The 115,343-nt window shown below is 62.8% G+C and carries 92 protein-coding genes and 1 riboswitch (2 of these 93 only partly in view); of the genes, 55 read left to right on the top strand and 37 right to left on the bottom strand.

The features are described from left to right. The 4 genes from GC425_RS08565 to GC425_RS08550 form a co-directional block, all read right to left on the bottom strand. Nucleotides 1-963: the 5' portion of an NAD-dependent epimerase/dehydratase family protein gene (locus tag GC425_RS08565; protein WP_151844708.1), read on the bottom strand. 30 nt of this gene lie to the left of the window's left edge; only the first 963 of its 993 coding nucleotides appear in the window; the start codon lies at nt 961-963; its stop codon lies beyond the left edge, outside the window. Nucleotides 964-978: 15 nt separating this feature from the next. Then, nucleotides 979-2,232 (bottom strand): pyridoxal phosphate-dependent aminotransferase, encoded by a 1,254-nt coding sequence (locus GC425_RS08560; protein WP_151844707.1) that lies wholly within the window; start codon nt 2,230-2,232, stop codon nt 979-981. Between the two features lie 59 nt (nt 2,233-2,291). Further along, a complete protein-coding gene (locus tag GC425_RS08555) occupies nt 2,292-3,062 on the bottom strand; it encodes a hypothetical protein (protein WP_257823212.1) in 771 nt (256 codons plus the stop codon). 110 nt (nt 3,063-3,172) lie between these two features. After that, the gene (locus tag GC425_RS08550; RefSeq protein ID WP_257823211.1) at nt 3,173-4,489 is read right to left on the bottom strand and encodes an ROK family transcriptional regulator; all 1,317 of its coding nucleotides are present in this window, start codon (nt 4,487-4,489) and stop codon (nt 3,173-3,175) included. A gap of 152 nt (nt 4,490-4,641) precedes the next feature. Between GC425_RS08550 and GC425_RS08545 the strand changes: the two genes are divergently transcribed. The 4 genes from GC425_RS08545 (at nt 4,642) to GC425_RS08530 (ending at nt 8,544) form a co-directional block, all read left to right on the top strand. After that, a complete protein-coding gene (locus tag GC425_RS08545; protein ID WP_151844704.1) occupies nt 4,642-5,241 on the top strand; it encodes a flavin reductase family protein in 600 nt (199 codons plus the stop codon). A gap of 68 nt (nt 5,242-5,309) precedes the next feature. Continuing rightward, on the top strand, nt 5,310-6,479 hold the full coding sequence (gene sfnG / locus GC425_RS08540) for a dimethylsulfone monooxygenase SfnG (RefSeq protein WP_151844703.1): 1,170 nt from the start codon (nt 5,310-5,312) through the stop codon (nt 6,477-6,479). Continuing rightward, complete coding sequence (locus tag GC425_RS08535; protein WP_257823206.1) at nt 6,472-7,734, top strand: hypothetical protein; 1,263 nt, start codon at nt 6,472-6,474, stop codon at nt 7,732-7,734. Before sfnG ends, GC425_RS08535 begins: the two co-directional genes overlap by 8 nt. Nucleotides 7,735-7,863: 129 nt before the next feature. After that, complete coding sequence (locus GC425_RS08530; RefSeq protein WP_257823204.1) at nt 7,864-8,544, top strand: DNA-3-methyladenine glycosylase; 681 nt, start codon at nt 7,864-7,866, stop codon at nt 8,542-8,544. 229 nt (nt 8,545-8,773) lie between these two features. On the opposite strand, the gene GC425_RS08525 is transcribed toward GC425_RS08530, so the two are convergent. Together GC425_RS08525 and GC425_RS08520 are read right to left on the bottom strand one after the other, a co-directional pair. Further along, nucleotides 8,774-12,448: a (Fe-S)-binding protein gene (locus GC425_RS08525; RefSeq protein WP_257823202.1), complete on the bottom strand. Its 3,675-nt coding sequence runs from the start codon at nt 12,446-12,448 to the stop codon at nt 8,774-8,776. A gap of 213 nt (nt 12,449-12,661) precedes the next feature. After that, on the bottom strand, nt 12,662-13,693 hold the full coding sequence (locus GC425_RS08520; protein WP_257823201.1) for an alpha/beta hydrolase: 1,032 nt from the start codon (nt 13,691-13,693) through the stop codon (nt 12,662-12,664). Between the two features lie 353 nt (nt 13,694-14,046). On the opposite strand from GC425_RS08520, the gene dnaK reads away from it, so the two are divergent. Together dnaK and grpE are read left to right on the top strand one after the other, a co-directional pair. Then, entirely contained in the window at nt 14,047-15,897 is a 1,851-nt protein-coding gene (dnaK, locus tag GC425_RS08515) for a molecular chaperone DnaK (RefSeq protein ID WP_151844698.1), read from the top strand. A gap of 68 nt (nt 15,898-15,965) precedes the next feature. Continuing rightward, nucleotides 15,966-16,646, top strand: coding sequence for a nucleotide exchange factor GrpE (grpE, locus tag GC425_RS08510; protein WP_257823183.1), 681 nt, complete (start codon nt 15,966-15,968; stop codon nt 16,644-16,646). A 41-nt stretch (nt 16,647-16,687) separates the two neighbouring features. On the opposite strand, the gene GC425_RS08505 is transcribed toward grpE, so the two are convergent. The 3 genes from GC425_RS08505 to GC425_RS08495 all read right to left on the bottom strand — a co-directional run bounded on the left by GC425_RS08505 (nt 16,688) and on the right by GC425_RS08495 (nt 20,504). Continuing rightward, complete coding sequence (locus GC425_RS08505; protein ID WP_257823164.1) at nt 16,688-18,133, bottom strand: hypothetical protein; 1,446 nt, start codon at nt 18,131-18,133, stop codon at nt 16,688-16,690. 31 nt (nt 18,134-18,164) lie between these two features. Next, nucleotides 18,165-19,049, bottom strand: a complete 885-nt coding sequence (locus GC425_RS08500) for a helix-turn-helix domain-containing protein (protein WP_257823162.1) — start codon at nt 19,047-19,049, stop codon at nt 18,165-18,167. A gap of 66 nt (nt 19,050-19,115) precedes the next feature. Continuing rightward, nucleotides 19,116-20,504 carry an MFS transporter gene (locus GC425_RS08495; protein ID WP_151844694.1) on the bottom strand — a complete coding sequence of 463 codons (1,389 nt, stop codon included), beginning with the start codon at nt 20,502-20,504 and terminating at the stop codon, nt 19,116-19,118. A gap of 290 nt (nt 20,505-20,794) precedes the next feature. Between GC425_RS08495 and dnaJ the strand changes: the two genes are divergently transcribed. Further along, a complete protein-coding gene (gene dnaJ / locus GC425_RS08490; protein WP_151844693.1) occupies nt 20,795-21,985 on the top strand; it encodes a molecular chaperone DnaJ in 1,191 nt (396 codons plus the stop codon). After that, on the top strand, nt 21,982-22,548 hold the full coding sequence (locus GC425_RS08485) for a heat shock protein transcriptional repressor HspR (RefSeq protein ID WP_151844692.1): 567 nt from the start codon (nt 21,982-21,984) through the stop codon (nt 22,546-22,548). Before dnaJ ends, GC425_RS08485 begins: the two co-directional genes overlap by 4 nt. 34 nt (nt 22,549-22,582) lie before the next feature. On the opposite strand, the gene GC425_RS08480 is transcribed toward GC425_RS08485, so the two are convergent. The 3 genes from GC425_RS08480 to GC425_RS08470 form a co-directional block, all read right to left on the bottom strand. Further along, a complete protein-coding gene (locus GC425_RS08480) occupies nt 22,583-24,139 on the bottom strand; it encodes a basic amino acid/polyamine antiporter (RefSeq protein WP_370451992.1) in 1,557 nt (518 codons plus the stop codon). A gap of 79 nt (nt 24,140-24,218) precedes the next feature. Next, nucleotides 24,219-25,460 (bottom strand): alpha/beta hydrolase, encoded by a 1,242-nt coding sequence (locus GC425_RS08475; RefSeq protein WP_151844691.1) that lies wholly within the window; start codon nt 25,458-25,460, stop codon nt 24,219-24,221. Further along, nucleotides 25,457-25,720: a hypothetical protein gene (locus tag GC425_RS08470; protein ID WP_257823151.1), complete on the bottom strand. Its 264-nt coding sequence runs from the start codon at nt 25,718-25,720 to the stop codon at nt 25,457-25,459. The genes GC425_RS08475 and GC425_RS08470 overlap by 4 nt, the downstream gene beginning before the upstream one ends. Nucleotides 25,721-26,024: 304 nt before the next feature. Here GC425_RS08470 and GC425_RS08465 point away from each other — a divergent pair, with 304 nt between their 5' ends. Continuing rightward, nucleotides 26,025-26,930: a carbon-nitrogen hydrolase family protein gene (locus GC425_RS08465; RefSeq protein WP_151842611.1), complete on the top strand. Its 906-nt coding sequence runs from the start codon at nt 26,025-26,027 to the stop codon at nt 26,928-26,930. A gap of 62 nt (nt 26,931-26,992) precedes the next feature. Here GC425_RS08465 and GC425_RS08460 read toward each other — a convergent pair whose 3' ends face one another. Further along, the gene (locus GC425_RS08460) at nt 26,993-28,087 is read right to left on the bottom strand and encodes a CaiB/BaiF CoA-transferase family protein (RefSeq protein WP_151844690.1); all 1,095 of its coding nucleotides are present in this window, start codon (nt 28,085-28,087) and stop codon (nt 26,993-26,995) included. Continuing rightward, nucleotides 28,088-29,263 (bottom strand): acyl-CoA dehydrogenase family protein, encoded by a 1,176-nt coding sequence (locus tag GC425_RS08455; RefSeq protein WP_151844689.1) that lies wholly within the window; start codon nt 29,261-29,263, stop codon nt 28,088-28,090. 182 nt (nt 29,264-29,445) lie between these two features. Between GC425_RS08455 and GC425_RS08450 the strand changes: the two genes are divergently transcribed. Next, nucleotides 29,446-30,234, top strand: coding sequence for a helix-turn-helix domain-containing protein (locus tag GC425_RS08450; protein WP_151844688.1), 789 nt, complete (start codon nt 29,446-29,448; stop codon nt 30,232-30,234). 8 nt (nt 30,235-30,242) lie between these two features. On the opposite strand, the gene GC425_RS08445 is transcribed toward GC425_RS08450, so the two are convergent. The 3 genes from GC425_RS08445 to dctP are packed head-to-tail and all read right to left on the bottom strand — an operon-like array spanning nt 30,243 to nt 33,251. Next, nucleotides 30,243-31,538, bottom strand: coding sequence for a TRAP transporter large permease (locus GC425_RS08445; RefSeq protein WP_257823133.1), 1,296 nt, complete (start codon nt 31,536-31,538; stop codon nt 30,243-30,245). A 2-nt stretch (nt 31,539-31,540) separates the two neighbouring features. Next, nucleotides 31,541-32,155, bottom strand: coding sequence for a TRAP transporter small permease (locus GC425_RS08440; protein WP_151844686.1), 615 nt, complete (start codon nt 32,153-32,155; stop codon nt 31,541-31,543). A gap of 4 nt (nt 32,156-32,159) precedes the next feature. Next, the gene (gene dctP / locus GC425_RS08435; RefSeq protein WP_257823107.1) at nt 32,160-33,251 is read right to left on the bottom strand and encodes a TRAP transporter substrate-binding protein DctP; all 1,092 of its coding nucleotides are present in this window, start codon (nt 33,249-33,251) and stop codon (nt 32,160-32,162) included. 246 nt (nt 33,252-33,497) lie between these two features. Here dctP and clpB point away from each other — a divergent pair, with 246 nt between their 5' ends. Continuing rightward, nucleotides 33,498-36,095 (top strand): ATP-dependent chaperone ClpB, encoded by a 2,598-nt coding sequence (gene clpB / locus GC425_RS08430; protein ID WP_257823089.1) that lies wholly within the window; start codon nt 33,498-33,500, stop codon nt 36,093-36,095. 37 nt (nt 36,096-36,132) lie between these two features. Here clpB and GC425_RS08425 read toward each other — a convergent pair whose 3' ends face one another. Beyond that, nucleotides 36,133-36,534 (bottom strand): MmcQ/YjbR family DNA-binding protein, encoded by a 402-nt coding sequence (locus GC425_RS08425; RefSeq protein WP_257823087.1) that lies wholly within the window; start codon nt 36,532-36,534, stop codon nt 36,133-36,135. Between the two features lie 419 nt (nt 36,535-36,953). On the opposite strand from GC425_RS08425, the gene GC425_RS08420 reads away from it, so the two are divergent. From GC425_RS08420 to GC425_RS08410, 3 genes are all read left to right on the top strand, one after another. Beyond that, nucleotides 36,954-38,474 (top strand): aldehyde dehydrogenase family protein, encoded by a 1,521-nt coding sequence (locus tag GC425_RS08420; protein ID WP_257823085.1) that lies wholly within the window; start codon nt 36,954-36,956, stop codon nt 38,472-38,474. Nucleotides 38,475-38,818: 344 nt separating this feature from the next. Beyond that, the gene (locus tag GC425_RS08415) at nt 38,819-40,189 is read left to right on the top strand and encodes a sodium/glutamate symporter (protein ID WP_151844681.1); all 1,371 of its coding nucleotides are present in this window, start codon (nt 38,819-38,821) and stop codon (nt 40,187-40,189) included. A 104-nt stretch (nt 40,190-40,293) separates the two neighbouring features. Then, on the top strand, nt 40,294-41,154 hold the full coding sequence (locus GC425_RS08410; RefSeq protein WP_151844680.1) for a sulfurtransferase: 861 nt from the start codon (nt 40,294-40,296) through the stop codon (nt 41,152-41,154). 62 nt (nt 41,155-41,216) lie between these two features. Here the strand turns inward: GC425_RS08410 and GC425_RS08405 are convergent, their stop codons facing one another. Both GC425_RS08405 and GC425_RS08400 read right to left on the bottom strand, forming a co-directional pair. Then, entirely contained in the window at nt 41,217-41,780 is a 564-nt protein-coding gene (locus GC425_RS08405; RefSeq protein ID WP_151844679.1) for a hypothetical protein, read from the bottom strand. A 1,107-nt stretch (nt 41,781-42,887) separates the two neighbouring features. Further along, a complete protein-coding gene (locus tag GC425_RS08400; RefSeq protein ID WP_151844678.1) occupies nt 42,888-43,781 on the bottom strand; it encodes an SDR family oxidoreductase in 894 nt (297 codons plus the stop codon). Between the two features lie 282 nt (nt 43,782-44,063). Continuing rightward, nucleotides 44,064-44,155: riboswitch (glycine riboswitch) on the top strand. 140 nt (nt 44,156-44,295) lie between these two features. Here GC425_RS08400 and gcvP point away from each other — a divergent pair. The 11 genes from gcvP to GC425_RS08345 all read left to right on the top strand — a co-directional run bounded on the left by gcvP (nt 44,296) and on the right by GC425_RS08345 (nt 58,400). After that, a complete protein-coding gene (gene gcvP / locus GC425_RS08395) occupies nt 44,296-47,214 on the top strand; it encodes an aminomethyl-transferring glycine dehydrogenase (protein WP_151844677.1) in 2,919 nt (972 codons plus the stop codon). A 107-nt stretch (nt 47,215-47,321) separates the two neighbouring features. After that, nucleotides 47,322-48,509: a glycine cleavage system aminomethyltransferase GcvT gene (gene gcvT / locus GC425_RS08390; RefSeq protein ID WP_151844775.1), complete on the top strand. Its 1,188-nt coding sequence runs from the start codon at nt 47,322-47,324 to the stop codon at nt 48,507-48,509. Between the two features lie 132 nt (nt 48,510-48,641). Beyond that, nucleotides 48,642-49,025, top strand: a complete 384-nt coding sequence (gene gcvH, locus GC425_RS08385) for a glycine cleavage system protein GcvH (RefSeq protein WP_151842597.1) — start codon at nt 48,642-48,644, stop codon at nt 49,023-49,025. Nucleotides 49,026-49,093: 68 nt separating this feature from the next. Next, the gene (locus GC425_RS08380) at nt 49,094-51,013 is read left to right on the top strand and encodes a hypothetical protein (RefSeq protein WP_151844676.1); all 1,920 of its coding nucleotides are present in this window, start codon (nt 49,094-49,096) and stop codon (nt 51,011-51,013) included. A 21-nt stretch (nt 51,014-51,034) separates the two neighbouring features. Then, a complete protein-coding gene (gene pyrE, locus GC425_RS08375) occupies nt 51,035-51,586 on the top strand; it encodes an orotate phosphoribosyltransferase (RefSeq protein WP_151844675.1) in 552 nt (183 codons plus the stop codon). A 103-nt stretch (nt 51,587-51,689) separates the two neighbouring features. Next, on the top strand, nt 51,690-52,736 hold the full coding sequence (locus GC425_RS08370; RefSeq protein ID WP_151844674.1) for an AAA family ATPase: 1,047 nt from the start codon (nt 51,690-51,692) through the stop codon (nt 52,734-52,736). Nucleotides 52,737-52,829: 93 nt separating this feature from the next. Then, nucleotides 52,830-53,498 carry an RNA methyltransferase gene (locus tag GC425_RS08365; RefSeq protein WP_151844673.1) on the top strand — a complete coding sequence of 223 codons (669 nt, stop codon included), beginning with the start codon at nt 52,830-52,832 and terminating at the stop codon, nt 53,496-53,498. A 166-nt stretch (nt 53,499-53,664) separates the two neighbouring features. Next, nucleotides 53,665-54,825, top strand: a complete 1,161-nt coding sequence (locus GC425_RS08360; RefSeq protein ID WP_151844774.1) for a glycoside hydrolase family 76 protein — start codon at nt 53,665-53,667, stop codon at nt 54,823-54,825. A 161-nt stretch (nt 54,826-54,986) separates the two neighbouring features. Beyond that, complete coding sequence (gene fbaA, locus GC425_RS08355) at nt 54,987-56,018, top strand: class II fructose-bisphosphate aldolase (protein ID WP_151844672.1); 1,032 nt, start codon at nt 54,987-54,989, stop codon at nt 56,016-56,018. A gap of 43 nt (nt 56,019-56,061) precedes the next feature. Then, a complete protein-coding gene (locus GC425_RS08350) occupies nt 56,062-57,102 on the top strand; it encodes an endonuclease/exonuclease/phosphatase family protein (RefSeq protein WP_231699794.1) in 1,041 nt (346 codons plus the stop codon). Between the two features lie 35 nt (nt 57,103-57,137). Next, nucleotides 57,138-58,400 (top strand): aromatic acid exporter family protein, encoded by a 1,263-nt coding sequence (locus GC425_RS08345; protein WP_151844670.1) that lies wholly within the window; start codon nt 57,138-57,140, stop codon nt 58,398-58,400. On the opposite strand, the gene GC425_RS08340 is transcribed toward GC425_RS08345, so the two are convergent. After that, the gene (locus GC425_RS08340) at nt 58,397-59,341 is read right to left on the bottom strand and encodes a hypothetical protein (protein ID WP_151844669.1); all 945 of its coding nucleotides are present in this window, start codon (nt 59,339-59,341) and stop codon (nt 58,397-58,399) included. The genes GC425_RS08345 and GC425_RS08340 overlap by 4 nt on opposite strands. A 200-nt stretch (nt 59,342-59,541) precedes the next feature. Here GC425_RS08340 and GC425_RS08335 point away from each other — a divergent pair, with 200 nt between their 5' ends. Then, nucleotides 59,542-60,831, top strand: coding sequence for an adenylosuccinate synthase (locus GC425_RS08335; RefSeq protein ID WP_151842590.1), 1,290 nt, complete (start codon nt 59,542-59,544; stop codon nt 60,829-60,831). Here GC425_RS08335 and GC425_RS08330 read toward each other — a convergent pair. Then, nucleotides 60,828-61,574 (bottom strand): hypothetical protein, encoded by a 747-nt coding sequence (locus GC425_RS08330; protein ID WP_151844668.1) that lies wholly within the window; start codon nt 61,572-61,574, stop codon nt 60,828-60,830. The two genes, GC425_RS08335 and GC425_RS08330, sit on opposite strands and share 4 nt — an antisense overlap. A gap of 69 nt (nt 61,575-61,643) precedes the next feature. On the opposite strand from GC425_RS08330, the gene GC425_RS08325 reads away from it, so the two are divergent. Together GC425_RS08325 and GC425_RS08320 are read left to right on the top strand one after the other, a co-directional pair. After that, a complete protein-coding gene (locus tag GC425_RS08325; protein ID WP_151844667.1) occupies nt 61,644-62,606 on the top strand; it encodes a nucleoside hydrolase in 963 nt (320 codons plus the stop codon). 120 nt (nt 62,607-62,726) lie between these two features. Further along, a complete protein-coding gene (locus tag GC425_RS08320; protein ID WP_151844666.1) occupies nt 62,727-64,373 on the top strand; it encodes an alpha/beta fold hydrolase in 1,647 nt (548 codons plus the stop codon). An 8-nt stretch (nt 64,374-64,381) separates the two neighbouring features. Here GC425_RS08320 and GC425_RS08315 read toward each other — a convergent pair whose 3' ends face one another. Both GC425_RS08315 and metE read right to left on the bottom strand, forming a co-directional pair. Continuing rightward, nucleotides 64,382-65,650, bottom strand: a complete 1,269-nt coding sequence (locus GC425_RS08315) for a YibE/F family protein (RefSeq protein ID WP_151844665.1) — start codon at nt 65,648-65,650, stop codon at nt 64,382-64,384. A 112-nt stretch (nt 65,651-65,762) separates the two neighbouring features. Continuing rightward, on the bottom strand, nt 65,763-68,045 hold the full coding sequence (gene metE / locus GC425_RS08310) for a 5-methyltetrahydropteroyltriglutamate--homocysteine S-methyltransferase (RefSeq protein ID WP_151844664.1): 2,283 nt from the start codon (nt 68,043-68,045) through the stop codon (nt 65,763-65,765). A 394-nt stretch (nt 68,046-68,439) separates the two neighbouring features. Here metE and GC425_RS08305 point away from each other — a divergent pair, with 394 nt between their 5' ends. The 4 genes from GC425_RS08305 to GC425_RS08290 are packed head-to-tail and all read left to right on the top strand — an operon-like array spanning nt 68,440 to nt 71,580. Next, on the top strand, nt 68,440-69,240 hold the full coding sequence (locus GC425_RS08305) for an ECF transporter S component (RefSeq protein WP_374707647.1): 801 nt from the start codon (nt 68,440-68,442) through the stop codon (nt 69,238-69,240). Next, nucleotides 69,237-69,929: an energy-coupling factor transporter transmembrane component T gene (locus GC425_RS08300; RefSeq protein ID WP_257823012.1), complete on the top strand. Its 693-nt coding sequence runs from the start codon at nt 69,237-69,239 to the stop codon at nt 69,927-69,929. The genes GC425_RS08305 and GC425_RS08300 overlap by 4 nt, the downstream gene beginning before the upstream one ends. 40 nt (nt 69,930-69,969) lie before the next feature. Next, nucleotides 69,970-70,356, top strand: coding sequence for a hypothetical protein (locus GC425_RS08295; RefSeq protein ID WP_151842584.1), 387 nt, complete (start codon nt 69,970-69,972; stop codon nt 70,354-70,356). 45 nt (nt 70,357-70,401) lie between these two features. Continuing rightward, on the top strand, nt 70,402-71,580 hold the full coding sequence (locus GC425_RS08290) for an ATP-binding cassette domain-containing protein (protein ID WP_257823009.1): 1,179 nt from the start codon (nt 70,402-70,404) through the stop codon (nt 71,578-71,580). A gap of 21 nt (nt 71,581-71,601) precedes the next feature. Here GC425_RS08290 and GC425_RS08285 read toward each other — a convergent pair whose 3' ends face one another. Continuing rightward, nucleotides 71,602-72,024: a Rieske (2Fe-2S) protein gene (locus GC425_RS08285; RefSeq protein WP_151842582.1), complete on the bottom strand. Its 423-nt coding sequence runs from the start codon at nt 72,022-72,024 to the stop codon at nt 71,602-71,604. A gap of 138 nt (nt 72,025-72,162) precedes the next feature. On the opposite strand from GC425_RS08285, the gene purT reads away from it, so the two are divergent. The 4 genes from purT to GC425_RS08265 all read left to right on the top strand — a co-directional run bounded on the left by purT (nt 72,163) and on the right by GC425_RS08265 (nt 77,023). Next, on the top strand, nt 72,163-73,410 hold the full coding sequence (purT, locus tag GC425_RS08280; RefSeq protein WP_151844660.1) for a formate-dependent phosphoribosylglycinamide formyltransferase: 1,248 nt from the start codon (nt 72,163-72,165) through the stop codon (nt 73,408-73,410). 111 nt (nt 73,411-73,521) lie between these two features. Then, entirely contained in the window at nt 73,522-74,460 is a 939-nt protein-coding gene (locus GC425_RS08275; protein ID WP_151842580.1) for a rhodanese-related sulfurtransferase, read from the top strand. A 212-nt stretch (nt 74,461-74,672) separates the two neighbouring features. Further along, a complete protein-coding gene (locus GC425_RS08270) occupies nt 74,673-76,298 on the top strand; it encodes an HNH endonuclease signature motif containing protein (RefSeq protein WP_151844659.1) in 1,626 nt (541 codons plus the stop codon). Between the two features lie 134 nt (nt 76,299-76,432). Next, nucleotides 76,433-77,023, top strand: coding sequence for a GNAT family N-acetyltransferase (locus GC425_RS08265; protein WP_370451987.1), 591 nt, complete (start codon nt 76,433-76,435; stop codon nt 77,021-77,023). A 151-nt stretch (nt 77,024-77,174) separates the two neighbouring features. Here the strand turns inward: GC425_RS08265 and GC425_RS08260 are convergent, their stop codons facing one another. After that, nucleotides 77,175-78,590, bottom strand: coding sequence for an FAD-dependent oxidoreductase (locus tag GC425_RS08260; RefSeq protein WP_151844658.1), 1,416 nt, complete (start codon nt 78,588-78,590; stop codon nt 77,175-77,177). Between the two features lie 225 nt (nt 78,591-78,815). Between GC425_RS08260 and GC425_RS08255 the strand changes: the two genes are divergently transcribed. From GC425_RS08255 to GC425_RS08205, 11 genes are all read left to right on the top strand, one after another. Continuing rightward, nucleotides 78,816-80,516, top strand: a complete 1,701-nt coding sequence (locus tag GC425_RS08255) for a nitrite/sulfite reductase (RefSeq protein ID WP_151844657.1) — start codon at nt 78,816-78,818, stop codon at nt 80,514-80,516. 24 nt (nt 80,517-80,540) lie between these two features. Further along, a complete protein-coding gene (locus GC425_RS08250; protein WP_151844656.1) occupies nt 80,541-80,756 on the top strand; it encodes a hypothetical protein in 216 nt (71 codons plus the stop codon). An 11-nt stretch (nt 80,757-80,767) separates the two neighbouring features. Beyond that, nucleotides 80,768-82,345 (top strand): ABC transporter ATP-binding protein, encoded by a 1,578-nt coding sequence (locus GC425_RS08245; RefSeq protein WP_151844655.1) that lies wholly within the window; start codon nt 80,768-80,770, stop codon nt 82,343-82,345. Then, a complete protein-coding gene (locus GC425_RS08240) occupies nt 82,342-84,195 on the top strand; it encodes an ABC transporter ATP-binding protein (protein ID WP_257822991.1) in 1,854 nt (617 codons plus the stop codon). The genes GC425_RS08245 and GC425_RS08240 overlap by 4 nt, the downstream gene beginning before the upstream one ends. Before the next feature lie 170 nt (nt 84,196-84,365). Further along, entirely contained in the window at nt 84,366-85,160 is a 795-nt protein-coding gene (locus GC425_RS08235; protein WP_151842573.1) for a phosphoadenylyl-sulfate reductase, read from the top strand. Next, nucleotides 85,157-86,104 (top strand): sulfate adenylyltransferase subunit CysD, encoded by a 948-nt coding sequence (gene cysD / locus GC425_RS08230; RefSeq protein ID WP_187767931.1) that lies wholly within the window; start codon nt 85,157-85,159, stop codon nt 86,102-86,104. The genes GC425_RS08235 and cysD overlap by 4 nt, the downstream gene beginning before the upstream one ends. Further along, a complete protein-coding gene (locus GC425_RS08225; protein ID WP_257822988.1) occupies nt 86,104-87,453 on the top strand; it encodes a sulfate adenylyltransferase subunit 1 in 1,350 nt (449 codons plus the stop codon). The genes cysD and GC425_RS08225 overlap by 1 nt, the downstream gene beginning before the upstream one ends. Before the next feature lie 94 nt (nt 87,454-87,547). Continuing rightward, nucleotides 87,548-88,297 (top strand): sirohydrochlorin chelatase, encoded by a 750-nt coding sequence (locus GC425_RS08220; RefSeq protein WP_231699782.1) that lies wholly within the window; start codon nt 87,548-87,550, stop codon nt 88,295-88,297. Between the two features lie 77 nt (nt 88,298-88,374). Continuing rightward, complete coding sequence (locus GC425_RS08215) at nt 88,375-89,376, top strand: sulfite exporter TauE/SafE family protein (protein ID WP_257822986.1); 1,002 nt, start codon at nt 88,375-88,377, stop codon at nt 89,374-89,376. 281 nt (nt 89,377-89,657) lie between these two features. After that, nucleotides 89,658-91,076: a phosphate acetyltransferase gene (pta, locus tag GC425_RS08210; RefSeq protein ID WP_151844649.1), complete on the top strand. Its 1,419-nt coding sequence runs from the start codon at nt 89,658-89,660 to the stop codon at nt 91,074-91,076. Between the two features lie 37 nt (nt 91,077-91,113). Beyond that, nucleotides 91,114-92,331, top strand: coding sequence for an acetate kinase (locus GC425_RS08205; protein ID WP_151844648.1), 1,218 nt, complete (start codon nt 91,114-91,116; stop codon nt 92,329-92,331). A 63-nt stretch (nt 92,332-92,394) separates the two neighbouring features. Here GC425_RS08205 and GC425_RS08200 read toward each other — a convergent pair whose 3' ends face one another. From GC425_RS08200 to GC425_RS08190, 3 genes are read right to left on the bottom strand one after another with little or no spacing between them, the layout of a single operon-like run. Next, on the bottom strand, nt 92,395-94,857 hold the full coding sequence (locus tag GC425_RS08200; RefSeq protein WP_151844647.1) for a serine/threonine protein kinase: 2,463 nt from the start codon (nt 94,855-94,857) through the stop codon (nt 92,395-92,397). Next, nucleotides 94,854-95,915, bottom strand: coding sequence for a glutamate ABC transporter substrate-binding protein (locus GC425_RS08195; RefSeq protein ID WP_231699781.1), 1,062 nt, complete (start codon nt 95,913-95,915; stop codon nt 94,854-94,856). Before GC425_RS08195 ends, GC425_RS08200 begins: the two co-directional genes overlap by 4 nt. After that, nucleotides 95,915-97,282 carry a hypothetical protein gene (locus GC425_RS08190; RefSeq protein WP_187767932.1) on the bottom strand — a complete coding sequence of 456 codons (1,368 nt, stop codon included), beginning with the start codon at nt 97,280-97,282 and terminating at the stop codon, nt 95,915-95,917. The genes GC425_RS08195 and GC425_RS08190 overlap by 1 nt, the downstream gene beginning before the upstream one ends. Before the next feature lie 187 nt (nt 97,283-97,469). On the opposite strand from GC425_RS08190, the gene GC425_RS08185 reads away from it, so the two are divergent. Genes GC425_RS08185 through GC425_RS08175 form a run of 3 tightly spaced genes read left to right on the top strand, consistent with a single transcriptional unit; the run spans nt 97,470 to nt 100,660 of the window. Then, nucleotides 97,470-98,546: an ABC transporter ATP-binding protein gene (locus GC425_RS08185; RefSeq protein WP_151842566.1), complete on the top strand. Its 1,077-nt coding sequence runs from the start codon at nt 97,470-97,472 to the stop codon at nt 98,544-98,546. Beyond that, nucleotides 98,539-99,363 carry an ABC transporter permease subunit gene (locus GC425_RS08180; protein WP_151844646.1) on the top strand — a complete coding sequence of 275 codons (825 nt, stop codon included), beginning with the start codon at nt 98,539-98,541 and terminating at the stop codon, nt 99,361-99,363. Before GC425_RS08185 ends, GC425_RS08180 begins: the two co-directional genes overlap by 8 nt. Then, the gene (locus tag GC425_RS08175; RefSeq protein WP_231699793.1) at nt 99,356-100,660 is read left to right on the top strand and encodes a multidrug effflux MFS transporter; all 1,305 of its coding nucleotides are present in this window, start codon (nt 99,356-99,358) and stop codon (nt 100,658-100,660) included. The genes GC425_RS08180 and GC425_RS08175 overlap by 8 nt, the downstream gene beginning before the upstream one ends. Here GC425_RS08175 and GC425_RS08170 read toward each other — a convergent pair. The 5 genes from GC425_RS08170 to GC425_RS08150 all read right to left on the bottom strand — a co-directional run bounded on the left by GC425_RS08170 (nt 100,657) and on the right by GC425_RS08150 (nt 105,564). After that, the gene (locus tag GC425_RS08170) at nt 100,657-101,229 is read right to left on the bottom strand and encodes a MarR family winged helix-turn-helix transcriptional regulator (protein ID WP_151842563.1); all 573 of its coding nucleotides are present in this window, start codon (nt 101,227-101,229) and stop codon (nt 100,657-100,659) included. The two genes, GC425_RS08175 and GC425_RS08170, sit on opposite strands and share 4 nt — an antisense overlap. Before the next feature lie 192 nt (nt 101,230-101,421). Next, nucleotides 101,422-102,885 carry a cardiolipin synthase gene (cls, locus tag GC425_RS08165; protein WP_231699792.1) on the bottom strand — a complete coding sequence of 488 codons (1,464 nt, stop codon included), beginning with the start codon at nt 102,883-102,885 and terminating at the stop codon, nt 101,422-101,424. 106 nt (nt 102,886-102,991) lie between these two features. After that, a complete protein-coding gene (locus tag GC425_RS08160; RefSeq protein ID WP_151844644.1) occupies nt 102,992-103,795 on the bottom strand; it encodes an exodeoxyribonuclease III in 804 nt (267 codons plus the stop codon). Between the two features lie 10 nt (nt 103,796-103,805). Continuing rightward, a complete protein-coding gene (locus tag GC425_RS08155) occupies nt 103,806-104,870 on the bottom strand; it encodes a GNAT family N-acetyltransferase (RefSeq protein ID WP_151844643.1) in 1,065 nt (354 codons plus the stop codon). Continuing rightward, a complete protein-coding gene (locus GC425_RS08150) occupies nt 104,863-105,564 on the bottom strand; it encodes a peptide deformylase (protein ID WP_257822972.1) in 702 nt (233 codons plus the stop codon). Before GC425_RS08150 ends, GC425_RS08155 begins: the two co-directional genes overlap by 8 nt. A gap of 75 nt (nt 105,565-105,639) precedes the next feature. Here GC425_RS08150 and GC425_RS08145 point away from each other — a divergent pair, with 75 nt between their 5' ends. From GC425_RS08145 to GC425_RS08135, 3 genes are all read left to right on the top strand, one after another. Beyond that, entirely contained in the window at nt 105,640-105,861 is a 222-nt protein-coding gene (locus GC425_RS08145) for a DUF3263 domain-containing protein (protein ID WP_151842558.1), read from the top strand. Between the two features lie 53 nt (nt 105,862-105,914). Continuing rightward, the gene (locus GC425_RS08140; protein ID WP_257822970.1) at nt 105,915-107,105 is read left to right on the top strand and encodes a LytR C-terminal domain-containing protein; all 1,191 of its coding nucleotides are present in this window, start codon (nt 105,915-105,917) and stop codon (nt 107,103-107,105) included. 130 nt (nt 107,106-107,235) lie between these two features. Beyond that, nucleotides 107,236-108,420: a glutamate--cysteine ligase gene (locus GC425_RS08135; protein ID WP_257823251.1), complete on the top strand. Its 1,185-nt coding sequence runs from the start codon at nt 107,236-107,238 to the stop codon at nt 108,418-108,420. A 105-nt stretch (nt 108,421-108,525) separates the two neighbouring features. On the opposite strand, the gene GC425_RS08130 is transcribed toward GC425_RS08135, so the two are convergent. After that, nucleotides 108,526-109,182 (bottom strand): hypothetical protein, encoded by a 657-nt coding sequence (locus GC425_RS08130; RefSeq protein ID WP_374707646.1) that lies wholly within the window; start codon nt 109,180-109,182, stop codon nt 108,526-108,528. 344 nt (nt 109,183-109,526) lie between these two features. Then, complete coding sequence (locus GC425_RS08125; protein ID WP_257822968.1) at nt 109,527-110,987, bottom strand: dipeptidase; 1,461 nt, start codon at nt 110,985-110,987, stop codon at nt 109,527-109,529. A gap of 241 nt (nt 110,988-111,228) precedes the next feature. Here GC425_RS08125 and groL point away from each other — a divergent pair, with 241 nt between their 5' ends. Further along, nucleotides 111,229-112,869, top strand: a complete 1,641-nt coding sequence (groL, locus tag GC425_RS08120) for a chaperonin GroEL (RefSeq protein ID WP_151842555.1) — start codon at nt 111,229-111,231, stop codon at nt 112,867-112,869. Nucleotides 112,870-113,062: 193 nt separating this feature from the next. Continuing rightward, a complete protein-coding gene (gene ppk2 / locus GC425_RS08115; RefSeq protein WP_151842554.1) occupies nt 113,063-113,959 on the top strand; it encodes a polyphosphate kinase 2 in 897 nt (298 codons plus the stop codon). On the opposite strand, the gene GC425_RS08110 is transcribed toward ppk2, so the two are convergent. Next, nucleotides 113,956-115,343, bottom strand: partial view of a Pls/PosA family non-ribosomal peptide synthetase gene (locus GC425_RS08110; protein WP_257822966.1) — the end only. 2,635 nt of this gene lie beyond the right edge of the window; only the last 1,388 of its 4,023 coding nucleotides appear in the window; the start codon falls outside the window, past its right edge; it ends in the stop codon at nt 113,956-113,958. The two genes, ppk2 and GC425_RS08110, sit on opposite strands and share 4 nt — an antisense overlap.

The following is a 115,343-nucleotide window of genomic DNA, read 5'->3' as shown; positions in this document are numbered from 1 at the left end:
CCGGATCCCATCAGCCAACTCCACCTTCGGTGACCAGCCCAAAACGCGCCGAGCCTTCGAGTTATCCAACACAGAACGGGGCACGTCACCCAAACGCGCCGGCGCATACACCGGGGAATCCTCCGCCCCGGCGGCAGCGGCCACCAAGGAGTGCAGCGTCCGGTCGGACGTCTCCACACCCGTGCCGATGTTGAAGCGCTGGCCATTGGACTCCTGGCGCAGCTCCGCCAGCTCCGCGCCCGTCACGGCGCACGCCAGACCCGGCAGATCCTCTGCGTCGAAGGCCGCGGCAGCCAAAAAAGCCTCCACTACGTCGCCCACATACACGTAATCGCGCGTATTATTCCCCGCACCAAACACAGTGGTGGGCGTGCCCGCCAGCAGATTCTGGGTGAAAATAGCCACCACGCCGGCCTCGCCATGAGGATCCTGGCGCGGACCATACACATTCGCCGGCGCGATAAACGCACACTCCAAGCCGTAGAGCTTGCGGAAGGTATTCAAATAAATCTCACCCGCGAACTTGGACGCGGCATACGGGGAATCCGGCTGAGGAACAGTCTCTTCCGAAACAGGCAGCGCCGCCTCCCGGCCATAAATGGCCCCACCGGAGGACGTATGCACCACTCTGCGCACGCCAGTCTGGCGCGCCGCATCCGCGAGGCGAATGGTTGAGAGAATGTTGAGCTCGGCGTCGACTATAGGATCAGCCACGGAACGGCGGACATCGATCTGCGCGGCCAAATGAAACACAACATCCGGTGTTACTTCGGCAAAAAGCTCCGTGAAATCAATATCGGCAATGTCTGCTTCCACCAAACGGGCAGCGGAGTTCACATTCGCCGGGCGGCCATGGCACAAATTATCCACCACAGTCACGCAGGCGCCGGCCTCCACCAAGGCATCCACCAAATGGGAACCAATAAAGCCCGCCCCACCGGTCACAACAACGTTTACAGACATCGCCACACCTTCACGCTATTGCTTGTAACTCGACAGGAAATTACCCAGACGCTCAATGGCATCCGACAAATCACGAGCCCACGGCAACGTCACAATGCGGAAATGATCCGGCTCCGGCCAGTTGAAACCAGTGCCCTGAACCATATGAATCTTCTCCGCGCGCAAAAGATCAAACATGAACTTCTCATCATCATGAATCTCATGCACATTCGGATCCAGCTTCGGGAACGCATACAGCGCACCCATCGGCTTGACGCAGCTCACGCCCGGAATCTCATTCAACTTCTCGTACGCCACATTGCGCTGCTCCAGCAGGCGGCCACCCGGAAGGACCAAATCGTTAATGGACTGGCGCCCCGAAATCGCCACCTGAATGGCATGCTGCGCCGGAACATTCGGGCACAAACGCGTGCCAGCCAGCACAGACAAGCCCTCAATAAAGCCCTTCGCGTGAGACTTCGGGCCGGTCAGCACCATCCAGCCCGCGCGATAACCGGCCACGCGGTACGCCTTCGACAAACCGTTATACGTAATGCACAGCAAATCAGGGCACAAGGACGCAATGGAAATGTGCTGGGCATCGTCGTACAAAATCTTGTCGTAAATCTCATCGGCAAGAATCAGCAGGGAATGCTTGCGGGCAACGTCCACAATCTTCTGCAGAATCTCCCGGGAGTACACAGCACCCGTCGGGTTATTCGGGTTGATCACCACAATGGCCTTAGTGCGCGGGGTGATCTTCGCTTCAATATCCTCGATGGACGGGGTCCAGCCGTTATCCTCATCGCACAGGTAATGCACCGGAGTACCGCCAGACAGGGACGTCGCAGCCGTCCACAGCGGGTAATCCGGCGAGGGGATCAGCACCTCATCGCCATCATTGACCAACGCCTGCATCGTCATGGTAATCAGCTCGGACACGCCATTGCCCAAGAACACATCCTCCACGTCAAAGCGCGGAAAATCAGGGATGACCTCGTACCGAGCAAAAATGGCGCGGCGGGCACTGATGATTCCCTTGGAGGTGGAGTAGCCCTGCGCATAGGGCAGCGCCGCAATCATGTCACGCATGATCACATCAGGAGCCTCGAAACCGAACACGGCAGGGTTACCCGTGTTGAGCTTCAGGATGCGGTGACCATCTGCCTCCATCCGCTCGGCCTCGGCGTTCACCGGGCCGCGGATTTCGTACAAGACGTTTTGCAGTTTGGTGGACTGATCCAGCGGCCGAAGGTCGCTGGGGCGAATTGGCTTACTCATTCTGTACATTCTGCCACGTTTAGACCCACATACGGGAGAGGTGGCGAAGTATTTTTTCGCAGAGCTTATTAGTTAGCAGCCCCAGGGTTCGCAGGCTGCCCTGCGCCTCCCGCGTTCCCGGAGTTTCCGGTGGCCCCGCCCAGGTTCGAGTTACCCGCGCCGGCACCTCCGCCGTTGCCCGCACTTGCACCGCCGCCATTACCCGCGCCGTTGCCTGTGCCTGCACCGCCGCCAGGGCTCACATTCCCGGAGTTGCCCGCGCCGTTGCCGGCACCGCCACCAGCGCCACCGTTTCCGGCAGCGCCACCCGTGCCGGCGCCGCCGTTACCTTGGCCGCCGCCATTCGGGGCAGGGCGATTTCCCTGCTGAGGGGGCCTGGGAGCCGACGGGTTATCATTCGCCGCCGCGCCGCTCGAGTTCTGCGATGGCGACGGCTCCTGATTATCCTGCCCAGAGCCGGTCCCACCCCAGCCAGACGTTCCAGAGCCATAGCCGTAACCGGATCCATCGCCGTAGCCATAGCCGGAGCCGTACCCCGAGCCGCTGCTCTTCTTGGAGCTCTTTGACGTCTTGGACGCATCCGGCGTGGCCGAGTGGTACTTATTCACGGTGGTCGCGGGCGGGTGCGTGACCGAGAGCTGCTGATTCACCCCACCCACAGAGTCCGTGTTGTTGGTGTTGCGCATCATCAGATAGCCGCCAAAGCCTGCCAGGAAAATGCAGACCAAACCGGCTGCCAGGATGATGATCCAGGCAGCTGGGCGCTTCTTTTTCGTATCTTCCCCCTGTGGGACCGCGTCAGTTGAAGTCTCGGAGGAAACGGGTTGGTCGGCAGTCATAATAGCTTAAAGTGTACTCGCTTTGAGGCGTGGGAACGAAGAATGTGACGGGGTTCGGTGGAAACACTTGGTTGGCCGCGCTGGCGGCCGTTGTGCGCCCTCGTCGCGCCCTACACCGGCGATTGCCACAGCGGGTGCAACGCCACCATCTTCACCGCATCTAGCGTGGCGTGAGGGTGCGCGGGGTGCGCCTTTAAGATGCGTTCGCTGGCGTTGCGATTCAGCCACTGCGCCAGCCGCCGTGTGCGCTCCGGGTCCGCGGAAAAAGTCTCCCCGGCCAGCACCACCTCGTCCGGATCGGTGACCTGAGCTGCGATATCAATGAGTTTGCCCAGCAGGTCCGTGCGCTCATCCAGCAGCTCCGCCACCTCCGCGTTCGTCCGCGCCGCGTGCACCAGCTCCTCCAGCGACGCCGCCGGGTGCCCCATCTCCGCCGCCACATCCAGCAGCCGCCCCACGCTCAGCGGGTCCTGCCTGCCGCTGGTGCTGGTCTGTTCTCCCTGATTGTTATCCGACGCCGAAGCGTCACTCACCGCCAGCCTCGACTGAGCCAACAGTGCGGAGATGAGCGCGGATTGGTGGCCCACTCGGGGTCTGTGGATTCCGCCGTGGATGATCCAGGAGTAGCTCAGCACTTCGCGGGAGTACACGTAGAGGATGGAGGAGGATTGTGTGGGGGAGACCGTGGGGTCCCGGAAGGCCAGCTCCATTCCGGCCAGCGCGCTCACGCCGGTGCCGAGGCTGATCGGCAGGGTGTGGTCTAAAGGTAGGGCGGAGGGGAGGTCGTGGAGGGCGCGCTGCACCTCGGTGGGCAGGTGGATGCCATCCCAGGCCGGGATGGGGGACTCCAGTACGCCGTTGGCGAGGACGTCCGTGGAGAAGGCAAGCCCGATGCTGCGCAGCTGTGCCTGCCGCGCTGGTCCTGCCGCTGTTCGCTCTGCCGCGCCTGTCCCCGCTGCAGCCTGCGCCTCCGCTCCCGCCGGTGCCGCATGCCCGAGATGCCCCTTCACCAGGTGCGATAAACGCCCGAGGACGAAGGGAAGCGCTTCGTGGGGAGGCGTGGCGTCGAGAAAAAGGGGAAAAGAATCGTGAGCCAGCGTGCGTCCGGCGATGTCCGTGAGTACCAGCTGCGTCCGGCGCAGGCCGATGTGCGCGCCGGTGGCGAGGTGCGTGCGGCCGTCGACGGTGAGGGAGGAGCTGGGGCGGCCGGTGGAGTTCGTGGCGGTGGTGGTGGCGCTCAGGATGCCTTCGTCTGTGAGGCGCGTGACCAGGCGGTGGATCGTGGGTTGGGATAGGTGTAGCGAGCGTTGCAGTTCGGTGCGGGTGATCCCGGGGTGTGCCCGTACTTGTTGCAGGCACAGTCCGGCGGCGTCTGTGGGCAGCGCAAAGTGGACGGTGTTGATGCTGGGGGCCGGGCGTGAGCTCATGTGTGTCACTCTACCAAGTGTCTAGACCGCTCTGTCTAGAAACCAGGCGATTCTAGCGCACCGTCACCCGATCTGGGTTCCATGTCTGGAAAATAATTGTGCACGAATTAAACCATTGCCGGTTTTCTAGACAGAATGGTCTACTCTGTGTCATGACTTTGATTGATTCCTACGCCCCAGCACGAAACACCACCCGCGGCCTCGAGCGAATCTCCGCACACACCTGGGACTTCACCCCGGCGCCACGCACCGGCACCCAGCCGGTTGACACCACGGACACCAAAGCCCTCCGCCGAGCCTTCGCGAACGTCCCCACGCCGCTGGCCACCGCCGCAGCCCTCGTCGACGGCCGTCCCGTCGGCATGGTCCTGGGCTCCTTCGTGGTCCACAGCCTGGAGCCAGCCCTCGTCAGCGTAAGTATCCAAACCACCTCCGGCACCTGGCCGCAGCTGCGCAACGCCGGCCGCATCGGGCTGAGCGTCCTGTCCGAAAACAACCGCCACGTCATCAACAACTTCTACCGCCCCGCCCACGAGCGCTTCGACTCCCTCGACTACGTCACCCACGGCGAGGCCATCCTCTTCCCCGACGCCGCCCTGCACATCACCGCCGACGTCGCCGAAGAAGTGACGGTGGGCGACCACGTCATGGCGGTGTTGCGCGTCCACGACATCCACCACGCTGCCGAGGAACAGCTCGACAAGCCACGGCCTCTGGTGTTCCACCAGTCGGAAGTGACTACGGCTCGTTAAGGCTGCTGGCGCACGACCCCACGTATACACGCAGAAAACCTACATAGAGAAAAAGGAACAAACGCACAATGTCTACCTCCCGTACCGCAGACCACCTGAACTTCGCCTACTGGGTCCCCAACGTCTCCGGAGGTCTCGTCACCTCCACCGTGGACCAGCGCACCGACTGGGGTATCGACTACAACCGCACCCTGGCACAGCACGCCGAGCAAGTCGGCTTTGAATACGCCCTCACGCAGGTCCGATACCTCGGCAGTTACTCCGCGGAATACCAACACGAATCCGTGAGCTTCTCCCTCGCCCTGCTGGAAGCCACCGAGAAGCTGAACGTCATCGCCGCAGTGCACCCAGGGCTCTGGCAGCCAGGAGTTCTGGCGAACCTGGGCTCCACCGCAAGCGAACTGTACGACGGGCGCCTGGCCTTCAACATTGTCTCCGGCTGGCTGCGCGACGAGTTCCACGCCCTCGGTGAACCATGGCTGGACCACGACGAACGCTACCGTCGTTCCGCCGAGTTCCTGCAGGTCCTGCGCAACATCTGGACCACCAGCCCCACCGAGTTTGCGGGTGACTTCTACCGCATTCGCAACTACACCCTAAAGCCTCAGCCCAAGAAGGTCCCACAGCTCTTCCAAGGAGGCTCCTCCACCGCCGCCCGCTTCAACGGCGGCAACTACGCCGACTGGTACTTCACCAACGGCGGCAGCATCGAAGACCTCGAAGAGCAGATCGCCGAGGTGCGCCAGCACGCCGACGCCGCAGGCCGCGAGGTGAAGATCGGCGTGAACGCCTTCGTCATCCTGGACGACAGTCAAGAAAAAGCCGAAGAACGCCTGCGTGAGATCGTCATCAACGCAGACACCAAGGCCGTCAAGAGCTTCAAGAAGGCCGTCCACCACGCCGGCGCCGTCACCAACGACCAGAAGGGAATGTGGACCAACTCCAGCCTGGAAGACCTCGTCCAATACAACGACGGCTTCAAGACTGGACTGATCGGAACCCGCGACCACATCAACGCCCAGATCGAAAAGCTGCGCTCCATCGGCGTGGACCTGGTGCTCTGTGGATTCCTGCACGTGGACGAAGAAGTCCAAGAGTTCGGAGAGAAGATCATCACTCCGCTGCGCGAGCAGGAGGCGAACGGCACTGCTGCGGACGGCAGCGCCCAAGGTGCTGCCGCGGAAGGAGCCAACGCGGACGCCAGCGCCGAGTCCACCCCGACGCTCAGCCATGTCTAACTCAACCATGTCTAACGCCGCAGAGCCTCAACTCATCGACCGCATCCTGGCCGCCGTGGACGACGTCCTCGACAACGCACGCGAAGACTTCCACGCCATCAACCGGCTGGGAGAGGGCAATGAGGGACGAGAGGTGGGCGTCGTAGAAAAAACGTTGCAGCAGCTCCGCACCACCCACGCATTCGGCCTCACCGCAACGGCCGAAGCGCGCGGCGAGCACCCCGCGGCCGGGCTTCGCGCGGCCATCGAGACCACGCGGCGCCTCGCGCGGATCGACGGGTCGCTGGCGCAAATCCCGCAATCTCACTTCGTCTTCAGTCGCTATGTTGGCGCTGCACAACGCAACAACGAGGCTGCGGGCGGGTATGAACGGGAGGTGCTGGACGGCACGGCGCTCGTCGCCAACGCGCAAGTGGACCGCGACCCCGTGCGCGCGGAGACTGGTGTGGACGGGCGGACGCGGCTCAACGGGCACAAGATTTTCTGCACGGGGTCGCCCTACGCAGACATCCTGGCCATCGTCATAGGCGGCAAGGACGTGGTGTTTGTGCCCGCCGACGCGGAAGGCATCAGCATCGACGACGACTGGCACGCGACCGGGCAAGAGTTTACCGGCAGCGGGAGCGTGCGGCTTGAAGACGTGGACGTGACGGGGCTGGCGGTGCAGGCGCTGAGTGTTGGTGGTGGTGGCGAAGCTAGCGGTGGCGGTGCTGGCGGTGCTGGCGGTGCTGGCGGTGCTGGCGGTGCTGATGCTGGCGATGCTGGCGTGGCGGATGACGGAGTCATCCATCACGGAGCATTCGCGCAAGCACTCCACGCCGGCATTGACCTGGGGCTTTTTGAAGGCGCCGTCGAGATAGCGCATGAGCTCGCGCGGCTTCCGCGCGACGCCGAACAGCTGCCGGAGAGCCAGGCGACATTGCTGGGCGAGATCGACGTGAGCCTGTTTACAGCCCAAGCTGCGTACGGCGCGCTGCTCGACAGTCTGGGGCGGCCCGCGGAAGATAGCCAGGAGGTGGCGCTAAGCGTCACGCGCGCGAAGCTGGCGATTCAGGACGCGGCGCTGGCGAGTGTGTCCAAGCTGTTTGAGGTGGCGGGGTCGGCTGGGTACACCGCCACGCGTGCCCTCGACCGGCACTGGCGAGACCTTCGCGTGCACACGCTTCACGACAAGCGGCAGAATAAGCTGCGGCTACTCGGGGAGCATGTGGGTGCCGAGGTGGCGTTGCCGCTGGATGGGAAGCTCGGCGGGTAAAGCGTGTTGATTGGCTCGGCGGGTGAAGCTCGGCGAGTGGTGGCTGCTGGCAGTGCGGGTGAGAAGCTGCGTTGCTGCTGCCGGTTCGCCGGATGAGTGGCTGGTGGTGGGATGTTTACACTGGACCGTGTGAATTCTTCAGAACCAGCACCTGCCGGCGAGCCTATTGATTTCAGTGCGCCTGCTGATCGTGTAGCGCCACTCCTGCTTGGAGGTATCCTGCGCTACGGCGGCGTGGGCTTGAGAATCACTGAAGTCGAGGCTTACCTGGGGGAAAGCGACGCGGCCTCGCACGCCTACAAGGGGCCGACTCCACGATGCGCCACGATGTTCGGTCCGCCGGCGCGGCTGTACGTGTACGCGAGCTATGGGATCCACCGTGCCGGGAACTTAGTGTGCCAGCCGGATGGCGTGGCTGGGGGAGTGTTGCTCCGAGGTGGGGAAGTGATGGAAGGGCACGACGTGGTGCGTGAGAGGCGTGGGCCTCAGGTTTCTGAGGTTGCGCTTGCGCGTGGACCAGGGAATCTTGGCAAAGCGATGGGCTTTGATCTGGAGTTGAATGGCGCTGAGGTGCGTCAGGGGGTTCCAGGTGAAGTGGGGGAGTCTGCTGTGGGGGACTCAGATGTGGAGCCGTCAGTGGTAGGGGATTCGGTCCTGTACTTTCAGCGAGCTGCTGAGCCTGTGGATTATGTTGTGGGGCCCAGGATCGGTATCACGAAGAACGCGGATGCCGCGTTGAGGTTTTGGATTCCGGGGGATCAGACGGTCAGCAGCCCCAGAGGTAGGCGTAGATCCGGCCTTCAGGGATAGGCAGATGCCTAGAATCTTGCTCGAATCTCATCTAATAAGCGGAGGGGGTGTCTTAGAACGTCGACTCGATGTGTGGCGAAAAACTAAAGCCGCAGGTAGAAAAAGTTGCAGAATTTTTGCGATGAATCGAGTCGACGTTCTAAGACACTCTCCGAGATAGACGTTGGCGATAGAGAAGTAGAAGGCCCTCGCTCCGATGCGGAGCGAGGGCCTTCAGCGTGGTGCGGGCTTACTCAGCGGGAGTTGCTGGGGTGCCCGGTGCGCCTGGGATCAGGCGAGTCAGCTTGGAGATGTCTCCGGTAGGTGCTGCTGCCTGGGTTGGCTCAGCGTCAGCTGGTGCAGTGTTGGATTCTGCGGACTCTTCCGCAGGGGCTTCTGCAGGCTGTGCCTCAGCTGGCTGCTGATCCTGGGACTCTTCCTTCTCAGAGGAGCCCGCAGCGGTAGCAGCGGCGGCGCCGGCTGCTGCGGCACCGGCAGCTGGAGCAGCCGGTGCGCCTGGTGCACCCGGAGCGCTTGGAGCTGCAGGAGCGCCCGCGGCCGGTGCTGCAGGGGCAGCTGGCGCCGAAGCTTCAGACTGTGCTTCAGAAGACGCGGTGTCCTCAGCGTCTGCGGCCTGAGGCTCTGCTTCTGCGGGAGCTTCAGCAGCCGGAGCTGGGGCAGCGGCTGGAGCCGAAGGTGCAGCCGGTGCGCCTGGAGCGCCAGGTGCAGTAGCGGTCAACTTGATTGGTCCGCCGTCTGCAGGAGCGGATGCCTCTGGCTGTGCTGGTGCAGACTGTGCTGGCTCAGCAGGGGCTGCTGGCTTCTGCTCGTCGGTGTCCTGCTTAGCTGCTGGAGCCGCAGGTGCAGCTGGGGCACCCGGAGCGGATGGAGCACCTGGGGCAGCCGGTGCACCTGGAGCACCTGGGGCAGCCGGTGCACCTGGAGCAGCTGGTGCTCCCGGAGCGGCCGGTGCGCCAGCGGATGGAGCTGCTGGCTTCTGCTCGTCAGCGTCCTGCTTAGCTGCTGGAGCCGCAGGTGCAGCTGGGGCACCCGGAGCGGCTGGTGCACCTGGGGCAGCCGGAGCTCCCGGAGCCGATGGAGCGGCTGGCGCGCCAGCACTTGGTGCGGATGGAGCTGCTGGAGCACCTGGAGCCGACGGAGCACCTGGGGCTGCTGGAGCAGCAGGAGCGCCGGCAGAAGGTGCGGACGGAGCAGCAGGGGCACCTGGAGCCGATGGAGCACCTGGGGCTGCTGGAGCAGCAGGAGCGCCGGCAGAAGGTGCGGACGGGGCAGCAGGGGCGCCTGGTGCAGATGGTGCTGCAGGAGCGCCTGCGCTTGGTGCGGACGGAGCTGCTGGAGCACCACCGGCAGGCGCTGCAGGAGCGCCCGCGCTTGGTGCAGAAGGAGCACTTGGAGCAGCAGGTGCGCCGCCGGCAGGTGCGGAAGGAGCAGCCGGTGCAGATGGTGCACCTGCAGCAGGAGCGCCCGGAGCAGCGGCAGCGCCAGCAGCACCTGCTGCAGCACCAGCGCCGCCAGCGGCAGCAGCCTTCTTCTTCGCAGCCTCTTCAGCCTTGCGCTTCTTCTCTTCCTCAGCGCGGCGCTTGGCTTCTTCCTCAGCCTTGCGCTCAGCTTCCTCACGGGCAAGCTTCTCTTCGTCTACCCAACCACGCTCAGGAGCAACCAGGAACTCGCGCTCCTTTGGCTCTGGCAATTCGCCATCCACCAGAATGGACTCGCGGAACATCTGGGCAATGTCCAGAACCTGGGTGCGGTCCTTCTTGTCCTCGATGTCAGCCTGACGGTTGTTCACACCGTCGGTCATCATGGTCTTACAGAATGGGCAGCCCACGGCGATGGCTTCGGCACCGGTGCCCAAAGCCTCGTCGGTACGGTTCAGGTTGATGCGCTCACCGAGGTGCTCTTCCATCCACATGCGGGCACCACCAGCACCACAGCAGAAGCCGGTGTTGCGGTTACGGTCCATCTCCACCAGGTTCGCGCCGGATGCGCCGATCAGCTCACGTGGAGCTTCGAAGACCTTGTTGTGGCGACCCAGGAAGCAAGGATCGTGGTAGGTGACGGAGCGGCCAGCAGATGGCTCGTTGACTGGGGTCAGACGGCCTTCGCGGATCAGCTTGTTCAGCAGCTGAGTGTGGTGGACGACGTCGTAGTGTCCGCCCATCTCTGGGTACTCGTTACGCAGGGTGTTGAAGCAGTGCGCACAGGTCACAACGATCTTGCGCTGCTTCGGTGGAACACCTTCAAAGGCGTTGTCCAGGATCTCGATGTTCTGCTCGGCGAGCATCTGGAACAGGAACTCGTTACCGGCACGACGTGCGGAGTCACCGGTACAACCTTCGCCCTCACCCAGGACGGCGAACTTCACACCTGCGGTGTACAGCAGGTCAGCGACAGCGCGGGTGGTCTTGGCAGCGTTGTCGTCGTACACGCCGGCACAACCAACCCAGAACAGGTACTCGGTGTCATCGAAGTCTTCGATGTCAACGCCCACGACAGGGATGTCGATGCCGTCGGCCTTAGCCTTTTCGATCCACTCGGAACGCTTGTTGTTGTTCTGGCCCCAAGGGTTGCCCTTGGTCTCCATGTTCTTGAACAGGCCACCCAGCTCGGTTGGGAAGTCAGACTCCACCAGAACCTGGTAACGACGCATGTCCACGATGTGGTCGATGTGCTCGATGTCCACAGGGCACTGCTCCACGCAGGCACCACAGTTGGTGCAGGACCACAGGATGTCTGGGTCGATCACGCCCATTTCACCTTCGCCAACCAGCTGCAGCAGTGGCAGGTCAGCGTGTGCCTCGACGGATGGGTCGTTCAAGTCGACCTCGCCGGTAGCGCCAGCGGCCTGCAGGTAAGGAGCGGACTCGATGGCGTTGTCACGCAGTGCAGTGATCAGCAGCTTCGGGGACAGTGGCTTGGCAGTGTTCCACGCAGGGCACTGCTCCTGGCAACGTCCACACTCCGTACAGGAGGTGAAGTCCATCCAGCCCTTCCAGGTGAAGTCGTCGATGCGGCCAACGCCGATCTTGTCTTCATCTGGGTCAGCGTTTTCCATGGTCAGGATGCGTCCGCCGGAGGTCATTGGCTTTGCAGCACCCAGGGCGTTCTTGCCGTCGGAGTTGCGCTTCAGGAAGATGTTGAAGAACGCCATGAAGCGGTGCCATGCCACACCCCACTTGATGTTCTGGCCGACGATGAACAGCCAGATCATTCCGGACAGCAGCTTGATCAGCGCGAAGATGGACACCAGCAGAGCAGACTCTGGCAGCAGCTTCGCAACCTGCATGGTGAAGAAGTCGGTAGCGAGGTGACCGCCGTGGTAGCTTTCGAACGTGGCGATCTTGGAGGCCTTCACCAGGATCATGCCCAGACCCTCGATCAGCACAACGGCTTCCACGAAGTAGGCAGCGGCGGCGTTGGAGCCGTAGAAGCGGGCCTTCTTGTCCTTGTTGCCAATGGACTGGCGAACGATGATCAGCGCCACGATACCGAGGACGGTACCGATACCCAGCAGCTCATCGACGAAGTGGTAGATGGCCCAATCGCCGAAGATAGGCCAGCCGCCTTCAGGGTTGAAGATCTGGATGTAGGCCTCGAACCACACCATGGATCCGAGGAGGAAGCCCACCATGACGAACCAGTGGGCGAACGCCACGCCTGGTTTCTTGGCCATTTTGGTGTGACCAAGGACTTCCTTGATCAGGTTCATCAATCGTCCAGCTGGGTTGTCGAGACGGCTGAGTGCCGGCTGACCCAGGCGGATCGTCTTGTAGATCTGTGCTGCGCCACGGATGAAGAAGATCCAGGCGGGGAGGGAAAGCAGCGCACCGATGATGCCCAGTGGGACGGTGATGCCCCACGGGATGTCATTGCTAGTGAGCTGGCCTGCTGCGTGCAGGTACATAGGGTTGCTCCTCGCTAGTCCAGTTTTAAATTCATATATATATGAACAAATTACTTTACGACCGCACTTTAGCAGGGGTGACGACCCTTTTTGTAGTTATGGAAAAGTTCACTGACCTGCACTAACCCCCTTTAATACACAACAAAAGTGTTGCGAAAATGACCACCTGCGCGGTGAGCTACTACATTCCGCCATTAAAATCCGTGATGAAGATCACAATCTGTCAATAATTTCCACAATCGACCGCCGTGCCGCCTTGCCTTCTGGAGTGTTTCCGAGATGGAACATATGGAGCGCACCGGTAACTTCATGCAGTTCAGCGCCAGTTTTTTGGGCAAGGGCTCGGGCATCCGGGAGGCTGATGTCGGCGTCGCCACACCAGATGTGTACTTCGGTGCCACTCAAAGCTTCTTGCAGGGTGGAGTTACCCACAAAAAGGGGTGACACGGCGGGGTGCTCAGAACTGAGATCATGAGTGCCCGACGGGGAAGAGATGCGCGACCAGAGTGCGCCTTGGCGTCGGAGGGTAAGAGGATCGAGCAACGGGTCACGATCCGCAACGTCGGCAAGTGCGGGATTGGACAGGGCGATATCGACCCACGGTGCGTTCAGGAGCAGCGAGCGCGGGGTTGGAAGCGGCGCCAGAGTGTTGGCGGGCGGCAGGTTCAGCTGCTCGCGCTCATCGGCGGTCCAGTAGGGGCTCGTGAGTGCAGCCAAGGCCAGGCCACCACCGGCAGAATCGCCGATGACATGCACATTCTCCGCGCCGTGATCCCGGATCAGCTGCGTGTAGGACTCAAGGATCAGCGGCACGCCGTGCTGGACCGAATGCTGCGGGATCAGGCCGTAGAGCGGACTGTCCACCCGGTAGCCCGCGTTCGCGAGAGTGGCGATGAAGTCCCAATTGCGCTTCTTGATCGGCTGGGCGAAGCCGCCGGGGAGGACGTAGAGGATGGCTTGGCGGGCGGCATCGGCAGGGGCGAGTTCGTTGAAGGCCTCCGACTCCGCGCCGTGATCGCCGCCGAACTTCATGGGTGCGACGGAATAGATGTCGAAGTTTGAGTCGGCGACTGTCAGGGTGCGAGTGGAGACCGCGAAATGCTGGCGGAGGGAGTGTGGGGGCTCGTCAGGTTGCGGCGCGATCAGGGCCTCAGCGTTCGCGGCAGGGCTAGCTGACGATGCAGATGACCGAGAAGATGCCCGCCGACGTGCCTTAAAAGCTTCCCAACGCATAGCAATACTCATGCGTTCACAATAGCGCCTGGGGCCTACATGGCTCACGAATTGCTTGCGCGTGACTCAAGCGTTGCTCATGTGTGACTCAAGTTTGTTCACGTGTGGTGCAAGCGTGCGTGGCAAGGATTGCGGCAGTGGCCAGTCGAAAAACGGCCTTCCTACCTGCATGTTCGATTTTTTTCGGACTGGCGGGAATAAGTGTGTGCGGCTCACGGTTATGCTTGATGTCACGAAGTTGAGTCAGAATCACTCAATCCCGCTTGACGTCTCGAGAAAAATGAGCACAATGGAGCGCATGGGTTGAGTGAGTAACACTCAATAATGAACTTCCACAGGAAACCAAAGGAAAAGGAGAACACATCATGGGACGCGCAGTAGGAATCGACCTCGGAACCACGAATTCCGCAGTTGCAGTGCTGCAGGGTGGCGAGGCTGAAGTTATCGCCAACTCCGAAGGTGCACGCACCACCCCATCCGTCGTTGCTTTCACCAAGGGCGGCGAGGTCCTGGTCGGCCAGTCTGCCAAGAACCAGGCAGTCACCAACGTCGACCGCACGATCCGTTCCGTCAAGCGTCACATCGGCACCGACTGGACTAAGAATGTTGACGACAAGGACTACACCCCACAGGAAATCTCCGCTCGCACGCTGATGAAGCTGAAGCGCGACGCTGAATCCTACCTGGGCGAGGACGTCACGGATGCGGTCATCACCGTTCCTGCATACTTTAACGACGCCCAGCGTCAGGCCACGAAGGACGCAGGCCAAATTGCCGGCCTGAATGTTCTGCGTATCGTGAACGAGCCAACCGCAGCGGCGCTGGCCTACGGCCTGGAGAAGGGTGAGCAGGAGCAGACCATCCTGGTCTTCGACCTCGGTGGTGGTACCTTCGACGTCTCCCTGCTGGAGATCGGCGACGGCGTGGTTGAGGTTCGCGCCACCGCCGGTGACAATGAGCTGGGTGGTGACGACTGGGATCAGCGCATCGTGGACTGGCTGGTGAACAAGTTCAAGTCCGCTCACGGCGTGGATCTGTCCAAGGACAAGATGGCTGTTCAGCGTCTGCGTGAGGCTGCGGAGAAGGCGAAGATTGAGCTGTCTTCCTCCCAGCAGGCCTCCATCAACCTGCCGTACATCACGGTGGATGAGGACAAGAACCCTCTGTTCCTGGACGAGACCCTGACTCGCACCGAGTTCCAGAAGATCACCCAGGATCTGTTGGATCGCACCAAGGCACCGTTCGAGGCTGTGCTGAAGGACGCGGAGATCGGTGTGAAGGACATCGACCACGTGGTTCTGGTGGGTGGTTCCACCCGCATGACCGCTGTGAGCGAGCTGGTGAAGGAGCTGACCGGCGGCAAGGAGCCTAACAAGGGCGTGAACCCAGACGAGGTTGTTGCTGTGGGTGCTGCTCTGCAGGCCGGTGTGCTGCGCGGCGAGGTGAAGGACGTGCTGCTGCTGGACGTGACCCCACTGTCCCTGGGTATTGAGACCAAGGGTGGCGTGATGACCAAGCTGATCGAGCGCAACACCACCATCCCAACGAAGCGTTCCGAGACCTTCACCACGGCTGAGGACAACCAGCCTTCCGTGCAGATCCAGGTCTTCCAGGGTGAGCGTGAGATGGCTGCTCACAACAAGCTGCTGGGCTCCTTCGAGCTGGGTGGCATTGCGCCAGCTCCACGCGGTGTGCCTCAGATCGAGGTGACCTTCGACATCGACGCCAACGGCATCGTGTCTGTCTCCGCGAAGGACAAGGGCACTGGCCAGGAGAACACCATCACCATCCAGGATGGTTCCGGCTTGTCCCAGGAGGAGATCGACCGCATGGTGAAGGACGCCGAGGCTCACGCTGAGGAGGACAAGAAGCGCCGCGAGGAGCAGGAGGTCCGCAACTCCGCTGAGTCCATGGTCTACCAGACCCGTAAGTTCGTTGAGGACAACAAGGACAAGGTCTCCGAGGACCTGCAGACCAAGGTTGAGGACGCTGCGAAGGCTGTCGAGGAGGCGCTGAAGGGCGACGACATCGAGGCCGTGAAGGATGCGGTGGAGAAGCTGTCCGCTGAGTCCCAGGAGATGGGTAAGTCCCTCTACGAGGCTGAGGCCGCCGCAGGCGAAGGCGCTGCTGCTGGTGCCGAGGGCGCTGAGGCTGATCCAAATGTTGTGGATGCCGAGGTTGTCGACGAGGACGACGCTGACTCCGACAAGAAGTAAGCCACACCCGTAACCAGAGCCACTCGCATGAGGGAGTGGCTCACCCTTAAGTGAGGAGCTGCTAGAACATGGCAGATCAAGTAAACCCAGACGGGCACAGCGACCAGGACGATCCTCAGATTGACCCGCAGCTGGAGTCGGACATCAACGACGCGCTGGATGGCGTGGAGATTGGTGACGTCGATGGCGTGGAGGTTGGCCAGGGCAATCCGCAGGACCCTGCGGATGACCAGGGCTTGGCCGATGGTGAGGCTGGAGGTCAGGCTGACGGCGAGACCGCCGAGGGAGTCGAGGGAACCGACGCCGCCAGCGATCAGGCTGACGCGCAACCATCACCTGTGGAAGCGGAGTTGGCTGAGCGCACCGAGGACCTGCAGCGCGTGACGGCGGAGTACACCAACTACCGCCGCCGCGTGGAGCGGGATCGCGTGGCGGTCATTGAGACCGCGAAGGCGGATGTGGCCAGCAAGTTGCTGCCGATCCTTGATGACCTAGAGATGGCCGCCCAGCACGGCGACCTGAATGGGCCGCTCAAGGCGGTATCCGACAAGCTCAACGGTGTGTTTTCCTCCATCAACGTCGAAGCCTTCGGTGCTGAAGGCGAGGCCTTTGACCCGGAGCTTCACGAGGCCGTGCAGGATCTCTCCTCTGGAGATGAGAAGGTCATCGGCACGGTGCTGCGCCGAGGCTACAAGCTCAACGAGCGTGTGCTGCGCAACGCGATGGTCATCATCGCCGATCCGCAGTAGCGCTAGCGCTACGCCGCCACGGTCATTGCGCCGCGGCGGCTTTACTCGTCGTCATCGTGGCCGTCAGTGCCGTCGCGACCATCGCCGTCGTCGAAGCCTCCGCCCTGCATCCCTTCCATGATGCGCTTAATTAAGTACTCGGGCGGCTGGATTTCGAAGCGGACGCTGCGTCCGCCGTCGACGTGCTCGGAACTGACCTGCTTAATCGGCTCCACCTGACCGTCGTGCAGCACATTCACTTCCGTACTGAGCGGCGAGGGGTGCAGCCCGTGGTTCTCCGCGGTGAGGGTGAACACCACGCTCATGGACCCGGCCACGCTCGGGCCGGACCCCACCTCGGAGACCACGGTCATGTTCTTGTGGGGGGTTCCGTAAATCATGCCGGCGGAAATGTCCACGTCGGGCAGCATCCGCTCCATGAACTCGTCCAGGAACAGCGGCAGGGACCCCACGAAGGAGCTGCTTCCCTGAAACACCCAGCAGGACGAGTCCAGCTCGCCGCCAGGAACCATGGACGGGTGCGGGGAGCTGAGGCTGGTCAGTGGTTTGCCCTCCAGATCCTCGCTGCTTCCCACGTGCAGGTCCGAGTCCACCAGCTCCTGCCACAGATTCCGGTAGCCCATATGCCAGAGCTCCGGCAGGCTATCCCGGTCCTCCAGCAGCTCGGGCGTGAGGTTGTGGATGATGCCGCGGTGCTTCACGCACAGTCGGATGACGGTGGAGGGGCTCCACGGACGGACAGGAAACTCGCGGGATTCCAGGTATTCGGGAATCGCTTCGCCTTCGATCCACTCGGTGTCTTCGAGGGCGTCGAGCGCCCAATCGTGACTCAGCAGCTCGTCAATGGGGCTGATCCGCACGCGTATTCCGCGGTAAAAGTCCAGGTCGCTGAGCTTGCGGATGACGGTGCTGGCCCGTTTCCTGGTGAGGAACTCCTCCACGATCGTGGGCATGAACTCGTCGAATTTTTTATTCGACGCCAAGCGCATAACCAACGGCTCCAGATCCACCGTGTCGCCGTCGATGCTGACGGTGTTCTCGTGGAACTCTGGCGTAGCCTCGAAGCAATTCTGGCTGGTGGCGATGATGTGTTCTTCCATCGCGAGCCCCTGCTCGACCGTCAGCCCCGAGTAGTGGGGGTGCGGTGCACTGAGTTCGTGGAGGGCGTGGGAGACCGCGAACTCCGTGAGATCGGTCTGCTCATGCGGTGCTTCGGGGTAGGTCTGCGGGCTGTCGCTCTCGTTATCGTTGTCGCTCTCGCTCGGGCGACTGTCGCTGCGTTCGGCTTGCTCGTCTTCGACCTCGCTGCATTCGGCCTGCTCACCTTCGGTCGGGCTGTGCTCCGGATCCTCACGCTCAGCTTGCTGGCGCTCCGCTTGCTCGGGTTGGGATTGCTCGCGCTCAACCTGCTCCGAGCTGCCCATGGACTCGCGGGCTCCAGACACCTTGCCGGACAGCCACCTGCGAAACCACGACTTCTTACTCATAGTGCAAGCCTACGGAAAAGTGTCAGATTCTTCAGGTGCGCCGAGCCCACGTCACCCACCGCCGCAGCAGCATGTCCTGGGGTGCGAGCACCCGAGCCATCTCCGCAAGATCTTCCGCAGACGCCCCCGTGCTACACAGGTGCGCGCACGCGCGGAAGGCAAGGTCACGGGGAGTCGCCTGGGGATGTGCGGGAGGAAGGGACGCGGCGGCGGCGTCGGGGGAAACGGAATCAGCGCAGGTCAGCAGTGCCTGCGTGGTGAGGGTGATGTGCGACGGTGCCACGCGCGTTACGGCGTCGCGGGCGGCGATCGGCATGTCCTGCACGACCAGCTCGGCCACGGCGACATCGAGGGCCTCGCGGCGCAGGATCCCCGGGGCGTTCTTGGCCCAGGACAGGGTCTCCACCAGAGACGAGATGGTGCCGGTGCAGGGATGATCCAGCAGGGTGGCCAGCGCATCCAGAATATCGACGCTGCCCAACGCCGCCGGGGTGGAGGAGGTGAGTGGGGCGACGGCGAGATCGTCGATGAGGCGTCGGGCGGCGGGGATATCCTCCGCGCGCAGGTACGTCAGAGCCTGCTGCACCCGCACGATCCAGGACACCATCGCGGAGGAGGATTCGTGCGACGGCAGCTCGCCGAGCGCGAGGGCGAGCACATCGGCGAAGCTGTCGGTGGACTCGGCGAGGCGGGAGTCGAAACCGTGTCCAACCAGAAGATGTACGTCAATGTTCAGACGATGCGCAAGTGCCTCCACGGTCTCCGCCGTCGGCAGGCCCACTCCATTTTCCCAGCGTGAGATGGCACTCGGTGAGCAAATGCCGGACGCGAGGCCGCTCTGAGACAGGCCTCGGTCCAAGCGAACATGACGGAGACGAGGACCGAACGCCGCTGCCTCCTGACGTGGATCTGGCATAAAACCAGAGATTAAGGCGCAATCGGGTTTTTCGCAACAGAAACGTTGTTTTTTATGCGGGGTGTTTTATGCGGGGTGTTTTAAAAGGACAGTACGCCTGACTAGCAACGCCGCGACCGCTCCCAGCCCGCACGCCGCCGCGATGCACAGACCCAGTCCCAGCGAAGACCACGCAGCACCGGCCCACACCCCGACCGCCGCCGTGCCTAGCGCGCCGCCGCATTGCAGCATGAGCCGGCTGTGCGCTCCCACTGCGGGGGCCTGCGCGTCCGTCACCACCTCATACGCCGCAGACAGCGATAACAGAGTGCACACCCCCAAGCCAAGGCCGCGAACCAGGGACGCCGCGCAGATAGCCACAAGGCTGACCGCGCCCCACGAGTTCACCGCCTGGATCCCCACCGTTCCCACTGCCGCGACCACAAGCCCGGTTCCGATGAGGCTAAACGCGTTGAACTCCGCCCAGCGTCCCTTGACTAGGCGCCGCGCAGCCCACGCGCCGAGTCCTTGAATGCCTAGTGCCACGCCCGCGATCCAGGCGGGTTGCTGCAGCGAAGACTGCACGTGCAAGGACGTGGAGAGCAGCGTGCCATAAAACACCGTGCCCACAATTGTGCTGAGCAGCATGGCGCCCGCAAACGGACCGTGGCGATACAGGGACATGTCCAGTAGTGGCGCGTCCGATCGAATATCAAGCACCCAAAACACACCAATGAATGCGCAGGACACCAGCAGCATCAACGCAAGAACTCCGGGTGGCAGCTGTCCCACCGATGTGATCGTCCACAACAGGCCGACCATGCCACAGATTGCCGGGATGGCCTGGGTGATGCCTAGCGGGGTCGTGCCGTGCTGCCGAGAAGATACGACGCCCGGCGTGTTTGCTGACGCCCCAGGCGCGAGAGCGAGTGCAACGCAGGCGATGGGCACATTAATAAGGAAGAGAGCGCGCCACCCCACAGCATCCACCAGCACCCCGCCAAGGAGAGGCCCTACAGCAGGTGCAACAACCGCCGGCAAGCCGATGGTGGCCAAGGCCGAGCGCATATTGTCCCGCCCAACGATATCCGCGATGAGAGCCTGGACCGCGGGCATGATGAATCCGCAGGCGCCACCTTGGAGGATCCGGGCGATGAAAAACAGGGGGATGTTTGGGGCCACACCCACGAAGGCTGAGGTAGCAGCGAACATCAGAATGGAGCACCACCAGACTCGACGAGAACCGCAGCGTCGGATGCAGGTGGTGGACAGGATGATGCCGACGGTGGCCGCGAGCATATAACCAGATATGCCCAGCTGAAGGTCGCTTTCGGGGGAGTGGAACTCCCGACTGATGGTCGGTAGTAGGACATTGACCAGGCTGGAGTCAATGAGGGGAAGGATGACCGTCAGCAGCATCACCACAGTGGCGCGCCGGGAGAGCGTACGGTGCGTAGGTGTTGGTGAGTGGTCCATGGGGAGTACCTCATTGGTGATGAGCAATTGTGATGACTCACTCCATGGAAATAGCACAGCCGGATGGTCTGCAAGGCCTGAAAAAGCACTGCGTAAGCTCGTGCGACGCTACTGATCAGAAGCGTGTTCTTATCTTTCTTTCAGGAAAGCTGTGCATTGTGTACCCCCATGGCGAGGAGGTGGGTGTCTGAGAGAGTGGCAGCGGGGGAATAAAGACAAACCCCAAACGTTAGCCTAAGTAGATCAAGAAAGTTCAGCGCGGTACACTCAACTTAGGAAAGGAGGCTGGCATGGCTCAGCGCGAGTGGGCAGACAAGGATTACTACCGTGACCTTGGGGTTAACTCCAAGGCCAGCGCGGAGGAGATCAAAAAAGCATACCGGAAAATCGCCCGTGAAGACCACCCCGATAAAAAGCCAGGGGACAAGGCAGCCGAGGAACGCTTCAAGAAAGCGTCCGAAGCCTATAGCGTTGTCGGCGACAAAGACAAAAGAGCCGAATACGACGAGTTCAAACGCATGGTCGCCTCCGGCGGTTTCAACGGCTTCTCCAACTTCACCTCATCCGGCCGTTCCAGCGCAGGCTTCGACCCCTCCGACGTCTTCGGACGCGCCGCATCCACCGGCGGATTCGGAGACATCTTCAGCAACCTCTTCGGCGACGACGGCCGGGCCTCTGCCGCGGCGGGTGCGGGGGCACGCGGCGGGCAGCGTCGGACAGACAACGGGCGCGGCGCCGACGTGGAAACAGAAATCACCCTGGAGTTCCGCGAGGCAACCAAGGGTGTGACCGTCCCCATCCGCCTGACGAAACCCGACCCCTGCGGTACCTGCCACGGAAGCGGCGCGAAAGCCGGCACCACCCCGAAAACCTGCGGCACCTGCCACGGAAGCGGCATGGTCAGCGAAAACCGCGGAGCCTTCGGCTTCAGCCGACCCTGCGCGGACTGCGGCGGAGCCGGCAGCATCATCGACGAACAATGCCCCGACTGCTCCGGAACCGGACGCGTCACCCAGGCCCGCACCATCACCGTGCGCGTGCCCGCAGGAGTGGTGGACGGCCAGAAGGTGCGGCTCGCCGGTCAGGGAAGCGCCGGTGAACGCGGCAAGCCCTCCGGCGACCTGTTCGTCACCGTGCACGTCAAGAAGGACAAGGTCTTCAGCCGAAACGGCGACGACCTGCTGCTCAACGTGCCCGTGAGCTTCCACGAACTGGTGCTCGGCGGGACCGTGACCGTGCCGACGCTGGGCAACAAAGTTCGCCTGCGCATCCCCCAAGGCACCGCCGACGGCACCACGCTACGCATCCGCGGACACGGAGTGCACAAACGCAACGGCGCCAGCGGCGACCTGCTGGTGACCGTGCACGTGACCGTGCCGAAGGACCTCGACGAAGGCGCGATGAGTGCGCTGCGGAAATACTCCGAAGAGGAAAAGCGCAGCGGCTTCGACCCACGTGAAGGATGGGAGGGCAACTCATGAGTTCCACCGACGAGCACGCTGACAAAGGCCACGATCGGGAGCGACGCGAGCGCGGGGCCGGGCAGGAGCGCGGTGGTCACGAGGGTCGCCAGGGGCGCGAGGGTGAGCACGGCCGGAAGCGGCAGAAGAAAGATGCCCGCGAAGTGTTCGTGATCTCTGTGGCCGCAGAGATCACCGGCATGCACGCCCAGACACTGCGCACCTACGACCGCATCGGACTAGTCACCCCGGAACGCACCCGCGGCGGTGGCCGACGGTACTCCCGCGACGACATTGACCAGCTGCGGGAAATCCAACGCCTCTCTCACGAAGAGGGCGTGAATCTGGCCGGCATCAAAACCATCATCGGCCAGCAGAACCGCATTCGGGATCTGGAAGCGGAAAACGAAGCGCTGCAAAGCCGCCTGCTGGAAACCCAAGCGGAACTGAAGCGGCTGCTCGCCGCCCACAACGCATCCAGCTCGAGTGGTCGCAGCGGGCGCTCCCGCGGCGAGATCGTCCACGTTCCCCGCTCCACCGCAGTGGTGATGTGGGAGCCGCGGAGGCGGCGCCGCGATAACTAAGGGCGGCGCCGGGATAACTAACGAGCCCGCGCTCCTACAGACTGATCGCGCCCTGCGCGATCAGCACCAGCGCCAACACCGCACACCCCACAATGCCCGCGGCGATGAACCACTCGAAGACATTGAACACGCGCCCCTTCGCCTTGATACGCGTGACCATGTAGATCGCCATGCCCGGCAGGATCAGCAGTGTACCCAGAAGCACGAAGTGCAACTCCGCCGCGTACAACAGCCAGCACGAGTACGCAAAGGCGACCAGACCCAACACCAAATGAAGCGTGTTCGTGGAGGGCTTTACGTCGGGTCCGGAGATATTGAATTTGAGGCCGGCGTCGGGATGATTCAGGCCCTCACCTCGCGTGGCGAGCAACAACAGGTACAACGACGAGAACACGTACGGCACCAGGTACAGCGACGTCGCCAGCTGCACCATCGTGGTGTACGTGGATTCGTTGAGGTAAAAGACCAGGATGAACGCTTGAATCACCACGGCGGACATCAACTGCGCGATATACGGCGCGCCCATCGCATTCGTGCGGCCCACCACGCTCGGCATCAGACCATCCTGCGCCATGAGGGTAATCGGCTCCGCGCACAGCATCTGCCAGGACACATACGCACCCAGCACAGAGATGCACAGACCCACCGAAATCAGGCCGGCGCCCCACGGTCCCACCACGTGTTCCAGGACGGACGCCATCGAGTTGTCACCCATCTGCGCCAGCTCTTCGCGGGAGACCACGCCATAGGACAGGAAAGACACGCTGGTCAGAAGCAGGAACACCGTCACATAGCCCAGCAGCGTGGCCAGCGAAATATCGCGACGGTGGCGCGCACGCTTGGAATACGTGGACGCGCCCTCCACACCGATGAACGCCCAGACCGTGAACAGCATCATGGCCTTGACCTGCTGCATCAAGGTGTGAGGCTCATCCGCGCCCGAACCGAACGTGGGATTGTTGCCCCAGAAATCAGCCGTGAAGACTTCCGTGTTGAAGCCCAGGAATGCCGTCAGGATCAGGAACGCCGCGATCGGCAGTACCTTGGCCACCGTCGCCACCACGTTCACAATGGCGGCCTGGCGCACACCACGGGACAGCACCGCAAAGATCGTCCATGTGAGCGCGGACACGGCGAAGGCCTGGAACAGGGCATGGTCGCCATTGAAGATCGGAACGAAAAAGCCCAGCGAGCTGAAGAACAGCGTGGCATAACCCACCTGGGCAATGATCGTGCCCAGCCAATAACCCCACGCCGAGGCGAAGCCCACGAAATCACCCAGGCCGGCCCGCACGTAGGAGTACACGCCTGAATCCAAATGCGGCTTGCGCAGGGCCAGCGCCTGGAACACGTACGCCACACACAGCATGCCAAGGCCCGTGATGGCCCAGCCGATCATCGCTGCGCCGGGGGAGGCGACCGACGCGATGTTCTGCGGCAGGGCGAAAATGCCCGCGCCGATGCAGGATCCGACGATGAGGCTGACGAGGGTGCCCATGCGCACGGTGCGCGGGTCGTCGACTACGAGTGCCTCCGCGCTGGCAGGCTTGGCTGGGGAGTTCTGAGGATTCTCATTGCTTGAGACAGTCACCTGGACAAAGTACCTCAAAAATCCGACCTTCAAAAGGTACATGGGCCATAGTGCGCCCTCGCAACACCGGACGGCGACGTCACGGCTTCCCATCCCACAGGTAACTGGAGTGAGCATTATTCTCCCCGCGCATCCATAGGTATCCCGTCATAAGTTTGTCCCACGCGTCCGACGCCGAGCGCGGCACCGGATCCGGCCCATGCCCCAGAAGACCCTTCCATAGCGGTGGTACCAGCGCGCTGGCCCCTTCCGTGGCCCAAATGTTATCTCCCAGCTGCCGCTGCGCGGTGTGCGGAACGCTCGGAGGAATGTGGGTGCCCGGCGAGCCCATGAGGTGAATATCGTCCGCTTGGAAGGACTTGTCTCGCGCTGCCTCGCCCACCACCACGGACCCATAGCTGTGCCCCATGACCTTCAGCTGCGCGTGCGGATTCTTCTGCCGCAGTTCCTTCTGGAACTCCCGCAGTGCTGGGCCGGCCTTCTTCGCCGGCAACTGGCTGAACCCTTCGGGTAGATTCTTCGGCGCCTGGTACCCGTGCCATGCCACCACGGCCAGTTTTTCGCCGCGCCCGGCGGCCTCCCTGACCTGCTGCTCTGCCCAGATGGTCTTCTGCCGCACCATCGATTCTGCGCTGCTGCCCACGCCGGAGACCAGCGTGATGATTCGATCCGCGGACTCCACATTCCCGACCGTCACCACGGGCCCGGTCGGGGTATCAATGCGGGACACGGGGGCGGGGCCGGCGGCGGGCGAGGGAACTTTATTCGCTTCCGGCTCCCGCGCGGAGGCTTGCGCCGACGAGAGCCCCGCCAGCGCTGTGCTCGCCGCAACGTCCGACGCCGCCGTTGCCACCACAATGCCCTTGAGAATCATGCTCAGCACCGCCGCCATCTCCCACATCGCCGCCGCGACCCCCTCGCCCCCAGGGATCACGCTAGCGGCCGTCGCCGCGGCCAGCTGCCAGGTAGACGGGGTCACATCGCCGTGCGCGCTGACCTCGAAACCCAACCCTCGAGCCAATTCCAGCGTGGTGGCCGCCCCCTCCTGGAACCCTTTCAGTGCCGCGCTGAATATCGAGGTCACGCCCCCTGCCGCGCTGGTTGCCAGACCTAAGGAATCGGTCCTGTTGGCCGTGGACTGCGTGCGGTGGCTTGCGGCGTCCGCGGCGTCCCCCGACCATGCCGCGCCGCCCTGCCACGTGGCGGTGGTGCGCACGTCCTGCGCGCACGCGCGGGTGGTAGACCCGACCTGTTTTAGTGTGTCCGCGCTGCCCGAAAATTCCTGCGTCGGCGCCGTTTCAATGTCGAAGATGGAAATCACGGTGTGCCTCCCTGGCAGAGCGCTTGGGCGTCGTGCTCCTGAACGTCCCGGGCGAACTGCAGGATCGAGTCGGACGTCACGCCCAATCCCTCTGCCTGGCCCGAAAAAATTGTTCCGGATGCTGCCATGAATGTTGATAACCGACGCCCAGCTTCCCCAAAAACAGCCACCCGCCCTGTGGGTGCGGCGCGTAGTTCCCGGGCAGCCGCGGCGATGCGCCAGGAGTTGTCCTTGATGGTGTGCGCGTGTGTGATCACCATCCCCGGTAGCAGTGTGATCTGCCCTAGTTCGTGCCACGCGGCGACATCTGCCTGCATGAATCCCCCTCGTGTTGTGCTGTGCAGTGAGCTCTGTAGGTTGCACCCTAGCGGGGTGCGGCGGGCTAGGGAAGAAAAGTTTTCGTGCCTGTGGATAACTTCGTCTGGATGAGGAGTTTTCCACAGCCGTTATGGGTTAGGTTTGCCTAATGTTGTTGGGGTGGAGTAAGCAGGACCGGCGTCGCAGGAGGCCGAGTAGGAAGCGAGGCGCCCACACAACGCCCACGGACAACGTAGGCTGGAGGCCATGCGCATCGCAGTGATCCAAATGAACGCAGAGCCGGACGTCGAAGCGAATTTGGCGATTATCCGCAAATACATCGCCTCCGGCGCCGCTAACGGCGCAGACCTCGTGGTGTTTCCCGAGGCCGCAATGTTCCCCTTCGACCACGGCCGGCTCGACACTGTGGCACAGCCACTCGACGGCCCCTTCGCCCAAGCGGTGATTGAGACCGCCCAGGAGCACGGGACCACCGCCGTGGTGGGGATGTTCACCCCAGCCGATACTGTGTTCCGCACGCCGGCCGGTGACATTGTGGAAGAGCTGCCCGAAGGCTCCGGTGAGGCAAACCGTGTGAACCGCGTGCACAACACACTGCTCGTGGCAGGCCCCAACGGAGTGACCCACTACAACAAGATCCATACCTACGACGCCTTCGGTTACCGCGAATCGGACACCGTGAAGCCCGGCGACCGGCGCGTGGTGGTGGACGTGGCAGACACCACCATTGGCCTGGCGACCTGCTACGACATCCGCTTCCCCGGACACTTCGCGGCCCTGGCGTCTGCTGGCGCGAAGGTCATGATCGTGCCCAGTAGCTGGGCGGACGGGCCCGGGAAGCTGGATCAGTGGCGCACCCTCACCATGGCGCGGGCGCTGGATTCTGCCAGCTATCTTGTGGCCGCGGGCATGGCGCGCCCCGGTTCGCCGGACCGCTACGGCTACGCGGACGGGCCTACCGGCATCGGCCACTCTGTGGCCATCGGCCCGAACGGCGCGCGCCTGGCAGAGACAGGGTATGCCGCGCAGGTGCTGACCGTGGATATTGACCCCAACCGGGTGGATAAGATCCGCGAGACTGTTCCGGTGCTGGCGGGGCACAGAACGGATCTGGAGATCGGCGAAGGTGCGGAGCACTTCGAGGGCGTTTAGCCCCGAAGGTTGAGCACAGCGAAGGGGTTTAGACCCCCGAAGGTTGAGCACAGCGAGGGCGTTTAGCCCTCCAGCGTGCGTGGCTTCGACCGATATTCCACCGGGGTTTTCGAAAAGGTCAGGGGATTGCTTACGCTGGGTGACCCATCGATGGTTGTGATGGGATTCAGCCCTAAGTCTGTGGCGAATTCAAATGCTTGATCAATGGAGTTCACTGGGCCGGCGGGAACCCCGGCGTCACGCAATAATCTGAACCATTCCTGCGCATCGCGACTAGACAGCGCGTCTGTGATGATGGCAGCCAAGGAATCCCGGTGGGCAACGCGGGACGTATTGGTCTGAAAGCGTTCATCCTCGGGAAGGTCGGGCCGTTCAATAACGTGGCAAAAGCGCTGGAAAAGGGAATCGTTTCCCGCGGCTACCGCCAGGTCGCCATCGCGCGTGCGGAATACCTCATAGGGGGCAATAGAGGGATGCTTATTGCCCATCGCTGTACCCACAACTCCGGCTCCCACAAAAGCGGAAGATTGATTGGCTAGGGAGGATAATGCCGCCTGGAGCAGGTTAATTTCAATGCGCTGTCCTTCGCCGGAGGCGTGCCGGTGATGCAGCGCGGCAAGAATGCCTATGCCCAGGTGCAGGCCAGTGAGAACATCCACCAGAGCCACGCCTACTTTCACTGGCTTATCCGGGGATTCGCCCGTGACGGACATGAGCCCGCCGACTGCCTGAACCACCAGGTCATAGCCGCCGATATCGGCGCCGGCATTGCTGCCAAATCCGGATAGTGATGCGTAGATCAGGCCGGGGTTGATGGCGCTGAGCTCCTCATATCCCAGGCCCAGACGCTCCATTGTTCCGGGCCGGAAATTCTCCACTAGAATATCGGCCTTCGCGGCAATCTCCGTGGCTTTCTGCAGGCCCTCCTCGGTGTGCAAATCCAGCTGGACGGTCTTTTTATTACGATTGACTGCCGCGAAATACGTGGACACGCCGTCGGCATTAAACGGTGGACCCCACGCGCGCGTGTCGTCGCCGGTGCCGGGGCGCTCAATTTTGATGACCTCCGCGCCCATATCCGCGAGCATCATCGTGGCGTAGGGGCCTGCCAACACACGGGAGAAATCCGCAATAACCACTCCGTCTAATGCGCCCATTTAGCGGAATGCCTCCTCACCAGTTAGTGCCTTACCGATGATGAGCTGGTGCATTTCCGCGGTGCCTTCGTAGGTCAGGACGGACTCGAGGTTATTGGCATGGCGAAGCGGCGAGTATTCCAGCGTGATGCCGGAGGCACCCAAGAGGGTACGGCATTCCCGAGCGATGGCAATGGCCGTGCGCGTGGAATTAAGTTTGCCCACGGAGACCTGATGCGGCTCCAATTTGTGCTGGTCCTTCAAGCGCCCCAGCTGAAGAGCGAGCAGCACTCCCTTGTTGAGCTCCACGGACATATCCGCCAGCTTCGCCTGAGACAGCTGGAAGGAGGACAGGGACTTGCCGAAGACCTGGCGGGTGTTGGTGTACTCCAACGCGGTGGTGATGCAGTCGCGGGCAGCTCCCAGCGCGCCCCAGATGATGCCGTAGCGCGCCTCATTCAGGCAGGTGAGCGGACCGCGCAGCGAGGAGACCTTGGGGAGGCGTTGAGAGTCAGGCACGCGGCAGTTGTCCAGCACAATTTCGCCGGTGATGGACGCGCGGAGGGAGAGTTTCTTGTGGATCTCCGGCGCACTGAACCCAGGGGTTCCCTTCTCCACGATGAAGCCTGCGTAGCCATCTTCCGTGCGGGCCCACACCACGGCCACATCGGCCACGGGGGAGTTGGTGATCCACATCTTCGTGCCGTTGAGGATCCACTCGTCGCCTTCGCGGGTGGCGCGGGTTTTCATGGAGGCGGGGTCAGAGCCGGCGTCGGGCTCCGTGAGTCCGAAGCATCCCAGCGTGGTGCCGGCCGCCATTCCTGGAAGGTACTTTTCCTTCTGCTCCTCGGAGCCCCAGTGGTGAATGGCGAACATGGCCAAGGACCCCTGGACGGAGACGAAGGAGCGCAGCCCGGAGTCCACGGCTTCAATCTCCATGCAGGCCAGGCCGTAGCTCACGGCGGAGGCGCCGGGGCAGCCGTAGCCTTCCAGGTGCATTCCCAGTGCGCCGAGCTCACCGAACTTCGGCCCGAGTTCCTTGGCGGGGAGCGTGCCTGCGTCGAACCAGCTTTGGACGTGGGGGGCCAGTTCGGAGTGAGCGAAGTCCGTGACGGCGTCGCGGAGCATGCGCTCCTCGTCGTCGAGGAGGCCATCGAAGCTGGAGAGGGTGAGTGGATCTGTTGTGGACACGGTCATTATCCTTACGTATATAGGTAAACTAGTACGGATTTGAGTAAGTACTAGTGTAGGTGAATAATCTCCAGAAGGAAAGTAAAACTTTCACATATCCCACAACGCTGCAATAATTGCCGTTCAGAAAGCTCGGTCGCGCCAGCACACACAGACGACATCACACCAGAAAGGGACGTGAACCGCGGATGCCGCCCCAGGACAACACACAGCGCTTTCCCTTCGTCAGCGAGGGCGGCTCCCACCGGCCGCGCCACCGAACCGTCGATCGCATCGCCGCCATCCTGGAACACGTCGCCCGAGCACCCGAACCCCAAGGCCTCAGCGACATCGCCACCGCCATCGGCGCGCCCGTGAGCTCCGCGCAATCGCTGGTCAACGGCCTCACCGCGGCGGGATACCTCCAGGAACGAGGCCGCGGATTCGCCTTAGGTTTGGCGCCATACCTGCTCAGTACGGTAGCCGGGCGTCGTCCCATTGAGATCGTCACCCACGACATGCTGGAGGACATCGTGAGTAGGACGGGGTACATTGCGGTGCTGGCCGTGCTGGTCGGCAACAACGTCTACTATGTGGACTACGCCGCCAGCGACCCCTCCTTCGAATACCTCGCCCAGAACAAGCTGCGCCGGCCCCCGCTGGAGACGTCCTCGGGCTGGGCGCTGCTCGCCGGGCTGGACCCCGACACCGCCTGGGACATGCTGCTCGACCACCAGCTCACCGGAGGGACCAACGCAGAGATCAGTGCTGACCTGCTGAATCGTTTCCAGCGCGAATACCCCGTCCTGCGCGAAACGGGGGAGGTCATCGCGCCGGGAATCGCCCAAAACGGCGCCGACGGCGTGGCGATCGCGGTGAAGGAGCACGGGCGGGTGGTGGCCGCGGTTGCGGTTATCGCCGCGCCCGATCAAATTGCCCGCGACGCCCACACGATCATCGCAGCGCTCCGCGATGCGCGCCGCCGGTGGGAGCAGTAGGCGGGGGGTTAGCCGGAGGCGCTGGAGAGATTCGGCACCCACATCACCAGGTCCGGCCACAACAGCGCCGCCGCGGCGATCAACAACATCACCAGCACATACGGGAATGCGCCCTTAAAGACCACGACAGGGCTTATTTTGACGGCCTTCGAGACTACGAACACGTTAATGCCCATGGGTGGTGTGACCATTCCGGTTTCTGCCAGTAGGACGACGAAAATGCCAAACCAAATGGGGTCGTATCCCAATTCTTCAACGATGGGCAAGGTCATGGGAACCGTCAAGGCGATAATCGCGATCTGATCCATAAAGAATCCCAGTACCACATACACCAGACCAATGAGCGCCATCACCACTAAAGGTGGCCACGCCGCCTCGCTAATGCTGGCCACCAAGCGTGGCGTGACGCGGCTCAGCGTGAGGAAATCCCCCAGCACGTGCGCCGTCATGATGATCGCGAAAATCATGGCGGAGGTTTTCACTGTTTCCAACACGGCCACGCCGAATTGGTCCCGATCCCACTTGCCTTTGGCAACCACCAGGATCAGTGCGGCGATTGTGCCCAGTGTGGCAGCCTCCGTGGGGGTGGCAATTCCGAAGAAAATAGAGCCCACCACCGCGCAGAAAATAACCAACAAGGGAGAGGCTTTCCACACATGCGTCAGCTTCTCTCGGAGCGTGGAACTGGACCCCGCCGGTGCGACCGAGCGATCGCGCAGAAAGCCCAGATACATCGTGATGATCAGGCCGCAGGCCACCAAAAGCCCCGGGAAAAATCCTGCAATAAGTACCTGACCCACGGGGGCTTCTGCGGTAATCGCATAAAACACCAGAATGATCGACGGTGGAATCATGGCCGCCAGAGTGCCTACTACCGCAACAAGCCCCGTGGCTGTGCCGCGCGCGTAGCCTTCCTTCATCATGCGCACCGACGAGGTCTGCGCCAGCGTGGCAGCCGCCGCAGTCGAGGAGCCGGATACCGCGGCAAACGCCGTTCCGGCACCCACGCTGGCAATGGCCGTTCCGCCGGGGAGGCGTCCGATGAGGGAGCGCGCGGCGTCGAACAAAGAATCCAGCAGCCCGGACATCAGTAACAATTGAGCCATCAGAATAAACAAAGGAATGGCAGATAGGGAATTGGAGCGCACCGCGGCAAAAGGCGAGGTTTCGAGCGTGTGTAACGCGGCGGGGAAGCCTTCCAGAATAGTGAGGCCGAGCAGGCCCGAGGCCAGGATCGCGAAACTGACCGGAACCCGAAAAACGATGAGGGCTACGAGGACAATGAGTATTCCAACGACGAGCATGATTAGTGTCCTTCCTCGCCAGGGTCGTAATCAGTGAAGGGTCTGTGCCAGGGGGTTGTGACCTCGCGGTAGAAATCAATGGCGGCAAGAAAAGCGCACAGAATAGCGGCGCAGGGGACGATAGCGCGGAACGTCCAATCGGGAAGCGGAAGATCAGCCATTCCCGGCAGAGTTTGATGATGAAGAGAAAACGCCATCCACGTCTCATTCCACCCGGCCAGCGCCAGCATCACCATGGAAAAAGCCACCGATGCGTGGATCAGCACCAAAATGACCTTCTGCACGGGCCGAGGGAGCTTGGTGAATATCGTCTCCACCGCAATGTGTGTGGACGTGCGATAAGCAACAATAAGCCCAAAGAAGGCGATCGTGGGGAGAAGATATTTCTCCGTGAGACTGATATTCCATCCCAGTGGATGGCTCAATACCTCGCGCATGAACACCTCTGCTGCCGTGATAAGTACCAGAAGGATAATGGCTGCGCCGGCAATCCAGGTGCACACAGCAGAAATGGCATTCTGGATTTTATCCAGCCGGGGATGGTCTGTGGTGCGAAAGCCGTAGGGGGTGCGGGTGGCGGTGCCGTCGTGGCCCGGATGTATCACCAGATGTGGCATGGTTTTAACCTCGTTTCGTGGCGCGGTGGGCGTGTTTCTTCAGCGCGGATTCCCACGCGTCCATCACCTCGTGGCCGGCTAGCCCGGTGGATTCGGCGGCGTTGATCCAGGACTGCTTGACCGGCTCGTTAAGGGCTTCCCACTGGGCGCGATTCTGGCCGACGTCGTGGAAGCGCACCCCAGCTTTCTTCATGGCCGCGATGGATTTTGCGCGAGAGCCGTTGAGGGTCTCGCACAGGGATTGTTGGGCCTGCTCGCCGGCGTGCGTCAGCGCCTCCTGCTGCTGCGTGGTCAGCGAGTTCCACGTGTCCACGTTGATCCCGTAGAAGAAGGTGAAATTGCCCTGCTCGGCGCCCTCAGTTGAGTCCGTGATGACGTCCTCCAGGCCATATGGAGTGATGCTGATGGGGCTGGCCAGGGTGCCCTCCACCGTGCCGCGCGACAGGGCCTCATAGAGGTCACCGATAGGCATAGCGACGCCCGCGGCGTGCATCTGGTCAATCACCCGATCTAAGGCGCCGCCGGTGGAGCGAAGGACTTTTCCGCGGAGATTATCAGGGTTGGAGGGGTCGATGCCGGCGGACATGGCCTCGTATCCGGGGATGGATCCCGTCCACAGAGGTCTGAACTTCATGGGAGCCATTTCTTTGTCGTAGAGAATCCCGCCGGGCATCACCAGGTCCCGTAGGGCGTAGGCGGTGACGCAGGAATCGGAGCCGAAGCCGGGGAGGTCGCCAATGCCGCTTAAGGGGAAGGTGGAGCTGACATAGCCAGGAGCGATGACTGCGAGGTCAGCGTTTCCGCTGCGCACGATCGACGGAATATCGGCCTGCTTGCCCAGCTGTCCGGATGCAAAGTAGTCGATGGTCATGCCGGTTTCTTGGGCGGAGGCCGTCATGGCGTCGAGGAAAGGTTGAGTCCCGCCCTTGCCGACAGGGTGCTTGAGGGCGTAATTATCGGCCATGGTCAGGCGGGTGAGGTTGGGGTTGTCCTGGCCGTTGTTCTCTTTGAGGGAGCAGGCGGTGAGGCTGGAGGCGGCGAGGATCGTGACGCTGAGGGCGGCGATGATGGGCGATCGACGATGTGTGTTCTTCATGAGCCCCTCCAAGCAGGGAAGTGTTTACTTATATACGTAAACTATTTCTGATTTACATAAGAGTGAAGCATCCTTCGCAAGGCTTGGCAAGTAGTTTCCGAAAAGAAATGTCAATGGGGGCAATGTTGTGGGGTAGATCACAGTGCGAAAACGAAGTTGAGTGGAATAGACTCAAGGGCATCAAGGTTGAGCCTAGTGAACGCAAGGTTGAATGTTCAGATTCACCGTTACTAAGGAGGACTCACAATGTCGAACTTCACTCCTACCACCAAAACCCGCGAGGCAATGCAGGTCGCGCTGCGCAGCGCCGTTGCGCAAGGAAACCCGGACATCCGCCCGGCTCACCTCCTCGTGGCCCTTCTGGAACAAGAAGACTCCATCGCACAACCCGTGCTCCAGGCTGCCGGGGTGGACCCCGACGACGTGCTCTCCGCCGCGCGCGGAATCGTCAACGGATTCCCCAGCGCCTCCGGCTCCAACATGGCCAACCCCAACTTCAACCGGGACGCCGTCAATGCGCTGAACGCCGGCCAGGAACTGGCCGATCAGCTGGGGGACTCCTTCGTCTCCACCGAGGTGCTGCTGGCAGGAATCGCCAAGGGCAACGACCCCGCGGCAAAGCTCCTCCAGGACCGCGGCGCCACCACCGAGGCACTCAAGAGCGCCTTCCAATCTGTGCGAGGCAACCGCAAGGTCACCTCCGAGGAACCCGAAGGGCAATTCCAAGCCCTGGACAAGTACTCCACAGATCTCACCGCACGAGCACGCGAAGGCAAGATTGACCCAGTGATCGGCCGCGACCAGGAAATCCGTCGCGTGGTCCAGGTGCTGTCCCGTCGAACCAAGAACAACCCCGTTCTCATCGGTGAGCCCGGCGTGGGTAAAACCGCCATCGTGGAAGGCCTGGCCCGTCGCATCGTGGCCGGTGATGTTCCGGAATCACTGCGCGGCAAGCGCCTGATCAGCCTGGACCTTGGCTCCATGATCGCCGGCGCCAAGTACCGCGGCGAGTTTGAGGAGCGCCTGAAGGCCGTCCTGGACGAGATCAAGGAAGCCGACGGCGAGATCGTCACCTTCATCGACGAGCTCCACACCATCGTTGGAGCGGGCGCCGGCGGCGATTCCGCCATGGACGCCGGCAACATGATTAAGCCACTCCTCGCCCGAGGCGAGCTGCGCCTTGTCGGCGCCACCACCCTGGACGAATACCGCAAGTACATCGAAAAGGACCCCGCCCTAGAACGCCGATTCCAGCAGGTCTACGTGGGCGAGCCCACAGTGGAAGACACCATCGGCATCCTGCGCGGCCTGAAGGAACGCTACGAGGTTCACCACGGCGTGCGCATCCAGGATTCCGCCCTGGTCGCTGCAGCCACTCTGTCCGATCGCTACATCACCTCCCGGTTCCTGCCAGACAAGGCCATTGACCTGGTCGACGAGGCGGCGTCGAGATTACGCATGGAAATTGACTCCCGCCCGGAGGAAATCGACGACGTGGAGCGCGTGGTCCGTCGCCTCGAGATTGAGGAGATGGCGCTGTCCAAGGAGACGGACGTTGCCTCTCGCGATCGGCTGGAACTGCTGCAGGCGGAGCTGGCCGACGAGCGGGAAAAGCTGGCCGGCCTGACCGCCCGCTGGGAAATTGAAAAGGGAAGCATCGATAACCTCCGCGAGCTGAAGGAGGAGCTGGACCACCTCAACCGCGAATCCGAAATTGCCGAGCGCGAAGGCAACTTCGCCAAGGTCGCCGAGCTGCGCTACGGCCGCATTCCCGACGTGGAAAAGAAGCTGAAGGAAGCCGAAGACGTGGTCGCCACACAGGAGGACATGATGCTGACCGAGGAGGTCTCCCCGGACACGGTCGCCGAAGTGGTGTCCGCCTGGACGGGAGTTCCGGCCGGCAAGATGCTGCAAGGAGAGACCGAAAAGCTCCTGCAGATGGAGAACATCCTGGCTGGTCGCGTGGTCGGGCAGGAGGATGCGGTGAATGCCGTATCCGACGCCGTCCGCCGCGCCCGCGCCGGCGTGGCCGACCCCAACCGGCCCACCGGATCCTTCCTGTTCCTCGGCCCGACGGGCGTGGGCAAGACCGAACTCGCCAAGGGCCTGGCCGAGTTCCTCTTCGACGATGAAACCGCCATGATCCGCATCGACATGTCCGAATATGGCGAGAAGCACAGCGTGGCGCGCCTGGTGGGTGCTCCTCCGGGATATGTGGGATACGACGCCGGCGGTCAGCTGACCGAGGCCGTACGACGACGCCCCTACAGCGTGGTGTTGTTCGACGAGGTGGAAAAGGCACACCAGGATGTGTTCGATATTCTCCTGCAGGTGCTGGACGAAGGTCGCCTCACCGACGGCCAGGGACGGACAGTGGACTTCCGTAACACCATCCTGATCCTGACGTCCAACCTGGGTGCCGGCGGCACACAAGAGCAGGTCATGGAGGCGGTGAAGCGCCACTTCAAGCCAGAGTTCATCAACCGTCTGGACGACGTGCTGATCTTCGACGCGCTCAACGAATCCCAGCTGGAGGCCATCGTGGACATTCAGCTGAAGGGATTGGCGCAGCGGCTGGCTGGCCGGCGCCTTGACCTGGACGTGTCCCCGGAAGCCAAGAAATGGCTTGCCGAGCGCGGATACGATCCGGCCTATGGTGCGCGCCCACTGCGTCGTCTGATTCAAAAGGCAATCGGCGATCGTTTGGCGAAGCTGCTGCTGGCCGGTGAGATTCGCGACGGCGACACGGTCCGCGTGGACGCTACGGCGGTCAGCGGCGGTGCCGACGACGGGGCAACCCAGCTGGACATCTACGGGGTCACGCCCGAGGATGCCGAGGCCTAGGGGCCCGAGTCTGGGGACTAGGGGGCCGAGGAGCGGCCTAGAGAAATTGCGTGAGCCGGTGGTTGAAAGGATCCACCGGCTGCTTCGCTTTCGGCAGCTTGTCCACAACGCACAAGTAGGAATCGGTAATCAGATCCTTCACTAACTCCGGACTGATGCCGGGGCCAGCCACCACGCTATTCCAATGCGTCTTATTCATGTGGTACCCAGGGGTGATCTCGTCATACTGCTGCCGGAGGCTCACGCCTTCGTCCGGGATCGCCTTCAGAATGATCATCTGTGTACGCGCCGGATTAAAGTGTGGGTGGGCGCGGATCATGAAAATCTTGCCGCGAACCCGATAGGCATCCCAACCCTCGCCGAAAGGCTGATCACGAGAAGTTGCCGGCAACTCCAGCGCGTGCTGGTGAGAAACGCTGACGAGTTCTTCGGGAGTCATGGGCCAAGTGTAAAAGAATCGGTGGGGGATGTGTCCTTGGGTGGCGCTTTATCTGGTGTCTCAGCCGGTGTCTCAGCTGGGTGCGAAAGGAGAGTAGAAGGGACACGGAAGGAGATGGGAAGAGGAAGCGGAAGGGTAGGAGAGGTACCCCCGTTGATGTACGGGGAGGACTGCCGTATCCAGCACTATTGGGTTCAAATAAGTTCTGCGAAAATACTTAGCCGGGCGTCGAACGGGTGAAGCAGCACATCAAAGTAATGACGCACCTCACAATTGTCTGTAATTTGTGGGGTGTGCCATATAACTGCTGAAGTGGGCGGCTGATAAGCACCATCGCACACACGCGAGCGTGGTGCAGCGCGCAACTTCATGCAGGTCTACACGTGGCGCTGAACCATCACAGAAAGGCTTGATCGCAGATGACTGTTTACGCAGACCCAGGAACCAACGGCTCGCTTGTTACCTTCAAGGAGCGCTATGAAAACTTCATCGGAGGCCAGTGGGTGCCTCCCGTTGACGGCGAATACATGGACAACGTATCCCCCATCAACGGACAGAAGTTCTGTGAAGTGCCACGCTCCAAGGCAGCGGACATCGAACTAGCCATCGACGCCGCCGAAAAGGCAGCACCAGGCTGGGGCAAAACCAGCGTCCAAGACCGCTCCAACGTCCTGCTGAAGATCGCTGACATCCTGGAACAGAACCTCGAGATGCTCGCCGTGGCAGAGACCTGGGACAACGGCAAGGCAGTCCGTGAAACCCTGGCAGCAGACCTCCCACTGGCCGTGGACCACTTCCGCTACTACGCAGGTGCCCTGCGTGCGCAGGAAGACCGCACCTCCCAGATCAACGAAGATCTGGTCGCCTACCACTTCCACGAGCCACTGGGAGTGGTCGGCCAGATCATCCCATGGAACTTCCCCATCCTCATGGCCGCATGGAAGATCGCCCCAGCGCTGGCCGCCGGAAACGCCATTGTCCTGAAGCCCGCCGAGCAAACCCCAGCATCCATCCTGGTGCTCGTGGAGCTCATCCAGGAGGTACTGCCAGAAGGTGTGCTGAACATCGTCAACGGCCTCGGAACCGAAGCCGGTGCAGCACTGACGGCCACCGACCGCATCGCAAAGATCGCCTTCACCGGCTCCACCGAAGTCGGAAAGATCATCAACAAAGCCGTGGCTGAGAAGCTGATCCCCGTCACCCTGGAGCTGGGAGGCAAGTCCCCATCCGTGTTCTTCGCAGACATCATGGACAAGGACGATGACTTCCGCGAAAAGTGCGTGGAGGGCCTGGCCATGTTCGCCCTGAACCAGGGCGAAATCTGCACCTGCCCATCCCGCGCACTGGTCCACGAGGATATCGCCGAGGAGTTCCTGGCTCTGGCCATCGAGCGCGTGAAGAACATCAAGGTGGGTAACCCACTGGACACCGACGTGATGATGGGCGCACAGGCATCCCAGGAGCAGATGGACAAAATCACCGGCTACCTGAAGTCCGGCCCAGAAGAAGGCGCAGAGGTCCTGACCGGCGGAAACGTCAACCAGATCGACGGCCGCGATGGCGGTTTCTACATCGAGCCAACGATCTTCAAGGGCCACAACAAGATGCGCCTGTTCCAGGAGGAAATCTTCGGCCCCGTGCTCGCCGTGACCACCTTCAAGACCTTCGAAGAAGCCATGGAGATCGCCAACGACACCGAGTACGGCCTCGGCGCCGGCGTATGGTCCCGTGACGGACGCACCGCCTACAAGGCAGGCCGCGAAATCCAGTCCGGTCGCGTGTGGGTCAACAACTACCACCAGTACCCAGCTCACGCAGCCTTCGGAGGCTACAAGAAGTCCGGCCTGGGCCGCGAAACCCACCTGATGATGCTGGACCACTACCAGCAGACCAAGAACCTGCTGTGGTCCTACGACGAGAAGCCCATGGGCTTCTTCTGATCCAGATAGGGGTTGGCACGCGAGCGGCTCTGGTGAGCCGCTCGCGTGCAGGCCGCGCCTGCGGTGTGGCGCGCGTGAGCAGCCGCTCAGACGGGGATCCGGATCATCGCATGAACTGATGAGTGCTGCGCGGCCGGCTCGAGCCGTTTAAATGAGGATGCGGATGCGGGGAGAGAAGCGTGGGGGAGTGAGGTTGGGCGTCGGATAAAAATCGAACATCGCACAGCGAAGATGATGAATGTAGGGGCGGGACAGTAGTATCGGGGTCGGCAACGAACCAGGCGGCGCGGGCGCACGACACACAGACGTGCTGGCGCTACAGAGCAGAAAGCGACAAGACCACCATGGGTGACTCTGAATACACCGCATTTACCCTCATGACGGACATTGGATTGATCTCCATCCTCATGATCATCGGTACCTTCATGAGGCGCCACTTCACATGGTTCCGCAACCTGCTCATCCCGTCGCCCATCATCGCGGGACTGCTCGGGCTGCTGCTGGGGCCAGAGGTGCTGGGCATCATGCCCTTCTCCAACGCGCTCGGCGATTACTCCACCCTGCTGATCGCCATCGTGTTCGCCTCCATGCCGTACTCCATGAGCTTCCAATCCGGCGACATGAAGAAGGCCCGCAACATGTGGGCCTACTCCACCTCCATGTTCCTGGGGCAATGGGCCATCTTCATCCTGCTCGGAATCTTCCTGTTCAAGCCACTGTTCGGCACGGAAGACTGGTTCGGCATGATGCTGCCCGTCGGATTCGTGGGAGGCTTCGGCACCGCAGCGGCCGTGGGAGGCGCTTTGGACGGAGTGGGTGCGGACGCCGCCATGTCCCTGGGCTTCATGTCCGCCACGGTCGGAACGCTCGCCGCGATTGTGGGCGGAATCATCTTCGCCAACTGGGGAATCAAATCCGGCCGCGCCAACACCCTGCCGAAAGAACTGCCCTGGGAGCTGCTCTCCGGAGCCATCGAAGACCCGAAGAAGCAACCCTCCATCGGTAAGGCAACCACCAACCCTTCCTCCATTGAGCCGCTGGCCCTGCACCTCGGGTTCATCATGATGACCGTGATGTTTGCCTACTTCATCCAGCAGGCCATCCAACACCAATTCCCCAACGTGTCCATCCCGCTGTTCGCGCTGGCCTTCGTGGTCGGAATCCTTGGAGTGCTGGGGCTCAAGGTCATCAAGCGGCCCGAGTACCTGAACCCACAGACCGTGAAGTCCATCTCCGGTGGATCCACCGACTACCTGATCGCCTTCGGTGTGGCCTCCATCGTCCCCTCGGCCATCGCCTCCTACTGGCTGCCGCTGCTGGTGCTGTTCCTCCTGGGCCTGGCGTACTGCTTCGTGTTCTTCCGCTACATCTCCCCACTCTTCTTCGGAGAAAAGTGGCTGGAACGCGGCGTGTTCGGCTGGGGCTGGGCCACCGCCGCCGTCGCCACCGGTATCGCCCTGCTGAAGATCGTGGATCCCGACCTGAAATCCGGAACCCTCAACGACTACGGCGTGGCCTATGTGGGATTCGCTCCCTTCGAAATCGGCATGACGATCCTGGCGCCCATCGCGGTGGTGTCCGGATTCACGTTCGGCCTGGGAGGGGCAGCGTTGGTGGCCGGGGTGGGAATCTTCCTGTTCCCGATACTTTCTGGATGGCTGCCGAAACAAAGCGGGAAGCAGGGCGGTCAATCGTCCGGACAACAGGCCGGATAGCAGTCGGGATAACAGGCTGGATAACAGCCGGGGTAACCGGCTACGAAGCCATGAGTTGATGATGACCGCGCACGGATAAGCCAACAAGGATAAGCTAAGCCACTATGAGCACCAGCACCACCAACCCCTCCACCCCATTCATCACCGGCACCGAGCTATACCACCACTTCCAGCACGGCCAGCGCATGACGATCATCGACTCCCACTGGGCCAAAACCGAAAACAGCGCCTGGGAAGCCTACGTCACCCAACACATCCCCGGTGCAATGTTCTGCAACCCCCTGCGACACCTCGCCGGAATCCCCTCACGACAACACGGCCGCAACCCCATCCCCGACATCAACGACCTCCAACGCTACCTCGACGACTGGGGAGTGATGACAGACCGACCCACCTACATCTACGACACAGGTGCCAATCTCTACGCCGCCCGCGCCTGGTGGATCCTGCGCTGGGCCGGAGTGAACAACGTGAGCATCCTCAACGGAGGAACCGGAGAATGGCAAGCCGCCGGCGGCGACGTCGCCGGCGGCATCGGAGCCCTGCGCGGACGCGGAAATGTTACCGTCACACCGGGATCCATGCCCACACTCGAAGTCGATGAGATCGAAGACTGGCTCGCCCAAGGAAAAATGCTGGTCGACAACCGCGACGAAGCGCGCTTCAAAGGACTCAAAGAAAACGTCGACCACCAAGCAGGGCACATCCCCGGAGCCGTGAACATCCCCACGGACGTTCTGCAAGAATCCAACGGACGCGTGCTTCCAGCGGAGCGGGTGAGGAAGATTTTGGGTGAGCTTGGCGTCGAAGAAAATACGGAGATCGCAGTGTATTCCGGATCAGGCGTGCATTCGTCCCTGTTTATCGCGGCGATGGAGGCTGCGGGGTTGCCGGCGCCGCGGCACTATGTGGGCGGTTGGTCGCAGTGGTCGTCAGATGCGAAGCGGCCGATCGAGCGAGGCTGATCCTCTCTGCTTTCTACAAATTGTTCGACCAAAACGCCAAAATTGGGTCGAAAAATGGAGTTTTAGTCGAACAATGTGTGGTGGGGCTTGAAGAGAGGGAAGGCCTGCATGAACTCGCCGAACGAACGAAGCGCGGGCGCCGTGACCCGGTACTCCCTCATCCCAAAACTGCGCAACACAGAAGAAATATAGTGATCCTTATCGCGTTGCTCACGGGTTAGGTGATGGGAACCGTCGTACTGAAAGGCGAGCACGTGCGCCGCCATGGACTCCCACGCGAACGACGTCAGCTCAATCCCCTCCGCCCGAACGGTTTGCGCCCAGCGCTCATCCATCACCAGCACATCAACCGTGGTGACCAGCATGCCGCCACTGAACACGGGAACCTGAGTCAGGCACAGCAGGCCCCTGTCTCGGACAGCGTGGGCAACCATCAGCCGCAGAATCGTCTCCGGCGGCGACTCCGCCCCGGAGCAGGACACATCCATCACCTTTCGAAACAGATTCTGATTGCAATGGCCATGAATGGGAGCATTGGTGCCCTCGCCCGGAGGCAAGAGAGTATGTTGTGCCAGATGAATCACCGCATCCGCCAGCTGGACCTGCCTAATAAGAGTGCTGCTCATGTCCGGAATCCGAGGCACAGGCCACCGCAGAATCTCCACCTCCGGGGCGTGCCTTTCCAAACTCGATAAACACCCGGCCAACGCAATAGACAAAGGGACAGCCTGTAAATCCGGAAAAGCAGGATCCGGGTGGACGTGGTGAAGAGGGAGGCTATGAGGGCGTCGACGCCGAAGCCCCAACCATTTCTCAGCCCCATGCCCAACTCGTTGGGAAGACCAAGTAGTGAAGAACATCGTGGGCTGATGATCAACGAAATACTTGAGGCCATGAAGGGCTAGTGAAGAAAAATGACTGGCCGTGGCGCTGGGATTGGAGAGGAAATAAGCCCGAGCTCGGGAGACTGGGTCTAAGTCTGCGCTGCCGAGTGCGTGAGGGGTGGTGCCTGGATGAGGCTGGGTGCTGCGAGAGTGGGGGTTGGGAGAACCGGCGGTCGGAGAATGGGGATTGGGAGAGTGGGGGTTGGGAGCCTGGGTGAACGCCTCGCGAGAAATCCAGACTCCATGGACAACTTGAAGGAATTGAGGATTACGCTCCGGGTGGTTGATGTTGTGGAGGCGTGCCAAGTCTGCGCTGGTTATAGGAACTATTGTTGGGAGCGGCGCGGTGTGAATGCGGCGACTGTTGTGCCACTCGTGCTGAGGAGGCTGTGGCGAGGGTAGTTGCGGAAGTGTGTTCATAGGTTGAACAATTGCACGAAGTTTCCTTGAGGGGAAGAAGGAGTTTTCGAGCCTGTGGATAACTGGGTGTTTTCTGGAGGAAATTAGCCGCCTTCTGGACGTTGTGGATAACTCTGTGGGTTTTGAGGAGTGTTCTGTGGATAACTCTGTGAGTAACTAGGTTTTACTGTGGAAAACTTTGGCTTTGTGGTGGGGAGGTTGTGGATAACTCCAGGCTGTCGGGCGTGCGGGCTGTTGGGTGCGCGGCCGTTGGTTTTGCAGCCGTCGGGCTGAGGTAGATCTGCGCCAGGGTAGTGACAGGCTGCGCCCGGTCTACCTACCCTCGGTTCAGCTGGCACGCGCCTGCCCAACAAAATGTTCGACCAAAACGCCATTTTTGGGTCGAAAAATGGCGTTTTGGTCGAACAATTTGTGTCTCCTATGCCTGAGCTAGGAGAGGCCGTGCACCTTGTTGAGCAGCCAGTGCGTGGTCTCCAGAGGGAGCACCCGCGACAGAGGGAAGATCAGACCGGCCTTTGAGCCTGCGGCATAGAGCGGCCGCGGCGCGTCATCCAGAACCGCCTTCATGATCTCCTCAGCGACGCGCTCCGCGGAGATACCCGCAGCCTCATTGGCGTCCAACGTGTTCAGCATCGTGCTGAACTCAGCTCCATACGGCCCCTGGAGATCCACATACTTAGTCCGCCTCTGGGAAAGCCCCGTATTGATCGAGCCGGGTTCCACCACGGACACCCCAATTCCAAAAGGCCGCACCTCGCGGCGCAGAGAAAAACCAAACCCCTTGATGGCCGCCTTCGAGGCCACGTAGCTGGACCGAAACGCAAGCGGAAAACTCCCCAGCATCGAACCGACCATCACCATGCGACCACGACCTGCTGCGCGCATGGACGGCAAAAGCTTCTGAGTGAGCTCCACCTGCCCCAACACGTTGATCTGAAACAGCCGCTCCAGCGCATCGCGGGGAAGCTCCTCGAACGGGCCGGACTGAGACTCGCCTGCGTTGTTCACCAGCACCGCAGGGGCGTCACCGTGAGCGTGAATATCTTCGACGCAGGCCTCGATGCTGTCAGGATCACTCAAATCAAGTGCGACGTAGTGCACTCCAGGGTGCCGGTCAGACACGGAGTCTGGGTTTCGGGAGGTGCCGATGACATGGAAGCCGGCGTCGGATAAGGAAGAGGCGGCAGCTTTGCCGATGCCCGATGTTGCCCCGGTGACCACCGCGACGCTGCGTCCGGTGCGGTCGGGGGCGGGCGCGACAGAGGGGAGCGCGGGGCTGCGGAGGGTTGGGCTGAGAGTTCGGGAGAATGGAAGTTTTGTCATGGACACTATTGTGGCGCATGGAGGTGGGGCTGGGGCGGAGTTGGGAAAACTTCCAGGCCGCCCCACACACAAAATGTTCGATCAAAACGCCAGTTTTTGGGCGAAAAATGGCGTTTTGATCGAACAATTTGTAGGGAGGTGTGTAGGGAAAAGGGAGGGCAGGGGGGATGGAGCGGAGGTGGTCTTGCGGGAGGTCTACGGAAGTGAGGTCGAACACTATAGAATTGGACGCGGTGACCGCGCAGGACGCACCGCGCACCCACACAACTACATACGCCGCTATGAGCTGCGGTGGGAGAGGGCCGGCCCGCGCCGGCCGCCGACGGAGCAACAACCCTTCAGACACTCTCAGGCACCCGTACCGCCACAGTCAGGCACCTCTGGAAAGCGCTTTCGGCAGTCGTAGGTCGAAAAGCCACCGAAGGAGCAAAACTCTCAGGTATCAGCGACAGAGCGAGGGGATGGACCTACCTTGAACAACCCAAGAACAACCCACAACTCTAAGGCGTAATTCATGGCAACATCTCACGACGAGTTCACGAACCGACACATTGGCCCGAACCCCGCAGATACCCAGGAGATCCTGGACTTCCTGGGCTACGAATCCTCCCAGGCGCTCGCGGAGGCCGCGCTTCCCGATTCCATTAAGCAGTCCGCCCCGATCGGCTTGCCGGACGCCTTGGATGAGACCGAGACGCTGGCCGCGTTGCGCGCTTTCGCGGATAAGAATGTGCAGAAGAAGCAGCTGATTGGCGCTGGTTACTACGACACCGTCACGCCGGCCGTGATTCGCCGCAACGTGGTGGAGAACCCGGGCTGGTACACCGCGTACACCCCGTATCAGCCGGAGATTTCCCAGGGCCGCCTGGAGGCTCTGTTGAATTTCCAGACCATGATTCAGGACCTGACGGGTCTGCCGATCGCGGGTGCGTCTTTGCTGGATGAGGCGACTGCGGTGGCTGAGGCTGTGCAGCTGATGGCTCGCGGCAATGCGAAGGCGTTCAAGAATGGTGGCGTGGTGCTGTTGGATTCTGCGTTGCACCAGCAGTCCATCACGGTGACGTTGGCGAGGGCTGAGGCTGCGGGGATTGCGGTCGAGGTTGTTGATTTTTCTGATGACGACGCCAACACCTCTCGTTCCTTCGCGGATCACGACAACCTGGTGGGTGTTGTGTTGTCGAACCCTGGTTCGACGGGCCGGGTTCGCGATCTGAAGCCTCTGATTGCGGCGGCGAAGGAGGCCGGCGCGTTGGTGACGGTGGCTGCTGATCTGTTGGCGTCGGTGCTGGTGATGTCTCCGGGTGAGGCTGGGGCAGATATTGCTGTGGGTTCTGCGCAGCGTTTTGGTGTGCCACTGTTCTTCGGTGGTCCTCACGCGGGCTTCATTTCGTGTACGGAGGCGTTGCAGCGTAAGTTGCCGGGCCGCATTGTGGGTGTGTCTGTGGATGCGGAGGGTGCTCCTGCGTATCGTTTGGCGCTGCAGACCCGTGAGCAGCACATTCGGCGCGATAAGGCAACGTCCAATATTTGTACGGCTCAGGCGCTGTTGGCTGTGGTCGCTGGTTTTTATGCGGTGTGGCATGGTCCTCGTGGCCTGCGGGAGATCGCCACGGCGGTGCATGGTCGCGCGGTGGCATTGGCTGTGGCGCTGTCTGAGGCTGGTCTGACCGTGGCGCACGATACCTTTTTCGATACGGTCACGGTGCGTCATGACAGCGTGGACGAGGTGCTCACCCGAGCCGCTGATGCTGGCTTCAACCTGCGCCGCGTGAATGACGAGTTCGTGGGTGTGTCCGTGGGCGAGTCCACTACGGATCAGGACATCGCAGAGCTCGTGGAGATCTTGTCCGGAACTTCCGCACGCATTAACACCGCGGACTTCACGGCGGACAACGGCCCGTTGGCGGAGGCTGGTGTGCTGCGTGAGGATGAGATCCTCACGCACCCGATCTTCAACAGCATCACCTCCGAAACGCAGATGATGCGGTACTTGCGGAAGCTCGCGGATCGCGATCTGGCCCTGGACCGCACGATGATCCCGCTGGGTTCCTGCACGATGAAGCTCAACGCGGCAGTGTCCATGGAGCCGATCACCTGGCCAGGCTTTGCGGGCATCCACCCTCATGTTCCGGCCGAGCAGGCTCAGGGTTGGCTGGAGTTGATCGCTGACCTGGAGGAACGCCTGGCGAAGATCACCGGTTACGCGAAGGTGTCTGTCCAGCCGAACGCTGGTTCTCAGGGTGAGTTCGCCGGCCTGTTGGCGATTGCCCGCTACCACCAGTCCCGCGGGGATGACGAGCGTAACCTGATTCTGATCCCAGCCTCCGCCCACGGCACGAACGCGGCGAGTGCCGCGCTGGCCGGTCTGAAGGTGGTTGCGGTGAAGAATGCGGAGGACGGCTCCATCGATGTGGACGACCTGGATGCGAAGATCGCCAAGCACGGTGAGAACATCGCCGGCATCATGATCACCTACCCGTCCACGCATGGCGTGTTCGAGGAGCAGGTCCGCGAGGTGTGCTCGAAGGTGCACGCCGCAGGCGGACAGGTGTACATCGACGGCGCGAACCTGAACGCCCTGGTGGGATTGGCTCAGCCTGGGGAGTTCGGCGGAGACGTCTCCCACCTGAATCTGCACAAGACATTCACGATTCCTCACGGTGGCGGAGGCCCAGGCGTCGGCCCTGTATGTGTGGCTGAGCACCTGATTCCGTTCCTGCCCACGGACGCGCGGGATGATATTCACGACGACGCCCACGGCGCGGCAACGGGACAGCCCGTGTCGGCGTCGGCGTATGGTTCGGCCGGCGTGTTGCCGATCACCTGGTCCTACATCGCATTGACGGGCGACGAGGGATTGACCGAGGCGTCCCGCATGGCGCTCGTGAACGCCAACTACGTGTCCCGCAAGCTGGAGGAGTACTACCCAACGCTGTACACGGGCGAGACCGGCCTGGTTGCCCACGAGTGCATCTTGGATCTGCGAGAGCTGACGAAGGCTTCCGGCATCACCGCCGAGGATGTCTCCAAGCGCCTGATGGACTACGGTTTCCACGCTCCCACCTTGGCGTTCCCTGTGCCGGGCACGCTGATGGTGGAGCCAACCGAGTCCGAGGACAAGGCGGAGCTGGACCGCTTCATCGAGGCGATGGTGTCCATCCACGGCGAGATCCAGGAGGTCATTGATGGCGCGGTTGCGGCTGAGGATTCGGTTCTGCGTCACGCGCCGTTTACTGCGTACTCGGTGATCCGTGGTGATTTCGACGAGGCTGTATCTGGCGGAAAGTTCACTCGCGAGCAGGCCGCGTTCCCTGTGCCGTCCTTGCGCGTGGACAAGTATTTCGCGCCGGTGCGCCGTATCGATGGCGCCTACGGTGACCGTAACTTGGTGTGCTCCTGCCCGCCGATTGAGGACATTGCGGAGAACCTGTAGGGGCTGGCGGGCCTGAAGAGTACGGGCCTTCAGAACAAAGAATAAGAACACTAGTAACGCTAGAAAGACTAGGACACTAGAAAGCCTAGGAACACTTAAGGAGCATGATGAGCAAGGACATCAAGCACACTGCCCTGCATGGTGTGCACGAAAAGCTGGGCGCACGTTTCACCGACTTCGGCGGTTGGGACATGCCGTTGAAGTACACCTCTGAGCTGGATGAGCATCACGCGGTGCGCAAGAACGTGGGCGTGTTCGACCTATCCCACATGGGAGAGGTGCGCGTGACCGGGCCGGAGGCTGCGGAGTTTCTGGACCACGCGCTGATCTCCCGCCTGTCCGCCGTGCCGGTGGGTAAGGCGAAGTATTCCATGATCTGCGAGAGCGATGGCGGGATCATCGACGACCTGATCACCTACCACCTGGGCGAGAACGAGTTCCTGGTGGTGCCGAACGCCGGGAACGTGGCCCCCGTGGTGCGGGCTCTGAACGAGCGCACGGTCAGCTTCGACGTGACCGTGAACAACGAGTCCGATGACACCACGATGGTGGCCGTCCAGGGCCCGAAGGCCACGGAGGTGATGAAGGAGGTCGTGGACAATGTCACCGACTCTCCTGAGGCATCCGGTGCGGGCACGACCGTGAACGACGCCATCGATGGGCTGGGCTACTACGCCGCGTTCCAGGGCATTGTTGCTGGTCAGCCGGCGATTGTGGCCCGCACGGGCTACACCGGTGAGGACGGCTTTGAGATCATCGTGGCCAACGACGCCGCTGAGGTGGTGTGGGAGACCGTGATGACCGTGGCGGATCGCCTGGGTGGCCTGCCATGCGGCCTGGCTTGCCGTGATACCTTGCGCCTGGAGGCCGGCATGCCGCTGTACGGCAACGAGCTGTCCTTGGATCTCACGCCGGTGGATGCCGGTCTGGGCGTGCTGGCTGCGACGAAGTCGAAGGATAAGTTCGTGGGTCGCGACGCGATTGTGGCTGCCAAGGAAGAGGGCACGAAGCAGACGCTGGTGGGCCTGGTGGGCGAGGGCCGCCGCGCTGCTCGCGGTGGCTACGAGGTCTTCGCTGCGGGCGAGGACGGCAACCCGGGCGAGTTCTCCATTGGCCATGTGACCTCGGGGGCATTGTCTCCGACGCTGGGGCACCCTGTTGCGCTGGCGTATGTGTCGAAGGAGGCCGCTGAGTCCGCCACGGCGTCCGAGGGTGCGACCGTGGAGGTCGACATCCGCGGCAAGCGTTTCCCTTACCGCGTGGTGGCGTTGCCGTTCTACAAGCGGGAGCGCTAAAGCCCACTGCGGCCACACACTCACACCGACGTGAACACCCACGCGCCGCCGCCGGTGCGTGGTGTAATCTGATCAACCGAAAACACCTGCTCAACGTTTCGTTGAGCAGCTTCCACACAAGAGGAGAAGACTATGTCCGCACTGCCACAAGATTTCCTGTACTCCGAAGAGCACGAGTGGGTCAACACCAACGCCGTGGAGGAGGGTGCCACCGTGCGCGTGGGCATCACCCACATCGCTACCGAGGCTTTGGGCGAGATCGTGTTCGTCGAGCTGCCTGAGGTGGGCTCTGAGGTTGAGGCCGGCGAGGCTTTTGGCGAGGTGGAGTCCACCAAGTCCGTGTCCGACATCTACGCTCCCGTGTCCGGCGAGGTCGTGGCCATCAACGAGGCGTTGGAGGATAACGCTGGTCTGGTGAACGAGGATCCTTACGGCGAGGGTTGGCTGTACGAGGTGAAGGTCACCGAGTCCGGCGATCTGATGGACGCGGAGGCCTACGCCGAGGCGAATGAGTAACCGCCTGTTGTGAGTACCTGTGTTTGCCCCGCGCTGGTGTTGTAGGGGCAGCACGGTATCCTAACACCATGACTTCACCTGTTGTGGCCCTGTTGTTGGGGCTTGTCCTTGTAGCTGCTGCCGTGTGGCTGTTGCTCAGGCAGCGTTCACAAGGTGGAGGCGGTGATTCTTCGTCCTTTATACCGACGCCCACCAGCGAGCGTTCGCACAGCTCGCGGGGGACAGAGCGGGCCTCGGATGATCCGGCTGCAGCCGATCATCACGGTGTGCAGGCTGGCGCCAGTTCGGCGGGAGCATCCGGCCCTGATGCGGCGCCACAGGAGGAGTACCTGGGGCTGGAGCCCGAGGTAGCTCCCACTGAGGCGATGGAGGAGATTATCGAGAACACCCCTGCTGGGGTGCTGGAGATCGACCGGTCTGCTGAGCGCGATGCGGCGTCGGCGTCGAAAAATTTTGATGTGCTGTCCGGGGGTCGGCGCAAGCGTCGCGCGTGGGCGCAGGCGCACGAGTGTGAATACGTCAAGACGGACGCCCACGTGGCCGAAGACTGGCCACAGCTGGTGCTGGGCCGAGTGGAACAGGAGAGCGGGGAGACCCCGGTTCTCCGGGACGTCGTCAGTGGTTTCTTCCGCGGCTACCCCGTCATCATCGGGGATGTGAATCGCTCGACGGTGTTGGCCATGCGCCGCGCGGAGCCGAGCCCCGCGCACGTGGTGTACACGGTGCACGGGGAACTGCCTCACGGGCTGCGCCGCGCAGAGCGGTGTGACCATGACCCCTACTTCGCCTTTACCAATGACATCCGTGCGCTGGACCGGATGCTGGACTATCGCGTGTTGGACGGCCTGGCGGCGTTGTCCCAGGTGGCAGACCATATTGAGTGGCAGGGCCGCTGGCTGTATGTGCGCATCTCCCGCAAATTAGATACCAGCGTGTGGGATCAGATTCTGCCTCACCAATTCCACATGGCCAATGCGGCGATGGTGCTGCCGCCGATGTACTCCAACGTGCCGCTCGAGTTTGAGCGGGCGGATCCCACGCGGGCTGTTCCGGGGAGTGAGTGGAGCATCGCCACGGCGCGGGACTCTCACTTCGAGTTGCCTGATGCTGCGGCAGAGGATGCCGCGGCAGGGGAGGCAGGTGCTGAGAGAGGGGCAGAGGTAGCCGCTGGTACAGAGGCTGAAACGGGCTCCGAGGTAGTGGCCGAGACTGGCGCTGAAACCAGAAGCGACGCGGCAGCGAACACCGCTGACGGTGCGGCTCAGAACCGTCCCGGTTACCTGCGGGCGGTGCCGGACGCTGGGGCGAACAGTGCACACACTGACCGTTCCGGCGCCTCCGCCGATCGCTCCGGGGCTGCTGGTGATGAGGCCGATGGCGATCAGACCGGCAGTGGTGAGACCGATCAGGATGCCGACGAGTCAGACCCGGCGGGCTCGACTGCCTCGACTGACTCGGCCGGCGCAGCTCACACCAGCGTGCCCGACCCCCACAACCCGGACATCACCCGCCCCGCAGCCAAGGTGGTATTCCCCACGCGAGCCCGCTCCCGCACCGAAGGGGACATGGAGGACTACTCCGCCAGCCACCTAACGGAGGAAACCCACACCCTCCCGAAACTTGGGGAGGACCCCGATCACATCAGCCCGTCGACCGCCCAGCGCCCGCACGTACTCCGTGCGGACGCGGGCACGAAGGCCACCATCTTCGATGATGTGGACGAACCCGACGTCGATTATGTTGAGCCGGAGTTCGATCGACCGGGTGAGGAAGTGGGTGGCGCGGCGGCGTCGGGATCACAGGATGAGGAACCCCGTGACGAGATGACACAGGCGGATGTGCTGGCGAGTCGGCGTCGGGAGAAAAATACGGGCAAGCACCGCGCACCGGACGCGCGGCATGCCCGCCCGGAGCCGATCGAGCCGGTGGAGATCGAGACGGTCGACGCGGAAATCGTGGACATCAACCACAACAAGAACAACTTTTAAACACAACCTATAAGGACAATCATGACCACCCCACACGTGAACGACGAGAAGAAGACCCGGCTGGCCGAACTGGTGAAGGAGCTTGCCGTGGTGCACGGCCGCGTCACCCTGTCCAGCGGCAAGGAAGCCGACTACTACGTGGACTTGCGCCGCGCGACGCTGCACCGGGAGGCGTCTAGGCTCATCGGTGAGCTGCTGCGCGAACTCACCAGCGACTGGGACTACGCCCACGTGGGCGGCCTGACCCTGGGTGCGGACCCCGTGGCCACCGCCATTATGCACGCAGGTGACGGCGTGGATGCGTTCGTGGTGCGCAAGGAAGCGAAGAAGCACGGGATGCAGCGCCGGATCGAGGGACCGGATATTGAAGGCAAGAAGGTGCTGATCGTGGAGGACACCACCACGACAGGCAACTCGCCGCTGACGGCAGTGGCCGCGGCGAAGGAGGCCGGAGCCGTGGTGGTGGGTGTGGCTACCGTGGTGGATCGCGCGACCGGCGCGAAGGATGTCATCGAGGCTGAGGGCGTGGAGTACCGCTCGCTGCTGGGGCTGGAGGATCTGGGTCTGGCTTAGGGCGTCAGTGGGCTGAGAACTTCACCGGCTAGCGCTTTATCGGTTTATCGGCTCGTGAAGTTTTATCGGTTTATCGGTTTATCGGTTCGTGTAGTCTAAGGTTATGACCACAAATCCCTTCCGTCCCACATTCGGAATCTCGCCACGGGTGTGGCGAGGCCGTGGGCTCGTGCTGCACGATTTCGAGCAAGCAATCGCCGGGGAACCAGGATCGCCTGCGCGTGCGCTCGTCATCGACGGAGCGCGTGGTATCGGAAAGACTGCCCTGGTCAACGAGCTTGTGGACATCGCGCAATCAGCCGGTTGGGTGAGCCTGCGGACGCAGAGTCTGCAGCCAACCGCGACCCTCGAGCTTCGGCTCCGGGAGCTCATCCAGGAACTGGAACCCCACGGGACCGGTGTGCTGATCACCATTGACGAGGTGCAGGACGCGAATCCCGCGGACCTCGCAGAGATCGCGGGTGCCTATCAAATGCTTCTTCAGGATGAGAAGCACATTGCGCTCATTGTGACTGGTCTTTCGGAAGGAGTGCAGCGGCTCCTCTCCCTGCCCGGCACTACTTTTATGCGACGTGCTCAGCGGTTCACGCTGGGCGGGCTGACTCGCGACGACGCAGAATACGTCCTCCGGGAAACCTGCAGCGGTAGCGGCATCGAGTTCACGGATGATGCGGCGGTCAAAGCCGCGCTTCTGTCGCGTGGGTACCCGTATTTGGTTCAGCTCGTTGGCTTCCTTGCTTGGAAACGCGCACACAGCCACGGCCAGCACGTCATCAACACTGAGGCGGTGGATGCGATCCGCGCAGACGCCATCCAGACGCTGGGGGAGCAAGTGCACGAGCCATCGATCAAGGGGCTTCCGGCGCGGCAGAAGGAGTTCCTCCAGTGCATGGCTGCCACGGCGCAGGCCACAGTACCAGCAACAGGACAGGCCACAGCGCAGGGCGATATGTCGGACGCGGCGGAACGCGCGGAGATTTCCGAGATTGCTGCCTGCATGGGGCGTGCGGTGACCAGCATGTCTGACCTGCGCCAACGCCTGATCGACAAGGAACTGATCGAGCCGGTGGATCGAGGGTTGTTGGAGTTCACCCTGCCGTACCTGGGGGAGTATCTGCGCAATCAGCCTAGTCGCCGCCGGGTGAGCTAGGCAGTCCGCGGCCCCGACCCGCACAGCCACCCCGCCTTGCCGGCTGGCTACGCTTAGGGTGGCCGAAAGCACAAGGCATGAGGAGTGGAAGAGATGAGCGATAAGGACAAGCCAGGCCCCACGGAGTGGTTCCCGCATCCGGTGGGCGTGGGCCCGTGGGAGCAGCAGAACCCCGGCCGGCCTCGGCCGACGGACCCGCAGTACGATCCCGACCTGCTGGACAACGGCGATACCCGCAACGTGGTTGACGCGTACCGTTATTGGTCCCGCGATGCGATCGTCGCCGATATTGATGCCCGACGCCACCAGCTCCACATTGCGATAGAGAACTTCGAAAATGACTCGAATATTGGGACGGTCGTGCGCACCGCTAACGCTTTCGCGGTGGACACCGTGCATATCGTGGGGCGGCGGCGGTGGAACCGCCGCGGTGCGATGGTGACGGACCGCTACCAGCACCTACAGCACCATGAGACGGTCAATGATGTGCTGGAGTTCGCGGCCCGCGAGGGGTTGACGGTCGTTGCCGTGGACAACACCCCGGGGTCTGTTCCGTTGGAAACGTCGGAGCTTCCGGAGCGGTGCCTGCTGCTCTTCGGCCAGGAAGGCCCGGGAGTTACGCCGGAGGCTCAAGCGGCGGCCCGGATGACGGTGTCCATCGCGCAGTTCGGCTCCACGCGTTCCATCAACGCCGGTGTGGCTGCGGGTATCGCCATGCACGCGTGGATACGCGCGCATGCCGACTTGAATAAGGCCTGGTAAACCCCGACCCTCGCGCCGTGACGATGGCGAAGAATCAGGTTTCGTGCCGTGGACCCACTTGTATGCACCTCCGGTGTTCACACAAATCAAGTGTTCGTCGCGCTGGTGGAGGACGCGCTGGACGGTGGCAGAAACCCCGTGACCTCAGGCACAATTGAATATTGTGATGCACAACGCCAAGGAACAATGGGACCACCGGGCCGACCTCTCAGAACAGGCGGTCGTCGACCGTCACCTCTCCTCGCTGTGGAGAATCCCGGGCACCTCCCTCGGCGTGATCGCCTGGCCGCCCACCACCAGGGATAAGCTCTTCGTCCGCTGGCACTATTGGTGGCAGGCACACCTCCTGGACAACATGGTGGATGCGGCGACCCGCCGCCCCACCAAGGCCCGCCTGAACCGCATCCGCCGCCAGATCCGTGGCATCAAGGTGCGCAACCTGTCCAAGCTCACGGCCAACCACTACTACGATGACAAGGCCTGGCTGGCCCTGGCCCTGGGGCGCGTGGCGGACATGCAGAAGCTGGGTGATCCGCGCGGCCGTGCCGAGCTGATCGACAACATCTACGACGGCGTGGACTCCCTCACCGGAGTGCTGCCGTGGCGTACCAACGAAACCTTCTACAACACCCCCACGAACGGGCCCGCCGCCATCATCGCCGCCCGCAACGGTAACCTGGAGCTGGCCGAAACGCTGGTGGACTGGACCTTCGATCATCTGATTAACGACGACGGCCTGGTGATGGACGGCATGCGTATGCGCATGCACGGCCCGGAGATCGTCACTGCGATCCACCCCTACTGTCAGGGCGTGATGTTGGGCGCCCTGGTGGAGTTGGCCAATGCGCAACGCCGCGCTGCCGGAGTGCAGCCCGGCGAGGTGTCCGACGTGGGGATGAAGCACATCACCCGCGCCCACGGACTGGTGCAGGCCATCGCCGATAAACGCACAACCGACGACGGAGTCTTGCATTTCCAGACGGGTGGCGGCGACGGCGGCCTGTTCAACGGAATCCTGGTGCGGTACTTAACTGTGGTAGCGAACGCCTTGGCGTCGTCGGGTCATCAATCGGATCAGGCACGAGCGCAAGCACGACAGATGGTGCTACGGACGGCAGAATCGGCGTGGCGATACCGTCTGGAGATTGATGGACTGCCCGTGTTCGGCGCGGATTGGACGAAGGACGCGGTGATGCCGCAGTCCGGCGGGCTGGTGGGATCCACTATCGCCGGGGCGGTCAGCAGTTCCGATATTGCGGAGCGGGATATGTCCGTGCAGCTGTCCGGCTGGATGCTGATGGAGGCCGCGGTCAGGCTGTGGGATTAGGCCGTGGAAGAGCCCCCAAAGGCGGGGGAAAACCCACACGCGGGGATGCCGGCAGCAACATTAAATGGGTAAACAAGGCATAATCGGATAGCGAAAACCTAACTTTTCCCGACCAGACATGACCCGTGGGCGAAACCCGCGGAGCAAGGTGAGGACACACTATGCCTATTGCAACCCCAGACGTCTACCGCGACATGCTGGACAAGGCCAAGGAAGGCGGCTTCGCTTACCCAGCCATCAACTGCACCTCCTCCGAAACCATCAACGCAGCGCTGAAGGGCTTCGCTGATGCGGAATCCGATGGAATCATCCAGTTCTCCATCGGTGGTGCGGAGTTCGGCTCCGGACTGAACGTCAAGAACAAGGTTGCAGGAGCCTGCGCACTGGCAGCGTTCGCTCACGAGGCCGCCAAGCACTACGGCGTGAACGTTGCTCTGCACACCGACCACTGCCAGAAGGAAGTGCTGGACGACTTCGTCCGCCCCCTGATCGACATCTCCCAGAAGCGTGTCGACGCCGGCGAGCTGCCACTGTTCCAGTCCCACATGTGGGACGGCTCCGCCGTGCCGATCGACGAGAACCTGGAGATCGCGCAGGAGCTGCTGGAGAAGTCCCGCAAGGCCAACATCATCCTCGAGGTGGAAATCGGCGTGGTCGGCGGTGAAGAAGACGGCGTGGAGGCCAAGGCTGGCGCGAACCTGTACACCACGGAAGAGGACTTCCTGAAGACCATCGACGCCCTCGGCACCGGTGACAAGGGCCGCTACCTGCTGGCCGCCACCTTCGGAAACGTCCACGGCGTGTACAAGCCAGGCAACGTGAAGCTGCGCCCAGAGGTCCTGGACATGGGCCAGAAGGCTGCCGCCAAGAAGCTGGGCCTGGCTGAGGGTGCCCAGCCTTTCGACTTCGTGTTCCACGGCGGATCCGGCTCCGAGAAGGAGAAGATCGAGGAGTCCCTGCGTTACGGCGTGATCAAGATGAACGTGGACACTGACACGCAGTACGCGTTCAGCCGCCCTGTGGCTGGCCACATGTTCGATAACTACGACGGCGTGCTGAAGGTGGACGGCGAGGTCGGCAACAAGAAGGCCTACGACCCACGCTCCTACCTGAAGAAGGCAGAAGAGGCTATGTCCGTGCGCGTTGTGGAGGCATGCCAGGATCTTCACTCCGCTGGTACGTCCCTGAAGTAAAACCCGCACAACCCTGCGTGAAGCGGATATACTTCCAAGTGTGATGAGACCGCCCCAGCTAGCGCGCAGCCGAACGATCATCGGCGCGATCCTGGCTGTGGGCGGTCTTCTGTGGACCTCCACCGCCTTGTGGCCCAAGGCCACCGAGGTGCTGCCGGGCTTGCCGGCGTTGCAGGCCAGCGCCTTCGTGGGCGGCATCTTGGCCGTGTTTGGCCTTGCACTGATTGTTCGCGCGCGCCGGGCGCTTGCCGTGCTGGCGGTGATGGTGCTGGTGGTGGTGATCGCCCCGCGCATCGGCACCCTGAACTGGTTCGGCCCGGACCCGAACGTGCGCGTGATGGCGCTCAATACCGCCCTGGGAAATGCCGACGACGGAGCCATCGTCGATAGACTTCGCGAACTCCAGCCGGATCTCGTGTCCCTCTCGGAGACCACCCCGGATGAGATCCGGCGCGTGACCGCCGCCACGGGCTTCGTGGCGATGAGTAACGCAGAGCCGGGAAGCGGCGGCGCCGATGGTGTGGTGCTTCTGGCCAATCCGGACGGGCGCCTGGCGTCCCTGGTCACGCAGGCGGAGAAAGTAGACCCGGAGAAGAAGCCCGAGGCGAATCATGAGTACGCCGATGTTGCCCGGGACGCCGACGTCACCCGTTTCCAAATGCCCACCGTGTACACGCCCAGCTGGCATTTCCGCGGTAGCAGGGCGGGCGCCGTGGCCGAAGTTCCCGTGACGTTCGCCGGCGTGCACGTGGTGGCCCCCGTGGGTTCAGAGGACCGCAAGGCCTGGGACGAGGAACTGGAAGGGCTGCAGTCCTGGACGGCGCAGCGCAACCGCACCACCGACGTGGTGCTGATGGGAGACTTCAACGCCACCCGCTGGCACCCGCGCATGAGGGACTTCAGCAACACCACGGACTGCACGGGACATGCGGCGGCGCGCCCCACGTGGCCCGCCTTCGCGCCGGTGATCCGCCTGGATCACATCCTCACCACCGGGTCCTGTGGGGACGCGGGCACATTCCGTGTCAGCGGCACGGACCACCTGGGAGTGTGGGCTGACATCGCGTTCCGGAAGAAGGACTAACTGGGCTGTAGGACCCAGATGGCACAATGTAGACCATGAGCACGCACAAGCAGAGTAGCTGGGACGAATCTCGGCGCAACGATCCCGTGGATCCCTCGTCCCGTGCTGCTCGGCTGCGCCGTTTCATCCGCTCCAGCGCGCCGGGCGTGCGCAGTGCCGCGCAAACGCTCACGCGCCAGTGGCCGAAGCGCGGCGCGATGCGCGTGCGGGAGAAGTTCATCTTCGCGCTGCAGGCAGCCATTGCGGCGGCGCTGGCCTTACTGATCGCGGAGAACGTGTTCGGCCACGAGAATGCGTTTTTCGCCCCGATGGCCGCCGTCATCAGCTTGGGCGTGTCCGCCGGGCGGCGAACCCGGCGAACCTTCGAGCTCACGCTGGGCGTGGCCGTGGGCATCGGCATCGGCGACGTGGTCATCGGCCTCATCGGAGGTGGCTATTGGCAGGTCAGCCTGGTGGTGTTCTTAGGGATCATCATCGCCAGCTTCGTGGACAAGGGCGTGATTGTTGCCACCCAGTCGGCGAACACGGGCGTGCTGATCGCCACGCTGATTCCGCCGGGCTCGGAGGACACGTGGGGACGTATGATCGACGCCCTAGTGGGCGGTCTCCTCGGCATCCTGGTCATGGCCCTGATTCCCAATTCACCGCTGCGCCCCGCGCGCCACGTCATGTCCGAGCTTCTTGCCAAGGCGGCCCTGGTGCTGGATGACGTGGCTACCGGGATGAAGCGCATGGACTACGGGTTGATCGAGGAAGCCCTGCAGCAGGCCCGCGGCACCCAAGCCGCGGTGAACAACATGCTCAACCAGGCTGGCGGCGGCGCGGAAATGGTGGCGGTCAGCCCGCTGTATTGGAACGCCAAGCGGCACACCCGCACCATGAACCGGACGCTGGGGCCGGTGGATAACACGATGCGTAACACGCGGGTGCTTGCCCGGCGCGCGGTGGTGATGGTGTCCGACGGGGTGGAGCCCACGCCCGCGATGCACTCCATCTTGAGCGAGCTGGCCAATGAAATTGGCCACCTCTCGGCGGTCTTTTCCGAAGGCGGGACTCGCGGCACGCGCCGCGAGTCCGTCGAGATTCCAGAGATCGTCCGGAACTTGCAGCGCCTGGCCGGCCAGTGCACCCTGGATGTGGCCGAGGGCACGGGGCTGTCCGGCACCGTGGTGTTGGCGCAGATCCGGTCCATCATCGTGGACACGCTGGAGGTGTGCGGCTATTCCCACGAATCGGCGATGGCGGCCCTGGCGCCCACGGTGGAGAGCCCCTCCGTGCCGCCGGAGGTGTGGGACTAGCGGTTGAAGGTCACGAACTGCCCATCGCGCAGGTGGCGATAGAACGTCACCGAGGTGAGCGGCCGCGGATGCGGCACCCCATCGCGCGTGACCTGCATATCCACGCCACCGGCCTGCAGCGCACGCCCCGAGGTGACTGTGGGCTGTGCACGCTCCGCCCGTGCACGGGCCGACAGGCTGGAGAACAGTCGGGACCAGGACACCCGAGGGCTCAGTGGCTTCCGAGGTGTGGCCACAAGGCCCGGGGCCGTGGCCGTTGGCACCATTGTCACACCATTGTTGAAGCCCTCGAGATCATGGGCAGGACCATACGCAGACGCGCCCTCAGCGCCCTCAGTTCCCTGAGCCCCCAGGTGGTTGTAGATGGTCTTACTGTCCACGATCACCTCGCCGATCAGCTCTGCGGCCTCCCCATCAGCGTTCAGTGGCCCGGTGATCTGGGCTTTCGCCAACGTCACCAGGCCATGATCGTCGCGGATCACTGGGTGTGGCGTGGCCGGAGCTGTCACTAGAGTGCGCACCTGATCCGCCAGAGCCTCCTCGGATGCGTCCACATCGATGCCCCAGGCGCGAGCCACATCAGAGTCCTGAACAGGGAGGTAGGCAACCTCCACCCACAACGCGTCGATGCGCATCAGTTTGGTGACCACGGCGGACAGTGCGGCGTCGGTTCCAGAGACAACGATGCGCACCGGCTCGCTGACAGTATGCGGATCAGGCTGCGGGGCACCCAGGTGGGCAACGTCGGGCTGCGCGGCAATTTCATCCAGCGACGGCGTGGAGCCCACCACAAAACGCTCCGGGAAGGAATCCAGGAACTTCAGCTCGGAGCGCGTGGGGATCTCCGCCGTGTCCCGCACCTCGGCGTCCGACGGGAGAGACGGGGCGAGGCGAGCGTGGCGCTGCTGGGCCGCCGCACCGCAATTGAGCAACAACAACATGACTCCCACAATAGCGCCCGGACGCAAGGGGTCGGCCGCGACAGTGCCGCGGGGCTTAACACCGCTGGACGTGCAAGTCTTGCTAAAATACCAAGACGTACAGGCGGGACACGTGTGCACTCACAGATCATGCGCGCACGTCCGCACAGGCATGCCCAGACATGCCCACATACGACAAAACTTATAAGGATGAGCCCAACATGGCAGCAATCATCGTCGTCGGAGCCCAATGGGGAGACGAAGGTAAAGGCAAAGCAACCGACATCCTCGGCGGACAAGTCGACTACGTCGTCAAGCCCAACGGCGGCAACAACGCAGGTCACACCGTTGTTGTTGGTGGAGAGAAGTACGAACTGAAGCTCCTGCCAGCCGGTGTGCTCTCCGAAAATGCAACGCCCATCATCGGCAACGGCTGCGTGGTGAACCTCGAAGCCCTCTTCGAGGAAATCGACGGCCTGGAAGCACGCGGCGCCAAGGCCTCCCGCGTGCGCGTCTCCGCCAACGCGCAGCTCGTCGCGCCGTACCACGTGGCCATCGACCGCGTGGCGGAGCGTTTCCTGGGCAAGCGAGCCATCGGCACCACCGGCCGCGGCATCGGCCCCACCTACGCTGACAAGGTCTCCCGCGTGGGCATCCGCGCGCAGGACCTGCTGGACGAATCCATCCTGCGCCAGAAGATCGAATCCGCCCTGGACCAGAAGAACCAGATCCTGGTGAAGATCTACAACCGCAAGGCCGTGGACGTGGACGACGTGGTGGAGTACTTCATGGGCTACGCCGAGCGCCTGAAGCCCATGCTGATCGACGCCACCTACGAACTGAACAAGGGCCTCGACGAGGGTAAGCACGTGCTGATGGAGGGCGGCCAGGCGACGATGCTGGACGTGGACCACGGCACCTACCCATTCGTGACGTCCTCCAACCCCACCACTGGTGGCGCGTGCGTGGGATCCGGCATCGGCCCCACGCGCATCACCGCGTCGCTGGGCATCATCAAGGCCTACACCACCCGCGTGGGCGCCGGCCCATTCCCCACGGAGCTGTTCGACAAGTGGGGCGAGTTCCTGCAGACCACAGGCGGCGAGGTGGGTGTGAACACCGGACGTACCCGACGCTGCGGTTGGTATGACAGCGTGATCGCCCGCTACGCCTCCCGCGTGAACGGCTTCACGGACTACTTCCTGACCAAGCTGGACGTGCTGACGGGCATCGGCGAGATCCCGATTTGTGTGGCCTACGACGTGGACGGCGTGCGCCACGACGAGATGCCGATGACGCAAACGGAGTTCCACCACGCCACCCCGATCTACGAAACCATGCCCGCATGGGACGAGGACATCACCGGGTGCCGGACCTTCGACGAGCTCCCTGAGAAGGCGCAGGCCTACGTCAAGCGCCTGGAGGAGCTGTCCGGCTGCCGCATCTCCTACATCGGTGTGGGCCCAGGCCGCGACCAGACGATCGTCATCAACGACGTGCTGGAGAGCTAGCGCGCCTTAAAGTCCACCACGATCCGCGGCGGCCCGTCGAGGTACGTCACGGAGTACGGAACTTTGCGCGTAAGCCCGATGACGAACTGCGACCGGGCCTCGAACTGGCCGGCGTAGTTCACCTCGGTCACCACTGTGTCCTGCGGCTCGCCGTCACCCGCGACCGTCCCCGGATGCACCCCGGGCTTCAGCACCATGCGCCCGTCCTGCCGGGCCGCCTCCTCCAGGTCGATGGGCGTCATCTCCACACCGAGGTCCAGCGCGTACTGCCCCGCAACGTTAATGGGGTGCCCCGAGGCCTGGTGCGCGGCCGTTTTCCCGAGCCGGGTATACCACCCCGCGGGCCCCGTTCCCTCGAGCTCGATGACCACCCGGTCGAAGCCGTCGTGGTGCCCCACCCGCACCGCCACGAGCCTTAAATGAGACCCGGCCGCGGGGGGCTGGGTGCGGTCGTCGAGGGATACCTCGCCCATCATGGTCGCGCCTGGCTTGTCCGTTTCCGACGCCACCTCGCCCGATCCTTCCCCGTCCCGCGCCGCGGTGGTCGCTGTGTGCGTCGCTGTCTGGGTGTGTGTCTGCGTGTGCGTCCGTGATTCGGTGACGGTGCTGGTAGCGCCGTCACTCGAATCCCCGCCCGCGCCATCACTGCTGCACGCCCCCGCCAGCAGCGCCGCCCCCATGAGCACCGCGGCCGCACCTCTGCGCGCCCACCTGCTGTGTCCACTTACTTCATGGCCCGTCATGCCGCCATTCTACGTGCGCGCTGCCCCGACCGCGCCCGACCCAGCCCGCCCGCGACTACGCTGGAACCCATGCCTGACTCCGCCGCCTCCGTCCCCGTTGTTGTCGCTGATGTTGATACCGGGATAGACGACGCCCTGGCTCTCGTCTACCTCAGCCATCTCCACGCGCAGGGGCGTATCCGTCTGAGGGTCACCACCAGCGCCGGGAACTGCGGGGCCGCGCAGGCCGCCGCCAACAGCGTGGATGTTCTCAAGACGTGCGGGCTGCGCGTTCCCGAGGACGTGCCCGTCATTGCCGGCGCAGCCGCCCCGGAGCACGTGGAGCTCACCACCACACCGGAAACCCACGGCCCGACGGGCCTGGGCTACTGGTCTACCGAAACACCTGCCGAGGACTATGAACCCAACCTCACGGAAGCGCTCACGAGCTGGGAGGGGGCGGAGCTGGTGTTGGTGGCCGGGCCGGCGTCGAATATTATCCACGCAGAGCACGGCGCGCGGGTGACGATGATGTGCGGCGCGTTCGATTACCCAGGGAATACCACCGCAACGGCGGAATGGAACGCGTGGGTGGACCCGCATGCGCTGCGCGGCACGGTGGAAGCGGACACAGCGGAGGCGGGCACGGCGGCGGGGGAGCGGCCCACGATCTGCCCGCTCAACGTCACCGAGCGCGTGCTGCTGCGGCCCGATCGGCTGGAGCGGTGGGCGTCGGTGCTGCGGCGCAGCGGCAAGGACAACCTGGCGCGGCTGATGGAGGACGCGCTGCGGTTCTATTTCGAGTTTCACGAGTCGGTGGGCGTGGGGTACTGCGCGCAGATTCACGACCTGGCCGCGGCGATGGTGATGCTGGATACGGTGGAGCATCGCACGAAGCCGGGGCGGGTCACCGTGGACGTGGAGGGGGAACGACGCGGCACGACCAGCGTGGAGTGGGAGGATACGGAGCGGGCCAACGCGGACATTCTGGTGGAGCTGGCTCCGGAGGACGTTTTTCGGGAGTTTGAGCGGGTGGTGTTGGGGTTCGCGTGAGGGGTGGACGCAGCGCGATAGTTATGACAGCATAAGAAATGCTTCATGTTTGACGTAACGCAGTGAGCGGCCGGCAGCCCCCAAGCGCCCCGCCCCGCGCTCACCCACGGAGAGGAACCCATGACATTTGCCCAGCACGCACGACCCCCACACGACACACGCACGCGATCTCGCACTGTCGGGACAACCGCGAAGGCACGCTGGGGCCTGCTTGCCGCACTTGCCCTGGTGGGCGGACAAGCCGCCGTGCCCGCCGCGTTTCCTAGTGCTCTTCCTACAGCCTCCGCGCAGACGGACCTGACCTGGGGAGACTGCCCGAAGGCATCCTTCACCGCGCCGGGAACCGTCTGCACCGAGGTGCAGGTTCCGAAGGACTACAGCAACCCTGCAGGCGAGAAGATCACCCTGACCGTCAGCAAAATCCCCGCCCGCGGTGAGAAGCGCGGCGTGATCGCCGGAAATCCGGGAGGCCCCGGCGGTGACGCACTCGGCATGTTCACCAGCGGCGAGAAGGACGACATCGAGATCCCCCGCGTCACGATGCCCGAGAAGATCCGCGAACACTACGACCAGATCGCCGTGCAACCGCGCGGACTCTCCCACGCAGAGCCGTTGACCTGCGGCGCAACGGAGTTCCCCATCCCGGCTGAGCTGTTCGTGGGCGGCATCGCTCACGAACTGTGCGAGACCCTGCAGCCAGGGCTGGTGGACTCCATCACCACCGAAAACACCGCGCGGGACCTCAACGAAGTCCGCACGCAGCTGGGCGAGGATCGCCTGAACCTCTACGGCGTGTCCTACGGTGGTGTGCTCATGTCCACCTACGCCACCCTGTTCCCGCAGCACACCGACCACATCCTGTTGGATTCCTCCGCAAGTCCGAAGGCCCAGTGGTTCGGTTTGGGTGAGAGCCGCCAGGGCGCGCGCCGGGACACTCTGATGGCCATGTTCCAGTGGATCGCGGATCGTGACGACCAGTACGGACTGGGCACCACACCGCTGCAGGTGTACCAGAGCTGGGCTCAGCGCGTGAACGAAGAAACCGGGGTACCCGCGCAGCTCACGCCACCGCCAGCGCAGGTGGGTGACCTGCCCGCCGGCTTGCAGCAGCACGCCGGCGTGGTCCTGCCCGTGGTGAACGACGCCATCCCACCCATCTGGCGCCTCTACTCCGGCTGGTCCACCCTCACCCGCCTAGCGCCAGGAGCCAGCAACCAGTCGCCGCTGTTCGCGGCCACCCTGCAGAACGGACTGTATGACGAATCCAGCTGGGGAGACCTGGCCGAGTACGTCCGCGACGGCAAGCCCCACGACAACAGTGAGAAGCTACTGGAGAACATCGTCGAAGACGACGAAGCGCTGCTGGACTTCATCGAGTCCCAGGTGACCCTCAACACCGTCATGCAGTCAGTCTTCTGCAACGAAAACACCACGCCACCGGCACGTGAACGCTTGCTGCCGCACATCGTGGATAGCCTCACGGGAGGCGATGCCCTCAAGCAGGTCGACGAAGGGATCGCCACCGGAGCGGTCTGCATGGGATGGCCGCTCCCGAAGGCTCCCGTGAAGGTCAGCGGCCAGGCTCTCCAGACCAAGCCGCTGCTGATGGTCTTCGACAAGGACAGCGCCACCACCGCCCAGGCCACCACCGATATGCAGGAAGCCATGGGTGGAGAGATCATCACCCTGGAGGGCTACAGCCACGGCGTGATGGCTCACGCCAGCGATAAGGTGGCCGACAAGGTGAACGCCTACTTCGGGCTCTAAGCCTTCCCCTAAGCCTGCGGTTGCGGCTTCGGTTTCGTCTGCGGCGCCCGGACCGTCAGCGCAGCAATGGCGGTGGCTAGGGGCACCGCCATGACCAGGGCTATCGCGCCCGTGGCTGACCGGAGGATCTCCGTGGCCATCACATCACTGGTGAGAATCTGCTCCAGGGGACGGCTGGAGGTGCTGAGCAACAGCAGCATGGGCAACGCTACACCCGTGTAGCTCAGCACCAGCGTGTACACCATGGACGCGATATGGTCCCGGCCCACCCGCATTGCAGACTGGAACAAGTCCCACGGCGACCAGTGCGGGTTGGCCTCGTGAAGCTCCGTGACCGTGGATGACTGGGCAATCGTCACGTCGTTCAGCACACCGAGCGCGCCGATAATCATCCCGGCGAGCATCAGACCCTGGATATCGATACCCGGCAGGTACAGCAAGATATTGAGGTTGTTCTCATCCCCCAGCCCACGGATGCCCGCGGAGTGAACCGCCAGCGCGGACAGCCCCACCGCAATGCCCAACGCCAACAGCGTGCCGCCCAACGCGCTGGCCGTTTTCCAGCTGGCCCCATGAACCAGGAACAGCACCAGGAACAGCACGCTCGCGCCGCACACCAACGCCACCGTGACGGGGGAGCCACCATGGGTGAGGCTGGGGATCAGGTACACCACGATCATGAGCAGCGTGAGCGCCAAACCCACGATCGAGCGGGCTCCGCGCCACGCGCCGATCAGCACAATCAACGCCACCGTGGCTGCCAGCCACCACCACATCGTGGAGGAACGCTGGAAATCCTGGAAGGCATAGAGCGGCGCATCCGTCGGCGCCACCTCCGGGGAAACCTGACCTGAGTGCGTCAAGAGGATCGAGTCTCCCTGCTGCAGGTCCGGGCTACCGGGGAGATCCGGGTGCACCTCCAGCACGGTGCGCTGACCGGCATGATCCCCCGACGTGATGTCCACCAGCGCATGCGTACAGTCCTTCGGAGCGAAGCGATCCTCTGGCGGGGCGGTGCTGAAGACCGTGCCGATGGCAGGGGAGTTGCACTGACCCGGCTGGAGGGCGAACACCGTGCCCTTCGCGAGCTCACCGGTGAGGCTGGTGTTCGTCTCGAACGCCTCCGAGGTGTCCACGGGATCCGAGGACGGCCACGTGAGCAGCAAACCCAGGGCCGAGGCACAGGCCACAAGAATAAGGAATGCGCCCAGCACGAGCCGCGGCAGCGACAGGGTGGACTGCGCAGAGCGTGCGGAGTGCGCGGAGTGTCTAGCCATGAGCTAACCCTATGTCACAGGCCATACAATTCACAGCCCATACAATGCTGAAAAAGTGCCCCACCGGGATAACCCAGTGGGGCACTGTGTCAGCAAGCTATAAAGCAGCGCTTTACGCGTTCAGCTTGTCGCGAGCGCTCAGAGCAGCTGCAACCAGCACCTTCAGGGAGCTGGTGGTCTCTTCCCAACCGCGGGTCTTCAGACCACAGTCAGGGTTGATCCACAGCAGGGATGGGTCCACGGAGTCCAGAGCGTCGGACACCAGGGTGTCGACCTCTTCCTGGGAAGGAACACGTGGGGAGTGGATGTCCCACACGCCTGGGCCCACGCCCAACTCGTAGCCCTCGTCCTTCAGAGCCTTCAGCACCTGCATGCCGTTGCGGGCAGCCTCGATGCTGGTGACGTCTGCGTTCAAGTCGGAGACCGTGTCGATCAGCTCGTTGAACTCGGAGTAGCACATGTGGGTGTGGATCTGGATCTCGTTGGCAGCGCCAGAAGTTGCCAGGCGGAAGGATCCCACGGCCCACTTCAGGTACTCAGGCTGGTCCTCCTTGCGCAGTGGCAGCAGCTCGCGGATGGCGGGCTCGTCCACCTGGATGATCTGGGCACCGGCGGCAACCAGGTCGTCGATCTCGTCGCGCAGAGCCAGGGCCACCTGGTCTGCGGTCACGCCCAATGGCTGGTCGTCGCGGACGAAGGACCAGGCAAGCATGGTGACCGGTCCGGTCAGCATGCCCTTGACTGGCTTGTCGGTCAGGTCGGCAGCAACCTTGTACCAGTCCACGGTCATCGGGTTCGGACGGGAGACGTCACCGTAGATGATAGGTGGACGCACGCAACGGGAACCGTAGGACTGAACCCATGCGAACTCGGTGGACAGGTAGCCCTCCAGCTGCTCGGAGAAGTACTGCACCATGTCGTTGCGCTCTGGCTCGCCGTGGACCAGCACGTCGAGTCCCAGCTCCTCCTGGCGGCGGATTACGTCAGCAACCTCGTCGCGCATGGCCTGGGTGTAGGCGGCGTCGTCGATCTCACCCTTGCGGTGCTTTGCACGTGCAGCGCGGATCTCGGAGGTCTGAGGGAAGGAACCGATGGTGGTGGTCGGAAGAGGAGGCAGGTTCAGGGACTTCTGCTGAGCCTCGCGGCGAACCTTGAGGTCGTCGCGGGTGCGGTCGGCGTCGGTGATGGCGTCCTGGCGAGCGCGAACCTCAGAGTTGTGGGTCAGGTCGGAGCTGTCGCGGTCCGCCTTGGCGGCACGTGCAGCCTCAACGGCAGCCTTGTCCTCGTCGGTCTCCTCGCCACGCAGCAGGCGGGAAAGGACGGCAACTTCCTGGATCTTCTCGTAGCCGAAGGCCAGCCAGTCGCGGACAACCAGGTCGCCCTCGCGCTCCAGGGAGTAAGGAACGTGCAGAAGGGAGCAGCTGGTGGACACGGCAACTGGGCCCCGCTCCTTCAGAGCCTTCAGGGTCTCCAGGGCTGCGTCCAGGTCGGTGCGCCACACGTTGCGGCCGTCAACCACGCCGGCAACCAGCAGCTCGTCGCCGGTCCATGCAGGCAGCTCGGTGCCGCCGTAGACCAGGTCCACACCGAATGCGGACACGCCGGAGCCACTGAGCAGCTCGATGGCCTGGTTTCCGTCGCCGAAGTAGGTCTGAACCAGCAGCTTCAGGCCCTTGTCCTGGGCGATGCCGGCCAGCTTCTCGTAGCCTGCACGTACGCGGTCCAGCACAGCCTTGTCGATGGCGGTGACCAGGGAAGGCTCGTCGAACTGCACCCAGGTCACGCCACGGTCGGCGATGCGAGGCAGGAGTCGAGCGTAAGCGTCGAACACCTCTTCCAAGTGATCCAGGGCGTCGGACTCATCGGTGGTGCGGGACAGGGACAGGTAGGTCAGGGCGCCAATCAGGACGGGGCGCACGGACTCGCCTGCGCGGGTGACCTGGTCGCGCAGATCCTCCAGCCATGCCTGGTCCTCCAGCTGGATACGGGTCGACGCCGACAGCTCTGGAACCAGGTAGTGGTAGTTCGTGTCGAACCACTTCGTCATGGCGGATGCTGGCTGCGTCTTGGTGCCGCGAGCCGCTGCGAAGTAGCGGTCGATGAACGGAGGCAGGCCGTCGTTGGCGTGGTCCTCGATGTCCAGCACGCGCTCCGGGAGGGTGCCCAGCAGGGCGGAGGTGTCCAGGATTGCGTCGTAGTAGGAACGGCCAGCGTAGGGGGCGGCCTCGACGCCGGCGTTCAGGACGGTGTCCGTGTAATCGTTGGTCAGGCGGGTGGCGGTGGAGGCCAGCGCGCGACCGGTGGAGGAATCGCGCCAGTAGGTTTCTAGCGCCTTCTTGAGTTCGCGATCAGGTCCGATGCGTGGGACCCCGGCAATTGTTGAATGGAAAGTCATCACTTAATCCTTATATCTGCTGATCGCGCCCAGTCCAGGGCTCCAGTAGGGCGACCATGGTGCATGTAACAGTGTGCGGTTAACATTGTGCTGCAAGGTGCGTGGGATCGAACAAAAGCGATCCGCGGTTACTTGCGTGCCATCAAGCCTGCACTAGACCGCTCTGTCTGTCAAATGGGAAAAGTAGTGCCCTGCTCGCGTATGGGGGTAAAAGCTGCCGATGAGGGGCGATGAGGGTTGCAGCCGCGGAACTTGCACGAAGTGCTCATCGTGGGTCACGATAGAGGCGTTCGCGACCACCCCGGAGGTGACATTACGGGGTATAAGAAGTACTAAAGGGGAAGAACCAACACCCATGAGCGCATTGTCACGCAAAGATCTCTCCACTGCTCCCATGCCCGCCTGGGCGAAGGCAGTGCTGGCCCTGGCTGTCCTGTGTGTGGTCGCCACGTGGTCTTACCTTGTCATCACCCAGCCTACGGATTCTCAGTGGGAATCCCTGGCGGACTCGCATAGCTCCACCATCGCCCTGGTGGGATTCTTGGTCCCCGCGATTTTGGCGCTGATCGTGATTGTGCCCCGCCTGCCCGTGCGCACCTTAGGGCTTCTGCCCGTGGCGCTGGCGCTCAACATTATTCTGGGCCAGGTCATTGGCACGATGGGCCTGCCCGTGCCTCTCTACCTGGACTCCATCGGTACCGTGCTGGTGGGAAGCCTGGCGGGCCCTGCCGCGGGCATGACCACGGGTATCCTGTCCTCCCTGATCTGGGGCACGTTCAACCCCACGGTGGTTCCCTTCGCCGCGGCGTACGCCTTCGTGGGTATCGCGGCGGGCCTGCTGCGCAAGCTCTTCCTGTCCGCGTGGTGGAAGGTGGCTCTGGTGTCCCTGGTGGTGGGCTTCATTACTGCGTTGCTGTCCGCGCCCGTCGCCTCCTTCATCTTCGGTGGCACCGCGGGCACCGGCACCGGCCTGCTGGTGAGCTTCTACCGCTCCCTCGGCTTCGACACCATCACCGCCGTCTTCCTCCAATCCTGGACCTCCGACCCGATCGATAAGTTGATCGTCTTCACCATCGTGTGGCTGGTGATTCGCGCGTTGCCGCAGCGTGCGCGCCGTACCTTCGCACCCGAGGCGAAGGAAGGGGCGGGCGCTGCGGCGAACGCAGAGGCGCCAGCGACCGCACCGCGTCCATGAATCCTTTAACGCCGCTGACCTTCGCGGCCTGCGCCGTGGCCGTCACCCTGATCGCCGATTCCGTCTGGGTGTCCGCGGGAATGTTGACGTTGGCGGCGTGCCTTGCCCTTTTTTATCCGACGCCCAGCCGCCGTCCCTTCCTGGTCTCCCTCGGAATGGGCGGCCCCGCGTTCATCGGCTTTTTGCTGATGTATGCCCCGTTTGGGCAGAACAGCGGCTGGTTCATCTTCACCACGGATGGAACACGCATCGCGTTAGAACTCGGCTTGAAGTTCATGACCGCGGCGGCGGTGGGGCTCACCATCGGAAGCTTTGTGCACCTCGACCAGCTGATGCGTGTGCTGCAGACCCGGCTCCCGGCGCGCCTGGTGTACGTGTTGGGCTCGACCTTTCGCCTGTATCCCATGGCCCGGGCGCGCCTGGAGACCATCAAGCAGGTGCAGATCACCCGCGGCGTGGATGTGACCGGGATCCGCGGCACGATGCTGTTGATCCTCCCGCTGATTGTGGGGCTGGTGGACGACGCGGCGCAGCGCGCCCGCCCCTTGCAGCGCGCCGGCTTTGGCGAGGCTGGGCCGCGCACCGTCTTGCGCCCGGTGGGGGATAGGCCCGCCGAGCGCGTGCTGCGGCTAGCGGCCGTGGCTGGGGTGGTGGCCGTGGGGGTGTGCGCCGGCGTCGGGATTATATAGGTAACGGCACTGTAGGGGCTACTGGGTAGCATGAGGGATTATGGCGAAGAAGAAGGCGAACAAGAAAAACTCCCGGAATAAGGCGGCGGTGAAGGAAGCGCAACGCCAACGGGAGGAGGCCAAGCGGCAGGCGATGCTGGATCGGGAGATGGCCGATCGCAAGCAATCGATGCTGCAAGACCTCTTCCTGGCCGTGGTGCTGTTCGTGGTCTTCATCATGCGGGAGCGCACCTTCGATATGCTGGGCCAGCTGCTGGGCCTGGTGATGAGCTGGCTCGTCGGGCTGATTGTGGTGGACCTGTTCTACCTGGCTCGGCGTAAGCCGCGGCCGGTGGACTGGAAGAAGAGGATCCTGCCCGCGGCCGGGATCGGGGTGGTGGTCTTCGTTCTCGCCTTCGTGATCCCGGCGCGGATGCTGGGACTGTAGCTTGTACGCGAGCACAACAGACAACCACACAACGGGGAAGAGCACATGCCCATCACAACCTATATCTGGGGAGAGAGCGGATCCGGCCTATCCGAACGCGCCTGGGACATCGCCGAGCGCACCGGCGCGGCGTGGGTTGGTAACAATGCCCAGTCCCACATCAGCATGATGCGCTCCACCGTCCGCGACGAGCTGGCGGTGGCGATGGAGCAGCGCGGCGTGCCTGTGCCAACGATGGAAGAAGCCGTGGATGCAGAACTCGTGCAGTGGGGCTTGACCGAGCAGGCCGACCAAGACCCCATGTCCCTGTCCACCGGCCAGACCCGGCGCGTCGCCATCGCCCAGGCACTGCTGGCCGGACCCACCGCGCTGGTCCTGGACTGCCCCTGCGACGGCCTGGACACGGACGCGGTCACCCTGCTGCGCGACGTGCTGATGGACTTCCCCGGCGAGGTCATCGTGGTGGACCGCGTGCGCAACGCCCTGGCGGACAGCGCCCAGCACGTCGAGCACATCACCGGCGCGCACGAACCGCCGCCCCGGATCGACGAACTCGTGACGTCGTCTCTACGCGTCGATGACAAACCGACGCCCAACCTCGCAACCCCACAGGCTGCCTTTACCGCCACGGAGCTCGTGATTGAGAGAGGCCACAGCACCATCGGACCCGTGAGTGTTACAGCCCCAGCCGGAGCCATCACTCATGTGGCAGGCCCCAACGGCTGCGGAAAAACCACCCTCTTCCTGGCAGGGCTGGGGCTCGTACCGAAAAAACAGCTCGTGCACGGAACACTCGAGTGCGCCGGACGCATCGGCTGGTGCCCCACGGACATGGACTCTGCCGTCACACGCAAGAGCGTGCGCGAAGAACTAGAGCTGGGCAGCAGCACGGAGCTCGCCCGCGCAGCCATGGACTTCGCTCAGCTCAACGACGTTGCCGAGGTGCACCCCCTGGATCTGCCCTCGGCACGGCGCCGGATCGTCCTCGTGGCGGCGGCGATGGTACGCGCGCCGGGCGTCGTATTTCTCGATGAACCCACGGTGGGCCTGGATGCACCGGGCGCGGCCGCATTGGCCGACCTCATGAGACGGTATGTGGCAGGCGAGTATCACGCGAGCATCGGGCGCGACGGGGAGACGCCCGCGATCGTGTGGAGCTGCCACGACCCCCACTACGCCGCCGCGGTGAGCGACTACAGCGTGCAGATCGCGTTGACGCGCTAGCGTGCAAATCGCGCCGGGGCGCTAGCCCGTGATCTCCACCTGGTCGCCCTTCACCGCGACCGACTTCGCGCCGGACATGCCCACACGGGACGGGCCGGAGAGAACCTCGCCGGTGGTGATGTCGAACTCAGAGCCATGCTTTGCGCAGATCGCGACCTTCTTGCCCTCGAACTCGCCCAACTTATTGATATCGCCCTGGGCATGAGGGCACACGCGCGAAAACGCCACGAACTGGCCCTCCGTGGGCTGGGAGACAATCCACCGATCCATGATGTACGCGCCACCGACCGGAATCTCCGCGGCAGCAACCTGGGCAACCTCATCAGAGGATCCACACGCGGCAAGAAGCGCCCCGGCAGCCGTGGTCGCAGTGACAACAGCCGCGCCCTTCAGGAAAGAACGGCGCGAACACGAAAACTGGGCATCCTGAGCAGCAGAAGACATGACCCCACACTAAGTCCATGACAAGGGAAAATAAAGGAAGGTAAGCCACAGTTACCCAGTGGGCGCTGCGTACATATAGCTGCGCCGCCGAGCGTAGCCTTGTGCAAAACAGCTCTTAAGTTTCTAGGATGGACAGTTATGGATACACCGAGTGCACTAGGCACCCCACGGACCAACAACGCCACCACCGTGCTTCTCCTCGGGGGAGGCGACATGGCGCGCGAAGTCACCTACGCGCTGCAGAGACTGGCCGTGGAAGTGCACGCCGCAGGACGCGAAGAAAGCGAACCCGCGTTGCGCGTCGCCGACAGTGCCTACATCGTTGACCTTCACGACGATGACGCCGTGCTCGACCTCATCCGGCACGTCAACCCCGACCTCGTGGTGCCCACCCTAGAACTCAAGTGCGACACCGCGCTGTTTACCGTCGAAGAAGAGAAAATCGCCAAGGTGGTGCCGAACGCCCAGGCCGTGAAGCTCGGAGCCCGGCGCGACGGATACCGCACCATGGCCCACAAAGAACTGGGACTGCCCAACGGCACCTACGCCCTGGCAAGCTCCGAAGAGGACCTGCAGGCCGTCGCCGACCTCATCGGCTTCCCCTGCGTGGTGAAACCCATCCTCACCAACAACAACTCCGGCCACGGACAAACCACCTGCGACAGCCCCGACGACCTCGCCGCAGCCTGGGACTCCGCCATCAGCGTCATGAAGGGAAACGCCCACGAAGTGATGGTGGAGCAATACATACCCTTCGACTACGAAATCACCATCCTCGCAGCCCGCAGCGTGGACCCCGTCACCGGAAACCTCGCCACATGGTTCTGCGAACCCATCGCACACCGGCAAGAAAACGGCTGGCTCATCGAATCCTGGCAGCCCGTGAACATGCCCTCCGAAGCGCTGGACAACGCCCGCTCCGTCGCCGCGCGCATCGCCAATAAAATCGGCGGTCGGGGACTGTTCGCCGTAGAGCTCTTCGTTAAAGGCACCGACGTGTACTTCTCCGCCGTGACACCACGGCCGCACGACTCAGGCTTCGTGACCCTGCGCTCCCAACGCTTCTCCCAATTCGACCTCTATGCCAGGGCAATCCTCGGGCTGCCCCTGGACACCACGCTCATCTCCCCGGCGGCGTGCAGCATCCTGTACGGCGTGGAACCAGAAAGCGACAACTACAGCCTCAGCTACGACGGAGTGCCAGGGGCGCTGTCCATCCCCGAAGCCGATCTTCAGATTTTTGGCTATGCAAAGACGAAAGTTGGGCGTCGGATGGGAATGGGATTGGCGACCGCTGACACGGCCGAAGAGGCGCGGGTACGGGCACGATCCATCGTGGAAGCAATCAGCATTACGCAGACGACCGACGGGGCGAGTGAGGGGTAACGGCGGGTTCGGGCACGGGGCGAGTGAGGGGTAACGGTGGGCGTCGTGGGTTTAAATACGGGTTGAGAACGGGTTTAGAATTTGGCCCCAGCCGGTACTAATGTGGAGGCCATGGGCCACACTGCAACTGATCTGAACGAATCCCGAATTCTGCTGTACTACTGCTTCACGCCGATCGACGACCCGACCGCGGTGATGCTGTGGCAGCGCGCCCTGTGCGAGCAGCTTGAGCTGAAAGGGCGCATCATCGTCTCCAAGCACGGCATCAACGGCACCGTGGGCGGCACCCTGGCCAGCTGCAAGCAGTACGTGCGCCGCACCCGCGAGTTTCCCGGTTTCAAAGACATGGAGTTTAAGTGGTCCCAGGGCGGGGCGGAGGACTTCCCGCGTCTGTCCGTGAAGGCACGCGAGGAGATCGTGTCCTTTGGTGCGCCCGACGAGCTGAAGGTCGGCCCGGAGGGCGTGATCGGCGGCGGCGTGCACCTCAAGCCCGAAGAGGTGAACAAGCTTGTGGAAGAACGTGGCGATGACGTGGTGTTTTTCGATGGGCGCAACGCCATGGAAGCGGAAATCGGCCGCTTCAAAAACGCCATCGTCCCCGACGTTCAGACCACCCACGACTTCATCGCCGAGCTGGAAAGCGGCAAGTACGACCACCTGAAGGACAAACCTATCGTGTCCTATTGCACCGGCGGAATCCGCTGCGAGGTGCTGAGCGCGCTCATGAAGAATCGCGGTTTTGATGAGGTGTATCAGATCGACGGCGGCATCGTGCGCTATGGCGAAAAGTACGGCGACAAGGGCCTGTGGGAAGGCTCCCTGTACGTCTTCGATCGGCGCATGCACATGGAGTTTTCCGAGGATGCGCGCGTGTTGGGGACCTGCCGCGAATGCGGGACCGGGACCAACGACTTCCACAATTGTGTGAACGAGGAATGCCGCAAGCAGACCTTGCTGTGTGAGGACTGCGCCGCGAACCCTGCGACGAGGCACTGCGGCAGCGAGGAATGCGCCGCCATTGGGGAACGTGCGGTGGCTGCGGCGCAGTGACCCTGTTCTGATTTTTCATATTCGACGCCCAGCGTTGTAATCGAACGCCCTATCTTATTTTCTATCGCTGACCTGCGGTGGAGGTGGATGGGGCGTTCTTTTTTGTGGTTGGGGGTTGCGGGATTGGAGTGTGTGTTCTATTATGGATGAAAAGAAAGGGTTGGGGATACAACGATGGTGCGTGGGCACCATGAAAAGGGGGGTGATGAGACATGACATCGGGTATAGATGACGGGGGCACGCTGCTAATGCAGCGGATTCGGCTACCGCAGATCATCGGCGAGCTCGAAACATTAGCCAACGAGCTTGCAGAGTGCCAGGCCGACGCGTGGGATCGCGAGGATGCAGCTCAACTGTATGCGGACTTGGAACGCTGCAGGAAGAAGATGGGGCTGGCCGATGTGGCATTCATCAATGGAAATGAGGCGAACCTGCCGGATACGAGGACGAAGCGCCGGAACGCGATGGTGAAGGACTTCGGGCTCAATAGCGCAGAAGCGATGCAGCGTGTCGTTGCGGCAGAACGCTTGGACAACAGGCCGATCCGCCCGGATAGCGACGAGCCGCGCCGCAAGTTCATGCCAGCGCTGCGTGAAGCAGTGCGAGACGGGGCGGCCCATTGCGGAGCTGTGGCGGATGTAGGCATTGCCATCGAGAAGTCGCCGCGGGCAGTGCATGATCTGCTCACGAAGATTTCCGATGAGCCGCTTGCGCAGGCCATCCGTTCCTCCGGACCAGCGGTCACGAAGGGGATTGCCACCCGCCTGAAGCAGCTGCTGCACGCACACGGCATGGAGGCGGATTACAACGAGAAGGACACGCAGCGTAAGCGAGGGCTGACGCTGAGCGACGCCGGCGCGGACGGCCTGTCGACCCTCAAGGGGACTATCACCCCGCGGTGTGCCGCGGTACTGCGAAAGCTGTGGGCAGATTACGCGAAAGCGGGAGACCTGTGCGATGCGCAAGGCTCTGACGGAGCGGAATTGACCTCCGATCAGCGAGCCAAGCAGGATCGTAGGAACCCTAGCCAACGCAGGCACGATGCTTTAGAAGCCGCGTTGTTTGGTGGGTTCTCCCGTGAAGAACAGCACGAGTTCCTGAAGGAGCTGCAGCTCAGTGGACTGCTGTCCGACGGTGAACTGTCCGGAGGACAGTGGTCTGGTGATCAGCTGTCTGGTGGCGAGTTGCCTAGTGGTGAACAGAGCGGTGCGGGTAAGCCCGAAGAAGGCGAAGAGGCTCCGTCGCCGGAACTGAAGCCGCGGCGTATGAATCCCGCCCGAGGGGCCACCACGATCGTGGCAACCATGACCTTGGATCAGCTCCTCAGCCGGACCGGCATGGGGATGACGGACACTGGAACACTCATGCCCGTGAATCAGCTGATTGAGGCCGCCCTAGCGCAGGATGTGTACCTGCAGGTCCTGGATCTCAACGCCAGAACCTTGTGGCTGGGGCGGAGCAGCAGGCTAGGAAGCCTCGACCAGTACCTAGCCCTCTTCGGAGAGGAGGGTGGATCGACCGCGCCGGGGTCGGATACCCCAGCAGCCTGGTGCCACATTCACCACATACAAGGATGGGAATACGGAGGAACCACCGACATCGACAACCTCACCCTTGTCGATCCCCGGAATCATGCTCACGTGGATGATGCACGGCGCAACCCCGGACGCTGGTGGACCTATGTGGGGGATGCGACTGGGCCAGACAAAGTGGTGTGGATCCCTCCTCAGAGTGAGGATCCGGAACGAACCCCAGTGACCAACGATAACCCCAGTGTGTGGGGAAACCACGGGCCACTGCTGCGGAGAGAAGCCCGTCGAGATGAGGCTGATGCGTGAAAGGGGGTGAAGGTGTGTGAAGATATGTGAAGGTGTGTAGGAAAGGGGGGTAGGGAGGTAGGCCATATGCTGGGGAAATAGAAGATTTCTTATTTCTGCGCACAAACGACAGTAGGAGTACTAATGTGTGGTGCATGATCGCACCGACGAACGAACAAGCACAGGATGTACAGGGCATGCAGGACGCACAGGATGTACAGGACGCACCGAAGGTCCACTACACAGGTCGCGCGCTTTTGAGCATGCCGGCTCAACAAGTATTTGCGCTGTTGAAACTTCGCGTAGAAGTTTTTGTGAACGAGCAACGGGCACCATTCGCTGAGATTGATGACACTGATGCTTACCCCGGAACACACCACATCATGGCTTACGTGCACCCAGGCAGCGGGCATGATTGTCCCTTTGGGGTAGCGGATCCCGGTTCGCCGTTAAGGCTTGTGGGAACCGCGCGCGTCTTCGGGCCGCCCGAAGAGCAGCACATTGGGCGCATGTGCGTGGCTGAGGATATGCGAGGCTATGGCATTGCACATGGGCTCCTCAAGGAGGCTCTGGAAGTGTGCACGGCTCGCGCTGCCGCTTTGGACCCGAACACGCACAATGCGGTGGTGAAGATAGAAGCGCAGATCCGCTTGCAGGGTTTCTACGAATCCTATGGATTCGAGCCCGTGGGTGAGGTCTTCGAGGAAGAAGGCATTAAGCACATCGAGATGCACAAGAAGCTCTAGAGCTCGAGGCTGAGAGTGCCTGCCGCTTACCGAGGCGCCAACCCGAGTAACAACTACTATCAACCCAGCACAACAACCATAAGCAAAACCCTAGCCCTGAGAATTTCTCTCACGGCTAGGGTTTCCTACCTAACGGGTCCTTATCGGCTGACTAGGAGTTGTTCGAGTGCTTGAGCATCTCGTCCCATTCGCGAACCTTTTTGCGCTCGCGACCTTCGGCCTCGCCCAAAGCACGCTCGTGCTTGTCCAGTGCGTACCAGCCTTCCCAGGTGGTGTACTCCAGGCCCTTGGATTTGAGGAACTCGTTGACGTCTTCCTCGGCAGGGTGGGCTGGGTCGAATCCGATGCCAGCTTCGGAGTCCTCCAGGAGGTTGGCTACGGCTTCGTTGGCGTCGCCCTTGGTGTTACCGATAAGGCCGACGGGACCGCGGCGGATCCAGCCGGTGGCGTACACGCCAGGGAGACGCTCGCGGAGCTCGGCTTCTGGGTCGGCGGAGCCAGGAACGCCCGCGATGCCGTCTGCGGTGGGTCCTTCAGTCAGGACGCGTCCGCCCACATTGGGGAGAACGTTTTCTTTGTCATCCCAGGGGAGGTTGGCCTGCTGGTCGGACTTGTAGCCCACGGCGCGGTACACGGCGCCGACGGGCCATTCGGTGAGCTTGCCGGTGCCGCGGACGGATCCGTTGCCGGTGAGTTCGGTGCGCTCGGTGACGAACGCGACGACCTTGCCGTTGTCGTCGGTCTTCACTTCGACGGGAGATTCGAAGAAGTGGAGGTACAGCTTGTGTGGTGCGCCCTTGGGGTCGGCGATGGCGTACTGCTCCAGGAGGGTGCAGACCATGTCCTGGATTTTGGAGCTGCGGCGTGCTTCTTCGGAGCCGGCGTCGTATTGGATGTCTTCGGGGTCGACTACTACCTCGATGGTGTCGGAGTGGTTGAGCTCCTTGAGTTCCAGCGGGGTGAACTTGGCCTGTGCTGGTCCGCGACGGCCGAACACGTGGACTTCCTTGGCCTTGTTGTCTTTGAGGGAGTCGTAGACGTTGTCGGGGATTTCGGTGACGAGCAGTTCGTCGCCGGTCTTGGCGAGGACACGTGCGACGTCGAGGCCTACGTTACCCACTCCCACTACGGCGACGGAGTCTGCGTCGAGGGTCCAGGACTCTTCGAAGTGTGGGTTGGCGTCGTAGAACCCAACGAATTCGCCGGCGCCGATGGTGTGTTCGCCGCCAGGGATGTCGAGGTCGCGGTCGTCGGTGGCTCCGGTGGCGTAGATGACGGAGTCGTAATAGTTCTTCAGTTCGTCCAGGGTGACGTCTTCGCCGACGTTGATGTTTCCGAAGAGGCGGATCTCTGGCTTGTCGAGAACTTTGTGAAGGGACTTGATGATGCCCTTGATGCGTGGGTGGTCTGGGGCCACGCCGTAGCGGATGAGTCCGAAGGGGGCTGGCATGCGTTCGAAGATGTCGATGCTGACGTCGGTGTTGGACTTGGTCAGTGCGTCAGAGGCGTAGATACCAGCTGGTCCGGATCCGATGACGGCTACGCGCAGTGGGCGATGTTCAGGCATGTGTTTCGACGTTCCTTGGGTTTTGAGGGGGTTCTAGAGGGTTCTAGAGCGGTTCTAGAAGGGTTCTATAGGGTTATTACCGCATGGTGTGAACTACAGCGACAACTCTAGACAGATTGGTCTATAAAAATCAACTGTGTTGTTGAATTTATGAACAGATCGGTCTACTGTACTTGTCATTACTATGCTTAGACAGCTTGGTCTATACGAAAAGGATGCATTGACATGACGGACTCTCCAGCGCCTGCACGTCCCGCGAAGAAGGCGCGCCCAGCCCGTAAGCCCCGTCCACAGGGTCAGTGGAAAGTCGACGGAACTGAGCCCCTCAACGACGACGAACGCATCAAACAGGAGGCCCCCGGCCTGTCTGTGATGCAGCGCATCCGCGACGTGTACTCCAAGGAAGGCTTTGATTCCATTCCGGCCGCTGACCTCGCCCCACGGTTCAAGTGGGTGGGCATGTACACCCAGCGCAAGCAGGGCTTGAATGGCGAGAAGACCTCCACTCTGACCAACGCTGAGCTGCAGGATAACTTCTTCATGATGCGCATCCGCCTGGATGGCGGCCAGGTGTCCACGGAGCAGCTGCGTACCATTGGTCGCATCTCGGAGAACTACGCTCGCAACACCGCCGACTTCACGGACCGCCAGAACGTGCAGCTCCACTGGGTTCGCATCGAGGACGTTCCCACCATCTGGGATGAGCTGGAGAACGTCGGCCTGAACACCCGTTTCGGCTGTGGTGACGTGCCGCGCGTGATCCTCGGTTCGCCCGTTGCAGGGATCGCCAAGGATGAGATTATCGACGCCACCCCGGCGATCAAGAAGATCAAGGAAGAGTCCCTCCTGAAGGAGGAGTTCCACAACCTTCCCCGTAAGTTTAAAACGGCCATTTCCGGTAATGGTCGCCAGGACGTGACCCATGAGATGCAGGATGTTGCGTTCATCGGTTCTGTCCACCCAGAGCACGGCCCGGGCTTCGACGTGTGGGTCGGTGGCGGCTTGTCCACCAACCCGATGCTGGCGAAGCGTTTGGGCGTGTGGTGCCCGCTGGAGGAGGTCCAGGAGGTCTGGGAAGGTGTTGTCAAGATCTTCCGTGATTATGGTTACCGCAAGGTGCGCAACCGTGCTCGCCTGAAGTTCCTGGTGGCTGACTGGGGTATTGAGAAGTTCCGCCAGGTGTTGGAGGAGGAGTACCTGGGACGCACCTTGATCGATGGTGATGCTCCGGAGGAGTGGCCTGGTTACCGTGATCATGTGGGTATTCATGAGCAGCAGGATGGGAAGGTCTACCTGGGTGTGAAGCCTACCGTGGGCCACACGGATGGCCAGCAGCTGCAGCGTTTGGCGGATACCGCGGAGCGCTATGGCGTGTCCCGTATCCGCACTACGGCGGATAAGGAATTGCTCTTCCTGGATCTGTCCCGTGAGGATGCCGAGAAGTTGGCCAAGGAACTGGAGGAGACCGAGGAGCACTTGAGTGCTCAGCCGTCCGCGTTCCGCCGGGACATTATTTCCTGCACGGGCTTGGAGTACTGCAAGCTGGCTCACGTGGTCACGAAGCAGCGCGCGATTGCATTGGTGGATGAGCTGGAGGAGCGCCTGGGCGATCTGGATGTGCCGCTGAAGATTTCCTTGAATGGCTGTCCGAACTCGTGCGCCCGCACGCAGTTGTCCGATATTGGTTTCTCGGGCAAGATCCTCACGACGGATGAGGGCGAGCGCGTGGAGGGATTCCAGGTTCATCTGGGTGGATCTGTGGGTCTGCGCCCTGATTTCGGTAAGAAGGTTCGCGGCAACCAGGTCTTTTCTAAGGATTTGGGTGATTATGTGGTCCGTATTGTGGAGAATTTCAAGGCTGGTCGCGAAGAGGGCGAGCAGTTCCGCGATTGGGTTCTGCGTGCGGATGACGAGCTGCTTGTCTAACTGATTTAGCTGAGGGAGTGTGCCATGTCAGTTCCTGATGAGGATTTTTTGCCGTCTGTGAATGAAGCGATTGGCGGGCGCACGGGGCATCCGAATGCTCGCCGGGCGACGGTGAATAATTGCCCGTATTGCATGTCTGAGAATCTTTTTCCGGATATGGAGACGGATAATGCGTGGCAGTGTCGCGAGTGTTTGCGGGTCTTTTCGGTGAAGTTTCACGGTCACCTGAACCTCGTCTGAGTGCTGGGTGAATGATTGTGCCTCCTGTGTTCTCGCGTCGGCGTAGCAGGCCTGCCCGGACGTTTATTGTTACCCCGCGCCCTGTGCCCGACGCCGCCGCGCCGCGGTGGTTGGCGCGTGTTGCTTTTTCTCAACGTCCGTGGAGCATCATCGCGTCGTTGTGCGTGTTGATGGGTTTTTTGGCGAATGCCACGGTGCCGATTCTTGTGGGTCGGGCGATTGATCAGGCGGTGGCGACCGGTAGTGCGGCGGCGTTGGCGACGTGGATTCCGGCGTTGCTGGGTGTGTTTGCGCTGAATGCGGTGGTGATGTTCTGTGGTCGTTTTTTCATGGAGCGTTCCGCGCTGAATTTGAATCATCAGTTGCGTATGGCGGTGACGGATCGCATTAATGATCCGCGTGGGATGAAGGGGGAGCGTTCGGCGGGGGCGTTGTTGTCGATTGCGAGTACGGATACTGCGCGTGTGTCTGAGATCGTGATGTTGACGGTGTTCCCGGTCGCGGAGATTGGCTCGTTGTTGTACACGAGTGTGATGATCGTGTGGATTTATCCGCCACTGGGTGTGGCGGTGTTGCTGGCGGGGCCGGTTATTGTGGCGATTTCTTTGCGGGCGGCGCGTCCGTTGCGGTCGCGTTCGGGGGTGCGTCAGCGGGCGTTGGCGCGGGCGGCGGCGACGGCGACGGATGTGGTGCAGGGGTTGCGTGTGGTGAAGGGCCTGGGGGCGGTGATGACGGTGCGGCGTCGGTATGGGGTGGTCTCGGATGAGGCTTATGATGCGACGGTGCGGACGAATGCCGCTGAGGCGGGGTTGAATGCCACGACGGAGTTCACGGGGGCATTGTATGTGGCTGTGGTGGGGATGTTCGCTGGTTGGCTGGGTGTTCAGGGCGTGGTGACTATCGGTGAGTTGATTACGGTGGTGGGGCTGACGCAGTTCATCATTACACCGATGACGATGCTGGGAAAGAACTTTTCGTCGAGGATTGCGGTGTCGGGGGCGTCGGCGGAGCGTGTGGTGGAGGTGCTGACGTCGGAGCCGGAGTTTGATGATCCGATGGAGGTGTCCAAAGCGCGCGCGGTGGTGGATAGTCTGCCGACGGGGCTGCTGGTGGTCCCGCCCACTGAGGCGCACGTGTGGCTGGAGCGCGTGGGTGCGTTGCCAAAGTCGATGGCGATTGTGGCTCCGCATGAGGCGGATCTGTTCGACGGGACGGTGGGGGATAACGTCCATCCGGATCCTGCGGTGGCGGAGGCGGCGTTGGATGCGGCGAGCTGTGGAGATATCCCCGGCGGGGCATCGAAGCGTGTGGGTGAGGGCGGTTCGATGTTGTCGGGTGGTCAGCGTCAGCGTGTGGCGTTGGCGCGCGCGGTGGCGGCTGATCCGGAGGTGTTGGTGTTGCAGGATCCTACGTCGGCGGTGGATTCGATGACGGAGGCCCGCATTGTGGAGGGGGTGCGTGCGGCACGTAGAGGGAAGACCACGGTGGTGGTGACTCAGGCGTGGTCGTGGATGGCGGCGGGTGACACAGCGCAGCAGAGTGACACAGCGCAGCCGAGACACACACGCGGTGAGGAGTCCGGCCGATGAGCACAGCGTTCCCTCTCGCCACGTGGGGGCAGACGCGCCGGGAGGTGTCCCGCCACGCTGCCCGGATCCCTGGTGCGCGGTGGAAGACAGCGCTGGCGGTGGCGTTGCTATGTCTGGGGGCGTGGTGCACGGTGATGATGCCGCAGCTGCTGGGGCAGGTGGTGGATGTGGTGCGGGGCGTCCATACTTCCAGCGCTGGTGATACAGCCTCCAGCGCCACAGCACACACAGCCTCCGAAGCCTCACGCGACCTCCTGATCGTGGCCCTCAAGATGCTGGGCGTGGCGTTGTGCGGCGGCGTGGCCCAAGGCGCCGGCTTTTATGTGCTGTCCGTGATGTGCGAGCGCGTGATCGCGGACTTGCGCACCACGATGGTGGGCACCGCCTTAGGGTTGCCGCTGCATCAGGTGGAGGACGCGGGCACGGGTGAGCTCGTGAGTCGGTCGACGGATGACGTGGCGCAGGTGTCGGCGTCGGTATCGGAAACGCTACCTATTTTAGCGACGAGCGTGTTCACGATCGGTGCGACGTCGGTGGCTTTGCTGACCCTGGATCCCCGCCTGCTGCTGGTGGCGGTGGTGACGGTGCCGATCTATGTGTGGGCGGCGCGAAATTATCTGCGGGTCGCGCCGGGGCGTTATGCGCGGGAGCGGGCGTGGATGGCTACGCGTGCGCGGTGGGTTCTGGAGGCGATTCATGGTCGGCGGACGGTGCGGGAGTTCCGCCTGGAGTCGGTGATGCATGGGCGCATTGAGCGGGCGTCGGAGGCGGTGGTGACGACGGGCGTGCGTGCGCGGATGAGCATGATGGTCTTGCAGATCTGGATGACGGTGTGCGAGTTCGTGTTGGTCGCCGGCGTGCTGGCCATTGGTTTTGTGTTGGTGCGGTGGGATGTGGTCACGGTGGGGGCGGTGACGGCGGCGGCGCTGATGATGATTCGTATTCGTGGGCCGATTATGCAGTTGATGCGAGTGTTGGACACGGTGCAGTCGGGCTATGCGTCCTTGGCTCGGATTGTGGGGGTGGTGATTGATCCGCCTGCTCCGGTGCCGGGTGGTGCTGCGCCGGAGCGGCGTGGCCGCGTGGAACTGGATGGGGTGAGCTTTGCGTATGGCGGCCAGGATGCCGCCCAGGATCACGCGGCCGCCAGCGCCGGTGTGAAGGACATTTCCTTCGTGATCGAGCCGGGGCAGATGGTTGCCGTGGTGGGTGCCTCGGGTGCGGGGAAGTCCACGGTGGCGTCCCTGCTGGTGGGCTTGCGCGTGCCGGACGTTGGCCGTGTGCTGGTGGATGGCGTTGCTGTGTCTTCTTTATCCGACGCCGAGCGCGCGTCCCGCGTGGCCATGGTCAGCCAGGAGGTGCACACGTTTTCGGGTTCGCTGCGCGAGGATCTGTCGATTGCGCGGGAGCAGGCGAGTGATGAGGAGATGCTGCGCGCGTTGGAGCAGGTGGGGGCTGCCCGCTGGGTGGGTGAGTTGGCTCAGGGTTTGGATACGCAGGTGGGGGCGATGGGGATTCGTTTGGATCCGGTGCAGTCGCAGCAGGTGGCGTTGGCGCGTGTGTTGTTGATGGATCCGACGGTGGTGGTGATGGATGAGGCCACGGCGGAGGCGGGGTCGGCTGCGGCGGGGGAGTTGGAGCTGGCTGCGGAGCGTGTGGTTGAGGGGCGTAGTGCGTTGGTGGTGGCGCATCGTTTGGATCAGGCGATGCGGGCTGACGTGGTGATGGTGATGGATGAGGGGCGGGTTGTGGAGTCGGGTAGCCATGAGGAGTTGTTGGCTGCCGGTGGGCGCTATAGCCGCTTGTGGGCGGCCTGGTCGGCTCATGTGCCGGACGATCAGACCAGGTAAAAATAGACCAGGCAGTCTATAGGTTTTGTGTGCCTCTACCTGGTCTTATTGGCTGTGTGAGGCTCGAAGTTGGGTGGTTTCTTGCCGAAGTGAACAGATTGGTCTACGCTTTGAGTCAGGTTTTCTAGACAGATCAGTCTAAATTGCAGAAAGATCGACGAGAGGTACTCATGAGCTTCCTAGCTCCGGTGGGTCTTCTGGGCGGTAACGCGGATGACTACCGCGACCCGAATATCAGCCCGGAGGGTGAACCCACCACCACTACTCCGCTGAGTGATGAGCAGCGTGCCGCGCACGAAGAGCTCGTTGCACAGTGGAATGACCAGCTCGAAGGGGCAACGGCAGAAGAGGTGATCGAGTGGGCTGAGCAGCACGTCACGGGGCGTATTGCTGTCACGATGTCCATGCAGGACACCATCCTGGCGGAGCTCACGGAGGGGCGTTTGCACAACGCGGAGTTGGTGTTCTTGGACACCGGCTACCACTTTGAGGAGACGATCCAGACCCGCGACGAGGTGGTCGAGCGCTACACTCTGCCGCTGACGAACGTGACGCCAACGCTCACGAAGGACGAGCAGGATTCGATCTACGGCAAGGACCTCTACCGCCGCAACAATACGGCGTGTTGCCGCATGCGCAAGGTCGAACCTCTCGCACGGATGCTGAACCCTTTTGAGGCATGGGTGACGGGTGTGCGCCGCGTGGATAATGAGCTGCGCGCCAACACTCCGGTGTTGGAGGTGGACCGCACGGGTCGCCTGAAGATCAACCCGATCGTGGCCTGGTCCGATGAGGAAGTAGAAAACTTTATCGACGATCACGACTTGATCATCAACCCACTGACCAAGCAGGGCTACCCATCTATTGGATGCGCCACCTGCACCCTTCCAGTTGCGCCCGGTGAGGATCCTCGCTCCGGTCGTTGGGCTGGAACTAACAAGACGGAATGCGGACTACACACATGACAACTTCTGTTCAACCAGTTCACTCGGACAACGATTCCCGCAACTCCCGGGAGCTGTCCCCGCACCTGGCTAGCCTGGAGGCGGAGTCCATCGAGATCCTGCGCGAGGTCGCAGGCCAGTTCGACCGCCCGGCGCTGCTGTTCTCCGGTGGTAAGGACTCCGTGGTGGTGCTGGAGCTCGCCAAGCGTGCCTTCCACCCTGCCCCGGTTCCGTTCGAGTTGGTGCACGTGGACACGGGCCACAACTTCCCTGAGGTCATTGAGTTCCGCGACAAGATCGCGTCCGACCCGAAGGTGACCCTGCACGTCGCGAAGGTCCAGGATTGGATCGATTCCGGCGCGATCCAGGAGCGCCCCGATGGCACCCGCAACCCGCTGCAGACCGTGCCGCTGGTGGAGACCATTCAGAATCGTGGATACGACGCCGTCCTGGGCGGTGCTCGCCGTGACGAGGAGAAGGCCCGCGCCAAGGAACGTGTGTTCTCCGTGCGTGATTCTTTCGGTGGCTGGAACCCTCGCCGTCAGCGCCCCGAGCTGTGGGGCCTGTACAACGGCCGTCACCAGGCCGGGGAGAACATCCGTGTCTTCCCGATCTCTAACTGGACCGAGGCGGACATCTGGGATTACATCCGTGACCGCGAGGTAGAAATCCCGGAGATTTACTACTCTCACCAGCGCGAGGTCTTCGAGCGCGGTGGCATGTGGCTCGCCCCGGGCGAGTGGGGTGGCCCGAAGGAGGGCGAGGAGATCGTCACGAAGACGGTGCGTTACCGCACGGTGGGTGACATGTCCTGCACGGGTGCCGTGCTGTCGGATGCCTCCACGATCGAGCAGGTGATCGACGAGATCCGCACCTCCACCACCACTGAGCGCGGCGCGACGCGTGCTGACGACAAACTCTCTGAGTCCTCCATGGAGGACCGCAAGAAGGAAGGCTACTTCTGATGACTGCCGATGTTGCAACCGCCTCTGCTGTGACGGAGGCAGAACACTCCGCGCAGGCGCTGCCCACGCTGCGCCTGTGCACCGCGGGTTCCGTGGATGACGGTAAGTCCACCTTCGTGGGCCGCCTTCTGCACGATACGAAGTCCATTCTGGCGGACCAGTACGAGTCCGTCGTGCGCGTGTCCACTGCCAAGGGCCTGGAGAACCCGGACCTGTCGCTTCTGGTGGATGGTCTGCGCGCGGAGCGCGAGCAGGGCATCACCATCGATGTGGCCTACCGCTACTTCGCGACGGACAAGCGCAGCTTCATCCTGGCGGATACCCCGGGCCACGTGCAGTACACCCGCAACACGGTCACCGGCCTGTCCACCTCTGAGCTGGCGATCATCCTGGTGGATGCCCGCAACGGTGTGCTGGAGCAAACCCGACGCCACCTGACCGTTGCTGCGATGATGAAGATTTCGCACGTCATCGTTGCCGTCAACAAAATCGACGCCGTGGACTTCTCCGAGCAGGTGTTCAACGACGTGAAGGCCGATATTGACGCGCTGGTCTCCGAGCTTGCTCTGAACAAGGTGGACATCATCCCCACCTCCGCGCTGCTGGGAGACAACGTGGTGGAGCGTTCGCAGAACACCCCGTGGTACTCCGGGCCGTCGGTGTTGGAGATCCTGGAGACTGCCACGCCGGGCGTCGAAAATAAGGACACGGTGCGCGGCCTGCGTTTCCCCATTCAGATCGTCATTCGTGACCACGCCACGGACTACCGCGGTTACGCCGGACGTGTGGCAGCCGGTGCGGTGTCCGTGGGGGACACGGTGCTGGCGGCCGGTCACAAGGCCGTGATCGAGGGCATCGACGGTCCGGAGGGGGAGCAGTCCACGGCCACGCGCGGCGAGTCCGTGACTCTTCGCCTGGACCGGGAGATTGACCTGTCCCGCGGCGACCTGATCGCGGCGGAGGATGTTCCGGAGCCGGTCAACAACTTCTCCGCGACGGTGTTCCACCTGGCCGAAACGCCGCTGAAGGTGCGTGGCAACGTCTTCGTCCGCTACGGCTCTGCGCTGGTGCGCGGTCGCGTGGACGAGATCGTGTCCCGCCTGGACATCTCCGGCAAGAACCGTCCTCAGGATGAGATCGCGCACGGCGATGCGGATTCCCTGGCTCTCAACGACATCGCCACGGTGAAGATCACCACGGCTGAGCCGTTGTCCATCGAGCCGTACCGCCGCGGCGGTCACGTGGGTTCGTTGCTGCTGATCCACCCGTCGACGGGCGACACCCTGACCGCCGGGCTGATCGACGAGCAGGCCACTGCTGAGGCAGAGGACGACGGCTGGGATTTCTAGGGGCGGTCGAGCCTTGTGAGGCTTGAGAACCTTGTGAGCCTCGTGAGCCTTGAGAGAAACGTTGACAGACACCAGATAACCACGGATAACCATCATGAACAGTGCACCCATCATCATCCTCGCCCACGGGTCCCGGCACCCGCAGGCGGATGACGTGATTGACACCCTTGCGTGCGCCGTGGCGGAGCAAGGGGATCGCGAGGTGCGCGCGGCTCACTTGGATTTCTCGCAGGATACGTTGACCTCTGTGGCAGCCGATCTTGCCGAGGCGGGCCACACCCGGGCTGTGGTGGTGCCGCTGCTGTTCACGCGCGCGTTCCACATGCGTCACGATGTGCCTCAGGCGCTGGAGGACGCGCAGACCGCGACGGGGCTGGACCTGGTGCTAGCCGATGGGCTCGGCACGGAGGACGACGTGGCTGAGGTGGTTGCGCGCTTCGCGATGGCCTCGGCCACCCGGGCCAACGGCGGTAACGCGCCGCATGTTGGCCGGCTTGCCCTGTACTCCGTGGGCTCCTCGGTCCGTGGAGCCAACGATACTGTTGCCGACTTCACCACCGTGGTGGGTCGCAAGCTGTCCGGCATGTGTGCTCGCGCCGGCGGCTCCCGCACGCCTGTGCAGGCCCGGTCCTTCGTGGCCACCGGCCCGCAGGCCATCGAGCACGAGTTTCATTCCTTTATCGACGAACACACCATCGTTCAACCGCTTTTCGTTGCCCCAGGCACCCTGTGGGATAAGCAGCGTTGCCGAATGCCGCAGCGCGGCTGGCATTCCTCTCACTTGGGTGTGGCTCTGGCGCCGCTGGTTCTGACCCGCGCGGACGCCGCCACCATGCCTTCCTAGCTCGGTCACCACACCCAGACCATCTGAGCTTCCTTATCCCCTTTTATCCACCCCACTTGATGTATCAGGAGTAGATCGTGAAGATCCTCATTTTTGCCCTCGTTGGTGTTGTCGCCCAGCTGATCGACGGCGCCCTGGGCATGGCTTTTGGTGTTACCTCCACGACGCTGTTGATTTTGTCTGGAGTGACCCCGGCGCACGCTTCGGCGTCGGTTCACATTGCGGAAATCGGAACCACCTTCTTCTCGGGCCTGTCCCACTGGCGTTTGAAGAACGTGCATTGGCCGACGGTGCTGTCCCTGGGTGTCCCAGGCGCGATCGGTGCGTTCTGCGGTGCCTATCTGCTGTCTAACCTCTCGACGGAATCTGCGGAGCCGGTGGTTTCCACGCTGCTGGTGCTGCTGGGTGCCTACGTGCTGGTGCGTTTCGTGTCCCTGCCATGGAAGGGCGGGATTGAGACGAAGCCGATGTCGCCCACGAAGCGCGCCCGCACGGGCCTGGGCGTGCTGGGTCTGTTGGGTGGAATGCTCGACGCCACCGGTGGCGGCGGGTGGGGCCCCGTGACCACCTCCACGCTGATGAGCGTGGGCAAGTCCGAGCCGCGTCGCATCATCGGTACGGTCAATACCGCCGAGTTCCTGGTGACCGCGGCGGCGGTGGCTGGCTTTATCTTCGGCATGGGTGACGAGCTGACGCAGAACTGGAGGCCGGTCCTTGGTCTGCTGATCGGTGGTGCGATTGCCGCGCCGATTGCGGCGTGGGTCGTGACCGTGGTGAAGCCGCGCACGTTGGGCATGGTGGTCGGTACGTTGCTGATCGTGCTGAACGGTATCCGCCTGGTGAACTACTTTGGCGTGGCCGGTGTGGTTGTTCTGGTTGCCGTGGGCCTGGCAGTGCTGTTCGCGCTGGTGCGCCTGCGCACGTCCTCGCTGCTGGAGGGGTCCCTGAACGACGACGCTGACAGCGAGGCTACCGGCGGCGCTGCTGGTGATGGCAAGGCTGCGGGTGAGGGGCAGGGCTCCCGTTCGACGATGTCTACTTCGACGGAAGAGCGCTCGGCGACCTCGAGCGAGGTATAAGCACAGCCTACATAATCATATAAGTGATGTAGATCACATCAAGGGGTAATGAGAAGCGCTCATTGCCCCTTTTCTTGTGCTCAAATGCGGGCTGCGGGGGAGCGGCCGGACTCTGCAGTGTGTTCTAGGGCACAATGGATGGGTAAACGTAATGCGTCACGCACTGCATCACACTGCATCGCGCACTGCATCACGCACTGCCCGGCCCACCCGCTCGCGGCAGAGCTGATGTGCCGGTGATGTGCCGCTGATGCACCAATCCGAAAGGTAGTTTTTTAGGAATGTCAGAGGCTGCACAGATCGTTTCTGTTATTAGCCCCATCGCGGCAGCCGCAGGGCACCGCTCCGATCTCCTTCGCCAGGTGGACGCCGTCGACATCTTCGACACGCTGCGCCCCGGCGCCCTGGACTTCTCCGAAGCACTGGAGGTCGCTTACAACACCACCGGCTCCGTGCTGCTGGGAACGGGGGAAACCACCTTCGATTCTCGCCTGGCAGCCGCCTGCGGCGCCTCCCACTTCCTGGTCGCGGAGCCCGAGGACGACCGCGTGGCCCTGCAGCTGGCCATCGGAAAGCTGGTGCGTGCCGGCCGCCCACCCCAGGGCATCTGGACCGTGGGCGACGCCTACTCCGGATCGGACGCCCTGGAGTCCGAAGGCCACGCCATTCCGCTGGTGGATTCCTCTGCTGTTCTGAGTGCCTCGCACCGTGACGTGGTCATCGGCCCGGAGCTCTTCGAGCGCAACCTCATTCTGCAGGCGCGCGCCAAGAAAGCCCACATTGTCCTGCCGGAGGGTGATGACGACCGCATCCTGCTGGCCGCCCACCAGCTGCTGGAGGACAAGGTCTGCCAGCTGACGATCCTGGGCGACCCATCCCAGATCGCCGCCCGCGCGAAGGAGCTGAAGCTGGATCTGACCGGCGCTCACCTCACGGACCCCACGAAGGGTAGCCTGCTGGAGGAGTTTGCCGAAAGCTTCGCGGAGCTGCGCAAGGACAAGGGCGTGACCCTGGACGAGGCGCGGGAGACCATGAAGGACATTTCCTACTTCGCTACGATGATGGTTCACAAGGGCATGGCCGATGGCATGGTCTCCGGAGCCGCACACACCACGGCGCACACCATCAAGCCGAGCTTCCAGATCATCAAGACCAAGCCGGGCGCCTCCACTGTCTCCTCCATTTTCCTCATGGTGATGGACGGCGTGCTGTGGGCCTTCGGCGATTGCGCGGTGAACCCTGCGCCCACCTCCGAGCAGCTGGCGGAGATCGCGATCGTCTCTGCGGAGACCGCGGCGCAGTTCGGCATCGACCCGAAGGTCGCGTTGCTGTCCTACTCCACGGGCACGTCGGGCTCCGGCGAGGCTGTGGACCGAGTGGCCGCCGCTGTGGAGATGGCTCGGGACCGTGCGCCGGAACTGCAGCTGGATGGTCCGTTGCAATTCGACGCCGCGGTGGTCGAATCCGTCGGCCAGTCGAAGATGCCGGGGTCCGATGTGGCCGGCAAGGCGACCGTGTTCGTGTTCCCGGACTTGAATGCCGGAAACATCACGTACAAGGCGGTGCAGCGCACGGCTGATGCGTTGGCGGTGGGACCGATTCTCCAGGGCTTGAATAAGCCGGTGAATGACCTGTCCCGTGGCGCCACCGTGCCTGACATCGTCAACACTGTTGCGATTACGGCCATCCAGGCCGGGTAGTTAAATCCCCTCGACGAAGAGAAGAGAGTACAAGCACATGTCACAGTATGTTCTGGTGTTGAACAGCGGTTCGTCCTCCATCAAGTTCCAGGTCATTGACCCGTCCGCTGATCCTTCCCACCCACCGATGGCCGCCGGTCTGGTGGAGCGCATCGGCGAGCCGAAGGGCCTCATTAAAATCAAGACGGAGAACCAGACGCTGGAGGATAGCCGCCCCATCTCTAGCCACTCCGTGGGCCTGGAGCGTGCCTTCGCCCTGATGACGGGCCTGGGCCTCGGCCCGCTGGACCTGGATCTGGCCGCGGTGGGCCACCGCGTGGTCCACGGCGGCAAGGAGTTCACGGGTCCTGTGCGCATCACGAAGGATGTGGTGAAGCAGCTGGAGGATCTGGTTCCTCTGGCGCCACTGCACAACCCGGCGAATATTGACGGTATCCGTGAGTGCATGGACCTGCTGGGCCACCTGCCGCACGTGGCTGTGTTCGATACCTCCTTCTTTAGTGACATGCCGGACGCCGCGGCGAACTACGCGATCAACCGCGAGCTGGTGAAGGAGTACGACATCCGTCGTTATGGCTTCCACGGCACCTCCCACGAGTTCGTTTCGAAGAAGGTTCCGGGGCTGCTGGGCAAGGACCCGAAGGACGTCAAGCAGATCACGCTGCACCTGGGCAATGGTGCGTCCGCTACCGCCATTGACGGTGGCGTGGCGCAGGATACGTCCATGGGTCTCACGCCACTGGCGGGCCTGGTCATGGGAACGCGATCCGGTGACATCGATCCGGGTATCTTGTTCCACCTGGTGCGCTCCGGTGGTCTGAAGGTCGATGACTTGGATGAGCTGCTGAACCGTAAGTCCGGACTCAAGGGCGTGTGCGGTGCGAATGACTTCCGCGAGATCCTGGAGAAGATCGAGCAGGGCGACGAGGATGCGAAGCTGGCTTACGGCATTTACATCCACACGCTGCGCCGCTTCATTGGTTCGTACATGCTGAACCTGGGCGGGCTGGACGCGATCACCTTCACGGCTGGTGTGGGCGAGAACGCGGCGGCGGTGCGTCGGGACGCCTTGGCCGGCCTGGAGAACTTCGGCATCGAGATTGACGACGCGCGCAATACCGATCCGGATGCCGAAGGCCCTCGCGAGATCTCCACGGATAACTCTTCAGTGAAGGTGTTCGTGGTGCCGACGAATGAGGAGCTGGCGATTGCCCAGTACGCCTTCAACATTGCGCAGGAGGCTCAGGAATCCTAACGGGAGCTCCTAGTAAGACCTGACGGCGTACGCCGTGAGCAGATCCGGCCGCGGACGTGGTGCCTAGAACCACGTCCGCGGCCGAATTTTATTGGCCATGTCCACCAGCCGGTAGGCGTGTCGGTTGAACTGGGCGCGGCGGGCCAGCTTCCGCAGTCCCGCCTCCAGTCCGCTGCGCAAGCCCCGTTCGGTGAAGTCCACGTCGAACAGCGGGGCGTTCGACGTGACGGTGTTGCCGCGCTGAAGCCACTTCAGCGCGGCGAACAGCACCGCCAGTTTGATCTGGGGCCGTCGGGGCTCGGTGGTGGGCATGATCTCGAGGCGCCGGGCTGCCCGGCGCAGGCGGGACTCGTTGACCTGGGTGCTGTTGGAGGCCAGCAGCAGGATGGTGGTGAGCCGCGCCTGGTTGAAGTACTGGGAGTTCTGCGGGACCCGATCCAGCGCCGCCACGGCGGAGTCCACCAGCCCTTCGGCGTGCAGCTGCCGTGCCAGGCCGAAGGCGCTGGAGACGGTGGCGGGGTTGGTGGACCAGACCAGCCCGTAGAGGCGCATGGCGTGGAAGCGCAGCGCCACGGGGTCCTGGTCCACGTGCTCCCAGCTGGGGACGGTAGAGAAGTCGTCGATGGGGATTCTCTGCACGTACGCCAGGCTGGAGGCGGCTTTCGTGACGGTTTCGTCCAGCAGCTTGGCGTTGTTCACGCCCATTTGCTGCAGCAGCAGTTCGTCGGTGGCCGCCAGGGCCAGCTTCGGGGCGGGTTCGCCGGGGAGGATGAACAGCACCGTGTTGAAGAACTCCTGGGCGGCCCCGTAGTCGCCGCGCAGTAGGGCCGCGATGCCGGAGTGCCAGTGGAAGCGCCAGTCGTTCTCCAGGCGCGGTTTCATCTCGTCTAGCATCTCCTGGGCTTCGGTTGTCTGCCCGAGGTCCAGGTGAGCGCGCACCATGGACAGCGGGATCTCCACGCTGGTGCGCATTTCGTATTGTTGGGAGGCCGCGGACAGGGTGTTGAGCAGGTCGGCGGCTTCGGTGTAGCTGGCGGCGGCAAGCAGTGAGGCGCCGGCGTCTTTGCGGTCGACCAGTGGCGTGGGCAGCGCCGCGACCACTTCGGGGGCGGTGATTTCCACGCTGCGTTCGATACCGTCGATGAGCTGGTCGGTGCGGAACACGATGTGCTTAGTCCCGAAGGTGGAACGTTGCGCGGTGAAGCGCGTGTCAAGGTGCGGGTAGTGGCGCCCGTCGCGCAGGGCCAGGATCTCCCGCAGAACGCCTTTGAGCTGGTTGGCCATGGTGGTGGCGGAGGAAAAGCGCTTGTCCGGGTCGGGGTTCGTCGCCCGTGTGAGCAGCCGGTAGAGGGAGAGGTACTCGCGGAACAGCGGCTCGTCGTCGGGCGTGGGCAGCCCGGGGGCATACGCGCCGTTTTCCACGGGGAGCTTCACGATGAGGCTTGCGAGGGTGCGCCCCACTGAATATATATCCGACGCCACAGTGGGCCCCGTCGTAGCTATCTCTGGAGCCTGGAAGCCTCGGGTGCCGAAGATGTGCCCGTAGGCACCGATTCCGGACACGGCCCCGAGGTCGATCAGTTTCACTTGGTCCTCGGTGACGATGATGTTGTCGGGTTTCATGTCGTTGTAGACCACGCCACGGGAGTGGAGGTAGTCCAGCGCCGGCAGGATTTCGAGGATGTAGGCGATGGCGATGTCGACGTCCAGGACTCCGCGTGGCGATTGGCGGCGCACGGCCCGCAGGGAGGGGCCTCCCACGTACTCCATGATGATGAAGCCGCCGTCGGAGCCGGTGATTTTTTCGTTGCGGATGTCGTGTTCGTCGATGAAGTTGAAGATCTTCACGATCCCGGGGTGGGTGATGTCCGCCAGGAAGGCGCGTTCGGATTCGGCGACGGCGCGTTCGTGGGCGTTGGCGGTGCCCATCATGGCTTTGAGCACCACGTAGCGGTCGGCCACGTTGTGGTCGATGGCGAGGTAGATCCACCCCATGCCGCCGTGAGCGATGGGCCCGAGGACCTCGTATTGGCCGGCGACGATGTCACCAGGGGAGAGCTTCGGCGGTTCGGTGCCCTGCGCGATGGCATCCGTGGGGTCCATGGTGGCGCTGTCGGGGTTGTAGGGCGTGATGAAGGGCAGCGCCACCATGCCTCCGGCCACGCGGTCGCTTTGGCGTTCCGTTCCGCGGAGCTGCCGGAAGTTCTTAAGCGCTTCCCGGCGGGAGCGTTCGCCCGCGCTGTCGGCGGGCGCCGCGGTGGGGTCGGTGGATGGGGCTGTGGAGTCGTCGGTGTCTGCAAACACGGCGGCGTCGGTGACTTCGTCGTCATCGGCGAAGGGGTCGAAGGCAACGGCCTCGGTGTGGGGACCGTCGTCGTCCTCGTCGTCGGCGAAGGGGTCGAACACGGTCGCTTCGGTCGCCTGGGACTCTGCCTCGGCTCGGGCTGCTGTGTTGGCCTCGGTGGTTGCCTCGGCCATCACATCATCCTGCGTGTCCAGCTCGCGGTCGTCGTCTGTGTGACTCATGAGGACTCCCCTCCGTTGTAACCATGGTGCTTGCGGAACTCCTGGAGCTCCGTGTCCTCGATCTCCGTGCGGTAGCTTCCGCGCGGGATCTGGCTGGCGCCCAGGTAGTCCGCCAGCCACGTGTTGTAGAGCCGTGTCCAGGTCCCATCGGTGCGAATGCGCTGCAGCGTTGCGTTGACCTGCATCACAAGCCCGGTGGTCTCGCGGCCTTTACGGCTGGAGGCGATGCCCACCCCATAGTCGCTTTCGCTCGTGGATTCACGGATAAGCCGTGTGTAAGGGTCCTGCGCCTGGAGGCCGGAGAGTATGGCGTCGTCGGTAAAAATCGCATCGGTCTGGTGGCGCTGCATCGCCATCAGGCAGTCGGTCCAGGTGTTGGTGCGCATGAGCTCCCTCGGCCCGTATTCCCTGATGAGGTCCGCGGAGGTGGAGTTTCGGGCCACGCAGACTCGCTTCGTGCGCAGGTCGGTGAAGGAGTTGATGTCCGAATCCTCCAGCACCAACAGGCGGTTTTTGACATGGAGGTACGGGGTGGAGAACTCGACCTCGGCCTGGCGGTGCCGGGTGATGGTCATGGTGCGCATGACGATGTCCACGTTGCCCTCGTTCAGGGCCTTCACGCGGTCGAGCGAATCGACGAAGCGGAACTCCACCTTGGTGGGATCACCGAAGATGTCCCGGGCAATTTCGCGGGCCAGCTCCACCTCGAACCCGTCGAGGTCGCCAGTGGCGGGGTTACGGAAACCCAGGCGGTTGAGGCTTTGAGCAACACCGACGATGATGCGCCCGCGGTGGTAGATCTCACCGACGCGCTGCTCGGGCAGGCGGCCGTCCGGGCTGATCGAGCCAAAGGGGGTGGGGTCGGTGGGGCGTTCGTGGGAGTCGGTGTCCTCCAGGCTTTCGACCACGGCCCCCATGGGAAGGTCGGTGTCTGCGGTGACGGTGGGTTCGGGCCAGTGGGGAAGCTGATCGGGTTGCTGCGTGCAGGCGGTGAGCCCCATCAGACCGGCCATCGTGGCGGCGGCCAGGGTGAGGCGTCGGTTCTGCGTCATCGTCATCACAGGAACTCCTGCATTCGTGGGCGGATGCCAAGGACCACCAGCAGCGCGGCGAGGATGGTCATGATGACCACCACCATAGAGATGCGTGCTGCTGCTACACGGCCGCCGATCAGCACGTGCTGGAGGTCCTCTCGCGTAATGGAGATGAGGTTTTGGAGGTCCTCGTCCAGCGTGGTGAAGCTCTTCGGCCCCTCACCGGCCTCCTCGGCCATGGATACGCTGATGGCGCGTTGGTAGTCGCCCTCGCGGATCTGCGCCACCATGGAGGCGTGCGTGTGGTCCCACTGCCGCAGCGCCTCGCGGGCATTGTCGATGTGGGAGGGCATATCCACCTCGTCGCGCAGGTCGACGAGGGTCTTATCGATGGCGAGGATGCGTTCGGAGAACTTCTGCTGTGCCCGCTCGTCGTAGTCGCGCTGGATCAGCCCCAGGGCCTCCTGGGAGCGCGCCTGCTGCACCGAGATGCGCACCTGGGTGAGTTTCTCCAGCGGCTGGACGGAGCTCTGCACCGCCTGGGTGCCCTGGTACCAGACCACGGCGGAGGAGATGGTGGACCACAAGGTGGCGATGAGCATCAGGCTAAAGGCCAGGAACCAGCCGATGTTGATGCGTCGGTTGGTTTTGGCGGTGAGCCAGATCTGCGCCAGGAACAGCATCGCCACGGCGGCGAACAACCCGGTAAGGGGGAACCACATGGGAGCCACCAGGCGGTCCTGCTCCTTGGACAGAGTGCTGCTGGTGGTGGTGTACAGTTCCTCTGCCGCGGGCAGCATGGTGCGCTGCATGAGCGCGGAGGCCTGGGTGAGGTAGCTGGCTCCGATGGGGTTGAGCTGGCGGTCATTGGCCTCCGCCATGGCCACCAGGTGCATGTACTGGGGGAGGTTCTCCTGGATGGACAGGATCAGCTCCATCTCCCGGGACTCCACGTTGGTGATGCCGTGGCCGGCGCGGACGACGGCCCCGGAGGCGTCCGTGATGGCGTCGTCAAAGGTAGCTTTCGCGGCGGGGTTGGAGCCGGATTTCTGTAGAAATCCGGTGGTGATGGCCGAATCGGCGACGGACAGCGAGTTGAAGAGCTCCTGGGCGTCGTTGGATAACGGTTCGGTGCGGGTGACCAGGCTATTGAGGCTCGTCTGGCGCGAGTCGGCGCTCAGCCCCACGGCGAGTCCCGCGGCGAGGATCGCGACGACCAGGATGAAGGAGACGATGGTGAATTTGCCCGGTGTGGTGCGCGCGGAGGTGGCGGCACGGCGCAGGGACTCCACGAGCGGGGAGAGGGCGCCTTTGACGGAACGGCGATTGCTGGCTGTGACATCTTCTTCGTCCAGCCAGCGGTCCGCATGCAACGCCTGTAGAGGGGGCATGTGCTGCATTATATACGGCTCATCTTTCACTCTGGTCACACTTGAGAAAACTGGGCTGCTGAATTGTGGGGAGTCCTGGAGAAGTTGTGAAGAGTTCTGGAAAAGTTGTGCCTAACCTAATAACAAACCTATAACTAAACTTTCGTTCCCCTATCCTGAGAGCCGAGAGTGTGGCACACTGGTGACCATGATTACAGTGAGTTCCCTGTCCAAAACCTATGGTGGTACGACAGTGGTGGACAACCTGGACTTTGAGGTCAAGCCCGGCATCGTGACCGGATTCCTTGGCCCCAACGGCGCCGGCAAGTCCACCACGATGCGTATGATCGTAGGCCTTGACCAGCCAACTCAAGGCGAAGCCCTGATCGACGGAAAGCCCTACAGTGCCTACGACAAGCCGTTGCACAAGGTCGGCACTCTGCTCGACGCCAAGTGGGTGCACCCCAACCGCTCCGCCCGCGCGCACCTGGAGTGGATAGCCGCCTCCAACGGCATCTCCCGTGCCCGCGTGGACGAGGTGCTGGCGATGGTGGGACTCACGGAGGTCGCAAAACGCAAGGCTGGAAAGTACTCCCTGGGTATGGGCCAGCGCCTCGGCCTGGCCGCGGCGATGCTGGGAGATCCCGAAGTGCTGATCCTGGACGAGCCCGTCAACGGCCTGGACCCCGAAGGCATCCGCTGGGTGCGCGACTTCGTCCGCGCCCTGGCCAAGGAGGGCCGCACGGTGCTGATCAGTTCGCACCTGCTCAGCGAGATGTCCATGACCGCTGATCACCTGGTGGTCATCGGCAAGGGAAAGATGGTGGCGAACACCAGCACCCACGACTTCACCAAGAACGCCTCCGAGGTGTCCACCGTGGTGCGCGCGGACGATCTCGACGCCCTGCGCACGCTCCTCAGCGAGGAATCCGTCACCAGCGTGCCATTCACGGATGAGGAGGGCCGCCCGTCCCTGAAGGTGCCCGGTAAGAACAGTGACTGGATTGGCGAGCTCGCCTTCAGCGGTGGCATCCTGCTGCGCGAGTTGGCTGAAGTGCGCCCGTCCCTGGAGGACGCATTCATGCGCATGACGGGCAACAGCGTGGAGTACCACGCGAGCAGCAACGGACAGGCCCCGCAGGCCCAGCCGCAGCAAACACCACAACAGCAAGCCCAGCCCGAAGCCCCATCCCGACGGGGCTCCGGTGGCCGCCGTGGGGGAACGGGGTCGGTGCCGGCGTCGGAATTATTGAAGAAACACGGCAAGGAGGAGCCACGTGCTTAATGTCATGAAGGCGGAGTGGATCAAGCTGCGCAGTACCAAGGGCCTGTGGTGGACCAGCGCGCTCATCATCTTTTTCTCTGTCGCGTTGGCCCTGCTGATGGGTCTCACCAGCGGCTGGACTCTGAAGGACAACGACGCATCCAGCGACCCTATGGAGGCATTCGCCATTCTCGGCATGCTGCGGCCAAATGTGGCCCTAACCGGCCTGTCGACCTTCGGCGTGATGATCATCCTGATCCAGGGCGTGATGACCGTGACCTCCGAATACGCGCATAGCACGCAGAAGATGTCCGTCCTGTCCACCCCGGCACGCTGGAAGCTGGCCGTGGCGAAGCTGGGCGTGTACGGCGCGATCGCGGTGGTCGTGTCCTTCATCGCGGCGCTGCTGTCCATCCTGGGCATGGAGCTGACCTTCCGCACCCAAATTGATAACGACGCCCTGCTGGACCTCGTCGGCTTCTCCGCCGCGTATGTGTGGGGCTACATCGGCCGCACGGTGCTGTACGCGTTCCTCTCCGCCATGATCGCCATTGGCGTGGGTTACCTGATCCACAACACCGCCGGTGCCATTGCTCTGCTGCTGCTGTGGAAGATGATCGTGGAGACCGTGGTAGTGGGGCTGATCCCGAAGGTGCGGGACGTGCTCCCTCAGTGGATGCCGTTTTCCCACATGGACAATTATGTGGCACGCATGCCCGTGGAGAAAGCGGTGTGGCACGACACCCTGGGTCAGACCGGCTCCGCGTTGTACTTCGCACTGTGGTGCGTGGTGATCTTTGCCGCTGGTGTGGTGGCGCTGAACAAGCGTGATGCCTAAGCCCGCGCCGGGCGCGGGAGATGCGCCGGGCGCTGGGGGTGCGTCCGCGCGGCTGTCGCTGATGCCGTTTGTGGGCTTGGCGTTGATCTTCGCCGCCGGGCCCCTGGGTACGGACATGTTCCTGCCGTCCGTTCCTGCAATCACGGCGGAGCTGCACACCGCTGCTACCACCACGCAGCTGGCGATTACCACGTTCATGATCGGGATGGGCGTGGGCCAGGTGCTGTTTGGCCCCGTCTCTGATTCATGGGGACGACGCCAACTTCTCATCAGCGGAACCCTTCTTGGTGTGCTGTCCAGCCTGGTGTGTTCGCTGGCTCCGAGCATCGAGATTCTGGTGACGGCGCGCCTGTTCCAAGGCATCGCCGGTGGCATCGGTGTGGTGCTGGTTCGCGCGATCATCACGGACCGGTCGAAGCCGTCGGAGGCGGCCAAGAGCTTTGCGGTGCTGATGGCGATCAATGGCGTGGCTCCGATTGTGGCCCCGTTGATCGGTGGTGTGCTGCATGAGGTCACGGGGTGGCGTGGCGTCTTCTGGGTTCTGACGGCGGTGGCCGTTGTGCAGCTAGGGGTTGCTGTGCGTAACCCGGAGAGTCTCGACGCCAGCGCGCGCAGTCAGGGGCGCGTGCTGTCTACCTACCGCAGGATGGGCACGCTCCTGAAGATCCCTGAGTTCGCGGGGCATGTGCTGATTTTCGGTTTCGGATTCGGCACGATGTTCGCCTTTATTGCGGGGTCCTCGGTGGTGTTTCAGTCTCAACTGGGGCTGTCGCCGGTGGCGTATTCGGTGGCTTTTGCGGTGAACGCGAGTGCGCTGATTGTGATGTCCGTGGTGAATGTGCGGCTGGCCGGTGTGGTGGATCCGCGGACTCTGCAAAAGTGGGGTGTGGTGCTGCTCGCGCTGGGCGCTGTGGCGTTGCTGGTGGTTGCGGTGTTCGTGGTGCCGCATGTGCCGGGCGCTCCAGGCGAGGGCGCTGCGGGCGCTGCGGGTGCTGAGGCTGCTGCGCCGCTGTGGTTGGTGGTTGTCTGCCTGCTGTGCACCATCACCACGACCGCGGGCAATGGGCTGATGATGGCCAACACCACGGTGCTGGCGCAGGGGATCGCTGCGCGTTATGCCGGCGCGGGATCGGCACTGTTGGGGGCGGTTCAGTTCCTGGTGGCCGGCCTGGTGAGCCCCATGACGGCGATGGGGGAGGACAAGCTGATGATGCTTGCGCTCACGATGTGCGCCTCAGCAGTGGTGGCCCACTGCGGTAATGCGCTGGTGGTGTTCGCGCGCCGTCGCGCTGCCTAGGCCTCGTGGGAGCGCTGGATGTCGTCGATGAGGGATTCTGCGGCAATGGACAGGTTGCGTAGTGCGGGCACACCGCGGCGGAGCTTCGCGACGTCCCGGGCGTCCATGCGGCGGGTGGCGCGCGCAATGAGCAGCGCCCATTCGTCGGTAATGGAGTTCATCATTTCGATGCCGTCGTCGGTCAGGTATAGGTTCTGGGCGCGCTTGTCCTGGTCGTTGGCCTTGCGCTTGACGAAGCCGCCGTTAATGAGACGCCGCACTGTTGCGGAGACGTTGGAGGCGCGGAGGAAACGCAGGCGCGCGATGTCTGACACGCCACAGCCGGGGTGCTGGCCGATGAACTGCAGGACCTCGATTTCGGATTGGGAGATGGAGAGCTTCTGGTTGGGGCGCTCCATGAGGCGGCGGATGCCGGAGAGGAAGTCGTACACGCTGGACGCGATCTCGGCGACGTCGATCTCGGGGAGCATTTCGGGGGCGCGATGACCGCGGATGCGGGAGCTGTACGTGTCCCGATGGGACGCGTCGAAGTCGTTGAGGGTGCTGAAATCATCGCGTTCGTTGGTCATCTGCCGTCACTTCCTTTTAGTGGGTGTTTCTATTACAGCCATAATGGTGTCTTCGTTATGTGCACATAGTACTGCAGACAGCACCATCGTTTGTGCGGGTACGTAAAACTTTTGGCTTATCTTAAGTTTTTCTTTTTTAACGTAAAGAGTGGGTTCTGTGTAACGCTCCTGATCATTCCTCAGCGCAGGTCCTTATTGCAGGGCACTGGTGAGGCGGCACAGATTGTCCACATACTGCTTGTACCAGGGGCGCGTGTTCCATTCCTCGGCGGTCAGCAGGGTGGATTTATCCTTGTAGTCCTGTGCCAGTTCATTGAGCGATTCAAGCATCGCGCCGTCGCCCACCATGAGGCTGCACTCGTAGTTCAGCCAGAAGCTGCGCATGTCCATATTGGAGCTGCCCATCACGGCCACTTCCTCGTCGGCGATGAGGAACTTGGAATGCAGAACATACGGGGCGGGGTAGAGGTACATCTTCACTCCCGCGTCCAGGAGCTCTTGGTAGTAGGAGGCCTGGGCATGCCCCACCATTTTCTGGTCGGACTTCTCGGAGACGTACAGCTCCACGGTCACTCCGCGGTAACACGCGGTGGTCACGGCCTCGAGGAGGGATTCGTCGGGGATGAAGTAGGGGCTGACGATCCGCAGGGACTTCTTGGCGTGGTGGATTAGGGAGTTAAACAGCCGCAGATTCGGTTCGGTGGTGAACCCCGGCCCGGAGGGAACCACCTGCATGACGTCTGTGCCCACGTCGCTGTTGTCATCTTCCAGCCAGGCGGTCAGTTCGCCCGGCGTCATGAAGTCCAGGGTCTCCCCGGATTCCGTGTACCAGTCCACGGCGAAGACGGAGTTGATGGAGGAAACCACCGGCCCGGTGATTTCCGCCATGACGTCCACCCACTGGCGGCCCACCTTGTGGTTCTTCTTGTTCTGGTACTCAGGCTCCACGAGGTTCTGAGATCCCATGAAGGCCCACGTGCCGTCGACGATGACCAGCTTGCGGTGGTTGCGCAGGTCGGGGCGACGGAAGCGCCAGCGCCAGGGCTTGAGTGGAAGCATGACTTCGTACTGCACACCCATGCGTTCTAGTCGCTTGCCGAGCTTCTTGTTGCCGGGGTACTTGTGGGCGCCGATGTGGTCCCACAGGAAGCGCACATCCACGCCGCGTTTGGCGGCGCGCTCCATGGCGTCGAAGAAGGGGGCGGTGGTGCTGTCGTAGGCAGCGATGTACATCTCCACGTTGACGAAGTACTTGGCCTTGTCGATGGCGGAGGCCATGGCCTTGATGGATTCTCGGTAGTCGCTGTGCAGCGCCACCATGCTTCCGGCCACGGGCGGTAGCGCCGTGAGTTCGCGGTTGAGGGCCACCAGGCTTTGGATTTCCCTGGACAACACCATGTTTTTCGGGGTCTCCGGCTCCTCAGCAGACATGGTCCGGATCAGCTCGTTCGCCCGATTCTGGATCGTGTGGCGCCTGCGGTTGATGTAGGGCGAGCCCATCAGGAAGTACAGAAGCAGGCCCACGAACGGCAGCAGGAAGATCGCGAGCAGCCAGGCCATGGCGCTGCTGGGGCGCCTGTCCTTGGGCACCCAGCCCAGCGCGATGAACTTCAAAGTGTAGTCGGCGATGACGATCAGGTACTGCCACCATTCCATGTCGCGCAGGACTGTCTGCACGCTCCCGGAGAGCAGCTGATAGAACTCGACGATGATCGGATCCATGGTGCGGCCTTTGTGTGCTTATACGTAGAGGTTGGTGTGTTTAGGGCAGGGTGTAGTCCACGATCACGGGAGCGTGGTCGCTAGCACCCTTGCCTGTGCGCTCGTCGCGGTCCACGCGCGCATCCGTGGCGGTCACGCCTTTGGCGTAGTGGAGGTCGATGCGCATGCCTTCGTTCTTCTGGAATCGCAGAGCCTGGTAGTCCCAGTAGGTGTACTGGTCTTGGATCAGCTCGGTGGCCTGGGTCATGCCGGCGCGTTCCAGCTCGTCCAGGGCCGCGCGTTCTCTGGGGGTGACGTGGGTCTTCCCGTCGAAGAAGCTGCGGTCCCACACGTCCTCGTCCCGTGGGGCGATGTTGTAATCGCCCACCAGGATGAGCCGGTCGGCACCCCCGCCCGCGGCGTCCTTGCCGGCGTAGCCCGCCAGGGCCTTCAGCCACCGCAGTTTGTAGGAATAGTGGGGGTCGGAGATCGCCCGGCCGTTCGGCACGTAGAGGCTCCACACCTCCACGCCATCGCCGCTAGCGCCAGCACCGCCGCCCACGGTCGCCCCGATCGCGCGTGCCTCCAGGGACTGTTCGGCAGTCAGGTCCTTGTTGAACCCGGGCTGCCCAAACTCCGTCTTCACATTCTTCAGCCCAATGCGGGACAGTATCGCCACGCCATTGAAGGAATGCAGTCCGAAGTGCGCCTGTTCGTAGCCGGTATCTGTGAAGTCGGGGAACTGGGCGTCGGTACATTTCGTTTCCTGCAGGCACAGGACATCAACGTCGGCGCGTTGAAGGAACGCCCGCACACGTTCTTCGCGCGTGCGGACGGAGTTGATATTCCACGTGGCGATTCGCATGCGTCCCAGCCTACTTCCCAGGGTGCACAGTCAACGAACGATGCCGGTGATGCTCGGAGAACCCCAGCCGGTGATAGAGCGCCCGGCCTGCGATGTTGCTGGCGATGACGTCCAGGTATGCGGCGTGAGCGCCATGTTTCGCGCCCCAGGTGAGCATCGCCGCGCCCATTGCCGACGCCAACCCTCGACGACGATAGCCTTCCGCCACCTCCACGGCCGAAAAACCGAGCCAGTTGCGAGAGCCGCCCTCGGTGATAGTGCCACGTGTGATGGCGGCGAGGTGCCCGCCTAAGTAGAGGGAGGCGAAGCACATCTGGCCGTCGATCTTTTCGGTGAGTAGCCGCAGTGCCTTTTCCGGTAGGGGTTTGCCGCGGAAGTGGTACATGGACAGCCACTCGGGGGTGGGGTGGTCGTCTAGGCGGAGGTCCAGAGTGCTGCGGGCGAAGAGTTCCAGCTCGGGGGCCACGTCGTCGAGGTCGTCCAGCTCGCGGGTCATGACGATAATCTCGGGGCCACGGTCGCCGGGCAGGGATTCGGCGGTGCGGCCGATCCGGTCGGGAAGGAGCAGTATGGTGGGCAGGTTGTGCTCCTGATAGAAGGCGGTGATCTCCTCGAGAGGTACGGGCTGCACGCCCGCATTGGGGCCGATGGGCACGGCGGAGTTGGAGCGTTCGGTGATGCCGTCGCCGGCGCGGGCAAGCCAGTGGCCGATCATTGTGTTCTGGATTCCGGGAAAGGCCGCGGCGGTGGCGGCTTCCACGGCGCGGATGTCGGAGTTACGCACGGGCGCGGCGGAGAGGGTTTTGAGGACCACGACGGTGTTCGGGTCCAGGGTGAGCTGGGTGCGCTGCGCGCTGTCGATGACCAGCGGGTCGACGCTGCGGATCACGCCAATCACATCGGTGGCTTTGCCGGCGTGTTCGCCGTCGGTGAGCAGATAGCGCACGATCGCGCGGGTGCCGGGGCGCACGCTCACAGGGTCGGTTCTGCGGGAGAGGGGGAAGGGGATGCCGTCGACCCGGCGTGCGCCGGAGGCGGCGGAGGCAATCTCGCCCAGGTGGATGTGCTCACTCATGCTGGCTGGTGGTGTCCAGGTCATCCAGGCCGCTCAGGCTGTCCACGTCATCCAGGTCGTCATGCCCGAAGGGATCCTTGTCCACGCCGGGCGTCCACGTGTTCCCACCGGAGGTCCACTTCTCGGCCTTGATGGCTTTCTTGGCCTGGCGTTTGTAGCGTCCGATCAGCATGTCGGTGTATAGGAACCCGTCGAGGTGCCCCACCTCGTGTTGGAGGCAGCGCGCGAAGAAGCCGTAGCCTTCGATAGAGATTTCCTGTCCGTGTTCGTCCAGTCCGGTCACGCGCGCCCAGTTGGCGCGGCCGGTGGGGAAGGAGTACCCGGGGACGGAGAGGCAGCCTTCGTCGTCGTCCTCGTCGTGCGGCATGGTTTCGGGGATGGTGGAGGTTTCCAGCTGGGGGTTGATCACGCAGCCGCGGCGCATGGGGCCGCCGTTGGCGTCGATCTGGTCCTGGCTGAGGGTGGTGCCGTCGGGCCCTTCGATGTCCGGGCAATTGTAGACGAAGAAGCGCTTGTTGACGCCGACTTGGTTGGCGGCGAGCCCCACGCCGTGGGCGCGATCCATGGTTTCGTACATGTCGTTAATGAGGGTGGCGAGCTGCTCGTCTGGTTCCTGTCCCGGCTGTAGGTCGACGGGTTCGGTGGGGTTGTGGAGGACGGGGTCACCGGCGATGACGATGGGCATGATTGACATGGGCTCTAGTGTAGCTGTGTGCCGTGACGCTGTGTGCGCCTGCCGTGGCTGCGGGCTGCTCTACAATGGGGACTCATGTTGACGGAGCGGGAAGTATCGATGCTGGAGTTTGAGCGCCAGTGGTGGCGCAATCCTGCGTTGAAGAATGAGCGCATCCGTCAGGAGTTTGGGGTGAGCCCGATCCGTTATTTTCAGCAACTCAATGCGTTGATCTCTAGGCCTGATGCCCTTGATTTTGATCCGACGCTGGTGCGCACGTTATTGCGGCGTCGCGACGGGCGTGAAGCGGGCGAGTAGATTCGGCCCGTGTCGCTCCATGTGGCTGGTGTTACTGCAGTTACGATTGGGGCGTGTCTGAAAACTATCGCCCACGCCATTCCCTGGACTCTCGCTACAGCAACTACGACGCGGACTTCGATCTGTTCGAAGACCGCGTGGTAGAGCCGTACTCGTCTTCGGACGCTTCGTCGGCTGACCCGGCTCCGTCTTCTGAGGCTGGCGCTGCCGCGAAGGCTGACCCGGCCCCGGAGCGCAACCCGTACCTCGACGAGCCGGAGGAGAGCTACGGCGCTCACGCGGATACCCCAGAGGACGGCATCCTGGACGCGGACTTCGAACCCATCGACGAGCCCCATGACGAAGATGCTGACCAGCGTGCTACCAGCCGCGCAGCCACCGGCCTGGGTGCCGGCGCCGGCTTAAGCGCCGCAGCTGTGGCGGTCGACCGTCGTCCCCTCAACCTTGCAAAGGATTCGGGCGCTGGGGTGGAGGAGGCCGGCGTCGGAGAAACAGGGGCGGCAGCCGCTGCTGGGGGAGCAACGGACGAGGACGTCTTCGGCAACGGCGGTCAGCCGGCAGACCCCGACACCAAGGGTGTGCCCCTGCGCGGCCTGGTGATGATCCTGGCGGCGGTGGGAATCCTGTTGATCGGCTGGGGCAGCTACATGTTGCTGAGTGGTGATGACAAGCAGGAGACTGTGGCGTCGGAGAATAATGCGGGCGACCACGGCGAGCAGCACGCGCCGGGCGGCAACGCGGGCGCGGCGGATCGGCCGGGTGGCAACGGCGCGGAGAAGCCGGGCGCGGAGGCTGGGCGTCCGGGTGAGGAGAATAAGCCTGGCGACAACCGTGAGGGCCGGGACGGTCGCGATGATCGTGACAACCCTGAGGCGAACCGCGACGAGAAGCCAGACAACGCGCCGGCGGGCCAGATCGACCCGGAGCGCGAGTACATCGCCGTGCTGAACAACTCCCAGGTCAGCGGCCTTGCCGGCGACGTGGCGAAGAAGATCCGCGGCGGCGAGTTCAAGTCCACCGGCTACGGCAACTTGCCGACCGGACGCTTCCCCGAGTCCGTGGTGCTGTACCCAAGCAACAACCAGCCCGCGCGCGAGGCGGCGGAGAAGCTGGCCCGGGATCTGGGCATCGCCGCGCAGGAGCGCACCCCGGAGATCGACGACAACCTGGCGGGCGCGGAGATGTTCGAAGGTGGCAAGCCAGCACAGATCGTGGTGGTGACGACCAACAGCATGCCGCAGTAGCTGTGCGCAGTGGTACCGCGGCGACAGTAGTCCGCCGCGATTGCCGCGGTTTATACTGAGACGAATAGTGCCGATTAGCCAGGAGAACCTCATGACTAGCTCCCCCTCGCACGCGGACGGTGTGTCGCGGATTGATTTCCCCGGGTCCGAACCGACCGTGGGTATCGAATGGGAAGTAGCGCTGGTGGATCCGAAGACCCGGGACTTGGTCCCTCGGGCCGCCGAACTGCTGGAGAAGATGGACAGCGATTACCCCGGCCACCGTGTGGTCCGCGAGTTCCTGGCGAACACGGTGGAGATGGTCACGGGCGTGCATCGCACCGTGCCTGAGGCTGTGGATGATCTGCGTCAGCAGCTCCTTCAACTCCTCGACGCCGCCGATCAGTGCGGAGTGCACCTGTTTTCCGCGGGAACTCACCCGTTTGCCCACTGGGGCGACCAGGTCTTAAGCGAGAAGTCCAGCTATCAGGAGATCATTGAGCGCACCCAGTATTGGGGCCGCCAGATGCTGATCTGGGGTATCCACGTGCACGTGGGCGTGGGCTCGAAGGAGAAGGTCTGGCCGATTATTAATTCGGTGATGACGCACTACCCGCATGTGCTGGCGTTGTCTGCGTCGTCTCCGGCGTGGGAGGGGCTGGATACGGGCTATGCGTCCAATAGGACGTTGCTGTATCAGCAGTTGCCCACGGCGGGTATTCCGTATCAGTTCTCCTCCTGGGAGGAGTGGGAGCAGTTCATCGTTGATCAGGATCGCTCGGGCGTGATTAACCACACGGGGTCGATGCACTTTGATGTGCGTCCGTCCAAGTATGGGACGGTGGAGATCCGTTTTGCGGACGCCACGATGGAGATCTGGGAGCTGGCTGCCATTGCGGCATATATCCACTGCCTCGTGGTGTTTTTCGAGCGGCAGTATGACGCAGGGGAGGAGCTTCCTCTGCTGCAGCCGTGGCATGTGGCGGAGAATAAGTGGCGTGCCGCCCGCTATGGTCTTGAGGCGTTGATTATCACGGATCGGGAGACCACGGAGCGTTGGGTGACCGATGAGTTGAAGGACTGGGTGACAACGCTGATGCCTGTGGCCGAGGAGCTGGGGTGCGCTGCCGAGTTGGCGGATGTGCTGCGCTTGGTGGATCGCGGGGGCGATTACACGTTGCAGCGCAACAAGGCGCGGGCTGCGGGTGCGGCGCTGGAGCCGTCGGTGCGTACGCGTGGAGATGCGGGCGCTGAGGAGGGCTTCACGCAGCCGAAGGCGTGGATTGCTGCGGTGGATCTGACGGTGGAGAGTCTACGACGGTCCGTCGGCCGCTAGCCCTCAGTACTTTTACAAATTGTTCGCCCAAAACGCCAGATTTGGCCCCAAATCTGGCGTTTTGGGCGAACAATTTGTGTGTGGGAGGGGTGTTTTTGTGTGAGGCTAGCGCAGGTGCAGCGCGGTGGCCGCGCTGCACAGCGCGTTCGCGATCGAGAGGTCCGAGTCCGGGGCGAAGCCCACTGCCCAGGCGCGCTTGTTGGCGTAGGACGTGTAGATGAACGTGGCGGTGGCCTCGAAGATCTTGAACTGGTGCAGCTCCAGAATCTCCACGCGGTAGCCGTGGTCCGCCAGGATCTCGGTGATGGCGGAGCAGGCTCCCATGGCGTTGATCTCCACCTTGGTGCCGATGCCGTCAGCAGTGAGGCCCGTCATGGTGAGGGTGTAGTGGTTGCGGGAGGCCCGCTGACGCTCGGAGGCCATGGTCTCGACGCGGATGTCGGAGGGCGCGTACGTGGCGATGAACTTCTTCCAGTCCATGTTGCGAGCCTCTTCACGCATGCCGCGGGGGAGCCTCTGTCCGAAGCGTGCACGGAACGGGTCTTCTGCGAAGGTGCGGGTGCGCTGCCGGCGCTGCTCGATGCGGGTCTTCTTGCGGTTGGTGTAGGTCTTCGCGGTGGAGCGGCGCAGTTCGGGCTGGGCGGTGTAGGTGGGGCGCTCGTCTTCGGGGCGGGCGAAGCGGATCAGGGTGGTGGTGTTGGTGGATTCGTCAAACATGTTGTCAGTAAAGGAATGTGGGTGCTGAGAGTTGTGCGTTGTCATGGTGAGTCGGTCCTTGGAGTCCTGTGTGCGATGTGCACCGTCGTGCTGTGTGCTCTTGTGCTATGTGCCGCACGGTGTTGCTGTGCACGGTGTGCTGGGATGTGGACCGACGCTCAAGCGGTTGGTGTGACCTGTAACCCCGTAGTGGAGGGGTCAGCCCTGTCCTCCACCCGGGTTGGGAACTCGCTTGAGTAGTGTGATCATGCGTCCAATCATAGTGCCCCTCATCACAAATCTCAAATAATGCGCAACAATGAGCCATATTGTCTCACATGTTGAGATTTACTCAGGGTAGGCAGAGGCTCAGCGCTAAGAAACAGCCTCAGCGCCAGTCTCACTCGACATCACGCCTCAGCGCCAGCCCCACTCTCGCGCACCCGCGCCGCCGTCCGCGCCATAAACAACAGCTCAGCCACGGCAATGTCGCGAATCTCATCGGGGTGCACGGACTCATCGGCTGAGTGAATCCGGCACGTCGGCTCCTCGATTCCAAACAGCGCTAGTTCCGCGTCTGGGTAGTGTGCCAGCAGCTTGTTGGTCAGCGGGATGGATCCGCCGGAGGCAACCTCCACCGCAGGCTTCCCGTAGGAATCACTCAGCGCGCCGGTGAGTTCCGCCAGAGCCGGGCCACTTGTATCAGCCCTGAACGGCTCGGCCAGCGAACCCCGCTCAATGCTCACCCGCCCATGCGTCTGGGCCCCTACCTTGTTAATGTGCGCGATCAGCAACTCCAGGCACTCCTGCGGCTCCCGTCCGGGTGGCACGCGCAGGGACACGTGCGCCGCCGCGCGCCCCGGCACGGCATTGATGGCGTCCTCCACGGACAAGGAGTCCAGGCCGGTGACGGTGATGGACGGGTTCATCACCGTCAAGTCGTTCGGCGCAAATCCGCGGGATGCTCCCAGCATGCTTACGCCGTCGACGGTCCCGGCGTTGCGGCAGAAGGTTGCTGCGTCGGGGCCGGTGCCCTCCCACCGTTCGGTGGGCGTGAGGCCGTCGATGGCGACGAGGCCGTCGGCGTCGTGGAAGGTGGAGATGATGCGGATCAGTTCCAGCAGCGCGTCCGGGGCAGCTCCGCCGAACTGTCCGGAGTGCATGGGCTGGTTGATGGTGTCCACGGTGAGCGTCAGCGTGGCCGATCCGCGCAGCGCGGTACACACGGAGGGCACGCCGAGCTCGTCGTTTCCGGAGTCGGCGATCAGGAACGTGTCCGCCTGGAAGAGCTCCGGGTTGGATTCCAGCAGGTCCTCCAGCCCGTAGCCGCCGCGCTCCTCGGAGCCTTCCACAACCACACGAATGCCGATCTTCGCGAGCTCCTCGTGTCCCTCCTCGATGAGCGCGTTCATTGCATCGAGCACGGCCAGGTGCATCGCCACGTGCCCCTTGCAGTCTGCCGTGCCGCGCCCGTACCATCGCCCGTCACGCTCGCTGAGGGTCCAGGGGTCTGATGTCCATTCTGATTCGACGCCGGCCGGCTGTACGTCGAAGTGCGAATACAACATAACGGTGGGGTATCCGGGAGCTGCGTCGCGCACTCCGATGACGGAGGTGGATCCGTCGGTGGTGGTGTGTCCGTGGACGGGGACCCCTGCGGCGGTGAAGTGTTCGATGGTCCAGGTGGCGGCGCCGTCGTTGTGCTCTTGTAATTCGGGCACAGAGTGAATGGAGTGGAAGGCGACGAGTTCGCTGAGGTTCTTTTTTAGTTCGGGCATGCGCTGGGTGATGAGTTCGCGTGCGCGCTCGGGGCTGAGGGGTTGGTGTGGCTGAGTGTTTGTCTGGTTGTTTGTCTGGGGCGTGTTGTTCATGTTCTCCACCATAGTTACTGCTGTGTTCACCACCACGCTTGCTGCCGGGCTTGTCGCTGTGCTTGCACTCACCCGGCACGAGTGCTAGAAACGGGTTAGCACTTAAACAAACCGAGTGCCAGAAAATTTACCGTCAAGTTTAGTGAGGATGGGTGCCGCGACATTCGCCCATCCGTGCCGTCGCGGGCGCTGAGCTTGAGCCGTATGTGTCGCTCACACTCTAACGGAGGATCGAAGCCTTATGGCTAAGATGATTGCATTCGACGAAGAAGCACGCCGTGGTCTGGAGAAGGGTCTGAACACCCTGGCAGACGCGGTTAAGGTCACCCTCGGCCCGAAGGGACGCAACGTTGTCCTGGAGCGCAAGTGGGGCGCGCCGCTGATCACCAACGACGGCGTGACCATCGCCCGTGAGATCGAGCTGGAAGACCCGTACGAGAAGATCGGCGCTGAGCTGGTCAAGGAAGTCGCCAAGAAGACCGACGACGTCGCCGGCGACGGAACCACCACCGCTACCGTCCTCGCCCAGGCTCTGGTGCGCGAAGGTCTGCGCAACGTGGCCGCCGGTTCCAACCCGATGGGTATCAAGCGTGGTATCCAGACCGGTGTGGAGAAGGTGACCGAGGCTCTGCTGGACTCCGCGAAGGAGATCGAGACCAAGGAGCAGATCGCTGCCACCGCTGGTATCTCCGCTGCTGATGAGGAGATCGGCAAGCTGATCGCCGAGGCTATGTACAAGGTTGGCGATGGTGAGCTGAACAAGGAAGGCGTGATCACCGTCGAGGAGTCGAACGCGTTCGGCGTGACCCTGGAGGTCACCGAGGGTATGCGCTTCGACAAGGGCTACCTGTCCGGCTACTTCGCGACCGACGTGGAGCGCGGCGAGGCTGTCTTGGAAGACCCATACATCCTGCTGGTGAGCTCCAAGATCTCCAACGTGAAGGACCTGCTGCCACTGCTGGAGAAGGTGATGCAGTCCGGCAAGCCGCTGCTGATCATCGCCGAGGACATCGAGGGCGAGGCCCTGTCCACCCTGGTGGTGAACAAGATCCGCGGCACCTTCAAGTCCGTTGCTGTGAAGGCTCCGGGCTTCGGTGACCGCCGCAAGGCTCAGCTGCAGGACATCGCTATCCTCACTGGTGGCCAGGTCATCGCCGAGGAGGTCGGCCTGTCTCTGGAGACCGCTGACCTGCCACTGCTGGGTACCGCACGCAAGGTGGTTGTCACGAAGGACGACACCACCATCGTGGACGGCGCTGGCTCCGCAGAGCAGCTGGCTGGCCGCATCAAGCAGATCCGTCAGGAGATCGAGAACGCTGATTCCGATTACGACCGTGAGAAGCTGCAGGAGCGCCTGGCGAAGCTGTCCGGCGGTGTTGCAGTACTGCAGGTCGGCGCCGCCACCGAGGTGGAGCTGAAGGAGCGCAAGCACCGCATCGAAGATGCCGTGCGCAACGCACGCGCTGCCGCTGAAGAGGGCATCGTCGCCGGTGGTGGCGCAGCCTTGCTGCAGGCAGCACACGTCCTGGATGACAACCTGGGCCTGGAGGGCGACGAGGCGACCGGTGTGTCCATCGTCCGCTCCGCACTGTCCTCCCCACTGAAGCAGATCGCCCACAACGCCGGCCTGGAGCCCGGCGTGGTGGTCGACAAGGTCGCCGGCCTGCCTGTGGGCCAGGGCCTGAACGCCGCCAGCGGCGAGTACGTAGATCTGCTGGACGCCGGAATCTCCGACCCAGTGAAGGTCACCCGCTCCGCACTGCAGAACGCTGCATCCATCGCAGCCCTGTTCCTGACCACGGAAGCTGTTGTTGCTGACAAGCCTGAGCCGGAAGCGCCAGCGATGCCAGGTGGCGATGAGATGGGAATGGGTGGCTTCTAAGCCCCCGTCCACATCGGCTTCATCGCTGATAGACAGCCTGTACACCCCGCCTGCACCCCTGCAGGCGGGGTGTTTTGCTGCACGCTGGGCGTCGGATAATTAAGGAACAAACAACCACGCGTAACATAGGGGGTAGAGAGCACGAATCCCTCCGCTCGTCTTAATTCATCGAGGGACCAACAGGAGAAATGCGATGGCAGAACACAACGAGGATTTCCACATTGTCGACCTTGCGGCCACCGAAGGCTACATCGTTGATGATTCCGACGAAGACGATCCCGTCCTCATCACCCCGGATGGTCACCGCGTGGACACCTGGCGTGACGACTACCCCTACCCGGAGCGCATGAGCCGTGACGAGTACGAATCCACGAAGCGCGCTCTGCAGATCGAGCTGCTGAAGTGGCAGAACTGGACCAAGGACACGGGTCAGAAGCACATCATCCTGTTCGAAGGCCGCGATGCAGCCGGTAAGGGTGGAACGATCAAGCGTTTCAATGAGCACCTGAATCCTCGTGGTGCCCGCACCGTGGCACTGGAGAAGCCGTCCGAGCGTGAGTCCACGTCCTGGTACTTCCAGCGCTATATCCAGCACTTCCCAGCCGGTGGCGAGATCGTCTTCTTCGACCGCTCCTGGTACAACCGCTCCGGCGTGGAGCGCGTGATGGGCTTCTGTACCGAGTCCCAGCACGCGGAGTTCCTGCGTGAGGTTCCGATGCTGGAGAACATGCTGATGGGCTCGGGTATTTCCCTGACGAAGCTGTGGTTCTCCGTGACCCGCAAGGAGCAGCGCACGCGTTTCGCGATCCGCCAGGTGGATCCTGTGCGTCAGTGGAAGCTGTCTCCAATGGACTTGGCGTCCTTGGATAAGTGGGATGATTACACCCGCGCCAAGGAGGAGCAGTTCCGCTACACGGATACGAACGAGTCTCCGTGGATCACGATCAAGTCCAATGACAAGAAGCGTGCCCGCATCAACGCGATGCGTTACGTGCTCAGCAAGTTCGAATACACCGGCAAGGACCACAGCGTGGTCGGCGAGCCAGATCCGCTGATTGTGAAGCGCGGCCGCGACCAGATTGGCGATTAATCTCGCCGGATTTCGATGGGGTTTCCGTGCCAGCGTGTGTTCGCTGGCACGTGGTCGCCGCGCATGACGAGTGATGCGGGCCCCACGGACGTTGTCCGTCCTATATCCGACGCCGGGAGTGCGACCGAATGCGGTCCCAGTGTGGAGCCGGCGCGCAGAATGACGGTGTCTAGGCTCATGATCCGATCGTGGAATAGGTGAGTCTGGACCACGCAGCCGGGGCCGACGGTGGCGCCGTCTTCGATCACGACGAGGTCGGCTTCGGGCAGCCAGTAGGTGTCCAGCCAGGCTCCGCGTCCGATTCTCGCGCCGAGTGCCCGCAGGAAGATGTTCAGTGATCCGGTCCCGTGGGTGTGCGCCAGGAACCAGGGGCCGGCGACGGTTTCCACGAATTGGTCTTGGAGTTCGTTGAGCCACACGAAGCGGGACCAGAGTTCGTGTTCGCCGGGCCGAATACGTCCCACGCAGAGCCATTTCATGGCCACGGTGAGTGTGGCGGCGGCGAAGCCGGCCAGGATCAGGACCAGCGCTCCCCAGAGGGGGAGCCATACGAGGCTGATGGGGCCGGCCAGGAGCTGGTATTGGATCGCGGCGATGACGCACGCGGCGATGACGGCGCTGGTCATGGGGGCCAGCAGGCGCAGGGTTTCCACTGCACCGCGTGCGGCTTTGACGCGCCGGCTGGGGTTGTAGGTGCGGGCGTCGTGGGTGTCCGTCTCCACGGTGCGGCGGAGGCGCTCCGGTGGGGAGCCCAGCCAGTTGGACCCGGCCTTAGTTTTCTTCGGGGTGGAGGACAGGACGGCCACCAGGGAGTTCTTTTTGAGGTTGCGCTCTGGCCCGGCGATGCCGGAGTTGCCGAGGAAGGAGCGCTTGCCCACGCGGGTGGTGCCGGTGCGCATCCAGCCGCGGCCGCCGAGTTCGTAGCCGCCCACCATGGTGTCGTCGGCGAGGAAGGCGCCGTCGCGCACGTCGGCGAAGGTGGGGACCATCACGGCGGTGGAGATTTCGGCGTCCCGGCCAATCTTCGCGCCGAGGGAGCGGAACCACCAGGGGGTTAGCTGCGCGGCATACAGGGGGAAGAGTTGTGTGCGGGCGGCGTCCATGAGGCGTTCGATGAACCAGACGCGCCAGCCGCTGAAGCTGCGTACTGGCATCACGCCGGGGGTCAGCCCGATGGAGAGGACTCGGACAAGTATCCAGGTCAGGGCGGTGTAGGTGGCGAAGATGACCAGGCCGCCGAGTGCGGATAGTGGCACGAGGAGCGCCAGGATGGTCCAGCCGCTGTGCGTGCCCTGTAGCGTGACATCCTGCATCGAGAGGCTCAGCGCCCACAGGACGAACACAACCCCCACCGCCAGGGAGAGCAGCGGCAGGATGGACAGCG

It is taken from the genome of Corynebacterium sp. zg254, assembly GCF_024701495.1.
GTDB classification, from domain to species: domain Bacteria; phylum Actinomycetota; class Actinomycetes; order Mycobacteriales; family Mycobacteriaceae; genus Corynebacterium; species Corynebacterium zhongnanshanii.
This window is presented reverse-complemented; position numbering and strand designations above follow the sequence as displayed.

What these genes read in the sequence shown, in the direction of transcription:
- GC425_RS08560 (WP_151844707.1), bottom strand. Translation starts at nt 2,232, where the DNA reads ATGTACAGAATGAGTAAGCCAATTCGCCCCAGCGACCTTCGGCCGCTG.
- GC425_RS08555 (WP_257823212.1), bottom strand. Translation starts at nt 3,062, where the DNA reads ATGACTGCCGACCAACCCGTTTCCTCCGAGACTTCAACTGACGCGGTC.
- GC425_RS08550 (WP_257823211.1), bottom strand. Translation starts at nt 4,489, where the DNA reads ATGAGCTCACGCCCGGCCCCCAGCATCAACACCGTCCACTTTGCGCTG.
- GC425_RS08545 (WP_151844704.1), top strand. Translation starts at nt 4,642, where the DNA reads ATGACTTTGATTGATTCCTACGCCCCAGCACGAAACACCACCCGCGGC.
- sfnG (WP_151844703.1), top strand. Translation starts at nt 5,310, where the DNA reads ATGTCTACCTCCCGTACCGCAGACCACCTGAACTTCGCCTACTGGGTC.
- GC425_RS08535 (WP_257823206.1), top strand. Translation starts at nt 6,472, where the DNA reads ATGTCTAACTCAACCATGTCTAACGCCGCAGAGCCTCAACTCATCGAC.
- GC425_RS08525 (WP_257823202.1), bottom strand. Translation starts at nt 12,448, where the DNA reads ATGTACCTGCACGCAGCAGGCCAGCTCACTAGCAATGACATCCCGTGG.
- GC425_RS08520 (WP_257823201.1), bottom strand. Translation starts at nt 13,693, where the DNA reads ATGAGTATTGCTATGCGTTGGGAAGCTTTTAAGGCACGTCGGCGGGCA.
- dnaK (WP_151844698.1), top strand. Translation starts at nt 14,047, where the DNA reads ATGGGACGCGCAGTAGGAATCGACCTCGGAACCACGAATTCCGCAGTT.
- grpE (WP_257823183.1), top strand. Translation starts at nt 15,966, where the DNA reads ATGGCAGATCAAGTAAACCCAGACGGGCACAGCGACCAGGACGATCCT.
- GC425_RS08505 (WP_257823164.1), bottom strand. Translation starts at nt 18,133, where the DNA reads ATGAGTAAGAAGTCGTGGTTTCGCAGGTGGCTGTCCGGCAAGGTGTCT.
- GC425_RS08500 (WP_257823162.1), bottom strand. Translation starts at nt 19,049, where the DNA reads ATGCCAGATCCACGTCAGGAGGCAGCGGCGTTCGGTCCTCGTCTCCGT.
- GC425_RS08495 (WP_151844694.1), bottom strand. Translation starts at nt 20,504, where the DNA reads ATGGACCACTCACCAACACCTACGCACCGTACGCTCTCCCGGCGCGCC.
- dnaJ (WP_151844693.1), top strand. Translation starts at nt 20,795, where the DNA reads ATGGCTCAGCGCGAGTGGGCAGACAAGGATTACTACCGTGACCTTGGG.
- GC425_RS08485 (WP_151844692.1), top strand. Translation starts at nt 21,982, where the DNA reads ATGAGTTCCACCGACGAGCACGCTGACAAAGGCCACGATCGGGAGCGA.
- GC425_RS08470 (WP_257823151.1), bottom strand. Translation starts at nt 25,720, where the DNA reads ATGGTGATCACACACGCGCACACCATCAAGGACAACTCCTGGCGCATC.
- GC425_RS08465 (WP_151842611.1), top strand. Translation starts at nt 26,025, where the DNA reads ATGCGCATCGCAGTGATCCAAATGAACGCAGAGCCGGACGTCGAAGCG.
- GC425_RS08460 (WP_151844690.1), bottom strand. Translation starts at nt 28,087, where the DNA reads ATGGGCGCATTAGACGGAGTGGTTATTGCGGATTTCTCCCGTGTGTTG.
- GC425_RS08455 (WP_151844689.1), bottom strand. Translation starts at nt 29,263, where the DNA reads ATGACCGTGTCCACAACAGATCCACTCACCCTCTCCAGCTTCGATGGC.
- GC425_RS08450 (WP_151844688.1), top strand. Translation starts at nt 29,446, where the DNA reads ATGCCGCCCCAGGACAACACACAGCGCTTTCCCTTCGTCAGCGAGGGC.
- GC425_RS08445 (WP_257823133.1), bottom strand. Translation starts at nt 31,538, where the DNA reads ATGCTCGTCGTTGGAATACTCATTGTCCTCGTAGCCCTCATCGTTTTT.
- GC425_RS08440 (WP_151844686.1), bottom strand. Translation starts at nt 32,155, where the DNA reads ATGCCACATCTGGTGATACATCCGGGCCACGACGGCACCGCCACCCGC.
- dctP (WP_257823107.1), bottom strand. Translation starts at nt 33,251, where the DNA reads ATGAAGAACACACATCGTCGATCGCCCATCATCGCCGCCCTCAGCGTC.
- clpB (WP_257823089.1), top strand. Translation starts at nt 33,498, where the DNA reads ATGTCGAACTTCACTCCTACCACCAAAACCCGCGAGGCAATGCAGGTC.
- GC425_RS08425 (WP_257823087.1), bottom strand. Translation starts at nt 36,534, where the DNA reads ATGACTCCCGAAGAACTCGTCAGCGTTTCTCACCAGCACGCGCTGGAG.
- GC425_RS08420 (WP_257823085.1), top strand. Translation starts at nt 36,954, where the DNA reads ATGACTGTTTACGCAGACCCAGGAACCAACGGCTCGCTTGTTACCTTC.
- GC425_RS08415 (WP_151844681.1), top strand. Translation starts at nt 38,819, where the DNA reads ATGGGTGACTCTGAATACACCGCATTTACCCTCATGACGGACATTGGA.
- GC425_RS08410 (WP_151844680.1), top strand. Translation starts at nt 40,294, where the DNA reads ATGAGCACCAGCACCACCAACCCCTCCACCCCATTCATCACCGGCACC.
- GC425_RS08405 (WP_151844679.1), bottom strand. Translation starts at nt 41,780, where the DNA reads ATGAGCAGCACTCTTATTAGGCAGGTCCAGCTGGCGGATGCGGTGATT.
- GC425_RS08400 (WP_151844678.1), bottom strand. Translation starts at nt 43,781, where the DNA reads ATGACAAAACTTCCATTCTCCCGAACTCTCAGCCCAACCCTCCGCAGC.
- gcvP (WP_151844677.1), top strand. Translation starts at nt 44,296, where the DNA reads ATGGCAACATCTCACGACGAGTTCACGAACCGACACATTGGCCCGAAC.
- gcvT (WP_151844775.1), top strand. Translation starts at nt 47,322, where the DNA reads ATGAGCAAGGACATCAAGCACACTGCCCTGCATGGTGTGCACGAAAAG.
- gcvH (WP_151842597.1), top strand. Translation starts at nt 48,642, where the DNA reads ATGTCCGCACTGCCACAAGATTTCCTGTACTCCGAAGAGCACGAGTGG.
- GC425_RS08380 (WP_151844676.1), top strand. Translation starts at nt 49,094, where the DNA reads ATGACTTCACCTGTTGTGGCCCTGTTGTTGGGGCTTGTCCTTGTAGCT.
- pyrE (WP_151844675.1), top strand. Translation starts at nt 51,035, where the DNA reads ATGACCACCCCACACGTGAACGACGAGAAGAAGACCCGGCTGGCCGAA.
- GC425_RS08370 (WP_151844674.1), top strand. Translation starts at nt 51,690, where the DNA reads ATGACCACAAATCCCTTCCGTCCCACATTCGGAATCTCGCCACGGGTG.
- GC425_RS08365 (WP_151844673.1), top strand. Translation starts at nt 52,830, where the DNA reads ATGAGCGATAAGGACAAGCCAGGCCCCACGGAGTGGTTCCCGCATCCG.
- GC425_RS08360 (WP_151844774.1), top strand. Translation starts at nt 53,665, where the DNA reads ATGCACAACGCCAAGGAACAATGGGACCACCGGGCCGACCTCTCAGAA.
- fbaA (WP_151844672.1), top strand. Translation starts at nt 54,987, where the DNA reads ATGCCTATTGCAACCCCAGACGTCTACCGCGACATGCTGGACAAGGCC.
- GC425_RS08350 (WP_231699794.1), top strand. Translation starts at nt 56,062, where the DNA reads ATGAGACCGCCCCAGCTAGCGCGCAGCCGAACGATCATCGGCGCGATC.
- GC425_RS08345 (WP_151844670.1), top strand. Translation starts at nt 57,138, where the DNA reads ATGAGCACGCACAAGCAGAGTAGCTGGGACGAATCTCGGCGCAACGAT.
- GC425_RS08340 (WP_151844669.1), bottom strand. Translation starts at nt 59,341, where the DNA reads ATGTTGTTGTTGCTCAATTGCGGTGCGGCGGCCCAGCAGCGCCACGCT.
- GC425_RS08335 (WP_151842590.1), top strand. Translation starts at nt 59,542, where the DNA reads ATGGCAGCAATCATCGTCGTCGGAGCCCAATGGGGAGACGAAGGTAAA.
- GC425_RS08330 (WP_151844668.1), bottom strand. Translation starts at nt 61,574, where the DNA reads ATGACGGGCCATGAAGTAAGTGGACACAGCAGGTGGGCGCGCAGAGGT.
- GC425_RS08325 (WP_151844667.1), top strand. Translation starts at nt 61,644, where the DNA reads ATGCCTGACTCCGCCGCCTCCGTCCCCGTTGTTGTCGCTGATGTTGAT.
- GC425_RS08320 (WP_151844666.1), top strand. Translation starts at nt 62,727, where the DNA reads ATGACATTTGCCCAGCACGCACGACCCCCACACGACACACGCACGCGA.
- GC425_RS08315 (WP_151844665.1), bottom strand. Translation starts at nt 65,650, where the DNA reads ATGGCTAGACACTCCGCGCACTCCGCACGCTCTGCGCAGTCCACCCTG.
- metE (WP_151844664.1), bottom strand. Translation starts at nt 68,045, where the DNA reads ATGACTTTCCATTCAACAATTGCCGGGGTCCCACGCATCGGACCTGAT.
- GC425_RS08305 (WP_374707647.1), top strand. Translation starts at nt 68,440, where the DNA reads ATGCCCGCCTGGGCGAAGGCAGTGCTGGCCCTGGCTGTCCTGTGTGTG.
- GC425_RS08300 (WP_257823012.1), top strand. Translation starts at nt 69,237, where the DNA reads ATGAATCCTTTAACGCCGCTGACCTTCGCGGCCTGCGCCGTGGCCGTC.
- GC425_RS08295 (WP_151842584.1), top strand. Translation starts at nt 69,970, where the DNA reads ATGGCGAAGAAGAAGGCGAACAAGAAAAACTCCCGGAATAAGGCGGCG.
- GC425_RS08290 (WP_257823009.1), top strand. Translation starts at nt 70,402, where the DNA reads ATGCCCATCACAACCTATATCTGGGGAGAGAGCGGATCCGGCCTATCC.
- GC425_RS08285 (WP_151842582.1), bottom strand. Translation starts at nt 72,024, where the DNA reads ATGTCTTCTGCTGCTCAGGATGCCCAGTTTTCGTGTTCGCGCCGTTCT.
- purT (WP_151844660.1), top strand. Translation starts at nt 72,163, where the DNA reads ATGGATACACCGAGTGCACTAGGCACCCCACGGACCAACAACGCCACC.
- GC425_RS08275 (WP_151842580.1), top strand. Translation starts at nt 73,522, where the DNA reads ATGGGCCACACTGCAACTGATCTGAACGAATCCCGAATTCTGCTGTAC.
- GC425_RS08270 (WP_151844659.1), top strand. Translation starts at nt 74,673, where the DNA reads ATGACATCGGGTATAGATGACGGGGGCACGCTGCTAATGCAGCGGATT.
- GC425_RS08265 (WP_370451987.1), top strand. Translation starts at nt 76,433, where the DNA reads ATGATCGCACCGACGAACGAACAAGCACAGGATGTACAGGGCATGCAG.
- GC425_RS08260 (WP_151844658.1), bottom strand. Translation starts at nt 78,590, where the DNA reads ATGCCTGAACATCGCCCACTGCGCGTAGCCGTCATCGGATCCGGACCA.
- GC425_RS08255 (WP_151844657.1), top strand. Translation starts at nt 78,816, where the DNA reads ATGACGGACTCTCCAGCGCCTGCACGTCCCGCGAAGAAGGCGCGCCCA.
- GC425_RS08250 (WP_151844656.1), top strand. Translation starts at nt 80,541, where the DNA reads ATGTCAGTTCCTGATGAGGATTTTTTGCCGTCTGTGAATGAAGCGATT.
- GC425_RS08245 (WP_151844655.1), top strand. Translation starts at nt 80,768, where the DNA reads ATGATTGTGCCTCCTGTGTTCTCGCGTCGGCGTAGCAGGCCTGCCCGG.
- GC425_RS08240 (WP_257822991.1), top strand. Translation starts at nt 82,342, where the DNA reads ATGAGCACAGCGTTCCCTCTCGCCACGTGGGGGCAGACGCGCCGGGAG.
- GC425_RS08235 (WP_151842573.1), top strand. Translation starts at nt 84,366, where the DNA reads ATGAGCTTCCTAGCTCCGGTGGGTCTTCTGGGCGGTAACGCGGATGAC.
- cysD (WP_187767931.1), top strand. Translation starts at nt 85,157, where the DNA reads ATGACAACTTCTGTTCAACCAGTTCACTCGGACAACGATTCCCGCAAC.
- GC425_RS08225 (WP_257822988.1), top strand. Translation starts at nt 86,104, where the DNA reads ATGACTGCCGATGTTGCAACCGCCTCTGCTGTGACGGAGGCAGAACAC.
- GC425_RS08220 (WP_231699782.1), top strand. Translation starts at nt 87,548, where the DNA reads ATGAACAGTGCACCCATCATCATCCTCGCCCACGGGTCCCGGCACCCG.
- pta (WP_151844649.1), top strand. Translation starts at nt 89,658, where the DNA reads ATGTCAGAGGCTGCACAGATCGTTTCTGTTATTAGCCCCATCGCGGCA.
- GC425_RS08205 (WP_151844648.1), top strand. Translation starts at nt 91,114, where the DNA reads ATGTCACAGTATGTTCTGGTGTTGAACAGCGGTTCGTCCTCCATCAAG.
- GC425_RS08200 (WP_151844647.1), bottom strand. Translation starts at nt 94,857, where the DNA reads ATGAGTCACACAGACGACGACCGCGAGCTGGACACGCAGGATGATGTG.
- GC425_RS08195 (WP_231699781.1), bottom strand. Translation starts at nt 95,915, where the DNA reads ATGACGATGACGCAGAACCGACGCCTCACCCTGGCCGCCGCCACGATG.
- GC425_RS08190 (WP_187767932.1), bottom strand. Translation starts at nt 97,282, where the DNA reads ATGCCCCCTCTACAGGCGTTGCATGCGGACCGCTGGCTGGACGAAGAA.
- GC425_RS08185 (WP_151842566.1), top strand. Translation starts at nt 97,470, where the DNA reads ATGATTACAGTGAGTTCCCTGTCCAAAACCTATGGTGGTACGACAGTG.
- GC425_RS08175 (WP_231699793.1), top strand. Translation starts at nt 99,356, where the DNA reads ATGCCTAAGCCCGCGCCGGGCGCGGGAGATGCGCCGGGCGCTGGGGGT.
- GC425_RS08170 (WP_151842563.1), bottom strand. Translation starts at nt 101,229, where the DNA reads ATGACCAACGAACGCGATGATTTCAGCACCCTCAACGACTTCGACGCG.
- cls (WP_231699792.1), bottom strand. Translation starts at nt 102,885, where the DNA reads ATGGAATGGTGGCAGTACCTGATCGTCATCGCCGACTACACTTTGAAG.
- GC425_RS08160 (WP_151844644.1), bottom strand. Translation starts at nt 103,795, where the DNA reads ATGCGAATCGCCACGTGGAATATCAACTCCGTCCGCACGCGCGAAGAA.
- GC425_RS08155 (WP_151844643.1), bottom strand. Translation starts at nt 104,870, where the DNA reads ATGAGTGAGCACATCCACCTGGGCGAGATTGCCTCCGCCGCCTCCGGC.
- GC425_RS08150 (WP_257822972.1), bottom strand. Translation starts at nt 105,564, where the DNA reads ATGTCAATCATGCCCATCGTCATCGCCGGTGACCCCGTCCTCCACAAC.
- GC425_RS08145 (WP_151842558.1), top strand. Translation starts at nt 105,640, where the DNA reads ATGTTGACGGAGCGGGAAGTATCGATGCTGGAGTTTGAGCGCCAGTGG.
- GC425_RS08130 (WP_374707646.1), bottom strand. Translation starts at nt 109,182, where the DNA reads ATGACAACGCACAACTCTCAGCACCCACATTCCTTTACTGACAACATG.
- GC425_RS08125 (WP_257822968.1), bottom strand. Translation starts at nt 110,987, where the DNA reads ATGAACAACACGCCCCAGACAAACAACCAGACAAACACTCAGCCACAC.
- groL (WP_151842555.1), top strand. Translation starts at nt 111,229, where the DNA reads ATGGCTAAGATGATTGCATTCGACGAAGAAGCACGCCGTGGTCTGGAG.
- ppk2 (WP_151842554.1), top strand. Translation starts at nt 113,063, where the DNA reads ATGGCAGAACACAACGAGGATTTCCACATTGTCGACCTTGCGGCCACC.